We start from the raw sequence: 115,343 nt of genomic DNA, 5'->3' as shown, positions 1-115,343 counted from the left end.
GTGAATGAAAGCTTCCAGGCAGGGGATTTGATGCTGATTTCAGATCATATCAACAATATGGGCGGCAATCCTCTAATTGGAGCGAATGACTCCCGCTTGGGGCCAAGATTCCCTGATATGTCAGAAGCGTATTGTAAAGATCTTCGTCAAAAAGCGAAAGCAATCGCAAAGACACTATCCATTGAAGTGCAGGAAGGTGTTTATGTAGGAAATACAGGCCCTACTTATGAAACGCCTGCTGAAGTTCGCCTTGCACGCACCCTTGGCGGTGATGCAGTCGGGATGTCAACGGTACCGGAAGTCATCGTGGCCCGTCATGCAGGAATTAAAGTACTGGGAATTTCATGTATTTCAAATATGGCTGCAGGAATTTTGGATCAGCCTCTTTCCCATGATGAAGTCATGGAAACGACGGAAATGGTCCGCGCCAATTTCCTTTCATATGTGAAAGAAATCGTGAAATCATTATAAAAACTGATTCAGAAAAATTGAAAAGAGTGGGTGACAACAATGAGAATGGTTGACTTAATAGAGAAGAAGCGTGAAGGAAAAGAGTTATCTACTGAAGAAATCAAATTCATCGTGGAAGGGTATACGGACGGAAGCATCCCTGATTACCAGGTGAGTGCCTTGACGATGGCCATTTTCTTTAAAGATATGAGTGATAGAGAAAGAGCGGACCTGACGATGGCCATGGTTGAATCAGGGGATCAGATTGATTTGTCCGCCATTGAAGGGATTAAAGTCGATAAGCACTCCACTGGTGGAGTAGGTGACACAACGACACTTGTACTTGGACCGCTTGTGGCATCTGTTGGTGTCCCAGTAGCGAAGATGAGTGGAAGAGGCCTTGGTCATACAGGAGGTACAATCGACAAGCTGGAATCCGTAGAAGGCTTCCACGTGGAAATTGAAAACGATGAGTTCATCCGTTTGGTGAACAAGAATAAACTTGCTGTCATCGGTCAAAGTGGCAACTTGACGCCTGCTGATAAAAAGTTGTACTCGTTGCGTGACGTAACGGCAACGGTCAACAGCATTCCGTTGATTGCAAGCTCGATCATGAGTAAAAAGATCGCAGCTGGTGCAGATGCCATCGTCCTTGACGTGAAAACGGGTGCTGGTGCCTTCATGAAGACACTTGATGATTCGAAGAACCTGGCTAAAGCAATGGTGAACATCGGGAACAACGTGGGAAGAAAAACGATGGCGGTCATTTCCGATATGAGCCAGCCCCTTGGATATGCCATCGGGAACGCCCTTGAGGTGAAGGAAGCGATCGATACATTAAAAGGGGAAGGTCCTGAAGATTTAACGGAACTGTGTCTGACTCTTGGAAGCCACATGGTATTACTGGCAGAGAAAGCTTCAACGTTAGAAGAAGCAAGAGCGTTATTACAACAAGCGATTGAAGACGGATCGGCTCTTGAGAATTTCAAGGTATTCCTTGAGTCACAAGGCGGAGATCCTTCTGTGGTGGATGAACCATCCAAGCTTCCTCAAGCAAAGTACAAGATCGAGCTTGAAGCGAAACACGATGGGTATGTTTCTGAAATCGTGGCCGATGCTGTCGGAACAGCTGCCATGTGGTTGGGAGCGGGCCGTGCAACAAAGGATTCTGTCATCGACCTGGCTGTTGGTCTTGAACTTCGTAAAAAGATCGGAGATGCCGTCAAAGCCGGTGAATCACTTGCTACCATTTACAGCAACGATGAAAACATCGACAACGTGAAAGAAAAATTATATGAAAGCATTAAAGTAACATCTGAACATGTGGAAGCACCTACATTGATTCATACTGAAATCACGGGTTGATATTTAGTTTTAACAAAGCCTTTGCCGAAGGGATATTCTCCTTTGGCAGGGGTTTTTTTGTTGGATTTAAATAGAGTGAGGGGATGTAATTTTCCATTTATTGTAATAAAGCGCGATTATTGAAGAAAATGACGCAATAATTCTAAAAATGACGCAATCGCCGATGAAAATGACGCAATAAAATTAAAAATGACGCAATCACCAATGAAAATGACGCAATTCATAAGAACGGTAGCTTTTTTAAGCATGCAAACCCCAACTGAAGCAGTCTATAATACCAAATCCTCAAGCAAAATAATCATTTCTCATATTCCGAATTCACATTTTTTTCAAATAACCGATACCCTTTTTCTTCAACAAACCACCATTTTACACCTAGCTCCTCCCCCGCCTCTACTTTTTTACCAATGTTTGTATAAAAATGATGAGGATGGAAAAAATGGATCTATGAGTATTGAAATTATAACGAGATTTTGATTGGAGGACAGTTGGATGAAACGTTTAGCGTATATAATGGTGACATTTGTTTTGACAGCTTTTCTTTTTCCTTCGATGGGGTTTGCACAGGAAAAGAAATCCGAATTGGCAGATGTAGCGAAATCAGCAATACTAATCGAGCGTGACACAGGAGCGGTACTATACGAAAAGAACAGTCATGAAAAGCTGGCACCTGCGTCCATGACAAAGATCATGACTATGACTTTGATCATGGAAGCCCTTGAAAAAGGTCAAATAAAGTGGGAAGACAAAGTTCGAGCAAGTGAATACGCTGCTTCAATGGGAGGATCCCAGATATTCCTGGAGCCGGGTGAAAGCATGTCTGTCGAAGAAATGTTGAAGGGGATTGCCATTGGATCTGCCAATGACGCCTCTGTAGCCATGGCTGAGCATATCGCAGGCAGTGAAGAAGCCTTCGTTGAGAAGATGAACAAAAAGGCGAAGGAGCTCGGATTAAATGAAACTCATTTTAAAAATCCGACAGGTTTACCTTCCAAAGATCATTACAGTTCGGCACATGATATGTCCATGATGGCGAAGGAGCTTTTAAAATATGAAGGGATCACAAAATTCACGGGCAGTTATGAATCCTATTTACGTGAAGGTTCGGATAAAAAATTCTGGCTTGTGAATACGAATAAATTGGTCCGCTTCTATGACGGTGTAGACGGATTGAAAACAGGTTTCACGAATGAAGCGAAATATTGTCTTACAGCAACGGCTAAGAAAGACAATATGAGAGTGATCGCCGTCGTTTTCGGTGCTCCAACGCCGAAAGAACGGAACAATGAGGTCAGTAAAATGCTTGATTATGCCTTCAATCAGTATTCAACCAAGCCTCTATTCAAAAAAGGTGACAGCCTGGCCAAGGTGAAGGTGTCCAAAGGGAAAGATAACAAAGTCGAAGCAGTGACGGATGAGCCGATTTCGCTCCTGGCCCAAAAAGGAGAAAAATTGGATGGAATCAAACAAAAGGTCACTCTATCCAAAGATTTAAAAGCTCCCATTCATAAAGGGGATAAAGTCGGTACACTCGTGGTGACGAATAAAGGGAAAAAAGTAGTGGAAAGTACCCTCGTTGCCAAGAAAGATGTAAACGAAGCCAGCTGGTGGGAACTATACAAAAAATCCTTCGGGCTTTTCACAAAGGTCGGGAAATAAACCCGAAAATAACCTCTAATTATGACGAATTCCTTCTAGTTTTGTCATGGAGAAGGAATTTACTAAAAGAATAGCGAAATGACTCACTATACGACAGAGAAGGAGGCTTTCTGATAGTGAGTCTTGCTATTAACTTAGAAGTCAAAAAAGATGTACTATGTGTCCGTTTAAGTGGTGAGTTGGATCATCATACTGCCGATGAGCTCAGGGAAAAAGCTTCGAATCTGATTGAAAGTGAGAATGTGAAGCATATCATTTTGAATTTAGAGGAATTAAGCTTTATGGATAGTTCAGGTTTAGGTGTCATTTTGGGAAGATACAAGCAGATCAAGCAAAAGCATGGAGAAATGGTGGTATGTGCGATTTCCCCTTCTGTAAACCGATTATTTGAAATGTCAGGGCTGTTTAAGATCATTCGTCTTGAACCATCTGAAGAAAATGCATTACAAAGATTGGGGGTCGCATAACATGAGAAATGAAATGAACATTCAATTCAGTTCTTTAAGCCAAAATGAGTCTTTTGCCCGGGTGACTGTTGCATCATTTATAGCCCAGCTGGATCCGACCATGGATGAATTGACCGAAATCAAGACCGTCGTCTCGGAAGCCGTTACCAATGCAATCATTCATGGATACGATAACAGGCCGAATGGGACAGTGTATATTTCTGTAATCATGGAAGAAAATAGATTTATTGATATGACCATTCGCGATGAAGGAATCGGGATCGGAGACGTTGAGGAAGCCCGTCAACCTCTATTCACGTCCAAACCTGAGCTTGAACGTTCTGGAATGGGCTTTACCATTATGGAGAATTTCATGGATGAAATAGAAGTGTCATCACACCCAGGTACAGGCACCACGGTTAGATTGAAGAAGCACTTGACCAATAGTAAAGCGCTATGCAATTAAGGAGTCGTGCCCATGGATGTCGAAGTGAAAAATGAAAAGGAACAGCCTTTTTTGAAGGATCACGAGGTGAAAGAGCTGATTAAGAAAAGCCAGGGTGGCGACCAAAGCGCAAGGGACATAATCGTCCAGAAGAACATGCGCCTCGTATGGTCCGTCGTCCAACGCTTTCTAAATCGGGGATATGAGCCGGATGATCTCTTCCAAATAGGCAGTATCGGGCTGCTGAAATCAGTGGATAAGTTTGATTTAACCTACGATGTCAAGTTTTCGACTTACGCTGTCCCGATGATCATCGGGGAAATCCAGCGATTCATCCGGGATGACGGGACGGTCAAGGTGAGTCGCTCACTGAAGGAAATGGGAAACAAAATCAGGAAAGCGAAGGATGAGCTCTCGAAGAAATTCGGCAGGGTTCCGACCGTCAGTGAGCTTGCGGAGCATCTTGAATATTCCGTTGAAGAGGTCATCATGGCCCAGGAAGCGAGCCGTGCCCCTTCCTCGATCCATGAAACCGTGTATGAAAATGATGGAGATCCCATCACGCTTTTAGATCAAATCGCTGATAATACGGATAACAAATGGTTTGACAAGATTGCTTTAAAGGAAGCCATCCGAGAACTTGATGACCGGGAGCGTCTGATAGTCTATTTAAGGTACTATAAAGATCAGACCCAATCAGAAGTAGCAGACCGGCTGGGTATATCACAGGTACAGGTATCGAGGCTGGAGAAGAAGATATTACAAACGATGAAAGATCATATGCACACAGAGTCATAAATGAAATACCCTTGTTGGTTCAATTACCTTTGAACCAACAAGGGTGTTTTTTTATTGACAATCATTTGAAATTTTCTCCAATGCGAATAGCGTCAGTCCTTCTGGTTCGGTACCATTCCTCTCACTCGAGCGATTGATTCATCCCTTCCACCAAATGGTCATTACATAAATAAATTACGTTAATCCATACTATTGGTACGAAGGGAAAATCATGTTTTCAGGAAGTGAACTGCATGGAAGGTATCTTGTATATACGCTTACGCCATCGAGTGCAGGTAAGGGAAGAGAGCATGGTCAAGCTTTCTCAGTTGGCTCAAATCATAGCACCTGATGAGGTCGTGGAGGATATAAAGGATATCCCGATTCACCAGGTGACCCCCTCAGATAAAAACATTATCGTAGTGGATATCATGAGAGTCATAAGGGAAGTATGCAAAGAGCATTCGGGCCTGGATATACAGACGATCGGGCCCACACAGAGCATCATTGAAGTGATCTATGAGAAAAAGAAAGTCTCTCTCCCGTTATTCATTGGCGTGTGGTTACTATTATTCATCGGTGCGGCCCTGGCGATTATGAATTTCCATGAGGATGTAAGTATGAGAGAAGTTCATCAAAGGCTGTATCATTTTGTGACAGGAGGAGTGGATCCTCATCCTTTATTGTTCCAGGTTCCCTATTCATTTGGTTTAGGTCTTGGAATGGTCTTGTTTTTCAATCATGTGTTTCGAAAAAGACTCAATGAAGAGCCCAGCCCTCTCGAGGTCGAAATGTTTAACTACCAGCAGGACTTAGATCAATATGTCATCATGCACGAAAATAAAGAAAGTCAGAAGAAACTAGATGACCATTAATGTATTGATCACCGTATTCATCGGATTCGCTGGTGGACTGGCAGTGGGCTCAGGGTTTGTCGCTTTTTTAACTGTATTGGGAATCATTCCGCGATTAACCCAATTAACGAAAACAATGAAGATGATTCATTACTATGAAATGGCTGTCATTACCGGCGCCCTCACAGGAGGGTTCATCAGCCTGAATGATTACACTCTCCATTTTTCCCCATTAGTCCTTATCCCAATCGGACTCATGAGTGGAGTATTCATCGGACTTTTGGCTGCCGCGTTGACGGAAGTATTAAATGTGTTTCCAATCCTCGCCAAACGAATAGGGATCGATGGTCAGATTGTGATTCTGATCATGGCCATCGTATTTGGGAAGATTTTCGGTTCACTATTTCATTGGCTCTATTTGGTACATCAATAATCAGCAAGGGGCAGGGGTTCATATGGACAATAAACGGAAAGTGATCCTGATAACAGATGGAGACGAATATGCGAAGCGTGCCATTGAGTGCGTTGCGAAAGAGTATGGGGGCAGGTGCATCTCAAGCTCTAAAGGAAATCCATCTGTACTGTCAGGACCAGAAGTCGTAAAACTGATCAAAAGAGCCAAAAACGACCCTGTCTTTGTCATGTTTGATGATAGTGGATTCATTGGGGAAGGTGCCGGTGAGCGTTCCTTAAAATATGTTGCGAATCACCCAGATGTTGAAGTCCTTGGAATCATCGCCGTTGCCAGTAAAACACGACAGGCAGAATGGACCCGTGTGGATGTGTGCATTGATAAGTTTGGAGAGTTGACGCCATATGGTGTAGATAAATTCGGCGTACCTGAAATGGACGTAGGCAGATTGACTGGTGATACCGTCTATTGCCTGGATGAACTCGTTGTCCCGGTTATAGTAGGGATTGGTGACATAGGTAAAATGGCCAAACGGGATCATTACTCACAAGGAGCCCCCATCACGAGAAAAGCAGTGGAAATCATCTTAGAAAGGAGCGGATATCATGCCTCAAAAGAAGAAGGAAACACCGATTCCTAAAGATTTAACAGTCATTGAAGATTACATGAAAAATCACGTTGGACTGAACACCAGTTTCGATATAGGTGTGCGTAAGTTGATGATATTGAAAAAAGGGGTTCATTTTTACTATATAAATGGTCTGACAGATGCATCCTATATCATTGAAATAGTAGAAGAACTCGTAGAAATCAACGACCATGAGCGGGCGACAAGCCGATTGTATGATATCGTACATAATCGTCTCGTCCATCAATCCGTGGAGCCGGTCAAAACGATCGAAGAAGCAGTGGACGAAGTGCTCTCCGGGTTAATTGCGGTCTTTGTTGAAGGCTACGAAGAAGCATTGATTGTGGATGTCCGTAGCTATCCTGGAAGGCAGCCATCGGAACCTGATACAGAGAAAGTGGTACGCGGTTCCCGTGACGGATATGTAGAGAATATCATTGTGAATACCGCATTAACCAGACGGAGAATCAGGGACCCCAGACTGAGGTTTGAAATATTTCGCATAGGGGAACGCTCTAAGACGGATATTTCCATTGCGTATATCGACGATGTGGCAAATCCAAGCCTGATTGAAGTCATCAAGAAAGAATTAAAAAGCATAAAAATTGATGGATTGACTATGGCGGACAAAACGGTGGAAGAATTTCTTGTAAAGCAGGGGTATAACCCATACCCTCTGGTCAGATACACAGAAAGAGCGGACGTTGCCGCTACTCATTTATTAGAAGGGCATGTACTGATCTTTGTCGATACGTCCCCAAGTGTCATCATCACTCCGACCACATTTTTTCATCACCTCCAGCATGCTGAGGAATACAGGCAGTCACCGGCAGTCGGTACATTTGTAAGATGGACACGCTTTGTTGGGGTGCTTGCTTCATTATTCCTTCTGCCCTTATGGTATTTATTTGTTCTAGATCCGTCGTTGCTTCCGGAAGTGATTAAGTATGTCGGTCCTCAGGAACAGACCAACATTCCTGTCATCGTGCAATTATTCATTGCTGACATGGGGGTTGAAATGTTCAGGATTGCAGCCATTCATACGCCGACGCCGCTCTCGACGGCCATGGGTTTGATTGCAGCTGTTTTAATCGGGCAAATCGCCATCGACGTCGGGCTTTTCCAGCCTGAAGTCATCTTATATGTAGCGGTAGCTTCAATCGGTACGTTTGCAACCCCAAGTTATGAATTAAGTGTAGCGAATAAGATGGCAAGGCTTCTCCTTCTGGTGGCAGTTGCTTTCTTCCATATACCTGGGTTGATGATAGGTAGCACCCTCTTTATTCTGTTTGTATCAAATATTAAGTCACTTAATACACCATATCTTTGGCCGCTCTTACCTTTCAGCCCGAAGGCATTTATGCAGATCCTTGTCAGGAAATCGGTACCGGGATCAAAAATTCGTCCAAGCATCGTCCAACCGAGAAACAAATACAAACAACCGGCTAAATCTTAGAATATTGCAACAATTCTCATTCTGTGGTAAATTACGTTGTAATAGTAGAGCATGACAGAGGGGAATGAGGAGTTTCGTGTATCTTCATGGATCAGCAAAAATCAAAAATGGGAACTTAGAGATAGGAGGGGTGAGTACCATAGAGCTGGCAGCTCAATATGGTACACCCCTTTATGTCTATGACACTAAACTTATAAGAGAGCGTGCTAGGGGCTTTAAAGAAACATTTGAATCACTTGGAGTGAAAGCGGAAGTCGCCTACGCGAGTAAAGCATTTTCCTGTATTGCGATCTTTCAAGTAATGAAGGAAGAAGGATTATCCCTGGACGTCGTTTCAGGAGGAGAGCTGTTTACTGCACTGAAGGCAGGATTTCCACCAGAGCGAATTCATTTTAATGGAAATAATAAGTCAAGAGAAGAACTGATGCTCGCCATCGAGCAAGGAATCGGCTGTATCGTCGTCGATAATTTTCATGAGTTGAAGCTTGTAAGCAAGTTATCAAGCTCACTGGAACGGTCAACAAAAGTATTGTTAAGAGTGACGCCGGGAATTGAAGCCCACACTCATGATTACATCCTTACGGGGCAGGAAGATTCGAAATTCGGCTTCGATTTAGCCAATGGTCAGGCAGAAAAGGCAATGAAAATGGCGATGGACTCTGCAGCGATTGAATTGTTGGGTCTGCACTGCCATATCGGGTCACAGATCTTTGAAACGACCGGTTTCATTCTTGCCGCCAGGAAGATCATTGAAAAGGTTGCTCAGTGGAGTTCACAGTATAACTTTCATCCGAAGGTCATTAATCTGGGTGGAGGGTTTGGAATCCGATATACGAAAGAAGATGACCCGATTCCTCCTGCTCAATATGTGAAGGAAATGATTGCTGCTGTTAAAGAAGAAGCAGAAAAATACAATTTAATGATGCCTGAGATTTGGATTGAACCCGGACGTTCTCTTGTCGGGGATGCAGGGACCAGCCTTTATACAATGGGATCACGGAAAGACGTACCAGGAATCCGTAAGTATGTAGCAATCGATGGGGGAATGAATGATAATATCAGACCTGCCCTGTATAAGGCGAAGTATGAAGCGGTCATAGCAAATAAAGCTGGCCTGGTTGAGGAAGAAACGGTTTCCATTGCAGGGAAATGTTGTGAGTCCGGGGATATGTTGATATGGGATTTACCATTGCCAATGTCAGAACCCGGAGATATTCTTGCGGTTTTCTGTACAGGTGCCTACGGGTATTCCATGGCGAATAATTACAATAGGATCCCGCGTCCCGCCGTTATATTTGTCGAGGACGGGGGAGCAAGATTAGCGGTTCAGAGGGAAACATATGATGACTTAATCAGGCTTGATGAAACGTTTTGAAGAAAAGGGGTCTAGTCTTTAAGTATATCATACTTAAAGACTACTTTTTTTGCTTCCTGGATTACATACTTTAACAATTATCGTTTTTACTATACAATAACAATGACATTAGTGAATAGGGTCAACAAAGGAGTCAGTCATGAAGATCAGTAATAGAGGATTATTCTTGCTATTAATCATTGCCGGTCTCGGGTGGGGCGTCATCTACTGGATGTTCATTGCCGGGAACTGATTGGTTTGATTTGCTTAATAAAAGTAAATTTAGTAAGATAAATAAACGTTCATATCAATTAAATTTCTAGTTTTTGTCTAAAATAGGAAATAAATAGATTAGACATAAAACATAACGAGGGGTTAATATGTTAATTCGGTATAAAAAGGCGTTTGAAAAGATTGCTATGGGATTATTATCTTTTATGCCAAATGAAAAGGATTTGAAGAAGCTTCAACAAACGATGAAGCAATACGAAACTGAAGATAATTGGCAGCTCTTTTTATGGAAAGAAGAGGACATAGTAGGATTGATCGGAGTTTACAAAACAGAAAGTACATTAGAAATTCAACATATATCAGTCAATCCATCACACCGTCACGAAGGCATCGGGAAGTCGATGGTGAAACATCTGAGGGAGATGCATTCCGAGCTCGAAGTGAAACCAAATTCAGAAACCGCTTCATTTTTTGAGAAATGTGAAGAGATGGATCCTTTAGAAGTGAATCACGAGGATTGATCTAGTGGCAGACCGCCTATAAGGGTGGTCTGCCACTTTTTTTTCTCAAGGCATTTTCCCGTTCCAAGATGACTTCAGAACGGTCTCTGAGGGAATGACGGTGAACGAGACCGGTATTGGACAGGTCACTCGGTGAGCACCAGGTGTATCCGTTATCCATGCATCTGGCTTGAACCTGATCTACCAGTGAATCATCGGTTAATGGGATGACGATGCTTTGATAAGGTTGATCCAGTTTGATTTGGTGAATGGTATCAACAAGCATATCGTGAAGATGATGGGAATGAATCCCGAGCTTATTCAGTTCTTCTTGGTTCCATTGTATATTCTGGGCTGCTTTCTTGAATGTTCGCTCCGCTCCTGTCAGATTCCCCCTTCTGTAATGATAGAAACCGACTGCGACTTGGATCAATCCCACCCAATGTGAAGTCCTGTTCTTAGGATCTGCATCCTTCCAATGTTCTTCCAATATTTCATGGCACTCAAAATAATCACGATTTCCATGGAAATACATCAGGAAATCGATAAAGGCTTTTGGATAAACCATAAGATCCCTCCATTAGGTGTAAGGTAGTTAAATTGTAGCATAAACCATCGTCAAAACGACAGGGAGGCCCATAATTGCAAAACTTTCTATTGGAGAATAGGGGTCTTTCTACTATACTATTAAGTAGCTATCATGAAAGATTGTAATGAGAAATTTGGTGATAAAGTGGAATACAATGTGAAGATTGACGCTTTTGAAGGTCCACTGGATCTTCTTTTGCATCTGATTAATTCGTTGGAAATTGATATATATGATATTCCTATGGCTCAGATTACCGAGCAATATATGTTATATGTACATACGATGAAAAACCTGCAACTGGATGTGGCTAGTGAATACTTAGTAATGGCGGCTACATTGCTTGCTATCAAGAGTAAAATGCTACTACCAAAACATGATGAAGGCATGTTGAACGATGAGATTGAATTTGAAGAGGAAGATCCACGTGATGAACTGGTGGAACGTTTGATCGAGTATCGTAAATTTAAGGAAGCAGCCAATGAACTGAAGCACCGTGAAGAAGAACGCGGTCAGGTGTATACGAAGCCTCCGAGTGACCTTTCTGAATTCAGCGAGGCGGTGGATTTAAAGAACACAGAAGTTCAGGTATCCTTATACGATATGCTTGGGGCTTTTCATAAATTATTAAGAAGGAAAAAGCTTCAACGGCCCGTGCAAACAAGAATTACCAGACAGGAAATATCCATTGAGAAGAGGATGAATGACATTCTGGAGAATTTGCGGAACCTTAAACAACGTACATCCTTTACCAGTCTTTTCCCTACTGATAACAAAGAGCATCTCGTCGTTACATTCCTTGCTGTGTTGGAATTGATGAAGCGGAAGCAAATCATCGTCAATCAGGAAAAAAACTTCACGGAAATATTTGTGGAAGCAGGAGAGGAGGCAGGACTTGTTGAACAGTATTAATTGGAAAGGGATCCTGGAAAGCCTGCTCTTTGCAGCAGGGGATGAAGGTCTATCACTGAAGCAGGTCTGTTCAGTGCTTGAGATTGAAGAACAAAGAGCGATGGGCATCCTTGAAGACTTGAAGCAAGATTATGAGAACGATGCCGACAGAGGCATTTATATCATAGAAATAGCAGGGACATTTCAACTGGTGACAAAGAAGAGCAATGCTGATTACTTAAAGAAATTGGTGGAGTCACCTCATGTAAGCTTCCTTTCCCAGGCAGCTCTTGAAACCCTGGCGATCATTGCGTATAAACAACCGATCACAAGGATGGAAATCGAACAAATAAGAGGTGTGAAGACAGAGCGGCCCATTCAGACCCTTACATCAAAAGGACTTGTCAAGGAAGTGGGAAGAGCGGAAGGAACCGGCCGGGCATACCTATTTGGAACTACCAAGGAATTCCTCGACTATTTCGGTCTGAAAAGCATTGAGGAGCTTCCCCCCCTCCCTGAGAATATTCAAGACGAATTCGCTCAGGACGAAGCCGATCTCTTCTTTGAGAAATTTCAGGAGACACTGGAATCAAACGAATAAGCACAATATGAAAAGGCAGGACTCTTTAAAGAAGGATAAAGTCCTGCCTATTATTTTGAATAGTGAATTCTGAACTTTCTAAAAAATCCCTGGTGTTAGGTGGAGGAGAATGGATGAACGAGTTTATGATGGGAACCCAGGTTCAGAGAATACACAGCTTTCTTGAAGAAGTGATCATTCAATTAGAGGAGTATTTAAATTCCGTTACCATTCACACGCTGCTTAAAGAGAAACCGGGGGACAGAGTATATTACGAAGGGCTTTTTTCGAATCTGAGAAGACTGGTAGTGTATTGTGAAGAGGGGCTGGATGCCTCTGCGTCTGTATTACAACATGATTCATTTAAGATGTACCTTGCTGAGAAGGTCCTCTATAAAATCTATCATAAATGTATTATCGAATATTACTCCCCGCGTTATAATCTGTGGTTCGAGGATCTTCGTACCTCTTATCCGGAAGAGAGTGTCATTCGGTTCAGGCAGGAGCCTCCAGACTGCTTTGCTGAATTGCTGCGAAATGTTGAAGGAGACTTTCATGGAGCGAGGGAGGATCTGGCCGAATTTGAGACAGAATACCGACATCGCCGATTATCTTCGAAAGGCTAAAACACAGCGTTGCTGTGTTTTTTGTTTTGCTCAACTTTCCTGAAGACTTAAGTAACGACTACATATGAAATGGCCCCATTGCTTTCAAGATTTCACTCATATTACCCCTTGTCCTCTCATAAACTTGTACAAACACGTTAGATTTAAAGGAGTAGATGGCTGTGAATCGAAAAAGAGCGAAATTTTACATATATCATTTCCTGATATTCACAATTCTTTTCGTTACTGTTTCGAGTAGGATTCAGGCTGCACCTTCTGTGAGTTCACAAAGGGCGATCTTAATGGATCAGGAAACAGGAAGGATCCTGTATGAAAAGGATGCTCATACGAAAAGCCGAATTGCAAGCATCACCAAGATCATGACAGCCGTCCTTGCTGTCGAGTCCGGAAAGATGGATCAGGTAGTGACCGTCTCCCAGAATGCAGCAGGTACCGAAGGCTCATCCCTTTACTTGAAAGCAGGGGAGAAAATCAAACTTGAAGACCTAGTGTACGGGCTTATGCTAAGGTCGGGGAATGATGCAGCCGTTGCCATCGCTGAATTTGTGGGAGGGAGTCTGGACGGGTTCGTGTATATGATGAATGAAAAGGCGACTGAAATCGGTATGGAGAATACTCATTTCTCGAACCCCCATGGTCTTGACGATCATGAGGATCACTATTCCACTGCGTATGATATGGCAGTCCTGACAAGATATTCAATGAAGAACGATGTGTATAAGGAAATTGCAGGAACGAAAGTCCATACAGCACCCAACCCAGACGAGAAGTGGGACCGGAAGTGGAAGAACAAAAATAGATTACTGACGGAATTATATAAGTTTAGCACAGGGGGGAAAACGGGTTATACGAAACTCGCAAAAAGGACACTCGTGTCAACAGCCACCAAAGATGGGGAGGATTTAATTGCCGTGACATTGAATGGGCCGGATGACTGGAATGATCACATCTCAATGTTCGAATACGGATTTAAGCAATACGATTACAAGATTGTCTTGGAAAAAGGAAAAATTGAAAAAATGGATGATGAAGTATATAAAGGCCATGCTTACCTGAAACGGGAATCTGTGCTGTCATTGACGGATGAGGAAGTGGATGACGTAAAAGTTGAATACAAGATGTTGAAGCCGAAGCAGGAATGGCTTAAGAATCAACATGTGCCAGATGTAGTCGGAAAGGCCGTGGTATATCTAGGGGACAAGGAAGTGGATACTCTTCCCATTTTCTATCAAACATCAGTAAAAGAAAATGATAAAAAGAGCTGGTGGAAATTCTGGGCGTATTCATTTGAAGCCATCACAGGGGTCCGGGACAATGGTTAACATCATATGGGTAGGCATGACCATTATTGGATTGGTTTTCGCGGTGATAAATGGGAAAATGTCTGAAGTGAACGAGGCCATTTTCTCGTCGGCAAATGAAGCGGTCACCCTTTGTATTGGCTTGGTCAGTGTTTTAGTGTTCTGGTTGGGCATAATGAGAATCGCTCAGGAAGCCGGTTTACTTGATAAACTGGCCAAAATGTTCAGGCCACTCGTAACAAGACTTTTTCCAGAGGTACCTGAAAACCACCCCGCCATGGGCTATATCCTATCGAATATGATGGCAAATATGTTTGGCCTGGGAAATGCAGCAACCCCACTCGGAATCAAGGCCATGGAGCAACTGAAAGAATTGAATGGAGGCAGGGACTTTGCGAGCAGGTCGATGATTACGTTTCTCGCAATCAATACATCAAGCATTACCATCATTCCGACCACGGTGATTGCAATCCGAATGAAATATGATTCTGTGTCACCTACTGAAATTGTGGGTCCGACCCTTATTGCTACAATTTTATCCACGCTTGGTGCAATACTGATCGACCGTTATTTCCACTATAGGCGTACCCGTCGAGAGGTGAAATAGATGCAATGGATCACGACAATCTCATTATGGCTGATCCCTATTATGATTGGCTTTATATTAATCTACGGGACAATCAAAAAGGTACCTACGTATGAAGTGTTCGTTGATGGTGGGAAAGAAGGAATAAAAATAGCGGTATCCATCATTCCCTTTCTGATCGGAATGCTTGTTGCCATTACGATCTTTCGTGAGTCGGGAGCCCTTGAATTTTTCGTGGGCCTCATGCGCCCGGCATTGCTTGCACTGGGAATTCCGCCGGAGATCGTTCCACTTGCCATCATCAGACCAATTTCCGGAACAGCTGCTCTTGGCATGATGAGTGATATGATTGCAACATACGGTCCGGATTCCTTCATCGGAAGACTCGCTTCAACCTTACAAGGCAGTACAGATACAACACTATACGTATTGACCGTATATTTCGGGGCGGTCGGAATCAGAAAAATGGGCGATGCCCTAAAAGTGGGTCTCTTAGCTGACCTAGTAGGAATCGCTGCCGCCATCTTCATCGTCACCATCATGTTCTAAAGGATTTGGAAAGGTTCTATCAGAAAAGAATGCCTGGCCAGAGGAATGCAAACACCTGGACGGGAAATCAACCGCCACTCGCTACATCCAAAAGCAACAATGTTTACGAAAACAGCCATCTGAAAAAGTAAAGTAGAAGTATCAAGGCATAAAGGAATCGACTAAAAAGGTCGATTTTCCTTTATGCCTTTCTATTTTGCCTGGATTGTGTAATAATTCATGAGTACAAATGTATTGAAAATGATAATGAGGTGAAAGACCGTGGAACGATTACAAAAGGTTATTGCTCACAGTGGAGTGGCATCCCGACGTAAAGCAGAGCAATTAATAATAGAAGGCAAAGTGAAAGTCAACGGAAAAGTAGTGAAAGAACTTGGCACAAAGGTATCAAACTCTGACCGAGTGGAAGTAACAGGAATCCAGATCGAGAGAGAGAACAAAGTATATTATATGCTTTATAAGCCAAGGGGGGTCATCTCCGCCGTGACAGATGATAAAGATCGTCAGGTTGTAACGGACTTCTTCCCGGAAATAGAGGAAAGGATCTATCCGGTAGGCAGACTGGATTATGAAACCTCCGGAATTCTGCTGTTAACCAATGATGGTGACTTTGCCAATGCCCTTATGCACCCCAGCAATGAGATAGAAAAGACCTATGTCGCAAGATTAAAAGGAATCCCGCCCAAATTCAAGATCCGTGAACTGGAAAAAGGGATCAAACTGGAGGATGGAATGACCGCCCCTGCAAAAGTGAAGGTACTGAGTATCGATAAAAAGCAAGAAAAATCGATAGTTGAAATCACTATCCATGAAGGGAGAAACCGTCAGGTACGCCGGATGTTCGAAGCCCTGGGATACCCTGTCCAAAAATTGAAAAGGGAAAGATACGCATTCCTGACGCTTCATGGATTAAATGCTGGAGAAGGCAGAGAATTGACACCGCATGAAGTGAAGCAATTAAGAACATTGGCAGAGACGGGAAGCATTCGATAAAGGAAAGTGTCACATATCCTTCATATAATTAACTCTACCGTTATAGTGATAAATGATATAATGAGAAAGGAATTTTACCCATAAAGTCATGGGGATATTTCTCTGCTTATTATGAGGATATGAAACAGTACATTTTGGCAGGGACTGATCTCATAAGGGAATCTTATGATTTCAGGCCCTTTGCTACTGTAAAGAGAGAAAAATTTCTCCTTTCTTGAGAACGATTTCACTATGGGAGGCACACGTAAATGAATAAGAAAAAGCGCAGATTACTCATTCGGACCATTATTCTCATTGTGCTGACTTCTGCAGTTGCATATACTCTTTATGCAAACTTCACGAAGGACGAAAGAGGAATGTTAAAAGCTGGCGACAAGGCACCTGATTTTGTCCTTACGGATATGGATGGGAATACACACCGACTTTCCGATTACAAGGGGCAGGGAGTCTTCTTGAATTTCTGGGGAACATGGTGCAAACCGTGTGAAAGAGAAATGCCTTATATGAATAATCAGTATAAGAAATATCAGAAGCAGGGTGTACAGATACTAGCTGTAAATGTGGGGGAATCCGATTTTCTCATAAACCGTTTCGTTTCAAAACACGGACTGGAATTCCCTATTTTAGTAGACAAAGAAGAGGAAGTGCAGAATACATACGGAATCGATCCACTTCCCACGACGTTCCTGATTAACCCGCAGGGGGAAATTGTAAAGATCATCACCGGTACGATGACCGAAGAAGATATCATCGAAGATTTAGAGAGCATCAAGCCGTAAGGCAGTTTAACTTGAAATAAGGAGTTTTTACATGAAAGAGATTAAGTGTGTATGCGGTCATGTGAATCCAAACGGCACGGTTCTTTGTGAATCCTGTGGACGGGCTCTAACGGAAGAAGCAAAGAATGAAAAGCTCCATGACATGCGTTATGAGGGGAGTGCAAGACGTTCCCAAACGTATAATAAATCGATTATAGATAAGATTTGGAACTTTTTTTCTTCTGTAAAAGTAGGAGTGTGGTTAATTGTTGTCACACTTATCGCTTCTGCTGTGGGAACCATATTACCACAGGAACAGTATATTCCAAATGGTCAGCCTGCAGATGAATATTATGGGGATGTATATGGATTCTTCGGGGATTTATACTATACTCTCGGTTTCCATGATTTGTATAGTTCATGGTGGTATCTGCTACTGATTGCATCAATCGGGGTGTCCCTGGTCATTTGTAGTTTGGACCGTGTGATTCCACTGTATCGGGCCTTGAAGAACCAACGAGTAGCAAGACATGTCGGTTTCTTGAAACGCCAAAGAATATACGGAAAAACCGATAGAGTAGAATTCAGTGATCCTGTCAACCAAATAAAAGAAAAGTTGACCCAGAAGAAATATAAGATCCGGGAAGAGGATGGCAATATCCTTGCAGAGAAGAATCGTTTCTCTAGATGGGGCCCATATGTGAACCACATAGGTCTTATCATTTTCCTTTTTGGAGGTATGCTTCGATTCGTTCCGGGGATGTATATCGATGAAACGGTATGGATCCGAGAAGGTGAAACGAGGGCCGTCCCTGGTACGGATCAGGAATATTACTTAGAAAACAAGGGTTTTACACTAGAAACGTATGACAAAGATAAAGATAAAGAAGTGTTCGGGGAAGCGATAGACAAGAATGGGACCATCGCTAAGAATTTCCAGTCCGATGTCGTCCTGTATAAAGAGTCGGGTGATCGTCTGCCTGGCCAAAAGGCTGAACGAACGAAAGAGCAGGAGGATTCCATTAAGGTAAACCATCCTCTGAAATTCGGGAATTTTGCCGTGTATCAGACAAGCTATAAATTAGATGAGTTCAAATCCATGTCTTTCACTTTGGATAATAAAAAGTCGGGAGAAAGCTTCGGGGAATTCACCGTCGATTTATTTGATCCTAAGGATGCGTACACATTCGAGGATGGTTATAAAGCAGAACTCATGGGATATTATCCGGATTTCTCAGGATTTAATGAGCAGGGGGAACCGCAAACAAAGTCCCCGCTCCCAAATAATCCGGCTTTCCTCTTTAAATTATTCTCACCTGAAAAGCCTGACGGTGAAATCAGTTTTGTAGGGATCCGAAAAAATCTCGAGCCCCTGGGGGAAAATGATTATAAGCTGTCATTTGCCGGTGTTGAGACGAGAGATGTATCCGCTTTAACTGTGCATAAAGATCTTACACTTTGGATTTTGGCTCTCGGAGGAGCGATCTTCATGATTGGGGTTATTCAAGGAGCCTATTGGCACCATAGAAGAATCTGGATCAGGCGCGACGGGGATGGAGTCATCATAGCCGGTCATACGAATAAAAACTGGCACGGTTTAAAAAATGAAATCAGATTTGTGTTGGAAGGTACAGGGATCAAGGAGCCTGAAGACCAACAACAAAAGGATGAAGTAAGGAGGAATGAGGATGTCAACGACAGCAATGGCGGAGTGGAGCAGTAATTTACTCTACGTATCCTTCATAATGTATTTAATTGCTACGTTGTTTTTTGGGGGAAGCATCCGTCAGAAAAATACAACGGAAACAAACCAAAAGAAATGGGGCTTTATCGGGATTGTCTTAACCCTTGTGGGATTTGCTTCTCAGTTAGGGTACTTCTTTCTGAGATGGGGAGCATCTGGACACGCCCCTGTCAGTAATTTATTTGAATTTACTACCTTTTTCGGAATGATGCTTGTCGGGGCATTCATCATTCTTTACTTTATGTATAAGACGACGATACTTGGTGTCATTGCACTTCCGTTCGCCCTGTTGGTGATCGCTTATGCCAGTATGTTTCCTAAAGATATCAGCCCACTAATCCCTGCGCTTCAAAGTGATTGGCTGAAGATCCATGTAACCACCGTTTCAGCCGGTGAAGCGATTCTTTCCATCAGCTTCGTTGCCGGACTCATCTATTTATTGAAATCCGTTCAACATACAAAGGGAAGCAAGCAATCATTCTGGCTTGAAACCGTGATGTATTCATTGGTTGTCGTATTGGGGTTTGTTGTCGCTTCAACGACTTTCACGCTTTCCAATTACGAAGCTGACTTTCAATATGTAAATCAACAGGGAGAAGAAGCTGTTGCTGAATATACCCTTCCGGCCCTTGTTGGTCCGAATGAAGGGCAATCGATGACAGACGGTGTAATGAAGCCGCTAGTCGAAATGCCCGCTCTTATTAATGCCAAGAAGTTAAATACGGTCATTTGGTCATTTATGATCGGAACAGCACTGTATCTAATTCTGCGTTTGATCTTCAGAAAGCGGATTGCTGCTAAGATGCAGCCTCTTGTGAAGAATGTGAACCTTGATTTAATGGACGAAATTGGTTACCGTTCCGTATTGATCGGGTTTCCTGTTTTCACACTAGGTGGACTCATCTTTGCCATGATCTGGGCACAGATTGCCTGGACCCGTTTCTGGGGATGGGATCCCAAAGAGGTATGGGCTTTGATTACATTTTTATTCTATGCAGCTTTCCTTCACCTGCGCCTTTCAAAAGGGTGGCATGGTGAAAAGTCAGCATGGCTTGCCGTAGTGGGGGTTGCGATCATTCTATTCAACCTTATAGCCGTTAATCTTATCATTGCGGGATTACATTCATATGCCTGATCAATCGTAACGACTGGAAGGAGCTGATGATCACGAGAATTGTATTCTCTTTGAGTCAGCTTCTTTTTTCATATAAAATATAGGATAATATGGTTAATTATACAAAGGGGGATGAAACCCATGGAGGAAAACATTCGCATCTTAGTTGTGGATGACGAAGATCGTATCCGAAGACTATTAAAAATGTATCTGGAAAGAGAAAACTATGAAATCGATGAAGCAGAAAATGGAGAAATCGCGTTGGAAATGGCTCTTGAGCAAAATTACGATTGCATCCTTTTGGATATCATGATGCCTGGCATGGACGGGATCGAAGTGTGTCAGCACCTTCGTGAAAGTAAGGCAACCCCTGTCATCATGCTTACGGCCAAGGGGGAGGAAGTGAATAGAGTACAAGGGTTCGAAGTTGGGACGGACGATTATATCGTGAAACCTTTTTCTCCACGCGAAGTGGTGCTGAGGGTGAAAGCCTTATTGCGAAGGTCTGCGAAATCCAGCTTCATCCAAAGTGATACAAAGGCTAAGGACCTTATCGTATATCCCCATCTGACGATTGACAATGACGCCCACCGTGTAACGGCGGATGGGATGGATGTTAACTTGACTCCTAAAGAATATGAGCTTCTATATTTTCTTGCGAAAGCACCGGATAAAGTATTCGATCGTGAGCATCTTTTGAAGGAAGTGTGGCACTACGAGTTCTTCGGTGATCTGAGAACGGTCGATACCCATGTAAAACGATTAAGGGAAAAGTTGAACAAAGTCTCTGAAATGGCAGCGAAAATGATCGTGACCGTATGGGGAGTGGGCTATAAATTCGAGGTAACAAATGAATGAGGCTCTGGCGTAGCGTTGTAGGGAAACTTTGGCTCACCATCCTGTTGTTGGTTTCATTTGTACTCTTCATACTAACCATCTTATTACTGGAATTCTTTCAGAATTATCATGTGGATGTGGTAGAGAAAGAGCTAACCCATACAGCAGAAAAAGTGGCAAGGGTCATTGAGAATCATAATGATCTGACGCTTGGAATGGAATTGGGAAAAGAAATCATCGATGAACCCGTGAATATCATCATATCATTGGATCGAAATGAATCTCTCTATTCACAGGATTCGACTGCTTTTCAAAAGAAAATTCATAATTATATATCGAAGGATAGCGAACTTCAATCTGTAAAAACAAAGGAAATCACTTTAAAAAAAGAGGTTGAACTGTCCAAGGAGTCCTCCAATCGGTACGAGAATGTCATCATTGTCGGGACTCCTCTCCATATTAACGGGAAAGATGGAGCTGTTTATCTCTATCAGTCACTGGGGGTAATTAAAGATACGACTAGACAGACCACCAAGCTGATCCTCCTTGCAGCAGGCATTGCCATCATCCTTACCACCATCTTTGCATTCTTCCTCTCTACCCGTATCACTGCGCCGCTGAGAAAAATGAGAGAAGCGGCATTTGAGGTAGCTAAAGGGAAATTCGATACCAAGGTCCCGATTTTGACGAAGGATGAAATCGGTGAACTTGCCACAGGCTTCAATCAGATGGGAAGGCAATTGAAGTTTCACATCAATGCGCTCAGTCAGGAAAAAGAGCAGCTCTCATCCATTCTAAGCAGTATGGCTGATGGGGTCATCACCTTTAATCGGGACGGCACCATCCTGATCACGAATCCTCCTGCAGACCGATTTCTGCAACACTGGTATTATGAACAAAGTGAAGAGAGCGAAGAGGCGATTCCTACGACAGTAAGAGAATTATTGCAGAGTGTGGTCGTAACGGAAATGGAACAAACCGGCGAACTAAGTCTTCAGGGTCGTTCTTATGTGGTGATTGTAAGTCCCCTATACAATAACAATACTATCAGGGGCGCAGTTGCTGTGGTTCGTGATATGACAGAGGAACGGCGATTGGATAAGCTCCGTAAGGACTTTATCGCAAACGTTTCCCATGAGCTTCGCACCCCTATCTCCATGCTGCAAGGGTATAGTGAAGCGATTGTGGATGATATTGCAGGATCGGAAGAAGAAAAAAAGGAAATTGCACGTATCATCTATGATGAATCTCTCCGCATGGGGAGGTTGGTGAATGATCTCCTCGATCTTGCCCGCATGGAAGCGGGACATATTACATTAAATAAAGACGTAATAGCGGTCATGCCTTTCACAGAGAGGGTGACAAACAAGTTTATCGGGTTGGCTAAAGAAAAGAAGGTATCCATCTACTTTGAAAGTGATGTGGAAATCAACAAAGAAATCCATATGGATCCGGATCGAATCGAACAAGTATTAACAAATCTCATCGATAATGCGTTGAGGCACACACCGACAGGAGGGGAAGTGACGGTTTCCCTGACGGAAAAGAAAGGTGGATACCTGTTTCATGTTAGAGACACCGGTTCCGGTATACCTGAAGAGGATCTTCCTTTTGTATTCGAACGTTTCTATAAGGCCGACAAGGCAAGAACAAGAGGTAAGTCCGGGACGGGTCTCGGCCTTGCGATTGCAAAGAATATCATAGAAGCCCATAAAGGTCATATTCAGGTTCAAAGCAAAGTGGATCAGGGGACAGCTTTCACCTTCTTTCTCCCTGTTTAGCCAAGAATCGATGATGTCCATAGAAACATGGCGATTTTTCTTGTTACATGGGAAACATTCTTTATTTTTTACCCATCGATAGGGAAGGTTGTTGAAATAAGGTTAAAGAGGCTGGGATAAGAGGGATTCAGTCGAAGGAAAATCCGAACGAGTGATTTGATGAAAATCTAACTCGTTCGGATTTTTAAATTTTAGTGCTGAAATTTAAGGCATGTATTTAGCAGGTTCTAGCTGTTGATTGGAGTGCAAGACGAAGACTTCCGCGCGAGGAAAGCGTAGTCTTGCACGGAATCGGGCAGCGGTGTAACACGCGATCTAAAAAAACTTCATAGGCATTGTTCGTCCTTTAGAGTGTATGGATTTAGGTTATGTCCCTACCTCTTTTGATCTAAGGATCGGTTAATATAGGTCTTTCCTTTTCAACCAAAAAATACTATATTGATAGTGTGTAACTTTTTTACATAGGGAACGACTAATAAAATGACGGGGAGGGAATCAAGTGGACTCCGTTTTCGAGAGATTATATTCAAGCTATCATCAGGATGTATTTCAATTCCTCATATACATGGTACAGAATAAACAGCAGGCTGAAGACTTAGTACAGGAAGTCTATATTCGGGTGCTTAAATCCCATAAGAATTTTGAGGGGAAAAGCTCCGAGAAAACGTGGCTTTTTTCCATTGCGAAAAATGTGGCCATTGACCATTTCAGAAAACAGAGAAACTGGAAAAACCGTATTCTCGATAAATTTGACTGGAGTCGAAACGAAGTGACAGACGATGGGGCTCTTCCGGAAGAAATCGCTGTTTCCAATGAGGAAGTTCAAGCTCTCTATGAGTGCTTGAAGCTTTGCTCAACAGATTTCCGAATGGTGATCATCATGCGGTACTTGCAGGAACTTTCCATCATCGAAACCTCTGAGGTGCTCGGATGGTCGGAAAGCAAAGTGAAGACGACCCAGCATAGGGCCATCAAATGGTTAAGAATCGAGATGGATCAACGACTCCCAAAGGAGGAAAGAGACATTGAAGAAGTCAGAATGGAAAGATCGTGATATTGAGGAGCTTATCAATAAACTTCCCAAAATCAAAGATGATCGAACCTCTCAATATATTCACGCACGTATGGAGCGGCAAAACAAGAAGAGAAATGCTTCATTCAAACGGTTCATACCTGCAGTCGCTGCACTTGCAGCTATATTTATAATGGTCCTGCTGGCTCCTACCGTTCTAAACCAACTAACGGAAACGAGCATGGAAAAATCCGAATCGAGTACCGCGGATTCTTCAGGAAGCTCAGAAGAAAAAATCGAAATCACTCCACAAAAGAAGGAATCAGATATTCCTCCTGCATCTAGCGAAGATCAGAAAGTGGCCATCATGAAAGATGAGCAAACAGAAAATAGCGAAGTAACGGTGTCGGAGAACTTGAAAGAACCTGAAAAAAGGCTTTCACTTTATGAAGAAGACCTTAAGGGAAAGGAATTCTATTCCTTTGGACTGGTCTCTCCTGATGCAGTACCGATACCTGTGTCGATTGTAGACGTTCCGGAAGAAGACTGGTTAACCCGTCATGAGCAACTTGCGGAAAAGCTGCCTGAAACAGATTGGGGACTGGAAGACTACCTTCCTTTAGAAGGAAAGTTCACCATGGATAACAACAAAGTTGTCTTCACTCTCAATGCTGATCATCCTTACAGTGGAAGCAGTGCAGTCGAATATGCTTTTTATCATTCTCTTCAGTATTCATTCCAACATAAGGGAATAGAGGAGATTATTCTGAAAGATTCCGACGGTACAGTACCCCAATTCAGTTCCACTGGCGAATTCTCAACGATCGATTTGAATGAGGAAGTCCATACGGCTTACTATTCGTATTCACCAAATGGCAGGGATCGCTTCCTTGTACCAGATAATATCAACAGGGGTGGCATCAAGGCGTCCATGGAAGCAATGAAAAATGAAGAAACTGGCCTTTTTCAGAGTGTCATTCCAGAAGGTATCAATTTTAATGTAACAGAAGGAGCGGAATGGGTGACCGTCAGCTTCTTGAACGAGTTGGATTTGGATACATTTGATGAACAAACCGCGCTGGAAATGATTGAAGGGATATTATTAACGAGCAGAAGCTCAGGATTTGAGAAGGTGCAGTTTGAGAATGTCAAACAGGAAAGCTGGAACGGTTTCAACTTTGGTGAACCTATAGAGACACCGATCAGTCCAAATAAAAAGAACATAGATAATTAAAGGTAGAACGACCAGGAGTGGAGAGTCATCCGCATCTGGTCGTTTTAATTTGACACGGAGCAGGGGAATATTCAGCGCATAAATAGCCATACTACCCGAAGGAAAATGAATTGTATATGGTTTTGTAATTTGGCAGTGATATATGCATGTTATGAGTGGTAAAAGGTTAGAATGGTGTAATACATAGAAATCGAAGGTGGGCCAGTCAAAACTATTAAGGAGGACAAGCATGATTTTCGATTATGCAAGTAGGCTTTTCGTCGTTTTTATCTTGTCAGTATGTGTAAGCGTCATGTTCTTAACCGGGAAAGAGGCTGTGGCAGAAGGGGATGAGGTAACAAAGGATACCGAATCCTGGATATTTCCAGTGGAAGGGACGATTACAGATTCATTTGGTACAAGAGATGGTACACATAAGGGTATGGACATCGGAGGAGAGATAGGATCCCCCGTCTATTCTGTAGGGAAAGGGACAGTGAGTAAGTCTTATCTTTCTAAAAGTTATGGTCATGTTGTGTTCATCAGACATGAAAACGGATATGAAACAGTCTATGCTCACCTTGAGAGCAGATTGGTGGACGAAAATCAGCAAGTGGCCCAAGGAGCACAGCTAGGCACCTTAGGGGATACGGGAAGATCGACCGGTGCCCATCTCCACTTCGAAATTCATAAGGGGGAATGGACAATCGATAAGGAAAATGCCATCGATCCCTATCGTGTATTTGGAAACGGTGAAGTCGGTCAACTGGTCTTTGCGAAAGAAAAGGACCCCTTCCGGACGGTGGATGTAGCCGGTACTCCTAAAGTAATTCTGAATGAAGATGTGCATGTGCATACCGTTCATAAAGGAGAAACCCTCTGGGGGATATCTCAAACGTACGCCGTGTCAATAGAAGAGATCATGTCAGAAAACGCATTAAAGAACACCGATATAGGAATCAACCAGATTCTGAAGATACCGGCAGCGTCCCAAAATGGTCGGTACGTTGTAAAGAAGGGGGATACATTATCTTCCATTTCCCTGGCTCAGGGAGTCGATATTGATGAACTGGTTCAAAAGAATGATCTGGATTTGCATGCAGCCATTTACCCTAAACAAGTTCTAAAGGTGCAATGACCATTCCATAGGTCCTTTACATAAAGATATGTTGATATAGTTCGAATTCGAGCTTTTTATCTTCACATTCTCCTTCACATTATGTATAATGTAAATGTACAATAAAATAAAGATTCGTCTTCGGGGCAGGGTGAAATTCCCTACCGGCGGTGATGAAACAGTTGTTTCTAAGCCCGCGAGCCTTTAGGGGCAGGATTTGGTGTGATTCCAAAGCCGACAGTATAGTCTGGATGGGAGAAGATGAAGGTTTATGCCAGGACGTTTAGAAATGGGAAGCTGAACGTTTATTAGGGTATGCCTTTCATTCTCTTAGATAGAAGTATCTAGGAGTTTTTTAATGCTACCCTTTGGTCGGAACCATCTTCGAAATGAGATGAATCTCCTAAAGGAGAGAGAGTTTATGAAAAAAATGAATACACGCATGTTTGTCACAGTTGGTATGTTAAGTGCCATTTCGTATGTGTTAATGTTGTTCAACTTCCCAATACCACCATTTCCAAAATTCTTAATGGTCGATTTCAGTGATGTACCTGCTTTAATTGCGACGGTTACATTAGGCCCGCTTGCTGGAATATTGGTGGAACTATTTAAAAACGTGATTGATTATGTCATGACTGGAAGCGATACAGGTGTTCCGATTGGTCATGCAGCTAACTTTATAGCGGGAGTGCTCCTTATTCTTCCGACCTATTATATCTATTCACGTTCCCAATCAAAAAAAGGCTTGTTGATTGGATTAATTACAGGAACAGTCGTAATGAGTATAAGCATGGGGATATTAAATTATTTTGTGTTCCTTCCTGCTTATAAATACTTCATGAATTTTGAGCTTCCTGCTGAAATCATCATTACGGGAATCGTTCCATTCAACATCCTGAAAGGGATTTTGATAACTACTGTTTTCACCTTACTGTTCGTCCGCCTTCAAGGCTGGTTGTCAAGACAAGTGGCCTTTAACAAAGCGGCATAGTGATCATATAAAATGAACCCTTCAACTATAGTTGAAGGGTTTTTATTTTGTAGAACCCCAAAAGAAAAGGCTAAGGGAATATTCCTCCTTAGCCTTCATCCCTGCTATTCAAATTTAAGTGCATCTCCATCGAACGGTTCTTCAGAAATTTTAATGGAATCTGTCGGACAGCCTTCGAATGCATCGACCATATCATCTTCCAATACGTCAGGAACTTCGACCGTCCCCTGGTTATCATCTAATGTTACAAATGCAATACCTTCATCATCATAGTCGTAAATATCTGGAGCGGCAGCCCCACATGCTCCACATGCAATGCATGTATCCTTGTCAACGATCGTATATTTTGGCAAAGAAAAAACCTCCCGAAAAAATAATTCTATATAATTCATCATTATACACAATGTCAATTTGTGAAAAATCACTTAATGTTTATTTTATAGAGGATTGAATGACTTTTCAATAGTTAGGTGCTCTCTTTTTATTTTTATCCTATATAAGAAAAACAAAACATGGTGAAAAGCCAAATTCATGGTACAATATTTGACAATAACCTACATATTAAGGAGTAGAGAATTGACCTATCTTAATTATGTGATTCTATATTGTTTTATGTCAATCAATGGGGAACGCTCGATTTACTCTGTATACCATATCTTAAAAGGGAAGAAGTCTTCCCAATCGATTCAGGATGCACATATCTTTCACTTACAGCCATTCTTTCTTTCGTTACCAAAGTTGAAACGATCCTTTTTTAATCAGAAGATAAAAGAGCTTGAGAACGCTGGGTGTATTACCCTTGGGAATAGTGATAATGCCCTCGTGACAGAAAAAGGCTTAAAAGACGTAAAAGAACATTTTCAGGATGCTCGATTTCCTTCTGCTATGAACGGGCTCCTCTATGGTGATCAAACCCGTCTGTTTTGGATGAGGCTGAGCCTTCTCGTTCAAGTACTCTCCAATGGTAAGAGGAATGAAACCGTCTATTTCCCTGTTCAACGGAACAGGGTCATCCAGGAGTGGGTAAAGAACTGTATCCGAACCAATCCTGATAATGATAAACTTTCAAGTATTCTTTTTAAGGAGCTCTCAAGCATCTTGCATACCCAAGAAAGTGATCCATCCCTACTTATCTACCGGTTGACGGGATATCAAGACTACGGTTGGACCGAATTGCAGGTGGCAAACATGCTGGAAATGGATAAAGAAGAATTTCGCTTCGAATTCCTTAACCTGCTTCATCGTATGCTGGCGGAAATAGAAAGTGAACCATCAAACTATCCTTTATTATATTCCATCAGCTTGAAAAATGATTCTAGACAAAACTTAACGATATCAACGAGTAAGACCTACGACTTGTATAAGAGGGGCCATTCCCTTGAAGAAATTTCGAGGATCCGAAAATTGAAGCAGAATACCATAGAAGATCATGTCATCGAATTGATCCTTACACAAGAAGATCTGGCCATTGACCCATTCATTACCCGGGAAGATTATGTGAAGGTCCTCGATGTGATGAAAAAAGAAAAAACAAAAAGACTGAAGCCCATTAAAGAAAAGCTACCTCAATTGACTTATTTTCAAATCCGGGTGGCGATTGCGAAGGCAGGTGAGACACGTGAATTTATCACTAGAACTTAAGAAGAGATTCGGTTATTCATCTTTTAGAAAAGGGCAGGAAGATATCATCCGTTCTGTATTAAATCACCGGGATACGCTAGCTATGCTTCCGACGGGCACCGGAAAATCATTGTGTTATCAATTACCAGGGTATCTGCTGGAAGGGCATGTCTTGATTATCTCTCCGTTACTCTCCTTGATGCAGGATCAAGTGGAACAGATGAAAGTGATGGGGGAAAAACGGGTCATCGCACTGAATTCGTTTCTTCCATTTACTGAAAGAAGAACAGCATTGGAACAGTTACACAAGTATAAGTTCATTTTCATTTCTCCTGAAATGGTAATGAACAACAGTGTGTTAACTTCCCTCATGACATTGAAAATTGAACTATTCGTAATTGATGAGGCTCATTGCATTTCCCAATGGGGACCTGATTTTAGGCCGGATTATCTTAAGTTGGGAGAGCTGAAGGGGAAGATCGGGAATCCCACCACCCTGGCATTGACTGCGACCGCCACGGAGGAAGTCAGGGAGGATATTCAAGAAGTCCTTCAAATGGAGCATGCAGTTGAAATGGTCTATTCAGTCGACCGTGGAAATATAGGATTATTTGTCGAGAAGGTTTCCGGTCAAAATGACAAATTGAATAGCCTCTTAGAATATGTGTCGGCCTGGGGTGGTCCCGGAATTGTCTACTTCTCGAGCAAACGAATGGCTGAAGATGTTGCCATCTGGCTATCTGAGAACGGAGTGTCAGGGGTTGCCCACTATCATGGGGGCATGGAACAAGAGGAACGGATTCTTATCCAACAGCAATTTATTTCGGGTAAGCTGAGAATGATATGTGCTACCTCTGCTTTTGGGATGGGCGTAAATAAAGAGGACATCCGGTTCGTGATTCATTTTCATTTCCCGTCAAGCATAGAAGCGTTTTTACAAGAAATCGGGAGGGCTGGCCGTGATGGCAATAATAGTGTTTCTGTCGTTCTATACTCTGAACAGGATCTATCTTTGCCATTGCAGCTTATCCAAAGTGAACTACCTGAAGATGATCAAATTCATGGGTTTGTAGAAGGATGGACCAAGGGACATAGCAAAGACTTAATCGAACAGCTGCAGCTGACCGATGTGCAGTACCGGTTTCTTACTTATTATACAGAAGAATTGACCAGTGGGCGGGGTCATAACCAAGATAGATTACTAGAAAAAGTGAAACAAATACGGAACAATCGTTTACAATACAAAAAGGAGAAGCTTAACATCATGGTCCACTGGCTACAGGACGGGACATGCAGAAGACAGAAGCTCCTACATTATTTCAATGAAAGACATGAAGAGGAGAATCCATTCTGCTGTGATGTATGCGGTTATTCACCAAAAGAATTTAAGAGTGAATCCATCACGTTGAATTCACAAGATCAGGAACCTGCCAATTGGGAAAAAAGGTTAGAAAAATTACTATTAGGATAAGTGGTAACGATGCAGAAACAAGGGGAAATCATTCAACAACTTACAAAGAAGCAATTAACCTTCCATTTATATTTCACTCAATTTTTACTATTAACGATTGCATGCGGATCAGGTATATTTTTATTTGACTCAGTGTCAGATTTCTGGGGGCAATTTCACCTTTCTTGGAACATCTTCACGATTGGGATGTCAAGTGGCTTAATGATTGTCATGATCGATATCTTCCTAATGAAGGTGTTACCTGCGAAATACTATGATGATGGTGGGGTTAACGCCCAAATCTTCACGAATAGAAGCATGGGAGAGATTGCCCTTTTAGCTTTTTTCATTAGTGTGAGTGAAGAAATATTATTCAGGGGTGTGCTCCAATTTCATTTAGGACTGATCATTTCAAGCATCATTTTTGCGCTTATACATTTCAGGTATTGGGCTCACTGGTTTCTTGTCATCAATATTGTATTGCTCAGCTTTTGGATCGGTTTTATTTACGAAATCACAGAAAATTTATTAGTTACAATCATCATGCACTTTGTCATCGATTTTTTACTGGGATTACATATGCGTAAGAATGGAAGACAAAGAAGTAAAGAAGGGATGTCTCATGAGTAAAGACCCATATAGAGATCAGGCAGCGAAACTGAAAAAAAGAATTGAAAAAGTCCCTGACGAACGCCCCGTCAAAAAAAGGGAGCCCCTTCCCCCGAGAAGTGAGCTCCATAGAGAGAAACAAAAAAAGAAAAATTGGAAAATGAAACACCCGTTGATCAGCATGCTCCTTTTATTTTTTATTTTAATGCCACTGACTGTATTTAGCATATACTCTTATTTTGATAACAGAAATGGTCCACTGGTCGTCTTGTCAGAAGATGCAGATGATGTTGTTGAAGTCCGATATGACCAATCTGAAACCAATCAAGAAGAGAGTGAAGAAGCAGTGAATTCCAAAGAAGAGGGTACGGTTGAAGAAAAGGACCAGAATGAATCAGCAGAAAAGTCCAATTCTACTGCTAACGTCAAAAATCAACCAGCTTCTCCTCCACAAGCTAAAGAAAGCGTTAAAGAGGAACCAAAAGAAGAGCCAAAAGAAGAGCCAAAAGAAGAGCCAAAAGAAGAGCCAGAGGTCAAAATTGTGTACCACACGGTGAAACCTAAGGAAACACTCTTTCGAATTGCAATGAATTACTACAATTCACCATCAGGTGTCGATCGCATCAAAGAATGGAATAAGATTCAGGATAATGATATTCAGACAGGGCAAGTGTTGGAAATTCCATTAGATCAATAATAACCCCCATCCCCATTTATTTTGGGTGGGGGTTTTTTATTTACATTTCTTTGCAACATCTTTCTATAAAATTTACATTGCATTAAGAGAAGGAACACAAAATGAAAATATACTAAAGATGACAGTATTACTACAGGAAAGAGGAGTGATATGGTGGACAGAATGTTGACGCGCTTTCGGCAGGCTGATGATAAGTTATTTTACAGAATCAATGCTAGTAAAGAACTGTACCGATCATTATTTGGGTATGTGACACATCTGGGGGGAGCCAGGCTCACGATAAGTTCCATCCTTATCCTGTTTATCCTTTGTCAGTATTATACAGAAATCAAGCATACAGTCATCGTTGCGATGATTTCCCTCATTCTCAGCCATTTCCTGATGACGTTTGTAAAAAAGGGGGTTAAACGAATTCGGCCGTATTTGACTTTGCCCGACGCAGTCATTCACGGATATGAATTCAAAGATCACTCTTTTCCAACCGGTCATTCAACGGCCATTTTCTCTATCACCATCCCATTTATGATTCATTACCCGATCACCATGCTCGTTCTATTTCCTTTAAGCTGGCTAGTAGGGTATTCAAGAGTCGTCCTTGGAGTACACTACCCCTCTGATGTATTAGCAGGGGCATTTCTTGCATTCGCAACGGCTATGATGGTGATGCTGTTTTTCTGATGACGATATGAATGTGTGAAATTCAACGACGTATATAGGAGGAATTGTATATGAGAGTGGCCCTTTTTTCCGATACGTACCATCCTCAAGTAAATGGAGTGGCAAGGACATTAAAAAGACTGACCGATCACTATGAGAAAAGAAGGATTGAATACAAAGTATTCGTTCCGGATCTTCACGATCAGAAATCATCGTATCCCAATGTACACTCGTTCACGAGCTTTCCCTTTTTTCTTTATCCTGAGTGCAGGGCCGCAATCGCAAATCCAAAGACCATTGTAAAACAGCTAAGAGATTTTTCCCCTTCTCTGATTCATGTCACAACCCCTCTTACAATGGGGCTTAACGGGATACGCGGTGCAAAGAAAATGCAGATCCCCTTGGTTGCCTCCTATCACACCCACTTTGATATGTACCTGAATTATTACAGGATGATGTGGGCTTCCCCTTTGCTTTGGAAATATATGAAGTGGTTCTATTCACAAGCTGATCGAATATTTGTACCTTCAGAAGAAACGAAGCTGCATCTTGAAGGTCAAGGCTTTTCTGATTTGTCGATATGGGGCAGGGGGGTCGATTGTTCTGCCTATACACCGGAGAAGCGAAATGATTCCTTAAGGGAAAAATATAAAATTGAAAAGAAATATATCCTGTTATATGTCGGGAGGTTGGCTCCTGAGAAAGATTTAGACACATTAGAGAAAACGATAAAATACCTTCCCGAAGAGGTGAAGGATCAGGTACACTGGCTTATTGTTGGTGATGGACCCATGAAGAAAGAACTCATGGAAAAGACAAGAGGGGAAGATGTCACTTTCACAGGCTATGCCACAGGGGATGAATTAGCGGGGATATATGCATCATCCGATTTATTTGTCTTCCCTTCTGCTTCAGAAACTTTCGGTAATGTCGTATTGGAGGCCTTTGCATCCGGCTTGCCGGCGGTAGTGGCAAATAAGGGGGGAGTGACGAATATCGTGGAGCATAACCAGACTGGGAGAATGGCAGAAGCTCACCGGTATCAGTCTTTCATCCATCATATTATCGATATGTTGGATGAAGACCGTCTTCAGTACATGAAACGAAAAGCATTACAAATGGCAGAAAAGCAATCCTGGGATGCCATATTTGATGAACTTCTTAACGAATTCAGGGAAGTATGCGATTCCCGCAGTAAGAAGCAGCTATTTGGTTGATAGCAGGTGAATAGAGGTTCCTCTTTAGGAGGACCCTTTTTTTATGAGCTGATTCTATCTCTACGGACAAGCTCATACACTATAGGGAGGAAAGGGGAGGATAGTGGATGGATCGTTCAGGCAAGGAGTTTGGGGAATGGACGGATCAAGCGACGGAACAGATGTTACATAACCTGATTGAAAAAAAGCGAAAGTTTGACAAAGCGAAAACCATGCATCTCTACACCTTATGGGGAACATTATTTGCATCATTCTTCTTCCTGTATTATATGACGAAATTTGTACTGAATCCTTATTCTTATTCGTTTGCCGCAATGTTCTCCGTCTTTGTCTCGAATTCGTTGCACCTGTTCATGACACTTATACTGGTTGTCCTTTTTGGTGCGACTAAAATATTATTTGAAAAAAAGGAAAAAAAGGAAAAGGAATTCCATGATTTAAGATGTGAAGTCATCGATCGAAGCAAAGATTTATGGAAAGAAGAAGCCTGGAAAAAAAGGCATCATGTGTATGATAAATTAAAAAAAGAATGGGACATTAATCTGTTTCATGGGAGCAAGTAAGCGGACCTTAAATCCAGGGGGAACGGGATAGTAAAGGGGCTGGCCCATCACATTTGCCATGAGCCATAAAACCCGAAAAATCAAAAGAAGATCTTTTTATCTCTTTCTTCCTTAAGTATTTCCACAGCTTCGCGGAAGCGCTGGGAATGGATGATCTCCCGCTCCCTTAAAAAGCGCAGGCCGTCATTCAGATCCGGATCATCACTCATATTAATGATCCATTGATACGTAGCCCTTGCTTTCTCTTCTGCGGCGATGTCTTCATATAAATCTGCGATCGGATCCCCTTTAGCTGCAATATATGCTGTGGTAAACGGGACGCCTGCCGCATTCTGATAAAAAATGGCTCCATCATGATTGACATAATGGGGATCAAGTCCCGCTTCCTTCATCTGATCAGGTGTGGCATCTTTGATTAATTTATAAACCATCGTTGCAATCATTTCCAGATGAGCAAATTCTTCTGTCCCGATATCTGTTAATAATCCAATCACCTTATCAGGTATTGAATAACGTTGATTGAGATACCTGAGAGCAGCGGCAAGCTCTCCGTCTGCCCCTCCATACTGTTCAATTAGAAATTTTGCCAATTTAGGGTTGCAAGTACTTACCCTGACAGGGTATTGAAGCTTCTTTTCATAAACCCACATTGTCCTGAACCTCCTCTATATCATTAAACTTGCCATGGCCAAGGTGCATCCTTCCAATCCCAAGGATAATTGGAGTAGCTGTACCCATAATGGGTCAGTGGGCCAAATTCCTTTTCGAATTTCTTTTTTATCTGTTTTCGCGTCTTAATATACATATTGTATTGGGAGATCGCTTCGAAATCTTCCGGATGGGTATCCAGATAAAGTGTGAGGTCCACGATGACAAAATCGACGGCCTGCAATTCTTCTAGCACCTCATAGTAATGGGGAGGAAGCTGTTTCATATTCGGTTACTCTCCCTTCGTTTTTTCATAGGGACTGTAGTAAGGGTCATAAAACACTTTCCAAAGGGTCCCCTTTTGCAGGGCTTCTTTCGGAGAATATTGTTCTAAGTTCGGTGGCTGGAACCCCAGGTAAAGGTTAGGTGGTGTAGAATATACCTTTCGTGTAATGGGTTTGCACGGATCGAACGGACTTACATACGGATAATACGCTTTATAAAATTCCTGCATGATTATCCCTCCTTTAAACAAAATCCTTCGTAACAACATATGAACGTGGGTGGGGGAACATGTTAATTTATTTTAATTCATAATGTTGAAGGAAAATACGGTGAAAATGTTGAATAGATAAGGGGAAGGATATAAATGATGAGGTGGTCAAATGTTTGTTAAAAATGCGATGATACCAAAACACAAATGCTATGTGGTAGACGAAAATGATTCACTGGAAAAAACGCTGACGGTTCTCGAGCATCATAAAATTGACGGGGTGCCGGTCCTCTCAGATGATCAGTTTAAAGGTGTGGCGACCCGATACAATATTTATCAGAGCTTCTTCCAATCCGGTATGGAAAAGAAAGCCTTTCTCAAGGAGAAAAAAGCCCGGGATATTATCACAAATTCGGACAAATACATTACAGATAAGGATGTATTTGAAAATGCATTAATAGAATTAAAGGATTCACCGATCCTCCCTGTGGTCGGGGACAACCATGTATTCCTTGGACTCATTACCCGTTTTGATGTCCTGGATCAATTTAGAAGTGCATTCGGGATGGATCAGAAAGGTGTACGCATCGCCTTCTCTTCTGTAGAAACCGAAGGACGTATCGCTCGCCTTGGTGACATCATTCAGCAGCACTCTGAATCGGTCATATCCCTGGTGACCTTTGATGAAACCGATAAATTACTCCGACGTATTGTTCTTAAAGTAGAAAAGAAAGACAATATGGAGAAATTTCTTAATAAACTGGAGAAATCGGGATTCCGCATCCTCGATATCCATGAAGACGAATAAGTAGTGAATAAAATCCAGTATGAAAAAAAATCCCTCTCATAAGATTTATGGGAGGGATTTTTTTGATCAATCTTTTTGTGAAACTGATAATCACGTTTCTTTTAGGGTATCTGTTCATTACATGGTTTCCTGTAACAGAACGCCTGACTGAACCAGAGTTCATTGTTGAATTGGTTCTGAACCCGATTCAGTTCTTCGCTGCTTCCATCGCCTTTATGATCGGCCTCTTGGTACAGGGGAATGTCTTGAAAACTGAAATTCATTCCGTGATACAATTATGGAATGGAAGACTACATAAAGAATTGGTGATCATCCCATTTCATATCGGACTGATCTTTGCATTGAGCGTTCATGGAGGTTGGCAAACGATGATTTTTTCCTGTTCGGCCTTTTTTTATGGTATTATTTCAATAGATTTTCGCCGTCAAGGAGGCCACAATGCTTGAATTATGTATCATTTTAATGGCAGGGGGAGTCACTCTCCTCTTAATTATGTTGTATGAAGCACGTCGAAACGTAGTGAAAATTGAAAAGGTGAAGCTTCCAGGCTTTCCGGACCACATGCAGCCTGTAACGATCTTTTTTATTTCAGATATACATAAACGTGAAATTTCGGATGAAATCATCGAAGAAGTGAAGGGAAGAGCGGATTTCGTCATCATCGGCGGGGACCTTTTGGAAAAAGGGGTTCCCTTTTCAAGGGTTGAGGGGAATCTGGATAAACTCCAGTCATTAGGTAAGGTTTACTTCGTATGGGGAAATAATGATTATGAAGTCAATACCACAAGGCTAAAGGAAATATTTATTGAAAAAGGAATCATTGAAATCGTCAATACTTCAGTCAAGGTTCCCCTGCATAACGGTATGATGAACTTGATAGGGGTAGATGATGCAAGTACCCAACGGGCAAATTATCCACTCGCACTCGACCAGGCATCCCCTGATGAATTCAATGTTTTGGTCAGTCATGATCCAAGGCTTTTGAATCAGGTTTGTAAAGAAGATGGAATCGATCTCATGATAAGCGGTCACACACATGGAGGTCAGATTCGATTGTTCGGTTGGGGATTGTATAAAAAAGGGAGGCTTGAAAATCTCCCGGAGACCACCCTATTAGTAAGCAACGGCTACGGGACCACCGCCATTCCCTTGCGCTTGGGTGCACCAGCGGAAACGCATTTGTTGATATTAGACAAATAATAAATGAACATTTGTTATTCATTACCTATACAGATTTTACACAAAGAGGTTTCTCGATTATAATTTTTATAAGAAGAGAAATACTTGGGGGACTATCGATGAGCAATGAAAAAAAGTTAGAAGGAAAATACAATATAAAAGCTGTGTCTACCATTTTAGGGATTCAACCAGGTACTTTAAGGGCATGGGAGAGAAGATATCAGATCATTGCCCCTGTCCGTAATGAATCGGGTCACCGCCTTTACACGGAACAGCATTTAAATATATTGAAATGGCTTGTTGAAAAGGTTGATCAGGGATTTACCATCAGCCAGGCGGTAGCATTACTGGATAAACAGGAGCTTGAAGAAAACGAGATCACTTCCTCTGAACAAAAGGATCGTACTCAAACGATTTCGGATGACTTACTAAAGGCTTTATTAAGTTTTGATGAAACGAAAGCCCACGATTTGATCAATCAGTCTTTTTCTGTATATACAATAGATAAAGTCGTCATTGACATTCTGGGAAGCCTCCTCGTCAGAATCGGTGATTTATGGGAAAACGGTGAAATCACCACGGCTCATGAGCATTTTGCTACATCTATTCTCAGATCCAGAATCGGTATCATCATGCACTCTTTCCCGCATAACGGCATCTTACCTAAAGTAGTCGCGGTCTGCGGTCCGGGGGAATGGCATGAATTGGGATTGTTGATTTTTACCCTTTTCGTAAGAAGAAAAGGATTTGAAGTCATCTATCTGGGATCAAGCATAAAAGAAAACGATATAGACATCGTGCTGGACGAAGTGAATCCAAAGTTTCTATTCTTATCCTGCACCCTCCTTGAAAATGTAGACAACCTTCTATCTCTGGTCACTTCATTAAAGAACGAGCGGAATAATCTGGTCATTGGAATGGGCGGATTTGCTGTAGACCATCTCCCAAAAGACTTAAAAGAAGAGTTTGATGAACATATCGTGGGACAATCCAAGGCCCAGTGGGAACAATGGCTTAAAAGTAAAATATAATACGAATATGCACTGTTTTCGGCCCCTTACATAGTATGATGATAAATCGTCACACTCTAGGGGGTACGAAGATGAAGCTCGAAAGAATATCTGACAATAAAATAAAATTTTCCATTAGTGTAGAAGAGTTAGAACAAAAAGGGTTATTCGAACAAGACCAATGGAAAGATTCCTATATGTGGCATGATCTTTTTGAAGACATGTTAGATGAAGTGCAAGGGAAGTTCGGCATCGAAACACAAATGGAGATCACTGTGGAAATCGAATCATTCGATGACCATGAAATCTGCATGATCCTTACATTGGAATCAGAAGATGATTTTTCTGACTGGGAAGAAGGGACCGAATTGATGAAATCCATGAATGATCACGATGTGCTCGTGTATTTCGATGATTTCGATGATCTAATTGCCCTTCTTAAACGGATCAATCAGATGGGCAAGGTGAACAATGCCCTCTTTCAATGCAGCATTTATTTCTATGAAAAAAAGTACTATATCCTGATTGAGAATTTGCTTGAAGGAGACAGCTTCATCCTGGAAGCGATTTGCACCGAGTATGGTCGGCAAACAACGATTACAAAATATATCCTGATGGAATACGGCCGTGCAGTGCTTATCAGGGATTCCATTGAGAAGATATTGTTTTATTTCTAGCCTAGCGCGCGAGGACCAGGCTATGCATCTTTACCCCCTATATTAATATCGTTTCCTAATGGTTTTGAGAAATATTTTTTTTAGCACTTTCAGTTGATCCTGAAGGTGTTTTTTAGTTTTAAGTGGGATCTTTTGGGTGAGTGCTGATGGGGTGCGGAGCGGAGGGAACTTTTCTTAAATGACAGCGTTTTCATTATTTTGCTCTTTTTTTAATTTTCCTTCTTTGCAAGAGGAAATCAAACGTGTATACTATGTCATGAAAGCGGGCAAGGTTCCGCTAAACAGTGAAGGATACTGGGAGGTTTACATACATGGTAGCCGAAAAGGGGAAAGAAAATCATCAAGCATCAGATCAACATGATGTACTGAAATCTACACAAACGGTTATTCATCTTGCACTCGATAAATTAGGATACTCAGAAGAAGTTTATGAATTACTTAAAGAACCTGTCCGCATGTTAACGGTTAAAATACCTGTCCGCATGGACGATGGAAAAGTAAAAGTGTTTACCGGATACCGTGCGCAGCATAATGATGCGGTCGGGCCGACTAAAGGTGGGATTCGCTTTCATCCGAATGTATCGGAAAAAGAAGTTAAAGCGCTTTCGATCTGGATGAGCCTAAAGTGCGGAATTGTCGATCTTCCTTATGGGGGAGGAAAAGGTGGGATCATCTGTGATCCACGGGATATGTCATTCAGGGAGCTGGAAAGATTAAGCCGTGGATATGTACGGGCCATCAGCCAGATTGTCGGGCCATCCAAAGACATTCCTGCACCGGATGTTTTCACAAACTCTCAGATCATGGCCTGGATGATGGATGAATATAGTCGGATTGATGAATACAATTCTCCTGGATTTATCACAGGTAAGCCACTGGTCCTCGGGGGATCTCACGGCCGCGAAACAGCAACGGCCAAAGGAGTGACGATATGCATCCACGAAGCTGCGAAGAAAAAGGGAATCAAACTGGAAGGTGCAAGGGTGGTCGTGCAAGGCTTCGGGAATGCCGGAAGCTTCCTGGCCAAGTTTATGCATGACGCCGGCGCGAAGGTGATTGGAATCTCAGATGCATATGGTGGTCTGCATGACGAGGAAGGATTGGATATTGATTACTTGTTAGACAGACGTGATAGCTTTGGCACAGTAACGAATTTATTTAATAATACGATTACAAATGAAGAACTCCTGGAACTAGATTGCGACATTCTTGTACCGGCAGCCATTGAAAATCAGATTACGGACAGAAATGCCCATAATATCCGTGCGAGCATCGTGGTAGAGGCTGCTAATGGACCAACGACATTGGAGGCCACGAAAATCTTGACTGATAGGGGTATTCTTCTAGTTCCTGATGTATTAGCTTCTTCTGGCGGCGTGACGGTTTCATACTTCGAATGGGTCCAAAACAATCAAGGCTATTACTGGACCGAAGAAGAAGTGGAAGAAAAGCTGGAAAAAATACTCGTAAACTCTTTTAATAATGTCTATGAAACGTCACAAACAAGAAGAGTGGATATGAGGCTTGCCGCTTATATGGTAGGGGTAAGGAAAATGGCCGAAGCCTGCCGATTCAGAGGTTGGATCTAAGATATTGGAGAATGGGGCTGAGACAAAAGGATTTCAGCCAAATGAAAGACCGAACGAGTGATTTGGTGAAAATCTAACTCGTTCGGTTTTTTATTTTTTATAAATAAGGGTTAATTCATGTATTTAGCAGGTTTTAGCTGTTGATTGGAGGGCAAGACGAAGACTCCGACGGGAAAAGTGGAATAGGTGAGACCCCGCCTGAGCGCAAGCTGTGAGGAGGCTCGCCTTCCGCGGAAATCAACAGCGGTGTAACAAGTGATTCCAAATATCCCTAGAGATTGTTCGTCTTTATAGTCAATTTATGTCCAAGCCTGATTCTTTATTTATGTCACATTCAATTCAGTTGGAATATCCATACTATAAATGAGTGACTGGAAGGGCCGAGTGCTCCTTTTTGACCTGAACGAAAAACTATTCCATAATAATTGAGTAAAGTTTATTAATTAATCTGAAGCAACGGACAGATAAGGCCATTCAGATAGAGGAATTGAAGGAGTGTCTGAATTTGATAAAGGAAGAATGCATCATTGTAGGCGGAGGTCCATGCGGGCTATCTGCTGCCATTAGTTTAAAAGAAAAAGGGATCAATCCATTGATCATTGAAAAGGGAAACATCGTGAATGCAATCTACCACTATCCCACTCATCAAACGTTTTTTTCATCAAGTGAAAAACTTGAAATCGGTGATGTGCCATTCGTCATTGAAGAGCATAAACCAAGAAGGAACCAGGCATTGGTGTATTATCGTGAAGTCGCTAAGCGCAAAGATTTAAGGATCAACCGGTTTGAAACCGTTCATGAAGTAAAGAAAAATGACGGATTTTTTACCGTGTCAACTTCCAAGGGGATATATGAAAGTAAATCTGTTATCATCGCGACGGGCTACTATGATCATCCGAATTATATGGAGATTCCCGGAGAAAATTTGGGAAAAGTGTTTCATTATTTCAAAGAGGCTCATCCGTTTTTTGATACCGATGTGGTAGTGGTCGGAGGGAAAAACTCGGCAGTCGACGCAGCGCTTGAATTAAATAAAGCGGGGGCAAGGGTAACGGTGTTATACCGGGGAACTGAATATTCCAAGAGCGTTAAGCCCTGGATCCTCCCGAATTTTGATGCCCTGGTGAGAAATGGAGAAGTCACTATGGAATTTAATGCATGTGTAGACGAGATTACGGATGACTCGGTTATTTATACCGTCGATGGGGAGAAGAAAGAAGTGGTTAATGACTTTGTTTTTGCCATGACGGGCTATCACCCTGACCACAGCTTCCTGACAAGGATGGGGATAGACATTGACAGGGAGACAGGTCGTCCTGCCTTTAATCCTGAAACAATGGAAACGAATGTTGAAGGGGTTTATATTGCAGGAGTGATTGCAGCTGGTAATAACGCCAATGAAATATTTATTGAGAATGGCCGTCACCACGGTGGAATGATTGCTGAATCCATTAAGCTGAGAAGTGAAAATTAATCGTAAGAAAGAGGTCCAGATTCTGGACCTCTTTCTCTTTGCTTCTGTTTTAAGTTTTGGCTGTTTTGACAAAGATCGTTGCTATCATATACAGACTAAGATTTGCGAATGCTCTGCCTTATAGGGTGTCGTGCAGGAGAGTGATGGGTACAGTCCCGCTTTCCACGGACGTTCGGCCGAGCCTCCTCAGCAAAAACCGCTTCCGGGGTCTTGGCACGACCGTTTTCCGTAGGAGTCTACTCAGTTCCCTTCAACCTCCGGAGTAGTAAGTGTTGACAGAGCAAAATGGTTTGTGACCATCCGTTTAAAAAGATTAAAGGACTATTAAATAATAAAGTCACTGCAATGAATGAGATAGCAGTGGCATAAGCAATCTCCACATTTCCTTTGTGTTAGTAAAACACTTCTTCTGGATAGTTGATTGTAGCGGAAGGTGCTCGACTCCTGCGGGAATAGCATGAAAGTCGAGACCCCACAGGGCAAAGCCCGAGGAGGCTCAACTCACGCCCCGCGGAAAGCAACCGCCACTCGCCACATCCTAAAGCAACAATGTATATGAAAAGAGCCTTAGTTTTTAAAGATCATTTCTAATTCATTCATGTCTCTCGTCTGGGAAAGGGCAACCATTAATTTAATTCTTGCTTTTTGTCCATTCAGTCCATTAGAGAAAATGACCCCTTTTTCCTTCAATTGTTTCCCTCCACCGGAGTACCCGTAAATATCCTGAACAATTCCGTTGAAGCATCTAGAAACCAATACGACGGGAATATTCGCTTCTACGAGTTCTTCGATGCCATTCACCGTCTCAGGGGGAAGATTTCCCTGTCCAAGTGCTTCAATGATCACACCGTCGTATTGAAGGTCTTTGATGGCCATCAGGAGACCGGAGTCCATTCCCGCATATGCTTTAATGAGCGTTACCCTCTTTGAAATATCGCAGATCTGGTAATGCTCATTTGAAGTGGGTTGATGATGGAAGAGTACCCCCCTTTTGGTGACGATGCCAATCGGTCCATATTGAGGGCTTTGAAAGGTGGATACATTGCTTGTATGGGTTTTGGTCACGTTTTTTGCTGAATGGATTTCATCATTAAGGACGACCAGGACCCCTTTGCCTCTTGATTTGTCACTAGCTGCAACACGCACGGATGAAATCAGGTTGTATAAGCCGTCCGCTCCGATTTCATTGCTTGACCTCATCGCCCCTGTTACTACGATCGAGATGGGAAGGGACAGGGTCAAGTCCAGGAAGTAGGCGGTTTCTTCCAGTGTATCTGTACCATGGGTGATGACAACACCATGGAATGGCGATTCCTGATATTTTGTTTCAATGATTTCTTTTAGTTTCTGCATGTGCAGAGGCGTAATATGTGGTGAAGGCAGATGGAAAGCCTCTTCGACCGTGAGATTTGCCAGGTTTGAAACGATGGACGTCTGGACAGAAAGGGGGTTTTCCTTCCCCGGAGTAACGGCTCCTGTCTGCTCGTCTTCCATCATCGAGATGGTCCCGCCTGTATGTATGACTAAAATATCTTTCTTCATCACTCATTCCTCCAACCAATTAAATTCCTATTTCCAATCCTACACTAACATGATACGATTAAGAAAACCGAAAGAAAAGAGGACTTTTGTATGCTGGTGATTTTATCAGCGGGTATAGCACCAGGATTAGCATTGTTAAGTTACTTTTATTTACGGGATCAATATGAGGCAGAACCCATTACACTCGTGTTTAAAACCTTTATGTATGGTGCCATTATCACCTTTCCGATCATGTTTCTGCAATACGTCCTGGAAGTCGAAGGAATCATTGCTTCCAATTGGTCTACGGCTTTTATTTCCTCTGGTTTCCTCGAAGAGTTCTTTAAATGGTTTATTTTGATGTTTGCCATTTTCCAGCATGTTGATTTCAATGAACCATATGATGGGATTGTCTACGGAGCGAGTGTATCACTCGGTTTCGCTACGGTTGAAAATATTTTATATTTGGTTGCCAATGGAGTCGAACATGCATTTGGAAGGGCTGTATTACCCGTGTCCAGCCACGCTCTGTTCGGTGTCATTATGGGGTATTATCTGGGCAAAGCCAAGTTCTCCTCAAGTGAAGAACGGCGTAAATGGCTCCTTCTTGCCCTATCGGTACCGATCCTGCTGCATGGAACCTATAACTATATCTTCCTGGCTGAGAAAAACTGGATCTATTATATGGTTCCATTTATGTTGTTCTTATGGTGGCTGGGTTTAAAGAAAGTGAAGAGTGCCCATCAGCTTACTGAGAAAAAGTACAAAATGGAATTGAAGAAAGAAGTCATGTAAAGGCGCTTCCTGTGGGAGCGCCTTTACCTGTAAACCACAATGAAACAGCCCCCGTATCAAGGGGGCTGTTTCATTTATATGCAGCGGCAAGATCGGTTTTAGGAGCTTCTTTTCGCTTCACTTCATCTATTTTATTTACAAACATTTGAAATACTTTTCTTTTTTCTTCAAGATCACGTATGTATTCTTTCAGTTCATTATACTTCTCTTCAAATGGTTTATGATACATTTGCCGGATATTTTCAATGATTTCCTCATTCACCGTCGACTGTATGACCTGCTTTGTAATGCCGTATTTATAGGAGTAAACTTTCAGTTCCTTCTTAACATCCTCATAGTCCGTATTGATTTGATCGAGTACCTCTGAAATATCCTCTTTCCATTCCTCCAAAGACTTTGCTAAGTAATCTTCCATCGTGACCCTCCCATTCTAAATTTGAAACTTCCCTTTTCACAGTATATCTTTGCTTGTTTACATGGGGGTTGCTGAGACATTACAGTGTCTTATCAAAGTGTTTCATTTATTCGGATACCTTATATCATTTCATATTTTTATCATTCCACTTGTATAAAATGGGAGTCTCTACAAAAACTAGAGTTAATGTTAATTGAAGATATGGAGGTTAAAGCATTATGAATAGTCGTTTCAAATGGGTTTCTACTTCAGTCGTCATGGTGCTTATGTGTTCTCTCTTAATGATTTCTTCAGAGGGGGAGAAGGCAGACGCTTTTACAAATCAGGTAATTCAACAAGGCGCAACGGGTGAGGATGTAATTGAACTTCAATCCAGGCTTCAATATATCGGTTATTATAACGGTGATATTGATGGGGTTTTTGGATGGGGAACCTACTGGGCATTGAGAAACTTTCAGTACGAATTTGGCCTGAAAATCGATGGACTGGCAGGACCGACAACAAAAGCAAAGCTTTTGAAGGCGTCAAAGTATAATAAACAATTTGTGAAAAACCAAATTGAAAAAGGGAAAAAATTCAGCCATTATGGCGGAACGGACCTTAATAAGCAGAAAGCTCCCGATGGAGGAGGTAAGAGTGGTGGAGGTACATCAACTCAACAAAATAAACCAGCACCAAAACCAGCACCTTCTAAACCAACTGCAGCGAATACACCAAATGGATACTCTCAAAATGACATTCAATTAATCGCCAACGCAGTATACGGGGAGTCACGTGGTGAACCATACGAGGGTCAAGTAGCTGTAGCGGCAGTCATTCTAAACCGAATTGACAGTTCAGCATTTCCTAATACAGTGGCAGGGGTCATCTTTGAACCTGGTGCGTTCACTGCTGTAGCTGATGGTCAAATCTGGTTAACTCCTAATGAAAGAGCCAAAGAAGCGGTTTTGGATGCAATCAATGGCTGGGATCCATCTTCAAGTGCCCTCTATTACTTTAATCCTGCGACGGCAACAAGCAAATGGATATGGTCGCGTCCACAAATTAAGAAAATAGGAAAACATATATTCTGTAGCTAAAGAGGTGAAGCGAAATGGTGCGTGTCATTCTAATAACGGTTCTAGTATTGGGTGTGGCTGGTACTGCTTTCTGGGGGTATCAGGAACATCAGGAGAAAAATGCGATACTAATCAATGCAGAAAACAACTATCAAAGAGCTTTTCATGAATTGACTTACCAGGTGGACCTGCTTCATGATCAAATCGGGTCTACACTTGCCATGAATTCCAGAAAATCATTATCCCCTGCCCTTGCAGATGTGTGGAGATTAACCTCACAAGCTCACAGTGATGTGGGACAGCTGCCTTTGACACTTCTTCCATTTAATAAAACGGAAGAATTCTTAAGTAAAATCGGTGACTTCAGTTATCGCGTAGCTGTAAGGGACCTAGACAAGAATCCATTAACAGATAAAGAATATAAGTCATTGGAAAATCTCTATGAACAAAGTGCTGATATTCAGAACCAGTTACGGAAGGTCCAGCATCTTATCATCGAAAACAATTTGCGGTGGATGGATGTTGAAATGGCTTTGGCTTCAGGGAATGAACAAGCAGATAATACCATTATCGATGGTTTCAAAACCGTCGAAAAAAATGTATCCGGATATGATGAAGCGAACTTTGGATCGACAACATTCGTAAATACAGAGAAAAAAGACCAGAACTTTAAAAAGTTAAAAGGAAAAGAGATTTCCAAAGAAGAAGCCGTCAAAATTCTGAGAAAATATTCAGGTATCCCTAAATCCAAGGATGCGAAGGTTTCAAAGAGCGGAAAAGGCTCCGATTACAAGTTCTTTAGTGTTTCCATCGGTAATGGAAATACGGAAGCAAGCATGGATGTCACCCAAAAAGGCGGCTATCCGATCTGGTACATCAACAATCGTGAAATCAAGAAACCAAAGATCAGCTTAAACAAGGCTGCGGAAAAAGCGACAGCGTTCTTAGAAGAAAACAACTTCCAGAAGCTTGAAATGTTTGAAAGTGCCCAATACGATAATATCGGTATTTTCACTTTCGTTACGGCTTTGGACGGGGTAAGGATCTATCCGGATTCTTTGAAAATCAAAGTAGCCCTGGATAATGGACAAATTGTAGGATTTGCAGCAGAAGAATATTTAAAGAACAATCACGTAAGAGAAATACCCAAAGCTACGATAACCAAGGCTCAAGCGAAAGAAACGACGAATCCAAACCTGAAGATCATGGAAGAACGGCAAGCTGTGATCGTGAACGATTTGAACGAAGAAGTACTATGCTATGAATTCTTAGGGATGCTGGGTAAAGATACCTACAGAATATTCGTCAATGCAAAAACAGGCGAAGAAGAAAAGGTGGAAAGACTCAAAAACGCAGAACCAATTTATGAAGAAGTAGTATAACACTGAGAGGGACGGACTTCCGTAATCGGAGGTCCGTCCCTCTTTCTTGTTGGAAAATTCAAAAAGATGTGGAAAGGAGTAGGCTGACATGCCATAATATAGATACAAAAAACGGAAAGTGGGAATTTTGGACTATGATAAAAGCAGGTACCACATTACAATTGGAACCTATACATAATGATAATTTTGATCGATATAGATGCAGGGTCGTCGAGCTTTCTGAGGAAGGGATATATATTGATTATCCCATACATACCAAGACAGAGAAGGCCATTTTCTTAATTGATGGTACACAGCTTAAAGCAAGCTTCACCATTAATGAACAAACGGTCATGATGTTTGAAACGGAAGTGATGGGCCGTAAATTATCCAAAATTCCGATGATTCACCTGCATTATCCAGGGGACGATGGTCTGGTGAAGATCCAACGTCGACAATTCGTACGGGTAGAGGCCAATACGGATATTTCTTTGAAAATCAATGACCGGTTTTATCCGACACTCACAGAAGATCTCAGCGCCGGGGGCTGCGCTGTGGTGGTGAGGAAGGGAATGGATGTGAAAAGTGGAGCAAAGCTCTCTACCATCATTGTTCTGCCAATGCAAACCGGAGAGTGCCATTATGTGGAGATTGAAGGTAAGGTGATCCGCGTTTGGGAGAAGGATCATAAGGAAATCGCAAGCATTGAGTTTGTTCACTTAACTGAAAATCAAAGACAGCTCATTCTAAGGTATTGCTTTGAAAAACAGCTCGATTTAAGAAAAAAAGGCTTGCTTGAATAAAATTCTAATAAGTACACATACTTTTTCTTAGAACGGAAAAAGGGTGATTCACTTGAAAACAGTAGAACGAATTTTAATTAAATTAGCCATCGTACACTTTATATTACTTATTGCAGTGCAATTCATGGTACATCAACTGAATATCCTTCCCGAACTTCATAAGATCGTATTCTATGAAGGGGTGGAGAAAATGGAATACAGTGAAATAGTTGAAACCCTAACCAATAGAGCAGGAGAATGATGCCTGCTCTATTTTTTTCTTGAATGCTCTTTAGAGGAAACACACTCTGAAAGAAAGAATCGTTAAACGAAAACGAAGATTTATGTTAAAATGAGTAAGAAAATTATTAGGAACTTAAGTAGGTGGATGAATTGAAGAAATTAAGAATTGCGATCGATGGACCTGCAGCTGCAGGTAAAAGCACTGTTGCCAAAATAGTGGCAGGGAAATTATCTTATCTTTATATTGATACCGGGGCGATGTACCGCTCTTTAACATATAAAGCTTTGACGAAGAAAGTAGATTTGCATAATGAAAGTGAATTAAATGAATTGTTGTCAGAAACCATCATTGAACTTGAACCGTCTGATGAGGGGCAGCTTGTGTTTCTGGACGGGGAAAATGTGACTGATGAAATCCGTCAGTCTGCTGTAACCAATTCAGTTTCCCATGTGGCTATTCATTCAGGCGTCAGGGAAGAAATGGTGAAAAGGCAGCAGGATCTTGCCCGGGAAGGCGCTGTCGTAATGGACGGCAGGGATATCGGTACTCATGTCATTCCTGATGCGGAAATCAAGGTATTCTTACTTGCGAGTGTAGATGAAAGAGCACAAAGGCGACACGAAGAGAACATCTCCAAAGGTTATCCATCTGATCTCGAACAATTAAAAGACGAAATTGCCCGCCGCGACAAGATTGATTCTGAAAGGGAGATCGCTCCACTAAAGAAAGCAGCGGATGCAACAGAAATAGATACCACCTCTCTTTCCATTTCAGAAGTCGTGGATCAAATCATGATGTTAGTAGAAAGGAAAGGTTAAAGTGAACCTATATACCTTTGCTAGAGGTCTTGTTAAATCGATTCTTTCTCCGTTGTACCGAATTGAAGTGAAGGGCACTGAGCATTTTCCTAAAGATGGAGGGGTCTTACTGTGTGCGAATCACATCGATAATCTGGATCCCCCCGTTGTCGGGATTTCAGCTCCAAGACCTGTGTCGTTCATGGCGAAAGAAGAACTGTTCAATGTACCAGTATTAGGGAGTTTATTGCCTGGTCTACGGGCATTCCCGGTGAAGAGGGGTATGAGTGACAGGGAAGCACTGCGAAAAGGATTGCAGGTTCTGAAAGAGGGAGATGTTTTAGGACTGTTTCCAGAGGGTACTAGAAGTAAGACAGGAGAAATTGGAAAGGGATTGGCAGGTGCCGGTTTCTTTGCTCTTCGTTCTGAAGCTTACGTGGTCCCCTGTGCCATCATCGGACCATACAAGCCGTTCAGGAAATTGAAGGTTGTATTCGGACCACCGATTGAAATGGGAAGTATTCGTGAAGAAAGATTGAACGCGGAGAAAACGACGGAGATTATTATGAAGCATATTGAAAAACTGATACACGAGCATCAATAATATAAGGTTTCCCGCTTGACAAAAAGTACTATTTATTAGAAGTTAGTAGAAAGAATATTTTAAATTGCGAAGTCTTGCAATAATCAAAATCTTTGCAGTCATGGATTAAGGAGGAGTACATAATGGAAGACATGAATGGAATTGAAGTGAAGAATCTTGAAATTGGTGAAAAAGTAAAAGGGACAGTCACTAAGGTGGAAGAGAAACAAGTCTTAGTCGACGTTCAGGATAGTAAAGTGGATGGCATCATTCCAATCAGTGAACTCTCAAGCCTTCATATCGAAAAAGCTTCTGATGTAGTCAGTGAAGGGGATGTACTTGAGTTAATCGTGACAAAAGTGGAAGAAGAACTACTGGTTCTTTCCAAACGTAAAGTGGACGCTGAAAAGGCATGGGAAGAAATGAAGGTCCGCTTTGAAAATGGCGATGTCTTCGAAGCGGAGGTCAAAGATGTCGTAAAAGGCGGCCTTGTCGTTGATCTTGGTGTCAGGGGATTCGTACCTGCATCTTTAGTGGAAGATTATTATGTCGAAGATTTCTCAGACTATAAAGATAAAACGTTAACCTTCAAGATTGTTGAATTGGATCAGGAGAAGAACCGTTTAATCCTTTCCCATCGTGCTGTAGTTGAGGCAGAAAAGCAACAGCAAAAGAAACAGCTTCTAACAGATATTGAATCAGGTGCCGTACTGGAAGGAACGGTGCAACGCATCACCGATTTTGGTGCGTTTGTGGATATCGGGGGAGTAGATGGGCTTGTTCATATTTCACAACTATCCCATGAACATGTTGAAAAGCCTTCCGACGTTGTAACAGAAGGACAAAAGGTGCAGGTGAAGGTGCTGAGCGTCGATCGGGACAACGAACGCATCTCTTTATCCATCAAAGAAACACTGCCGGGACCATGGAGTGATATCTCTGAAAAGGCGCCTAAAGGAAGCGTGTTGGATGGAGTCGTAAAGCGTCTGGTATCTTACGGTGCATTTGTTGAAGTCCTACCTGGTGTTGAAGGTCTTGTTCATATCTCTCAAATCTCCCACAAGCATATCGGTACTCCACACGAAGTACTCGGTGAGAATCAGGATGTAAAAGTGAAGGTGCTTGACGTTAACGAAAACGAACAACGCCTGTCATTAAGCATCAAGGCCCTTGAAGAAAAAGAGGAAGAAGTGACGGACTATGAAATGCCGGAAGAAAGCACCGGCTTCCAATTGGGTGAAATGATTGGAGACAAACTAAAAGATCTTAAGTAAATGGTGATGAATTGTGACGAGAGCTCAAAGAAAGCAAGATCATATCAATTATGCTTTATCGACCGGTCAGCAGCGAAGGACCGGTTACGATGAAGTGGCTTTTGTCCACCAGAGCTTACCGAATATAGCAGTAGATGAAATTCATCTGCAGACTCAAATTGGCGAACTTTCCTGGAGTTCGCCAATTTTCATAAATGCTATGACGGGTGGCGGCGGTGAGACCACTTCAAAAATCAATGAAGAACTGTCGATACTATCCAGGGAAACGGGTATGGCCATCGCAGTCGGATCTCAAATGTCAGCACTTAAGGATCCTGCTGAACGAAAGACATATGAAATTGTGAGGAAGCATAACCCTGATGGAATGGTGTTTGGGAATTTAGGAAGTGAGGCTTCCGTCCAACAGGCCAAAGATGCCGTTGAGATGATTAGGGCTGATGCATTGCAGATTCATTTAAATGTGATTCAGGAATTGACCATGCCAGAAGGTGACCGTGACTTCAGGGGTGCCTTGGATAGGATACAGGAGATTTCTGAAAGTATATCTGTCCCGGTCATTGTAAAAGAGACTGGATTTGGCATTAGTAAAGAAGCTGCAGAATCCTTGTCCCGTTCAAGGATCTCAGCCATCGATGTAGGCGGCTTTGGTGGAACAAACTTCTCAAAAATCGAAAATCAACGCCGGGAACGGATGTTGGGCTTTTTTGATGATTGGGGAATCCCTACTGCTATATCCCTAGCTGAATGCTATTCTTCATCCGATAAGCCGATCCTTGCTTCAGGTGGGATCCAAAATAGCTTAGACATCGTTAAGTCTCTAGGGTTAGGGGCATCTGCTGTAGGAATGGCCGGCGTCATTCTCAAGCAGCTTCTCGAATCGGGTCTTGAGGATACCATACATGAAGTGAATCAGATTCATACTGATATTCAGTTTCTAATGTGTGCTCTTGGTTGCAGACGGATTGAAGATCTTCATAATGTGCCAATGGTATTATCGGGTCACGTATATCATTGGCTAGAATCGAGAGGATTGAATCCCGGGGGTTATAGCAACAGAGCGTTTAATATGTAAAAGAAGGCATTCTCAGATTGAGAATGCCTTCTTTTTTTCGTGGAATATCAGGTTTGGTTTTGGTTTTTTTTGTAAAATGGCTGGATTATCTTAATAAACAGCTGGATTTTTTTTCGGATCGGCCGGATTTCCATCCATTCCCGCCAGATTCTCAACCAAAACGGCCGGATTATTACTGATTTCGGCTGGATTGACATCACCAGAAGTGTGGCCTCTGCCCAAGCCGCCTTCGCCTTTAGTGTTGTCCAGCTCCAGGGGCTTGGGGCTCGAGGTCATAAGTCAAACCAACCAAAAAGGCAAAGAGCGCCTTTCCGGTTGGTTCGCCTTATGCTTTTCGCCCCAGAGCAAGCCCCTTGCGCTTTTAGTGTTGTCCAGCTCCGGCGGCTAGAGGCTCGAGGTCATAAGTAAAATCGACCAAAAAGGCAAAGAGCGCCTTTCCGGTCAATTTTACTTATGCTTGTCGCCTCTGCCCAAGCCGCCTCCGCCTTTAGTGTTACCTCTGTCTTTTTTTAGACTCTTCCGGTCCTTCCAGGCTCGTTGCTCCGTTGTAATGTAAGCCTTGATCTCGGTCTGATTCGACTCGTTTGCTTTGTTTCAGTTTCTTTTCTTGACGATCTTTACCCAATTGAAAACACCTCCCTTTTTATTTTTTCTTTGAAAAGTTTATTCATGCATGAATGAGATACATAAAGATTTTCCATAATGTAGATAATAGGAGGGGGAGAACGTTTATGGATGGGGTTTTGTATTTGTGGTTACTTTGGGGGATGTGGATTTATACTACGTTTTTGCTAAGGAAGTCTCATCCTGATCGTTTTCGGTTTTCATTTATATGTTTATTGCTTATCTGTGTTTTTCCATTTGGAATGAAGATTGGACCTATCGAAGTCACTCTTCCTATTATTGCACTTGCACTCATTTGTATCCTTTACATAAGAAATTTAAGCTTGAAACAGAAGCTATACATGCTGGTCGCGGTCGTGACGATGGGAATGCTATATGCGGGCATTGGCTTACTTTCTATTTATGACCCTGTCCTCATGTTTATGGATGGGGAATATCTTATTTCCTTAACATTTGTGTTGGTAAGTATTCTTTTTTACAGTCATTCTTCCCTTTACTTCCTTAGGTTCATCGCAATAGGGGGAAGCAGTGTGATTGGTGAATTCTTTCTTGGAATCCCGTTATACAATGTTGGATTTTCATATTCGATAGGTGGTCATCCTTACCTGGATATACTTGCCTTATCCATAGGACTGATGCTTTCATTGAAGGCAATTGGAGAGTTCAATCAATTCGTTCACATCAAGACTCAAACAAATAAGGGGGAAATGAAGAATCTATGAATGTCTATGTGTATCCGGTGATCTTTGGTGTCGTTGTAGGGACCTTGACGAGAATTTATATGCTCCGTACGGACTATCGCCAATATCCAACGTATTTGCACGGAAAGATTATACATATAGCCCTTGGGTTCATTGCAGCTGGCCTCGGCACCATCGCAATTCCAGCTTTATTGGAAGAGAATTTCACTGCGATTACGTTCCTTACCGTTGCAGCCTCTCAATTTCGCGATGTAAGAAATATGGAAAGGAACACGTTGACGGAACTGGATGCTTATGAGCTTGTCCCAAGAGGTGCCACCTACATCGAGGGAATTGCCATCGCGTTTGAAAGTAGAAATTACTTAGTGATTTTCACCTCTCTTCTGGCAACGATCGCGTATATCGTTTTTAACATTTATGCAGCCTTAATAATCAGTGCCATTTGTATGGTGCTTGCTCATAAATTGATGGCAGGCGGACGGTTGAAAGACATTGTTGACATTGAATATGTGAAGCCTCATTTTGATGGGGCGGGCCTATATGTCGATAATATTTATATCATGAATATTGGTCTTAAAGTCAGGCAGGAGGAGATCTTACGATATGGAATGGGATTTATCCTTTCACCCAAATCGTTCGATGCAAGATCGACGCTTGCGAACCTGGGTCAACGGCAGGCCATTCTCCATGATATGTCCACCTCCCTCGGGATCTTCAAAGACTCGGGAACTCCTGCATTAACACCTCTTGCCAAGAGAGATTTAGATGATGGACGTGTCGGTGTATTTGTCCTGCCACAGAGAAAGGACGTAGAAAAAGCGATTGCCATTCTCGGTCAGGTTCCGACCCTTGAGAATGCCATCAGGATGCCGTCTGAGTCGAAAGCGAATCAAGAGGGGAGTCAGTTAAAATGAGTACGACCTTACAGAAGTTCATACTGGCAACCGTGACGACCACACCTGAAAAAGTGCCAAGTGGAACAAGTGTCTTTTATTGCAAGACAGACGAGGAATTACAAAAGATCTGTGCAAACTTAGAAGCCATTCTCGATGGTATTGCACATGAAATTGATCAGGGACTTTTCATCATTGTAAAACATTGATTGCCAGTTTATTCTTTTACTGATAAAATAGTAAAGTTAGGGGACTGTCCCATAAGGAAACAATACCTTAAGGGCCAGTCCTTCTTATGCATAGTCAATGCTGGACCTGAAAAGGCTTAAAAAGAGGAAATGTAAGAGAGGACAACTTCTTACAGAAAGGGTGAATAACGTGACAAAACCAGTAGTAGCAATCGTAGGGCGTCCGAACGTTGGGAAGTCCACGATCTTTAATAGAATTGTTGGAGAAAGAATATCAATAGTTGAAGACGTACCTGGTGTAACAAGAGACCGTATATATAGTTCTGCAGAGTGGCTTACGCATGAATTTAATATCATCGATACAGGCGGGATTGAACTGGGGAATGAACCTTTCCTGGATCAAATCAGACAGCAGGCTGAAATTGCGATAGATGAAGCAGACGTCATCGTATTTTTAACAAATGGTCGTGAAGGTGTAACGGCAGCGGATGAAATTGTAGCCAAGATCCTTTATCGATCCAAAAAACCGGTCGTTCTGGGGATAAATAAAATCGATAACCCGGAAATGAGAGAAATGATTTATGATTTTTATTCGCTGGGATTTGGAGAGCCATATCCAATTTCAGGTTCACATGGACTTGGATTGGGAGATCTTCTAGACGAAGTTGTTAAGAACTTCAAGCATGAAGAAGAAGAGGACTATGCGGAAGATGTGATTAAATTTTCTTTGATCGGCCGTCCGAATGTAGGGAAATCTTCATTAGTCAACGCCTTATTGGGGGAAGACCGTGTCATTGTAAGTAATGTTGCGGGAACCACAAGGGATGCGATTGATTCTACCTATACGTATGATGGACAGGATTATGTCATCATTGACACGGCAGGTATGAGGAAAAAAGGGAAAGTGTATGAAACCACTGAAAAATATAGTGTGTTGAGAGCCCTCAGAGCCATTGAGCGTTCAGATGTCGTCCTTTCCGTCATTGACGGTGAAGAGGGCATCATTGAGCAGGATAAGAAGATTGCAGGATATGCCCACGATGCCGGCCGCGCTGTGGTGATTGTCGTGAATAAGTGGGATGCCGTGGATAAAGACGAGAAAACCATGAACAAATGGGAAAAGAATATCCGTGAACATTTTCAATTCCTTGACTATGCTCCTATCGTATTTCTTTCTGCAAAAACAAAGAAGCGTATCCATACACTGCTGCCGATCATTAATACGGCAAGTGAAAATCACGCCATGCGTGTTCAATCAAGCGTGTTGAACGAAGTGGTCATGGATGCGGTTGCAATGAATCCGACACCGACGGATAATGGTAAGAGACTCAGAATTTATTATGCGACACAAGTAGCTGTAAAGCCTCCTACATTCGTCGTGTTTGTAAATGATCCTGAATTGATGCACTTCTCTTACGAACGATTCTTGGAAAATAGAATTCGCGATGCATTTGGATTTGAAGGAACTCCTATTCGTATTATTGCCCGTGCTAGAAAATAATAAGGTGGGTGTAAAAAATGGAAAGTTCAAAAAACGTAACGGTAGTTGGAGCAGGCAGCTGGGGTACGGCTCTTGCGATGGTGCTTGCTGATAATGGAGTGGAAGTCAGGCTTTGGGGCCACAAGAAAGAACAAATCGATGAAATCAATTCTAAGCATACCAATCAAAAGTATTTGAAAGAGATCGAGCTCCCGGAAGCCATTATAGGGTATCACGACCTTGGTGAGTCTTTGGATGGCGTTGATACGATCATTCTGGCTGTCCCTACGAAAGCTATCCGCGGAGTCCTGGGACAAATCCAGGAGGTGCAGCGGGCACCCTTGACCGTTGTTCATGTGAGTAAGGGGATCGAACCCGATTCCCTCCTCAGGATTTCGGAATTGATCGAGGATGAGATGGCGCCTGAGAATTTACATACTGTAGTGGTATTGTCAGGGCCGAGTCATGCAGAAGAAGTGAGCTTAAGGCATCCTACTACTGTGACTGTGTCTTCAAAGGATATGAAGGCTGCTGAGGAAGTTCAGGACCTGTTCATGAACATGAATTTCCGTGTGTATACGAATCCTGATATTCTAGGAGTCGAAATTGGTGGAGCGTTGAAGAACATCATCGCCCTCGCTGCAGGTATCACTGACGGCCTGGGGTATGGAGATAATGCGAAAGCCGCTTTGATCACTCGCGGACTTGCAGAAATTGCGCGTCTCGGAACGAAAATGGGGGCCAATCCATTAACATTCTCGGGTCTGACCGGTATCGGCGATCTTATCGTTACGTGTACAAGTGTCCACTCAAGAAACTGGAGAGCCGGGAATATGCTCGGGAAGGGACATAACCTTGATGAGGTTCTGGACAACATGGGCATGGTCGTAGAAGGTGTGCGGACGACGAAAGCGGCACATCAGCTGGCAAAGAAGTTCGAAGTGAAAATGCCGATTACAGATGCACTATATGATGTCCTTTTCAATAAAGTGGAGGCTAAAGAAGCGGTTGACCATTTAATGGGCCGGGTGAAAACCAATGAAATGGAAGATCTGGTGAATATTCTTGGTGAGCGATTGAACTGATTTTGAAATGAAAGGGAAGACATCCACAGGGGATTTATGATAAAAGTAGAATAAATCCTCGGATTATGGGCATTCGAGGATGCGAACGCTGTTGCTGTTGCATACACTGTCTTGAATATATACAGCTACAGCTTTAGCTTTGCCTATGGATGGGTAGGTCTCCCTTATTAAGAGCTCCTTGAGTGTTTTGACGATCCTGTTTAAACACTCAAGGAGTTTTTTTTATATAGTGTTGAACCATAAGGTTTGTAGCAGATTCATGAACAACCATTCTTTTCTATTCTTTAGTAAAAATCTTATGATATAATACATTCGATAACAGGAGGGATGTACTTTGGATTCAATGATGAAGATGTGGATTTCATTTGCATCGATGGGGTTCATGTTTTTTGCCATATTAACGATCTATTTCAGCAGGTATAAGATCAAGCAGAAATTCCTGCGTTTTATTACAGCTTTCATGGCATACATATTGATGATCGCTGGTGGCCTCATGATGGTTTATATAGTATTCAGCGGACCCACCAATTAGGATCCGCCCGATTGAAAGGACGTTTTAGATTGAAGCGCATAAGTATAACAGCAATTCTTCTCATTTTAACGATGAGTATGCTTTCCGGTTGTTTGTATCCGGACGAAGAGTTGAGTCAGAATCAGATTCCTTATGAAACCCAGGTAAAGGCTGTACAAGATGCAGTAGACACCTATCAGAAAGATCAAGGCGGCTTGCTTCCGATCAAGACCAGGGATCAGGAGACTCCGATTTATCAGAAATATCCGATTGATTTCAGGAAATTATCACCACAGTACTTACCTGAAATCCCCGGGAATGCGTTTGAAAACGGCGGGATATTTCAATATGTCCTCGTAGATGTGGAAGAAGATCCGAAGGTTAAGATTTTCGATCTTCGAATGGCAGAACAAATCAGGGAATTGAAAATCAGGATTCAGGCTCAAGATTATCCTCCATTCAAGGAGGAAGTAGCAAACAATGTCTATACATTGAATTATAAGGAGCTTGGATATGATGGTGAAGTGTACGTAAACAGCCCCTTTTCAAATAAAAATCTTCCCCTTGTCATTAATGGGGATGGAGACATTTTTGTGGATTACTCCATAGACTTATTTGCAAAACTCAAAAACAATGATCATCCATTCAAAAATGGGGACGATATCAGAAATTTACTAGTGGAAGGCTCCTTTTTTGTACCTGCGTACTCATTACCTTACACGGTCAATGAAAATAACGAACCTGTCTTTATGACAAAATAGGCATAACCCTTTTCTTGCAAAATATATTGTAAGGGAAGGGTTATTATTTTTATGTCATCCTTTATAGGGTTTTTTCATCAAAACAAATGATCATAAATGCTTAAGACATAATAAATTTTTTACTTTTTATCATAAGGGGGGAAAAAAAGCATATTAATAGTCATAAGTCATTGGGACAACATCATAACTATAGAATGTGAGACACAGAATACACGGATGAAACATCCCTGGAATATAAGATGGGAGGGAATCTCTTGGAAAGAGTCGATCTATTTAAAGACATTGCCGAAAGAACAGGCGGAGATATCTATTTAGGTGTTGTAGGAGCAGTAAGAACAGGAAAATCAACATTCATCAAGAAGTTCATGGAACTTGTGGTCCTTCCTAACATCGCAAGTGAATCAGAGCGTGCAAGAGCGCAGGATGAGTTGCCTCAAAGTGCAGCAGGCAGGACCATCATGACGACTGAACCTAAATTTGTTCCGAATCAAGCCATCTCTGTTCACGTCGATGAAGGCCTCGAAGTGAATATTAGATTGGTAGATTGTGTAGGATATACGGTCCCTGGTGCCAAGGGATATGAGGATGAGAATGGACCTAGGATGATTAATACACCATGGTACGAAGAGCCTATTCCATTCCATGAAGCAGCTGAGATCGGCACGCGGAAAGTCATCCAGGAACACTCCACGATCGGTGTGGTTGTGACAACGGACGGCTCCATCGGAGAAATTGGCAGGGGAGACTACATTGAGGCAGAAGAAAGGGTCATAGAGGAACTGAAAGAAGTAGGTAAACCTTTTATCATGGTCATCAACTCAGCAAGACCTCATGCTCCTGAAACAGAAGATCTCAGAGTGAAACTTCAAGATAAATATGACATACCGGTCCTTGCCATGAGTGTAGAAAGTATGAGGGACTCGGATGTACTGAATGTCCTGAGAGAAGCGCTATTTGAATTCCCGGTTCTTGAGGTGAATGTCAACCTTCCAAGCTGGGTAATGGTACTGAAAGAAGAGCATTGGTTAAGACAGAACTATCAGGAAGCCGTGAAAGAAACAGTCAAGGATATTAAGCGTCTCCGTGATGTGGACCGTGTTGTCCATTACTTCAGTGAATTCGATCATATCGAGCGGGCGGGACTTGCCGGTATCGATATGGGTCAGGGGATTGCTGAAATTGACTTGTACGCTCCTGATGAACTGTATGATGAAGTCCTGAAGGAAATTGTAGGGGTTGAAATTCGAGGGAAAGATCATCTCCTGGAATTAATGCAGGATTTCGCCCATGCGAAAGCGGAGTATGATCAAATCTCCGACGCGTTAAGAATGGTTAAGCAGACAGGATACGGTATAGCAGCTCCTTCATTGAATGACATGAGCCTCGATGAACCGGAAATCATCAGGCAAGGTGCCAGATTCGGGGTCAGCTTGAAAGCCGTTGCTCCATCGATACACATGATTAAAGTGGATGTTCAGTCAAAGTTCGAACCAATCATCGGGACAGAAAAACAAAGCGAAGAACTGGTGCGCTACCTGATGCAGGATTTCGAAGATGATCCACTATCCATTTGGAATTCCGACATCTTCGGAAGAAGTTTGAGTTCCATCGTAAGAGAAGGAATACAGGCGAAATTATCCCTGATGCCTGAGAATGCAAGATATAAACTCAAAGATACGCTAGAAAGAATCATTAACGAAGGATCAGGTGGATTAATCGCCATCATATTATAAAATATCTTGACCTTCTTAGGAAGGTCTTTTTTTATGGTTGCTCCTTTGGGATCCTTTTTTGTATTTAGATTTGGATAAAGTTTGCAAGGCATATCGGTGTGGAATGTTCGGAATCATGTTGTATATTTATTAATTCAATTTCGGGACGAATCAGGATCCGTTACTCTTGATGAAACGTGGATCCCTTGATACATATAGGTTTGATGGGGAATCATCATAAGAAAATCTAGTCTTACCCCTATGCGTTTCTGATGGAAATATCGGTATCGATGTTTAACGGATTCCAAGGTTGGGAAGTTAGATAGAGTACATGAAGAAGAGAGGGTATCAGTTGCAGTCAATCGAAAGAAGTGATAGGTTGAATAGAGTGCAAGGATAAAGGGCTGACGGGTGATTCTATTACATTTATGTTTCAAATAAGAAAAGATTCCCATTATTTCTTGATTTGTTCTTGCTAAGGTTAATCTATTGTGATAATCTTTTAACAGAATTGTTGTTGAATCTTGATTCAGCAACGTTTTCAAGCGTTTTTTCTATACTTTATGTATAGAATTCGCTAAAGTTGTTTACTAATGATATTAAAGTAAATGAATCATGACTGAGACATTTCCTTGGGAGGAGGTGAATGGCATGAATAAGACAGAACTAATCAATGCTGTTGCAGAAGCTGCTGAGCTATCTAAGAAGGACGCTACTAAAGCGGTTGACGCTGTTTTCGATACAATTCAAAATTCACTTGCAAACGGTGATAAAGTACAATTAATCGGATTCGGTAACTTCGAAGTACGTGAGCGTGCAGCCCGTAAAGGTCGCAACCCACAAACAGGTGAAGAGATCGAAATCTCAGCTAGCAAAGTACCTGCTTTCAAACCAGGTAAAGCGCTTAAAGAAGCTGTAAAATAATTACATACTTTGAGCGTAACGAAAAGGTCGCATAATTATGCGGCCTTTTTTGTTTTCTCATTTATAGTATGAAATGTCCTTCTGAAAATTATGTATGAAGTTTTCTTCTTTTATCAATCGTTTTATATTATGATAAAACTTCTAAAGCACTAGTCTTTGATGACATTATAGGCTTGTGCTAATATTAACAATGTTACTATTTCTTTAAGTTATTTTAGGAGGACAACGTTATGGCACAAGTCAATCATGGCCAAATAGAAGAAGCAGTTCGATTAATTTTAGAAGCTATTGGAGAGAATCCTAATAGAGAAGGTTTATTAGATACGCCTAAGCGCGTGGCGAAAATGTACGCAGAAGTTTTCTCAGGGATTGATCATGACCCGAAAGAATACTTTGAAACCATATTCAGCGAAGAACACGAAGAACTTGTGCTTGTGAAGGATATTCCATTTTACTCAATGTGTGAGCATCATCTCGTACCTTTTTACGGGAAAGCACATGTGGCTTATATTCCAAGAGATGGCCGCGTGGCCGGATTAAGTAAACTTGCGAGAGCGGTTGAGTCCGTAGCTAAACGCCCTCAGCTTCAAGAAAGAATCACGTCCACGGTGGCGGATACCATCATGGAAACCCTCCTGCCTCACGGTGCCATGGTGGTCGTTGAAGCGGAGCATATGTGTATGACGATGAGAGGTGTGAAGAAGCCGGGCTCAAGCACAGTGACGACAGCGGTAAGAGGTACGTTCAAAGAAGACGCTCAAGCACGTAGCGAAGTTCTTTCGTTTATAAAGAATTAGGAGTGACGACTGATGAATTCAAATGATTATATTGTCATTAAAGCGATTGAAGATGGTGTAAATGTAATCGGGCTTACAAGGGGAACCGACACCCGGTTCCATCATTCAGAGAAGTTGGATAAAGGTGAAGTCATGATTGCCCAATTCACAGATCACACATCTGCGATTAAAGTAAGAGGGAAAGCAACCATCGTCACCAGTTACGGCGAAGTTGAAAGTGATAATAAGAAATAATCATCTATTCTGCTATTGGCTGATAGAGAAGAAATATGGTGGGACGTACTAAGAAGTTTCGGCTTTGTGGTCGTCCCCTTTGTTATAATCAGCTTAACGGGGATACTTGAACTCCCTATTGTTAAAGATTTTATGGTATAATATCTATTGCTGAAATTTTTAGACTGATACATAGTAGAAATGGGGATTAAAGGGTATGAAATTCATTGATTGTAACCATCAAGCGAATATCATTCATCAATACATAGAAGAGCAGTTGCATCACTCTTATCTGAAAGAATACATCGATCAACCGTATATTGACCGGGACAGGATCTATTTTCTGCTCCTGCCTTTCGTTAGCGAAGGACGTGCGATCAGTAAAGAAGTTGTACAGTGGATTTCGACTGCCATGTTATTGCAGATAGCCCTTGATACCCATGAAAAGGTTACAATATCTGAGCGTGATCCGTTGAAGGAAAGGCAGCTGACGGTACTTGCAGGTGTTTACTTCAGCAGCCTTTATTATAAAATCCTTGCCGAAACGGATGATGTTGAACTCATCTCGAATTTAGCGAAAGCGATTAAAGAAATAAATGAGAGTAAAATTTCCATATATAAGGATGAACATAAGAACCTCGATGAACTCTTAAAGAAACTGAAGACAAGAGAATCGGCGATCATTTCCAACTTCTTTCGTTTCTTTGAAGATGATCAATGGATTGAGATTGCAGAAGATGCACTTCTCTACAAAAAGCTTGTACAGGAGAAAGTCAGTCTCAGGCATTCAGAGAATACGAGCTTCATCAACGCATTTTCCGCATTGTCTAATCACGCAGATCAAAAGGAATCGGCCCTACATGTAACAAAGGATGAGACTGGACATTTACTCACTCAAATCGATGAACTCATTGAACGGACGAAGAGAAGTGTGCAATCACAGTTAGAGACCATCGAGCCGGTCGCGCCCTATTTTAAGAAGCTTATTGTAGAGCTGTTACCTTATGTGGAACCTGAACCTATGACCAAACTATACGCGGAAGAAGGGTAAAACGACATGCAGCAGTCGAAAGAACAAAAAGTCCATGGAGTATTTGAAAAAATTTATTCCAACTATGATAAGATGAATTCGGTAATCAGTTTCCAACAGCATAAGAAGTGGAGAAAAGATACCATGAAGCATATGAATGTGAAGCCTGGTTCCAAAGCTCTTGACGTTTGCTGTGGAACCGCGGACTGGACATTGGCGATAGGTAAAGAAGTCGGTGATTCTGGCCAAGTGGTAGGTCTTGATTTCAGTCAGAATATGCTTTCAATCGGCCAAGAAAAAATTAAACATACGAACAATATCGAACTGATTCATGGGAACGCAATGGAGTTGCCTTTCGACGATAACACGTTCGATTATGTAACCATAGGTTTCGGTTTGCGAAATGTGCCTGACTATCTCCACGTTCTCAAGGAAATGAACAGGGTCTTGAAGCCAGGTGGAATGGCGGTTTGTCTTGAAACTTCTCAACCGACCATGTTTGGATTCAAACAGATGTATTATGCATATTTCCGTTTCGTAATGCCCCTGTTCGGAAAGATCTTTGCCAAGAGCTTTAACGAATATTCTTGGCTGCAGGAATCTGCAAGGGACTTCCCGGGTATGAAGGAGCTTGCTGAAATGTTCAGAAAAGCGGGCTTTAAGGATATACATGTGAAGCCATATAGTGGCGGGGTTGCCGCTATGCATTCCGGCATAAAGTAAGAAATTCGTAAATTAGGTGGATAAACTATGAAGCTAAACAGGATGTATTCGTTTCTGAAAACGGATATAGATGAAATAGAAAAGGAACTGGAAGTGGCGATTGAGTCAGAATCAGAGCTTCTGCAAGAGGCGTCCCTTCACCTGCTTCAAGCAGGTGGGAAGAGGATCCGGCCGGTGTTTGTCTTGCTGTCTGCAAAATTTGGACAATACGACATTAATATCGTGAAGAATGTGGCGGTAGCATTAGAACTGATGCATATGGCTTCCCTCGTGCATGACGATGTCATTGATGATGCAGAACTGAGAAGGGGAAAACCCACGATTAAAGCCCAATGGGATAATCGCATTGCAATGTATACAGGCGATTATATCTTTGCAAGGGCCCTTGAATATATGACCCATATAAAAGTCCCTGAAGCACATCAAATCCTATCACACACACTGGTGGAATTATGTAAGGGAGAAATCGCACAAATTGAAGATAAATACCGATTTGATCAGAATCTGAGAAATTATCTTCTGCGGATCAAAAGGAAGACCGCTTTGCTTATTGCTGTAAGTTGCCAGCTTGGTGCCATTTCGTCCGGTGCACCCGAGGAAATCCACCGACGTCTGTACCGCTTTGGTTACAATGTGGGAATGAGCTTTCAAATCACCGATGATATATTAGATCTCACCGCGAGTGAGGAAGAATTGGGGAAACCTGCAGGGAGTGACTTATGGCAGGGGAATATTACACTCCCCATCCTATATGCCATGGAAATCCCGGAAGTGAAAACCAAGATCGAAAAAGTAACTGAATACACTACGCCAGAAGAGATGAAAGAGATCATTTCTTCCATCCTCGCCACCGATGCTATTGAGCGATCCCATGATCTCAGCAGGATGTATCTGGATCGAGCCTTGAAAGATCTTGATCATCTTCCCTATAACCGGGTAAAGAAGACCCTTAAAAATATCGCAAACTTTATTGGCAAGAGAAAATATTAAGAAAATTTAAAATGGAAACGTTGCCAAAAACCCCAATCAGTGTTACTATTTTCGTGGGATGTCCTTATGGATTCCATACATACATATTTAGGAGTGGGGAAGATGGAAAAGACATTTTTAATGGTAAAGCCAGACGGCGTACAAAGAGGGTTAATCGGTGATATCGTATCACGTTTTGAAAAAAAGGGCTTTCAATTAGTCGGCGCTAAGCTTATGAGCATTTCAAACGAGCTTGCTGAAGAGCATTATGGCGAACACAAAGAAAGACCATTCTTTGGGGAATTGGTTGACTTCATTACATCCGGCCCTGTATTTGCAATGGTTTGGCAAGGTGAAAACGTCATCACGACCGCTCGTGGAATGATGGGGGCAACGAATCCTAAGGATGCTGCACTTGGTACAATCCGCGGTGATTTCGGTCTTACGGTTGGTAAGAATATTATCCACGGATCTGACTCTGCTGAAAGCGCTGTAAGGGAAATTGGCTTGTTCTTCAAAGAAGAAGAGCTAGTGGAGTATTCAAAGTTAATGAATGAGTGGGTATACTAATATTTTTACCCTGCCATTTTAGAAGCAAGTCGACTAATATCGGCTTGCTTTTTTCTATGGATCCGGGTTTAACTTTTCCTTAAAATGTTCGATATACATACTATAATAGCTTTAAACCCTTATACATAGCAGAGAGAGTGTGGATCCTTATGTCAAATGATTATAGTGAATTTATTCAAGGAATCAAGCGAAAGACGGGAATCGATCTATCCCTTTATAAAGAAGCTCAGATGAAGAGAAGATTAACCGCCCTTTTTGAAAAAAAGGGATATGGAAGTTTTCAGGAATTCTTTAGTGCATTGAATAGGGATAGCGAACAAATGGAAGAATTTTTGGATCGTATGACCATTAATGTTTCAGAGTTTTATCGTAACTATAAGCGTTGGGAAGTATTGGAGAATAAAATCCTGCCAAGGCTTTTGAAAGGGAATACATCATTTAAAGTGTGGAGCGCTGCATGTTCGACCGGTGAAGAACCCTACACGCTTTCCATGATACTGTCAAAGTATATCCCGCTTTCCAACGGATCCATCACCGCGACAGATATAGACAAAAATGCCCTTCAACGGGCCAAGAATGGGGTATACCCGGAAAGATCACTATCTGAGATTCCGCTAGAAATGAAAAAAAACTATTTTACCCAAGAAGGACCGCTGTTTAAACTGAAGGAGGAGGTGAAGAGAACTGTAACCTTTAAGCAGCAAAATCTTCTCTCTGATCCATTCGAAGGGAAATACGACTTGATCGTATGCAGAAATGTGCTGATATATTTCACAGAAGATGCTAAAAACCTCCTCTATAAAAAATTCAATGCCGCACTAAAACCTGGTGGTGTCCTCTTTGTCGGGAGTACAGAACAAATCTTCAACCCATCACAATACGGCTTTGAAACCGAAGATACATTCTTCTACAAAAAAATTTAAACCTTGACGATGTCAATCTGCATATCTTGAATAACTTCTTTCACCTTTGACAGCATAAAGAAGAGAATTCAATTACATTGCAGAATTTGCATCGTTTTTTTTATCTTTCTTTTTCTCTAAAAGGAACTATAATTTAATTCTGATAAAATGTAATGCATATCCAGTTGATTGGAGCACCTGGAGCAGAATTCAACCATCGCTCGCTTGTATAAGTTAGAAAAGAGTTTCTTTTAGGAAAATAGAATATTAGAAAATTTTTTAAACATAAGGACTAGGAATGAATATAAAATCTATGTTATATTGGTACATAATTCTTTAGCGAGTTGAAGGGGGAAAGTAAATGAGATACTTAACATCCGGAGAATCACATGGACCACAGTTAACAACGATCATTGAAGGGCTTCCAGCTGGAATGCCACTGGAAGCAGAAGACATAAATGAAAACCTGGCCAGGAGGCAAAAGGGCTATGGTCGTGGACGTAGAATGCAGATTGAAAAGGATCAAGCATCCATCGTTGGCGGGGTGAGGCACGGGTATACACTTGGATCGCCTTTAGGTCTGGTTGTAGAGAATAAAGACTGGACTCATTGGACGAAGGTGATGGGGATCGAACCTCTTGAAGAAGGTGGAGAAGAAGAGGTGAAAAGAAAGATCTCAAGACCAAGACCGGGACACGCGGATCTCGTCGGCGGTATGAAATACGGACATAGAGACTTGAGAAATGTTCTTGAACGCTCTTCTGCAAGGGAGACGACTGTAAGAGTGGCTGCAGGGGCTGTTGCCAAGAAATTATTGAAACTATTGGATATTGAAGTTGTCGGTCATGTTCTGGAAATCGGGGGAATCAAAGCTGAGAATCTGAATTATGATTCTGTTAATGAATTAAAGGAAATCACTGAAGGATCTCCTGTCCGCTGCCTGGATGAAGAGGCAGCCAAGAAAATGATGAACCTGATCGATGAAGCGAAGAAAAATGGAGATTCCATTGGGGGAGTTGTCGAAGTAATCGTAGAAGGGATGCCGGCCGGAGTAGGCAGCTATGTTCACTACGACCGTAAGCTCGATGCGAAAATCGCCATGGCTATCATGAGCATCAATGCTTTTAAAGGAGTCGAATTCGGGTTAGGGTTTGAAATGGCCAGAAAACCCGGAAGTGAAGTCCACGATGAAATATCATGGAGTGAAGATGAAGGTTACTTCCGAAAAACGAATCGGTTAGGCGGGTTTGAAGGCGGAATGACAACGGGTATGCCGATCTCTGTCAAAGGAGTCATGAAGCCGATCCCTACATTGTACAAGCCGTTACAAAGTGTGGATATCGAAACGAAAGAACCATTCAAGGCAAGCATTGAGAGATCGGACAGCTGCGCTGTACCGGCGGCAAGTGTGGTAGCGGAAGCTGTTGTCGCTTGGGAACTTGCTTCTGCACTTGTGGAACAATTCAACAGTGATCAGTTTGAGAGGCTTCGTCAAGATATTTCAAGACAACGTCAAGAGTCAAAGGAGTACTAATAAGATGAAACAGGTAACCATTCAAACTGCTTCTAAAACATATGAAGTGAAGATTGGAGTGGGGATGACGGATGAAATGGTTTCGTTTATTAAGGAGTCCTTTCCTGACGTATCGAAGATCTGGATCATTGCCGATGAAGAGGTATACAAGCTTCACGGAAGTTCCTTCAAAGAGGTGTTGGAACGGTCCTTCGACGTAACCACTTACCTGGCGCCAAAAGGGGAAAGGGCAAAAAGCTTTCATACATATGAAGAGGCGATTACCCATGGTCTCAAGCATCAAGTGGATCGTAAGTCTCTCGTTGTAGCTTTCGGTGGTGGTGCCATAGGGGATCTTGCAGGCTTCGTCGCATCTTCTTATATGAGGGGGATTCCTTTCATCGGCGTACCTACTACGATTCTCGCCCATGACAGTGCAGTCGGAGGGAAAGTGGCCATTAATCATCCCCTCGGAAAGAATATGGTAGGGCATTTTTATCAGCCGGAAGGTGTATTCTTTGATTTAAGATATTTCTCCAGTTTACCGAAAACCGAAGTGTTGTCCGGTTTTGCCGAAGTGATCAAGCATGCTTTTTTATCGGACCTACGGTTTTTAAACGAGATCATGTATTACTTCAAATCTGCTGAGGATCTCAATGAGGAATTCCTGACAGATTGCCTGGTGAGGGGCATTGAGGTCAAGGGTAAGATTGTATCCAAGGATGAAAGGGAGTCCAATATCCGTGCTTTCCTGAATTTCGGCCATACGTATGGTCATGCGGTGGAAAGTGCAAGCGGATATGGAAATCGGACCCATGGTGAATCGGTCATGATCGGGATGATTTTCGCTTTACATCTAAGTAAAAGGCACGCTGGTCTAGCGTTTGATTTGGATTCCTTCATCCACTGGGTCAAGTCACTTGGTTACAATTTAACGATTCCATCAAGCATGAGCTTTGACACATTATTCGAAGGGATGAAGCGTGATAAAAAATCCCTTAACGGCAAACCTTTTTTCGTACTATTGAAGAATATAGGTGAGCCTTTGATGGCAGATATCGAGGAAGAGGAATTAAGGCTTTCGGATGATTTCATTCGACGGTTGTAAATCCACCCGAAATGGATTGAAAATAGAGAGAAAAGGGAGAGTGGAAGAATGATCAGGGGAATTCGAGGGGCAACGACAGCGGATTATGATGAAGAAAAGGAAATTCTCCTTTCAACGGAAAGTCTCTTAAAGGAAATGATTTTACATAATGATATAAAGCCAGATGGAGTCGCGTCTGTTTTTATTTCTGCAACAAATGACATGACAAGCGTATTTCCGGCTAAAGCATTAAGAGGGTTTGAGGATTGGAAATATGTCCCTGTCATGTGCATGCAAGAGTTGGACGTACCCCACGGACTGCCTTTATGCATAAGGGTGATGATTCATTATAATACCTCGACACCTCAACGTGATGTCCAACATATTTATATGAAAAATGCAGTCAGTCTCCGTCCTGACTTGAAAAAGGATTAGCCGTCATAATGAAAACGACTGAAAGGAAGTTAAACATGAAGTGGAAATCCCAGATTCAAAATTTAAAAGCCTACCAGCCAGGAAAAACGATGGATGATGTGAAAGAGTTATTCAACCTTGAGAGAGTCGTGAAGCTTGCTTCGAATGAAAATCCATTTGGCTGCTCAAAGAACGTTGAAACGTTCCTGAAGACGAATGCACTTTCTCATGCTATCTATCCTGACGGCTATGCAAAAGAACTACGTCTTAAAGTGGCAGGACACTTATCTGTAGAACCTGGTCAGTTGCTGTTTGGGAACGGATCCGATGAAGTCATAGAAATCATTTCTAGGGCATTGTTGGGCGTAGGGAAAAGCACTGTGATGGCAACCCCTACATTTCCTCAATATAAGCACAATGCCATTGTAGAAGGAGCAGAAATCCGAGAGGTTCCACTGGATCCTTTTGGCAGGCATCAATTAGAAAAGATGCTTGAAGAGATTGATGACACCACTGCTGTCGTCTGGTTATGCTCTCCAAATAATCCAACGGGTGAATATATTCGTAACGGGGAACTCATTTCCTTTTTGGATGCTGTCCCTCCACATGTCCTCGTCGTTTTGGATGAGGCTTATTATGAGTACGTGGTGGCGGAGGATTATCATGATTCATTGGATTTATTGAACTCCTATCCTCAATTATTGATCACACGAACTTTTTCGAAAGCATATGGATTAGCTGGATTCAGAGTGGGATTCGGTATCGGGAGTGAAGAGGTTATAGGGAAACTCGAGCCGATCCGAGAACCTTTCAACAATAATACATTGGCACAAGGAGCGGCTTCAGCGGCCATCGAGGATCAGGTGTTTATTGATGAATGCAGGGATCACAACCGAAAAGGACTGGAGCAATATTACCGATTCTGTGAGGAAGAGGGGCTTCACTATGTACCATCACAGGCAAACTTCGTATTGATTGACTTCGGAGTGAGTGGGGACGAAGTGTTTCAATACTTGATGAGCAAGGGATACATCGTACGGTCAGGAGAAGCCCTGGGATTCCCTCATTCTGTAAGGGTGACGGTCGGATCCAATGAACAAAATGAAGAAGTCATAGATAAAATGAAGGAATTTCTTACCCTTCAGAAGCGTGTATGATAAAAGGTCGGGTGGGGATGAGCCCCATCCCGGCTTTTTTAATAGAATAATGGAGGGACAACGATGAATGGAACAGTGCTGATTATAGGCATGGGGTTGATTGGGGGCTCTCTTGCCCTCTGTATAAAAAAAGAACATCCAGATGCCAAGATTATTGGTCATGATGTAAATGACAAAGAAGTAAGGTTGGGTAGATCTTTAGGAATCATCGATGAAATGGCTCTATCCTTACAGCATGCTGCCGAGCAAGCGGATCTCATTATTCTCTCTACCCCTGTATTCCAGACAGAAACAATCATTGAGCAATTTGGAACGTTTTCTTTGAAAGAAAACGTATTGATTACAGATACAGGCAGTACAAAGGAACCGATCATGAAAAAATCGGTATTGCTGACCAGAAAGGGAATTCAATTTATCGGAGGACACCCGATGGCAGGTTCACATAAGAGTGGGGTGGCAGCTGCGAAAGAAATTTTATTCGAAAATGCCTTCTATATGCTCACTCCCGGTTCAGGTTCAAACGAGAATAACGTGAGCGAGCTTCAAGAATGGCTGAAAGGTACGCATGCTAAATTTTTGATTGTAGAGCCAGATGAACATGATGAATTGACGGGCATAATCAGTCACTTTCCACATATCATTGCGGCTTCCCTCGTTCATCGGGCGAAGGTTTCTTCCGCTTCTCATCCTTATTTGAGGAGGCTTGCAGCAGGAGGCTTTCGTGATATTACGCGGATTGCATCATCCAACCCAACAATGTGGAAAGATATCACCATGCAAAACAGAGAGGTCTTACTTTCCCTCCTTGCAGATTGGAAGCTTGAGATGGAGAAAGTTGCGTCTATAGTGGAAACGAATGACCCACAAAGAATATATGACTACTTTAATGATGCAAAGAGCTTCCGGGATGACCTCCCCATTTTGGAAAAAGGAGCCATTCCATCGTTCTACGATTTATTCGTGGATGTCCCTGATTATCCAGGGGTAATTTCAGAAGTGACTGGATATCTGGCACAGGAAAAAATAAGTTTAACGAATATCAGAATCATGGAAACGAGAGAAGATATATATGGAGTTTTGGTGATCAGCTTTCAAACATCGGCAGATAGGGAGCGGGCATTACACTGTTTGAAAAAGCAGACAAACTATGAATTATTCTTAGGATAGAGGGTGAAGAGGATGGTAACGATGAAAAAATTGTCCAATCCAAAATGTGGGTTAATAGGTGAGATTCAAGTACCGGGAGACAAATCAATTTCCCACCGATCCATCATGTTTGGATCAGTGGCAGAAGGGAAAACGGTCATACATAACTTTCTGATGGGAGAGGATTGTTTAAGTACCATTTCCTGCTTTCGTAAATTAGGTGTTGAAATTGAGATCATGGAAGAAGCGGTAATCGTCCATGGTAAGGGCTGGGACCACCTCGAAGAGCCTCTAGAAATTCTGGATGCGGGTAATTCGGGAACGACCACCCGTCTCATTATGGGGATTCTTGCAGGAAGGCCATTTCACTCCGTCCTGATAGGTGATTCCTCGATTGCCAAACGGCCAATGAAGAGGGTCACAGAGCCATTAAAGCTATTTGGAACACAAATTGACGGCCGTTCTGAAGCCAACTTCACTCCATTGTCCATCAGGGGAGGGAATTTGAAAGGGATTCATTACGCATTGCCCGTTGCCAGCGCACAGGTAAAATCAGCTCTCATACTTGCTGGCCTGCAGGCAGAAGGTGTGACAGAAATAATCGAGCCGGAGCAGACACGTAATCATACTGAAAACATGATTATTGAATTTGGGGGGAAGATCGAGAAACACGGAGATACGATTAAAGTCGAGGGAGGGCAAGTATTAAAGGGGACGAAAATCAGTGTCCCCGGAGATATTTCCTCCGCAGCCTTTTTTATGGTGGCCGCGGCCATTGTCCCTGATAGCAGCGTAAGACTTAAGAATGTCGGACTTAACGAAACGCGGATTGGGATTGTGGAAGTCATGAAAAAAATGGGAGCATCCATTGAAATCGAGGAGCACTCCAAGGAAGGGGAGCCGGTAGGGGATATTCTTGTTCAATATTCGGATCTTTCGGGAATTGAGATTGGAGGGGACTTGATACCGTCATTGATCGATGAAATTCCTATCATCGCCCTTTTGGCCACACAAGCAAAAGGAAAGACCGTCATAAAGGACGCAGAAGAATTAAAAGTGAAGGAAACCAACAGAATTGATGCTGTTGTGAAAGAACTCGGAAAGCTTGGGGCAAGTATACAAGGAACGGATGACGGGATGATCATTGAGGGTAAGACCCCATTGCATGGAGGAGAAGTCCATTCATGGGGAGATCACCGGATCGGGATGACTCTGGCCGTGGCTTCCCTCCTTACAGACTCAGACGTGTTACTGGAAGATGCGGAGGCAGTGAAGATATCGTATCCAAACTTTTTTGAGCATATCAATCAATTGTTGAGGAAATAATCCTTTCGTTTTCTATTTAGAGGTGGTTGGACAGATGTGCCATCCACCTCTTTCTTTTTATGTAATGCTCGCATGAAATCATCCAACCCATCATAGCTTGTCTATATAGGAGGGTGATGACGGATTGAGCACATATATCATTGAAAATGCGAATTGGCTTAAGGATACAAAACTTACTCAGACCTCTTTCTTGATTGAAGACGGAAGAGTTTCATCGATCAGGGATAGTTTCCGTTATTATCGATATATGAAAATGGATATTTCGCCATTCCTGATGACACCCGGACATGTCTTCTGTGATTTAGAAGTCCCTGGAGGAAGCGACGATTTTGCATCGATCAAGAACTATTATCTGAACGAATTGATTAATACAGGATGTACCACGGTTTTAACGGCTTTCTCAATAAAGTATGAGTATGAATTTTTGAAAGAATTAAAGAATAGGAAAGCCACCATGATAAACTGCCCCCTTGATTACACAATCGGTTTAAGAATATCCGATAATCTGATTACCCCTAATATTATCCGATCATGCAAACGTCATAGAGTTCCTGTCATCTGGATCGAAATGGATGATGCAGGGAAGTTTAAAGACATTCCCTGGGGGTGGATCAAAGGCTTACTATATGATTACCCTATTACTTTTGTCCCTTTTTTTACGACAAACATAGACATTAAAACCAAAATGAAGCATCTTAAAATATGGCAGCAATCGATGGAAAACGAGGGGATTCCGCATATTCCTCATGAAATTCCTCTAAAAGTTCCGCTGGAATTAAATATATTGAAAAAAATTGGTATATATCCCCTTAGAGGAAATTTTTTGGTTGGTGGAGAAATAAGTTATAACCTCTATATGAAACCAGGAGATACAGGTACTGAGCCATTATCATTTCATTATGATCAGCTTGTGCTAAAATGTACTATGAATAAGGGGAAATACCAATATGTAAATAGCAGGGGTCATTTTTATCCTGGTGCTGGCGAAGAATTGATCATTCAAACACCTGGATATTTTACATAAATGATCTCAAGTTTTTCTATAGAAAGGGATTGACCATGTCATACGCTGAACAAATGTTATCTTCTTTGGAAGAAGGGAATTTAGAAGAAGCAAAGAAACAATACAGTCAGGTGCTGAAGTTCGGGAGTCATGAAGAAAAATTCAGCCTGGCCGAAGAATTGCACCATTTAGGATTTTTGGAAGAGGCTAAGGAACTATACGAGAACCTGCTTCAGTATTATCCCGGTGAAGGAGAGCTTCTCGTTGAAATGGCTGAACTGCTGGTGGAAATGGACAAAGAAGAAGAAGCGATCGAGACGCTTGCAGAATTGGATGAGGAAGATCCCGTTTATCCAAGGGCGCTGCTTCTCTTGGCAGACTTATACCAGATGCAGGGGTTGTTTGAAGTGAGTGAACAAAAGCTGCTCCAAGCCAAGAAGCTATTACCCGAGGAGCCTGTCATCGATTTCGGTTTAGGTGAATTATATGCTGAAACAGGCAGATTCCTAGAAGCAATCAGACATTATCAGTCCCTTATCCAGAAGGGGACGACCGAGCTCGGGGGGACGAATGTTCATCAAAGATTGGCTGAAGCATATAGTGTGGGCGGGGCTTTTGAAGAAGCCTTAACACATTACGAAAAAGCACTTGATGACCATCTGGAAATCAATACATTGTTCGGTTATGCTTTTACGGCCTTTCAAGCAGGGTACTACGAAAAGGCCATTGAAAAATTTGTTTCCGTTAAGGAGCTGGATCCGGAATATCATTCAGTATATCTGTTATTAGCGAAATCATATGAACGTGAAGAAATGCTGCAAGAAAGCCTGGAAGTCGTACAAGAGGGAATAAAGCAGGATGAGTTCAACAAAGAGTTGAACCTGTTCGGTGGAAGGATTTCCTTGAAGCTTGGATTTGAAAAAGAAGCTGAAGCGTTCCTGCGGGAAGCGTTGGCTCTGGATCCCGGCTATGTGGAAGCAGCCCTTCTCATCAATAAATTATTCTTTACACAGGACCGGTTTGAGGATGTCATGGAAATAGCGCAGATGCTGACGGTCGAAGGGGAAGAAGAGCCTCAGATTTACTGGGACCTTGCTAAGGCATATGAAGGGCTTGAACAATATAAATATGCATTAAAACAATACCGTACTGCATATACTTATTTTAAGAATCATCAAGAGTTTTTACTAGAGTTCGGACAATTTCTAGTAGAAGAAGGACTCAGGGGTGAAGCAGTAGAAGTATATAAACACCTGATCAAAATGGATCCTTCAAATGACGAATGGCAGGACCTTATAGACAGATTACAAGAATGATCGACGGCTGTTTGGTTAAGGGATTATCGGGAGTGAACGTGTAAGATCGGTGAACGGGATTAAACTTTATGTCAAAAAGGAAAACGAACCTTATAAAAGGATTCTGCAGAGGAGGGAAAACCATGACCACCCCTGTTTCTGTCAACGAGAAGAAAGAATTTATCCGCTGGTTTTTAAACCGTTATCAATTGAAACGAAGAGAATGTGTATGGATTTTAAATTATCTGATGAGTCATGACCAATTAATGAAAAAAGTGCATTTTGTCGAAGAATCCCAATACTGCCCACGTGGACTGGTAATGTCCACCCATTGTGTAGAAGATGTCCCATTCCGCTTCTACAAAGAAAACATCATGACGACCGATGCAGAAAAGTCGTTTCATGATATCCGTTTGAATAAAGATGAAGATATTTACATTCAGTTGAACTTCAGTAAGGCAAATTCAAGTTACCAGTTTGCAGCCGTACTGGAAGAGAACCCGTTTATGCCGAAGTATCTGTTGATCAATGAAAAAGACAGAATGGTAGCGGAACAGTTCCTGAACGACAGCTTGCAGACATTCAGGAAAGATCGATTGTTGAAAGCAATCGATCAGGCATTGGACAGTGGGGACAAAAACGCCTTCAAGAAATTGACCAGAGAATTGAATAGCCTGACCTAAAAAGTCGAATGAAGGGAAGTGTCTCTCTTCATTCGATTTTTTTATGTTCTTTTTAGATAGGAAGATTAAGAATGGAGCATACTAGTATCGAGGCTCTTTTCGTGCACTTGACTGAGTGCCAATTCTGCCGGCCAGATATTCAATGTAAGCAGTACAATCATTCATCAGAACAAGTGAAAAGTGAAATCGCTTTAAAAGAAAGGATCTAAAATGATATGATGGGGAGTGAGAATGAAAAGAAGTGAGGGTTATTCATGAATTGGAACGTAAAAGATATTGAAGTATTTGAAGCTGAAAAGGCATACATAGATACGGCTGTCATTCCGGTGGTTCCCGTTGATTTCGGGAAGGATATAAGGGTCTCAGCAGCACAATCGGAATTTATCAATCTACTCACCCTGCACCTTGAAAGGCAGTTTAAGGGAAGGATGATGATGACGCCGTCATTTACGTACAGAATGTCATCTTTAACGGATAGCGAGATATCAAGGTTATCCCAATGGGCAGAGGAATTAGGCGATAGTGGAGTGAAGCATATCTTCTTTCTAACCTCAGACAGCGGGTGGAAAAAAGCCGAGGATCAACTCGGTGACCGATTGATATGGGTGCCATCCATCCCACTTGAGAATCTGGATGAACAGTATAAGCATTCCATCATGGAAGATCAGGTAAAACAATTGTTGAATGTAATTGTACAAAAATGGCAAAAAAATTCATAAAAACTTCACATTGTTTCCATCTTTTAGATTAGAGAGTTATTGACCTTGTATAGAGTTTAATATATCATAGTTATGTCCTAGTTTTATATTTGTGCGAAATATGTCCGACGGACTTACCTTACGATAGAGGGGGGAAAAGGATGAGCAAACATCGTGTATCTAGACGTCAATTCCTTAACTATACACTTACGGGTGTAGGCGGTTTCATGGCGGCGGGAATGTTAATGCCGATGGTTCGCTTTGCAGTGGATCCAGTATTGAAAACGGAAGCTGCGGGAGATTTTAGAGCGACTAAGCAAAAGGTTTCAGAATTAACGAATGAACCAGTACGTGTCGATTTCTCTTACGAGCAAAAAGATGCGTGGTACACATCAGAAGTGACACAAACCGCTTGGGTTTATAAAAACAAAGAAGGCAAAATCATTGCTCTTTCACCGGTTTGTAAGCACCTCGGTTGTACCGTTAACTGGAATGGGAATCCAGATCATAAAGAAATGTTCTATTGCCCATGTCATGGTGGAATGTACCACAAAAATGGTGAGAATGTACCCGGTACACCACCGACAGCACCGTTGGATTCATATCCAACAAAAGAAAAAGACGGTATTCTTTATCTTGGACAACCAGAACCAAATAAATTTGTTAAGTAAGGGGGCGTAATCTGTGCTGAACAAGATCTATGATTGGGTTGACGAGCGTTTGGACATTACGCCTTTGTGGCGCGATATTGCGGATCATGAAGTCCCTGAACATGTAAACCCTGCGCATCATTTTTCTGCGTTTGTTTACTGCTTCGGAGGTTTGACTTTCTTCGTAACCGTAATCCAAATTCTATCCGGAATGTTCTTAACGATGTACTACGTCCCGGATATTAAAAACGCTTGGGAATCTGTGTATTATTTACAAAATGAAGTGGCATTCGGACAAATTGTCCGTGGGATGCATCACTGGGGAGCTAGTTTGGTTATCGTAATGATGTTCTTACATACACTACGCGTCTTCTTCCAAGGTGCATACAAAAAACCTCGTGAATTGAACTGGGTTGTTGGGGTTCTTATTTTCTTCGTTATGTTAGGGCTTGGCTTCACCGGCTATTTACTGCCGTGGGATATGAAAGCGCTATTCGCGACGAAAGTAGGTCTTGAAATTGCAGGAGCGACTCCATTCATCGGAGATCAAGTGAAAATGTTATTAGCGGGTGATGCTCATATCGTTGGAGCACAGACTCTGACTCGATTCTTCGCTATTCACGTATTCTTCTTGCCTGCTGCTTTACTTGGATTGATGGGGGCTCACTTCCTGATGATCCGTAAGCAAGGTATTTCTGGACCACTATAAGTTATTTATTAACCTAATAAAAGGAGGGGGACACTATGCATCGAGGAAAAGGGATGAAGTTTGTAGGGGACTCCCGGGTTCCTGCAGACAGAAAGCCGAATATACCGAAAGACTATTCGGAGTTCCCTGGTAAAACAGAAGCTTTCTGGCCAAACTTCTTATTAAAAGAGTGGCTGGTAGGTGCTGTTTTCCTTATCGGTTACTTATGTTTAACGGTTGCTCATCCATCGCCGTTAGAGCGTATTGCCGATCCGACGGATACTGGATATATTCCATTACCTGACTGGTATTTCTTATTCTTATACCAATTACTTAAGTACACATATGCATCTGGACCTTATAATGTTATCGGAGCGTTCGTTATTCCTGGTATTGCCTTTGGAGCACTTTTACTTGCTCCTTTCATCGACAAAGGACCTGAACGCCGTCCAACAAAGCGTCCGTTTGCGGTAGGATTCATGTTATTGGCACTCGCGGCAACATACTTCCTGACTTGGGAATCAGTTGCGACTCATGACTGGGAAGCAGCGAAGGAACAAGGGAAGATCCGTGCTGAAGTGGATATCGATAAAGAATCTGAAGGATACAAAATCTTCGCTGACCAGAAGAACGGTTGTATCAACTGTCATGGTGAAAACCTGCAGGGTGGGGCTGGTCCTTCCTTAATCGGAACGGGTCTTGCACCTGAAGAAATTGCGAAGATCGCTAAAAACGGTAAACCGCCTGGCATGCCAGCTGGTTTATTTAAAGGGACAGACGAAGAGTTAAAGAAACTATCCGAGTTTATCTCTGGTTTAGAAGAATAATTGTTGAAAGGGCCGGCTTATGTTGGCCCTTTTTTTTAACTTGAAAGTGGGGTGCCATTCATGCTCTGGATCATGACGATTTTAAGAAATAGACTGTTTTTATGGCTGTTGCTCATTGTTAATATACTCGGCACCATTTATGGATACATTTGGTATACTTCTCAACTGCGAAATACGCCTCCCCAATTTTTACTATTCGTACCTGATAGTCCGACAGCAAGTTTGTTTTTTTGCTTTGTCTTGATTGCATTTTTAATGAATAGAAATTGGCCGATTTTTGAAGTTCTCGCGATCATCACTCTGTTCAAATATGGAGTATGGGCAGTGGTCATGAATTTGTTGACCCTCTGGGTTTCAGGGGACTTGCCGTGGCAAGGATATATGCTGATGGCATCACATGGCGCTATGGCCGTGCAAGGTATCCTGTACTCTTCCTTTTACAGAGTAAAACTATGGCATATTGTCGTAGGTGCCGTATGGACAGTGCATAATGATATCATCGACTACGTATACATGCAGTTTCCTGTATACTCCAAACTGTATATGTATATTCAGAATATTGGGTACTTTACATTTTGGCTAAGTATCATGTCTGTTGCAATCGCATATTATTTCACCCAAAAAACGAATCGATTACATATCCACTATAAGTTGTCTTGATTTAGTGGTCTACTCTTGTCCTTCTTTTCATAAACTTTATTAGTAGTTTTAGGGGGGACAAGTATGAAATTCATCCAATTTTTTATCACAGCTTTCTTATTTCTCATTTTAGTGCCTCAACCATTAATTGCGGAAGAGTCAACGTCTCCGATGAACGAGCTCGATGATATTTCAGATCAGGCCTTACAGATGACAAAGGCCGGCAGATATGAAGAAGCAAAACATCTATTGGTGTATTTTTCAGATGAATTTGCATCTATGAGTGCCGAGCGGTCCTTTTCGATGGATGAGCTTAGAATTCTCACCATCTCACATAATCTAGCGGTGGAAAGTATCAATCAAACGTCACTTGACCAGGAACAGAAGGTGAACGCCGTTACAAAGTTTCGACTGGTGATGGATGCTTTAAACAGTCAGCATCAGCCGTTGTGGGTTGAAATGGAGGACCCGATCATGGAAGCTTTCAACGGGGTGAAGCTTGCTGCCGAAAAGGGAAACGCCGAGGACTATCAAATGACTTTGAATGTATTTTTATCCAAATATAACATCATTCAGCCAAGTATCAAATTAGACATCCCGGTTGAGCGGGCTCAAGTGTTGGATGCAAGAATTTCTTATTTGGACCACTATCGTCAGGATGTATTGGAAGGGCAGGAAACAATGAGTGAACTGACAGCTCTGGAAACCGATCTTCAAAAGCTGTTTGAGAATATGACAGAGGATGAAGCGGATCCTTCACTATGGTGGGTCATCATTTCCACAGGAAGTATCATTGTTTCTACATTATCTTATGTAGGTTGGAGAAAATATAAGGGGCAGAGTGAAGTGAAAAAGTCAGAACGGCAAAAAAATTGACAGCTTGCTTATGTCGCTATAAAATTTAGGTAATCTATACATCTGGAGGTTAATGCGATAATGGCAGGATTTTTAATTTACTTTTTACTGATTGCTCTTATTCCGATTGGGGCTCAGATGCGTGTAAAGAGTACGTTTAAGAAATATTCGAGAGTAGCTACCACTTCCGGTATGACAGGAAGGGAAATGGCGAGAAGAATTCTAGATGAAAACGGATTGCACAATGTGAAAGTAGTAGAAGGCCGAGGTTTTCTGAGTGATCACTATAACCCAATGACAAAAACGGTTGCGTTATCACCTGATAACTATCACGGTCATTCTGTAGCGGGAGCTGCTGTTGCAGCCCATGAAGTGGGTCACGCGATTCAGGATGCAGAGAGCTATGCATTCCTTCGCTTCCGTCATGCTCTCGTACCGGTTGCAAATATTGGGTCTAATATGTCCTGGATCTTTTTGATGATTGGTATTTTCACACAATTATCCGGAATGTTCCTTCTCGGTATCATCCTGATGGCTGCAGGGGTTGTGTTCCAGTTGATCACTCTTCCAGTAGAGTTTAATGCTTCTTCCCGGGCGATGAATCAAATCGTTTCACTTGGATTGATCCGTAACGAAGAGGAGCGCCATGCCAGAAAAGTTTTGAACGCAGCAGCCATGACGTATGTAGCTGCGGCGGCCGTTGCCATCATTGAATTGTTGAGACTTGTATTAATCTTCACAGGAATGAATGGTGACGATTAAGTTAAAAAAGCAGCCGTACTCTTTCTGAGTTCGGCTGCTTTTTTGTATCGGAGACCCCTGTCTAGTCAAGGATGGGGTTTTTGTCGGAGTCAAGCGTGAACCCTTCCCCGAGTACGTCATGTACAACGGTGACTGACACAAATGCGTGGGGGTCGACGCTTGTAATGATATTCTTTAGCCTTACAATTTCATTTTTTCCCACCACGCAGTAAAGTACTTCACGATCTTGCTTCGTAAATGATCCATGGCCGCGTAAAACGGTTACTCCACGATCCATTTTCTCATTTATGACACTGGCGATTTCTTCGTGGCTTTCGGAAATGATCATAGCGCCCCTTGCGGAATATGCCCCCTCCTGCATGAAGTCTATGACCCTTGCCGCAACGAATACAGCAACGAGTGTATACATCGCTTCTCTGTATTCCAAATACGTAATAAGAGAGACACCGATGACAACGGCATCAAACATGAACATCGTTTTCCCCATGCTCCATCCTATGTATTTGTGTGCGAGTCTCGCAATAATGTCGACCCCGCCTGTCGTACCACCATATCTGAATATAATGCCAAGGCCAATTCCGATGAATACCCCAGCAAACAAGGCAGCGAGAAACAAATCGCCTTCCAGGTCGATGGTCATTTGATATCGCTGGAAAATCCATAGGAACACTGACAATGCTACCGTTCCAATTACTGTGTAATAGAAGGCTTTCTTTCCGAGCAGCTTCCATCCCAGGAAGAATAGGGGTATATTTAAGGCAAGGTTGGAGTACGAAGGATCAATATCGAATAAGAAATAAAGAATAAGCGTTATTCCCGTAAATCCACCTTCTGCCAGTTTATTTTGAATATTAAAATGTACAAGACCAAAAGCGAATATAGCGGAACCCAATAAGATGAACAGAATATTTTTAACGCGCAGTCCCAACATCCGTGATTCCCTCCTTTTAATAGTATTATCTCGTTGACAGAGACATTATATAAGAAGAAAAACAAACTGGCAACGAAGACTTTCGAAATCAAACGTAATATTTGTCAAAAGGGAAGGATTTAGCTAACATGATAGGAGATAATGAAGGAGTGAAGCTTCTTATGGAAAAAGATAAATCGATGAATCAATTACAAACAGAAGTAGATCAATACATAAGTCAATTTAAAGAAGGGTATTTTAGTCCATTGGCCATGGTAGCACGACTCTCTGAGGAACTTGGTGAATTAGCGAGGGAAGTGAACCATTATCATGGAGAAAAACCAAAAAAAAGCTCCGAAGAAGAAAGTACGATAGAAGAAGAGCTCGGGGATCTATTATTTGTGGTGATCTGCTTGGCCAATTCATTGGATATCAGCCTTGAAGATGCGCACAATCGAGTGATGCACAAGTTCAATACAAGAGATAAAGATCGTTGGACAAGAATTGAAGGTGGGGATGAAGATGGATCAAATTAATGTCACGATTGCAGGACCAAGAGGGAGAATGGGGAAGGAAGCTGTTCAACTGGTGAAGGACACTGAACACTTTACACTCATCAGTGTGATTGATCACAAAATGGAAGTGGATCTGGATGTACCGGTGTTTAGAGATATTGAAACATGCTTCAAAGATCAAGTTCCCCATGTATTAATTGACTTAACGACACCGGAAGTAGGATATCATCATACAAAAACGGCACTGGAATATGGCGTGAGACCCGTTGTGGGCACAACAGGTTTTTCTGCAGAAGAATTGGAAGAACTGAAAGAACTGTCAGAATCAAAATCACTGGGATGTATCATTGCCCCCAACTTTGCCATTGGTGCCGTACTCATGATGAAGTTCTCCCAGATGGCTGCAAAATACTTCAATGATGTCGAAATTATCGAACTACATCATGATCAGAAACTTGATGCCCCATCGGGTACTGCTTTGAAAACGGCTGAGATGATCAAAGAAGTGAGGGAAACCAAGAATCAGGGCCATCCTGATGAGAAGGAGACGCATCCCGGTGCCAGGGGGGCGGATATAGATGGCATGCATATCCACAGTATTCGGCTTCCAGGACTCATAGCCCACCAACAGGTGATGTTAGGTGCAGAGGGACAGACTCTGACAATCCGGCATGATTCCTTCAACCGCGGAAGTTTTATGTCGGGTGTGAAGGTGTCTGTAGAGACGGTCATGAAACTCGATACATTGGTGTATGGCCTTGAAAATATTTTAGACTAAAGGGTGAGTGTTATGAATATTGCGCTAATTGCTCATGATAAGAAAAAAGATGATCTCATTCGATTTGTACTGGCATACAAGTCAATCATAGAAAAACATTCCCTTTTTGCCACTGGTACTACTGGAAAAAGGATCGGGGAAGAAACAGGGTTACCCATTCATCGGTTTCGTTCGGGTCCACTTGGTGGAGACCAGGAGATAGGTTCATATATCGCCAATAATAAAATGGATCTCATCCTATTCTTTCGGGATCCCCTGACAGCTCAGCCCCATGAACCGGATGTGTCGGCGTTGATCAGGTTGTGCGATGTATATGCCGTTCCTCTTGCCACCAATATGGGTACGGCTGAAGTCCTGGTTAGAGGTCTCGAAAAAGGAGATATAGAGTGGCGGAGTGTCGTAAGGGATAAGGAGGAATAATGTGAGTGAACAAATAGACATCCTGGCGTTCGGGGCTCATGCTGATGATGTAGAAATCGGCATGGGGGGGACGCTTGCGAAATATGCTTCTGAAGGAAAGAAGATTGTGATTTGCGATCTGACAAAGGCAGAGCTATCTTCGAATGGTTCGGTATCCCTGAGGGAAGGCGAAGCTTTGAAAGCGGCTGACATCCTCGGGGCATATGAAAGAGTGACACTGGATATACCGGACAGGGGAATATACATAACAGAAGAAAACATCGGGAAAGTCGTAGACGTAATCAGAACGTATCAACCGAAAGCAATCTTTGCTCCATATGATCAAGACCGGCATCCTGATCACGGGAATGCTTCACGACTTGTGAAAGAAGCATTTTTCTCTGCGGGAATCCGGAAGTTTCAACCTGGCATCCCTGCTCACAAGGCGGGCCACCTGTATTTTTACATGATCAACGGTTTTCACAAACCTCAATTTGTGGTTGATATTGAACCATATGTGCAAGCGAAGATTTCCAGTCTGGAAGCATATGGCAGCCAGTTCACTAAAGGGGCCGACGGAGTATCCACTCCTTTGACAGATGGATACATCGAAGCGGTCGAAGCGAGGGAGAGAATGATGGGAAAAGAAGCGGGAATTCGCTATGCTGAAGGATTCTTTTCTTATAACACGCTCATCCTGCATCAAGATTTGTTAGGAGATTAATTGTATGAAGAAGTTGAAAATAGGAATAACCTGCTATCCTACAGTAGGTGGTTCCGGTGTCGTCGCAACGGAACTCGGTAAATTACTGGCTGAGAAAGGCCATGAAATACATTTTATTACCTCGAGCATCCCATTCAGATTGAACAAGATGTATCACAACATTTATTTTCATCAAGTAGAAGTAAGCCAGTATTCAGTCTTTCAATATCCCCCTTATGATTTAGCACTGGCGAATAAGATGGCAGAGATCACGGTACGTGAAAACCTGGACATCCTGCATGTGCATTATGCCATCCCCCATGCGGTATGTGCTATATTAGGGAAACAAATGTCAGGGAAGGATGTCAAAATCGTCACCACTTTGCACGGTACCGATATCACGGTACTTGGGTATGATCCGTCTTTGACCGGTGCCATTCGTTTTGGCATTGAGAAGTCGGATGTCGTGACGGCGGTTTCTTCAGCCCTTGTGAAACAAACCAACGATTTGATTCAACCTGATAAAGAAATACAAACGGTTTATAATTTTATTGATGAGAGGGTCTACAAAGAAGTAGATTCGCGTCATCTTAGAAGCGAATATGGAATCAAAGATCATGAAAAAGTCATCATCCATGTCTCGAACTTCCGTGGTGTAAAAAGGGTGACCGATGTGGTCGCCTCTTTCCACTTGATCCAAGAGGAAATCCCTGCCAAGCTTCTCCTTGTAGGGGACGGACCTGAAATGACGCTCATATGCAAACAGGTAAGAGAACTTGGATTAGAGGATCGGGTCCTCTTCCTTGGAAAGCAAGACAATCTGGAAGAACTCTACTCAATCAGTGATATCAAGCTTTTACTGTCAGAAAAAGAGAGTTTCGGCCTTGTTGCACTCGAGGCGATGGCTTGCGGTGTTCCGAGTATTGGTACAAATGTAGGTGGAATTCCTGAAGTCATCGAGGATGGGTACAATGGATTTATCTGTGAAATCGGCAACGTCAAACAGGTAGCAGCGAGATCACTTCAATTGCTGAAAGATGATCAACTCCATAATACATTATCAATAAATGCTCTTCATACGGCCAGGACGAAATTCCACTCCAGCAAAATTGTTGAACAGTATGAAAGAATATACAGAGATCTTTTATGAGCAGACCAGTCTCCGTCATTAATACGATGACAATAAAGCAGGTGTTATAAATGTTACCAAGCATATTTCAACAAGCGGTACCCGTTCTCAGAAAACTAGAAGAGGCAGACTTCGAAGCCTACTTTGTTGGAGGCTCTGTGAGGGATTATTTCCTGGGCAGGACAATAAACGATGTAGATATAGCCACTTCTGCCTATCCTGATGAAGTGAAGAGGATTTTCCAAAAGACGTTTGACATCGGGATTGATCATGGAACGGTCCTCGTCATGGAAGAAGGCAGGGAGTATGAAATCACCACGTTTAGAACCGAATCTTCCTATACTGATTATAGAAGGCCGGACAAAGTGGAATTCATCCGTTCACTTGAAGGTGATTTAAAGCGTCGGGATTTTACCATGAATAGTATGGCCATGGATGGGGTTGGTCAAGTGGTAGATCCTTTTAATGGAAAAGAAGATATACATAATAAGTTGATTCGGACCGTGGGCTCACCCGCATCGAGATTTTCTGAGGATGCCTTGCGTATGATGAGGGCAGTCCGGTTCGTCAGTCAATTAGGGTTCACAGTCGAGCACTCAACATTAGATGCCCTTTGCGAGCACTCCGGTCTACTGGAACATATAGCAGTGGAAAGAAAGACGGCGGAGTTTGAAAAGATCCTGGGAGGTAAGTGGAAGGAAGAAGGATTGAAACTTCTAGTCCACACGAACCTTTATAGGGAGCTCCCCGGTATAAGCAACTTTCATGCTGAGCTTCTGAAGTTAACCGAACTTCACCAATTGGATAGATTAGACCAACATCAGGCATGGTTACTTTTACTCTATTATATGGGAAATGAAGATCTTCAAGGTTTTTTGAAAACTTGGAGACTTCCTACTAAAACGATCCATTCCCGTTCTAAAGAATTAGCCATCCTAAAGGAGAGAAAGACAACCGGATGGACAAAGCATTTACTGTATCGTGCAGGGCTTGATGCCGCGCTTAATGTGGAAGCAGTATATGGGTGTTTGGACCCTTCAGGGAGTGTTTCATCAGAAGAATTAAAGAAGCAATTCAATCAGCTTGTGATCACATCCAGGCAGCAGCTCAACGTAACCGGTCATGATCTGATGGCATGGTCGGCAAAACAGGGAGGTCCCTGGATCAAAGAACGATTATCTGAAATTGAAAGGAATATTGTCAATGAAACAGTACCCAATGATAAAGAAGAGATAAGGAGGTGGCTCGAAACATGCAGTCGACTATAAGGAAAAAAGTCCTTCAAGCCCTATTTGAGTCAGATCAGGAATTTTTATCAGGGCAGGCTCTTGCGGATTTTGCAGGCTGTTCAAGAACAGCGATTTGGAAACATATTGAAGAGCTTCGTAAAGAAGGCTTTGTTCTGGAAGCTGTAAGAAAAAAAGGATATCGCATCATTGAAACCCCCGACGGTGTCACAGAAAGTAAAATCCGTCTTGGTCTAAAGACTCGTACGTTAGGGACCGTCATCCATTATGAAGAATCTGTCCCTAGTACTCAGCGGATCGCACATACCCTTGCAAGTGATGGGGCCGAAGAAGGAACTTTGGTTATTGCGGATGAACAGACAGCAGGAAGAGGCAGATTGATGAGGGAGTGGCACTCGTCAAAAGGAACTGGTATTTGGATGAGCCTGATATTAAAGCCTCTCCTCCCGCCTCAAAAGGCACCTCAATTCACACTAATCGCAGCCGTGGCTGTTGTCCAGGCAATCGAGGAAGTAACGGACCTTCATCCTCAAATCAAATGGCCGAATGATATACTCATAGATGGAAGGAAAGTAACAGGTATCCTGACGGAGCTCCAAGCCGAATCGGATAAAATCAATTCGATCATTATCGGTATCGGAATGAATGTCAATCAGACAAAGGAACACTTCCCTGATGAGATTCAAAGAATAGCAACGTCTCTTTCCATCGAACAGGGAAAAAGCCTATCAAGATCTGAACTGGTTCAAAGGCTTCTCGAACGTTTAGAGTCTTTGTACTCTCTATATATGAAAGAAGGGTTCACCCCCATCAAGCTTTTATGGGAGAGCTATGCCATCAGTATTGGGAAGAAAATCCGGGCAAGAACCATTAATGGAACCATTGAGGGCAAGGCGCTAGGAATTACGGAGGATGGAGTCCTTAAGATCGAGGATGCTGATGGAACCATCCATCAGATATACTCTGCCGATATTGAAGTAAATATATAATTTACAGCGGGATGGAGACAAAACCTGTACTTCCATCCCGCTGTTTTATGATATAATCTCATTGGGCAGTATCGTAAGAACTGCACCTGTAAAATGAAGCATGTTTAGAATACTATTTCTGCCTTGATCCATTATGGACTGGGACAGAGGGTCGAAACCATGATGTCAAACACTTATGATCCTTCTGTCATTTTAACAGGAGGTTTTTTTATGTTTATAATGAAAGTGCTTTCATGAACGTTTCGTCACCTCTGACTGAAAAGAAGGAGGATAATATGAAACAAACTACAGATTTTCTTAAGATGAAGAATGAAAAAGAGAAGATTTCCATGGTCACCGCGTATGATTATCCAAGTGCCAAATTAGCAGAAGAAGCGGGAATCGATATCATTTTGGTCGGAGACAGCCTGGGGATGGTCGTTTTAGGTTATGAGTCTACAGTACTCGTGACGATCGATGATATGATTCATCACACCAAAGCTGTAAGAAGAGGGGCAACAAACACCTTCATCGTAACGGATATGCCGTTTATGACGTACCACTTAACGAGAGAAGAAACCCTGAAATCGGCTGCAGAGATTCTCCAGCGGGGAGGAGCACATGCCGTTAAGGTCGAAGGGGGAGCCCATGTTATCGATCGTATTCAAGACCTGACCGGTGCGGGAATTCCCGTGGTGGCTCATCTAGGATTGACTCCACAATCTGTAGGCGTTCTTGGAGGATATAAAGTACAAGGGAAAACGGCAGACACGGCACGGAAATTGATTGACGACAGCATAAAATGTGAACAGGCGGGTGCTTTTGCCCTCGTGCTCGAATGTGTACCGAAGCAAATCGCACAGGAGATATCGGAAGCGTTAACGATACCGACGATCGGAATCGGTGCCGGAGTTGAAACAGATGGTCAAGTGCTGGTCTTTCATGACCTTGTCACTTATGGGGTAAACCGTGTGCCCAAGTTTGTCAAACAATATGGAAATGCCTCTGAAGTCATTCATAACAGCTTAACAAGTTATATAGAAGAAGTGAAGGGTAAGAGCTTCCCGACTGATGGACATTCCTTTTCCATGCGGGATGAAGAACTTGATTCCCTGTATGGCGGGTTGAAAAAATGAACGTCATAACATCTATTGGTGATTTGAGACTGCATATAGATCATTTAAAGAATACTGGAACAACGATAGGATTCGTCCCTACCATGGGGTTTCTCCATGAGGGGCACTTGACTCTGGCAAAAGAAGCCAGGGTCAACAATGAAATCGTCGTGATGAGTATCTTTGTGAATCCACTTCAGTTTGGACCGAACGAAGATTTTGACCGCTACCCCCGGGATGTTGACAGAGACACAGAGTTAGCAAGGAAGGCTGGAGTCGATATCCTCTTCATTCCAGAAGCGGCTGACGTTTACAGGGGAAAACAGTCAGTGACAATGAGCGTGAAAGAGCGTGTTGATGTACTGTGCGGTCGGAAGCGGGAAGGTCATTTTGATGGGGTGGTTACCGTCCTGACAAAATTATTTCATCTCGTGCAGCCTACCAGAGCTTACTTCGGCCAGAAGGATGCCCAGCAAGTTGCGGTCGTAGAAGGACTGGTAAGTGAATATTTCTTTCCCGTGGAAATCGTAAGGGTCCCTACCGTTCGGGAAGAGGATGGGCTTGCCAAGAGCTCTAGAAATGTCTATTTATCTCCTAAAGAAAGAGTAGAAGCCCCTTTTCTCTATCGAAGTTTGAAAGCAGCAAGAAAGAGTATTGAAGATGGAGAGCGGAACCCATCTGTCATTACAAAGAAAATTTCAGATGATATTCAAGGTCGTACTTCAGGGACCATCGATTATGTGGAAGTGTATTCCTACCCGGAGCTTGAAGAACTGGAGCGACTGGAAGGTGACATCATCATAGCTTTGGCCGTCCAATTCCAACAGGCAAGGTTAATAGATAATATAATCATCAGTGTAGATTCGGAGGAGGATTTAAATGTTTAGAACGATGATGAGTGGAAAAATTCATAGAGCGACTGTAACGGAAGCCAATCTTGATTACGTGGGGAGCATTACCATCGATCAGGATATCTTGGATGCTGTCGGAATGATGGCTAACGAAAAGGTTCAGATCGTCAACAACAATAACGGTGCCCGCCTGGAGACCTATATCATACCAGGGGAAAGAGGAAGCGGCGTCATCTGTTTGAACGGAGCAGCTGCAAGACTCGTTCAAAAAGGTGATATCGTGATCATCATTTCGTATAAACTGATAGCTGAGGAAATGGTACATGACCATATCCCGAAAGTGGCCATCATGGGAGAAAATAACCGCGTGATTGATATGATCGGAACAGAACCTGAAGCGACAATATTATAAGAGATGGGCAAGTCTTCTAATTTTGGAATAGGAGACTTGCTTTTTTGTTTATGGTACACTTATTTAGAAAATCATAAGAGTAGGATCTAAATAAAGGCAGTGAATAACATGTACCCATATAAATTGGTAGTCATCGACTTGGAAACAACAGGAAATTCTCCAAAAAAGGGAGAAAAAATCATTCAACTATCAGCGGTCATTATTGAAGGCGGTAAGATCATAGATCAATTCACGTCATTTGTATCACCTGGAAAACCCATTCCTGTGTTTATTGAAGAATTAACGGGGATCAACGATGAAATGGTGAAGGGTGCACCAGCCTTTCATGAAATAGCACCTAAAATTCTTGAGCTTTTGGATCATGGTGTCTTTGTGGCCCATAACGTTCAATTTGATCTTTCCTTTCTTCAGGCAGAATTGGAAGAAGCGGGATACAATCCATTTACGGGACCTGCCTTTGATACTGTGGAATTAGCAAAGGTGGCTTTGCCATCCGCGGACAGCTTTAAACTGACGGAGCTTTCCAATTCATTGGAGCTAAGTCATGTAAGACCTCACCAGGCTGACAGTGATGCTTTTGTGACAGCTGAAATTCTTCTATATTTTATCGAAGAACTTTCAAAGCTCCCATTGGTCACCCTTGAAAAGCTTTGCAAGCTATCGAAACACTTGAAGAGTGACCTTGATTTGTTGTTTGACAGCATTGTGATAGAGAAACAAAAACATATAGAGGATCTTTCTGATGAATTAGAGGTTTATCGTGGCCTGGCCCTGCGAAAGAAAAGCCATTTTGTGACATCCGATGAAGCTCGTCATTTTCATGAACCCGATATAGAGGAACATCTGGCACAACATGTACCTTTCTACGAAAAAAGAGAGCAGCAAATGGAAATGATTCATGAAATCACCCGTGCATTTCATGATTCGAAGCATATAGTCATCGAAGCTGGCACCGGGGTTGGGAAATCACTTGGTTACTTATGGCCCGCCGTCATGTTTGCCAAGAGTAACAAGGAAAAAGTGGTCATCAGTACATATACGATTCAATTACAAGAGCAATTACTTCATAAAGAAATTAAGTTATTGGAGAAAATCAGCCCAATTCCATTCAGGACCGTTCTCTTGAAGGGGAAGAATCATTACATCAACCTGTTCAAATTCGAGCAATCCCTCAGGGAAGATGAGTCACAGTACGATGTGGTCCTGACAAAGATGCAGATTCTGGTATGGCTGACACGGACTGAGTCCGGCGACATGGATGAACTGAACCTCACTTCAGGAGGGCAGTTGTTCTGGAATCGTCTAAAACATGATGGATGGCACCTGGCTCATACGAAAGATCCATGGGTCGGGAAGGATTTCTATCTTTCAGCGCGAAAGAACGCACAGGAAGCGGATATCATCATCACGAATCATTCTATGCTTCTGACGGATATGGTGAGGGAGAGCAGTATGCTGCCTGCATATGAGTATTTAGTGATTGATGAAGCTCATCATTTGGAAAAGTCAGCAAGACAACATCTGGGGATTATCATGGATTATCTCTCCATTAAGTTTAACACTTCCCAATTAGGGACACTGGACCACAAGCAATTGTTTTACCGTCTGGATCAGCTTCTCACCAGTCACTCGGTGGATTTGGGTACACATGCCTTTGAACTGGATGCGAAAATTGGACAGTTTTATATGGACTTGGAAGAAGCCATTTCTGTATTGACAAGTGTATTCTATAAGAAGGCAAAAAAGAGAACGGGGATACAAAAAATCCAGCTGCGCATTACCGATGAAATGAAAAAGAGCAGTTATTGGCAGCCGGTCGTCATGTCGATGGAACGTGTGATTTCAGGAATGAAGTACGTAGAAAGAGAGTTCCAACAGGCGTTGGATACCATCAAGGAAAAGAAAATCAAACTCCTTGATAAAGAAAAAGCCTTGATTGAAGAATTCTTCAGCTTTTTAGTGGATTGGACAGAATTGAGAACGAATTTTCAAACGGTGTTCTTGAATAAACTGAACAACCACGTTCTCTGGCTGGATGGGGACACAAGATCGTTGCCAAACAGTCTTTCTATTCAATCGCAGCCGATTACCGTCGACCAGGATCTCCAGAGTGAGATTTTCGTCAAAAAGAAAAGTGTGGTGCTGACATCTGCTACCCTGACCGTCAGTGGATCTTTCAATTATTTCTTGAATGAGATAGGTCTTATCGATAAGGGTGTAAAACAGCTTCAGCTTACCTCTCCTTTTGATTATAATGAGGTTTCCAGGCTTTTCATTCCAACGGATGTACCTGAAATCCAACAGGTTCAAAACGAAGAATACATTGAAGCCATTAGTTCCCATCTAATAGGGGTCGCACAAGCGACTAAGGGTCGAATGCTCATTTTATTCACTTCTTACGATATGTTAAGGAAAACGTATGAGCTCATGAAAGAAAGTGGCTTATTAGAAGAATATGTGTTGATGGCCCAGGGGATCACTTCAGGTAGCCGTACCCGCCTGACGAAAAACTTCCAACGCTTCGAAAAGGCGATTTTATTTGGGACGAGCAGTTTCTGGGAAGGGGTGGACATTCCAGGAGAGGACTTATCCTGTCTTGCCATGGTGAGACTTCCGTTTTCCCCGCCGGATGATCCTGTCAATCAGGCCAAATCGGACATCCTCAAAGCACAAGGGAAGAATCCCTTTTCCGCTCACTCTTTACCTGAAGCCATTATACGCTTTAAACAAGGGGTGGGAAGGTTGATAAGAAGGAGCAGTGATCGTGGTATCGTGATTGTATACGACCGTAGAGTGATGACAACAAGATATGGAAAAGCTTTTCTACAATCGATTCCTTCGATGGAAGTCAAAGAAGGAGACTTGGTTGACTTGGTGTCTTTGATCGATGATTGGCTCTGAATCCATTTAAACTTCAGTGATAAAATCTCTTCTTTAACACAACCTAAAGAGTAGATGTGAAACTGGAGGACTGTGAATGAGAGTGATTATATCAGTAATGCTGTCTTTTCTCCTGATCAATTCCAATGCTTATGGAGTGAAAGTCCCCAAGGTGAATTTACATGTGTCACATGAAGAGTATGCGATTAGTTTCCTCCCTGTTCAAAAAGGGGAGGTCGCAGTACTACATTTGCCTTCAGGGGATCATTATATGATCAATACGGGGAGTTTTCAGGAACGCAATCAACTTTATTATTACTTTAATCAAATTCATATAGACAACATTAAGGGCATAATCATCACTGAGAAAAGTGAAGTGGATGAAAGAATGATTGGTGAATTGGTGAAAAGGTTCAGGATAAAAGAAATTGTGGCAGGGAAATCCCTTGAATCGTATATTCCTCAACAATTTTCACCGATCGTTCATACCATTCAAGAGGACGACACCTACACTTTTTCTGATGAATTAGCCATGAGGGCAGTTCATGACGGAAATGAGAAAAGAGAAGGGCTGGACTTTTCCATCAGCTTTTTTCACCATCGTTTTCTCTGGCTGAGCTCACAATCTCCTCATTCTGAAGGGGTGCTGCTAATGAAACCCCTGAAAAATGTCAACATCGTTAAAATACCGGTCCATTCTAAATCAGAAGGCATGTCTCACCGTCTTCTGGAGCATGTTGATCCACAAACCGCCATTCTTTATCGCTCGAAAGAAAGACTTCTTAATGGTGATATGCTTGAGGCGATCAACGAAGCGTGGATTGATCTCTACTTAACGGGTCAACATGGATTGATTGCAGTGAAATTTAACAAAAGAAATTATGAGGTCCTCACATTTGATCAGGAAGATGGCGTGTTCAAGGATGAAGGGTAAATGCAAGGAGGCTGACAGTTCAGCCTTCTGCATTCGAAATCCCGATCGATTTTTGTGATAACCCCTACCATGGTGGCCCCTTATGTTGTTATAATATGTGTAGAGTTTTCTTTACTTGTAAGTAAGGCTGGAGATAAAAGGAGGAGCAACATGGAAAGTCGCATTGAAATTCTTTCCACCGTTCGTATTGAATATACGGATAACTTATATAAAGTGGTTGATACACTAAATAGAACGTTAAAAAAAGATGATTATATGTTTGGTTTAGCTTTAGATCCGGAAGATCAAAATCAAGCAGTTTTAACAATTTATCGTACATAAAGAGTGATTGTAATGAAAAAAGTGATAACCATTGTAGTAATATCATTCATCGTCATTGGAGTAGCTTCTTCAGTCCTGATATATCAAATATCCCGAAATCCACTCGATCAAGAGGCAGATATGGCCTTAAAACGGGTCAAAGACGAAACAGCTATTGTTAAAGTAGAGAACACAAGCTTCTATAATGGCTCTAAATCCTATGTGGTCGTAACCGGTGAAAATAACAAAAATGAAAAGCTGGTTGCATGGGTCCCTAAAAAGAAAGGGGATATAATTGAGAAAAAATGGGCTGATGGCATTACAAAAGATCAGGCGATCAATAAACTAAAAGATGAAAAGAAACCGAAAGAATTATTATCAGTCCGCTTAGGATACGAATCGGTCGGGCCCGTATGGGAAATGACCTACTTAGATCAACAAGAGAATCTAAACTATTATTATCTGCTGTTTTCTACCGGAGAGTGGTGGAGGAAAATTGAAAATTTATGATCAGGGGGAAAACGTCAATGAAATTCACATTAGCTGAAAGAGTCAGTGCATTAACACCATCAACGACATTAGCAATCACGGCTAAAGCGAAAGAGATGAAGGCACAGGGAATCGATGTCATCGGTTTGGGTGCGGGTGAACCAGACTTTAATACACCTGAACATATCATTCAGGCTGCATATGAGTCCATGACGGAAGGTCATACCAAATATACTCCATCAGGCGGAATGGCAAAATTGAAGGAAGCCATCATCCATAAATTCGAAACAGATCAAAAGCTGACTTATCAATCATCTGAAATTATTGTGACCAGTGGCGCGAAGCATGCCCTTTATACATTGTTTCAAGTCCTGTTAAACGATGGAGATGAAGTCATCATCCCTACTCCCTATTGGGTCAGCTACCCTGAACAAGTGAAGCTTGCCGGAGGGGTCCCGGTGATTGTGGAAGGGAAAGAAGAAAATGCCTACAAAATCACTCCACAACAGCTGAAAAAATCAATCACATCAAAAACAAAGGCCGTCATCCTCAACACACCAAGTAACCCTACAGGTATGCTATATTCCCGTGAGGAACTTAAGGATATCGGGAATGTTTGCTTAGAAGCGGGCATTATGATCGTGTCGGATGAAATTTATGAAAAGCTGGTTTATGGTGGAAACACACATACTTCCATTGCTGAATTGTCCCCGGAACTAAAAGAACAAACCATCGTGATTAACGGAGTATCTAAATCCCATTCCATGACGGGGTGGAGAATCGGCTATGCGGCAGGTAACGAAGGGGTCATCAAGGCCATGACCAATCTTGCCAGCCATTCTACATCAAATCCTACTACAATCTCACAATTTGGAGCTGTCGCTGCCTATTTAGGGGATCAGAAGCCGGTAGAGGATATGAGGAACTCTTTTGAAGAGCGACTGAACATTGTGTTTGATAAGCTGAACAATATTCCTGGATTTCATTGCTTGAAGCCTCAAGGTGCTTTCTATCTTTTCCCGAATGTATCGGAAGCCGCAAAGAAAACAGGCTATAGCAATGTGGATGAATTCTCTAAAGCCCTTTTGGAAGAGGCAAAGGTAGCAGTCATCCCCGGATCAGGTTTCGGATCGGAAAACAATATCCGTCTGTCTTATGCCACAAGCCTTTCAGCCCTAGAGAAAGCAATCGAACGCATGCACGATTTTGTTGTCAGCAAAAGTAAATAAGTACAGGTTTGCAGACCGTATACCGGTCTGCATTTTCCTTAAAATCATCTCGTTTTACTCTATCTATTGCGACGGGATAACGGTAAATGTATAATAAAGAACGATACATAAGCGTCTTAGTTTTTTTGGAGGGAAAAAATCGTGAAAACTACTATATCTCAAGTAAGTAAGTTTGTTGGTGAAGAAGTAACCATCGGTGCATGGCTCGCCAACAAACGTTCCAGTGGAAAAATTGCCTTTCTCCAGCTTCGTGACGGAACAGGATTCATTCAAGGTGTCGTCGTCAAAAGTGAAGTGGAAGAAGAAATCTTTCAAAAAGCAAAATCATTAACACAAGAAACATCACTATATGTAACAGGAACGGTTTCTGAAGATTCCCGTTCACCGTTCGGATACGAGCTGCAGGTGAAAAGTGTTGAAGTCATCCATGAAGCTGTTGATTATCCGATCACACCAAAGGAGCATGGAACAGAATTCCTTATGGACCACCGCCACCTTTGGCTTCGTTCACGCAAGCAGCATGCAGTGATGAAAGTGCGTAATGAAATCATCCGCGCTACATACGAATTCTTCAATCAAGAAGGATTTGTAAAGGTGGATCCACCAATCCTAACTGGAAGTGCTCCTGAAGGAACGACTGAATTATTTGCCACGAAATATTTCGAGGAAGATGCGTATCTTTCCCAAAGTGGTCAGCTTTATATGGAAGCTGCAGCTATGGCATTGGGGAAGGTATTCTCATTCGGACCTACATTCAGGGCGGAGAAGTCGAAGACCCGTCGTCATCTGATCGAATTCTGGATGATCGAGCCTGAAATGGCATTCTACGATTTCAAGGATAACCTGGAAGTTCAGGAACAGTATGTGTCATATATCGTCCAATCAGTACTGGATAATTGTAAGCTTGAATTAGATCGTCTGGGAAGAGATACATCTAAGCTGGAGCAGATCAAAGCCCCATTCCCTCGCATCACATATGACGATGCACTGAAATTATTACATGAAAAAGGTTTTGATGATATCGAATGGGGTGATGACTTCGGTGCCCCTCATGAGACAGCCATCGCTGAAAGTTACGACAAGCCGGTATTCATCACCCATTATCCGACTTCTCTAAAGCCTTTCTATATGCAACCTGATCCGGATCGTGATGATGTAGTACTTTGTGCAGACTTAATCGCTCCTGAAGGGTATGGAGAGATCATTGGTGGTTCAGAGCGTATCCACGATGCAGAGTTGATGAAGCAGCGCATTGAAGAGCACGAGCTCGCTACAGACGCATACAAGTGGTACCTGGAGCTAAGAGAATATGGATCCGTTCCTCATTCCGGCTTCGGTCTTGGACTCGAAAGAACAGTAGCCTGGATCAGCGGAGTAGAACACGTAAGGGAAACCATCCCATTCCCGCGTCTATTGAACCGTTTATATCCATAATAAAATCAAAAGAGCTGGCGGAATTGCTAAAGCAATCCTCGCCGGTTCTTTTGATTATGATCTGGTTTTTTCCATCTTTCTTCTAATCCGTAACCATGTCCACATATATTGAATCATGATATACTAATGAATGAGGTGTACTGAATATGGATTATAAACGTTTAATGGTGTCCTGGATAGAAGAGGGGACACTGAACATTCCGCAATTATTATTATCAAATTACCATACACTGGGATTAAATGAATCAGAGTTTGTACTGCTTCTTCATATTTATGGTCATTTGGAAAAGGGAAACTATTTTCCGACCCCTGAAGAACTTTCCATGCCGATGAGTATTTCCAGCGAATTTTGTTCATCCCTTTTACGAAAGCTCATTCAACAGCAGTTTTTATCAATTGAAGAAGGATCATCTGCAGATGGCATTCTATTTGAGAAGTACTCCCTGAATCCCCTATGGGAAAAGTTGGCGGAATTCGTCATACAGGATTCAAAGATGAAACAAATGCAGCAATCAATGGAAGAAGAGGCAGACATCTATACAACATTCGAACAGGAATTTGGTCGTCCTCTATCTCCCTTGGAATGCGAAACACTTGCCATGTGGCTGGATCAGGATGATCATAATGCAATTATCATTAAAGCAGCTTTAAGGGAAGCGGTCATATCAGGAAAGTTGAACTTCCGATATATTGACCGGATTCTGTTTGAATGGAAGAAGAATGGCGTGAAAACCATTGAAGATGCACGAAGTCAAAGCCAGCGCTTCAGATCCCACCAGAAGCCGGCCGCTACCAATGAGTCTGCATCTTCCCCGAAACGGAAATCTGTTCCATTCTACAATTGGCTTGAGCAATAAAATGATCAAAGGGGACTGCACCTGTCTGTGTCAGTCCCTTTTTATTTGATACATATCATTCATTTTGCAGGAGGTAGTAGGTAACATGTTAAATAAAAAACAGATACAGATATGCCTTGATGAAATGAGGGAAATGTTCCCGGATGCTCACTGTGAACTACGTCATGACAACCCATTCGAGCTGGTCATTGCTGTCCTTCTTTCGGCACAGTGCACGGATGTCCTTGTCAATAAAGTCACCAGGCATTTATTTGAGAAATATAAACGGCCGGAAGACTATCTGTATATCACGTTGGAAGAACTTCAACAAGACATACGCTCCATCGGTCTGTATCGAAACAAAGCAAAAAACATCCGAAAATTGTGTGAGATTCTCCTAACAGAGTATGGAGGAGAAGTACCGGAGAGTCATGAAGAGCTAGTGAAACTTCCCGGTGTCGGAAGGAAGACGGCGAACGTTGTGGTGTCTGTTGCCTTTGGAATCCCTGCTTTGGCCGTTGATACACATGTTGAAAGGGTGAGTAAAAGGCTTGGGATCTGCAGATGGAAAGACAGCGTCCTGGAGGTAGAAAAAACGCTGATGAAGAAAATTCCACGGGAAGAATGGTCCGAGACTCATCATCGCTTAATCTTTTTCGGCCGGTATCATTGTAAGGCGCAATCTCCTCAGTGCGAGGTTTGTCCATTGGTGGACCTGTGCAGGGAAGGTCAAAAAAGATTGAAGAAAAAGGGCGACATATGAGTGGTACTGTCTTCAACATCCCAAGAGAATTAAGCGATCCTTTTTTCTTTTCCGTTGACGATACATTAAAGATCGATGAATCGCAATTCGAACCTTGTAATCCTCTTTTCGCATTTGAGATTCTTTATTATAACGGCAGGAGTGAGGATGCTATGCCCTGGATGGTTCAAAGGGCATGGGTAAATGACTTGATCAAGGAATGGAAAAAAGAAGAGGAGCATATGAAGGCATTGTTTAAAGGACGGTCTAGAGATATTTCGGATTTGATGAGAAGAAGTATTGGTCGGTTTTATATACTTTTATATTGGAGCAATAAACAGCCGGTGAATTTGAACAATTGGGAGACTAGAGTTGAACGCTTTTCTTTAAAGCCTGTTAATGTAGTTGAACGGTTAACTTTCATTAGGGGTAATCCGGCACTCTATCATTCATATATTCAGCTGGTTCAGCTTTTTGAGGAACAGCATAAACAATATGCCAAGTACCTGGCGTTAAATCAATCAGCAAAAAAATAAGGCAACGGGAGAATTCTCCCGTTGCCTTATTTTTATTCTTATCTTCCTGGCTCTTATTGAGTGGCTGGTGTCCCAGTACCATCACCGGTGCCGGTTCCAGTACCTTCACCAGATCCTGTGCCGCCGGTACCATCGCCGGTGCCATCACCGGTGCCGGTATCTCCGCCTGTTCCACCGTCACCGGTTCCGTCTCCTTCAGGTGGTGTGGTGGTACCATCATCTCCACCGGTATTTCCACCATCGTTACCCGAATTGCCTCCGTTACCGTTGCCTTGACCATTGCCATTGCCCTGGTCGTTACCATTACCTTGATCGTTATCATTGTTTCCTTCATTATCTTCTTCCGTATTTCCTTCTTCCTTTTCATCCGATTTTACGTCTACGTTCACGGATGCGGGGTTACTTCGTTGGTCACCAGAAATGGCTACTACTTCGAAGCTGAAGGTACCTTCGGATTGAATATTTTCGACATTTAATCCTTTTTTATCTGTAGTGGTCAGGACTTGTTTCCCTTCACCATTGATGGATACGGAAACTTCGAACTGTACGTCTTTTTCTTTACCGTAATCCCATGAAAGGGTGATGGTCTTATCCTTTTTATTGAATTTGCCTTTCAGTTTGGAAGGTGCATCAATCTTATCGAACTCTTTGGAAACCTTGGAAGGTTCCGTGCCTTTGACAAATAACTCTGTGATGATTCTGTCATCCGGCGTATATTCACTTGGCAGTCTTGCAGGGTCGCTTCCGATTTCCACCTTCGATTCAACGACGCTGTCAGGTTTTTTGAAATCAGGTGTATCGACACCATCGTGCACGTAGCTCATCAGATCGCTGACGATATATTGTGCGACATGACGATCGCTCGGTGAAAGCGGGATGGATTGTGTCTTGTATCCTGTCCAAACGGCTGCCGTATAATTGGTCGTGTATCCTACAAACCATGAATCAGGTGCATCGGTTTTAGCAATACCATATTTATCCCGTTCTTTTTGAGAATAATTCGTTGTACCTGATTTCCCTGCCATCGGTAATCCAGGAACTTTAGCAAATTTACCAGTTCCCTGCGGGTGATCGATGACGCTTTTCAGCATGTCGGAAATCATGTAGGCCGTGTATCCCTTCATGGCAGGCTTAGGCTTATTGTCATTCTTGATTTCAGTTTCACCATCGCGCAGAACGACTTTCGTTACAGTGTGAGGCTTATTATAAACCCCTTCGTTACCGAAAGCGGCATAGGCACCGGCCATTTGAACAGAGTTCACACCAGGTGAAACACCGCCGATTGATGCAGATTCATAATAATGATCAAACTTCAGTCCAAGTCCGTTGACGAAGTCTGCGGCTTTCTCAGCTCCAACTGCCTGGAACGCTTTCAGTGCCGTGATATTTCGGGAATCCCATAATCCTTCACGGATGGTGATCGGCCCTTTGAATCGTCCATCATAGTTATTGATTTCAGTGCCGTTTGAATATTCATACGGTTCGTCTTTTAAAATATGATACGTGGACCACTGTAAATGTTCAATGGCAGGAGCATAATCAAGCAAAGGCTTGATGGTTGATCCCGGCTGACGCTTGGAGTCGATGGCGAAATTGAATCCACGCTTCACATTTGGATCCTGCTCGCGTCCTCCACCGATCGCCCGTATTTCCCCTGTCTTCGTATCAAGGAGTGTGACCCCGGCCTGCATCGGTTCTTCAGCAGCATCAGGGTAGCTGAAGCTGGTGTTTTCACCGGCAAGGATCTCTTCCAAACGTTTTTGGGCATTCGGGTCGACCGTCGTATAAACTTTTAATCCATCAGAATATAGGTTATAGTCTCCCATTTTCTTCACTTCATCAATGACCGCATCCACGAAAGCAGGATACTTATCCTGCTTTTTCTTTTCTAAATCTTCTGCAGATACCAATCCTTTCGTGATGGGAATCGCTTGTGCTTCTTCTTTTTGTTTTTCTGTGATTTTACCGTGCTGAGCCATTAAAGAAAGGACAATATTACGTCTCTTTTCTGCCTTTTCAGGAAAATCGAATGGATTATAATTATTTGGACTTTGTGGAAGTCCAGCAATTAAAGCCGCTTCATTCAGTTTGATATCTTTGATGTCTTTCCCATAGTAATAATCGGCTGCTGTTGCCATACCGTTAATGCCATCAGACATGTAAACTTTGTTGAAATACATTTCAAAGATTTCTTCCTTGGTATATTCCTGCTCGAGCTTTAGGGCAAGCCACGCTTCCTGGGCTTTCCTCTTGAGGGTCTTTTCCGGGCTCAGGAAAGATCCCTTGATGACCTGCTGTGTTATGGTCGAAGCACCTTCGGAACCAAAACCACCGGTCACATTGGCAATGACGGCCCCGCCTAAACGGATTAAATCAAGCCCATTATGCTTGTAGAAACGGTTATCTTCTGTTGCAATGACCGCGTCCTGCATCACCTGAGGGATATCCTCGAAGTTTGCATACTCCCGGTTTTCTTCCCCTACAGAGGTGATCAGGTCTCCGTTCATATCATAAATTTCAGATGCAATCGGATCTTTCAGTAATTTTTCATCAAGCTTAGGGGCACTTGATGCGTAATAGGCGAATAGCCCTGCACCTGCAAGCATCCCGACGATCCCGATAATAAATAATGATATAATGACGCGCTTAACCAAAGAGCCTTTTTTCTTGCCCTTAGTGGATTTTGACTTCTGTTGGGCCAGGCGTTTTTCTTCCCTTGACTTATATTGACCAGCCATATTGTTTCCTCACTTTCAATCTTCTGTGTTTTTAGTATTGTCTAAGATTAAAAATATACTACTCATAATGAGATAAAATATAGATTAACTCATTTTTCTTAAACTAAAAATATAACTGATGGACTATTTTTAAATAATCGACCCTTGGATGGAGCCCCAACGGGATGGAGAAACCAGTCTCTTCCATTTCTTCCCGCTTGATTGATTTTCTTCCGCCACCTGCCATGCGGTCCCAATAAATCCGCAATGCTTCATAAGGGAGGAGGAACACTTCTTCTGATAATGAAAACCTTATGAGTACGAAGGTAATGCCTTCCTGCTTATGGACGTTCTCCATGTGATGGATCTGGTGCTCATGGAAATTTTTTAGAGGGAAGGATGTCTTATTTTTCGTTTCCTTCGCTTCAAAATCAATATACCTGCCTTTGTAGACCCCGTTGAAGTCTGTCGTTGAAGGCTGCTTGAAATACGCTTCCTTAATGACCGCGGCACTCCTTGATGGGTAGTGAACATCGACAATCTGGACAGGGGTCGGTTTCTTATGAATGACCGCTTTCTGAAACGTCAGATAATATTGGTTCGTTTCATTGATATCTTCTTCCAGTGTCATACCTCTGTTGCTATAAGATATTTGTTTCGGTTTTACTTTAGTTTTTTTTGAGGGTAATGTCGCTTCCACATATTTCTTTCCATTCGGATAATGGAATTTCATGGTAATTCACCTCGCAGACTAATCTATATCATAACAGAAACCACTCCATTTTGTGTGAATAATTGTTTACAAATCTCCTCATTCTAGGACTAGAGGAGAAAGGGGGATAAAAGGATGAAAAAATTCGGCAATACTTATCGCTTTTTACCCTATATACCTGAACATAAACGTAAAAATGAATGGATTGATGATGTAACTCATCTTGTGAATACATACAATAAGGATAATATAACGCGCACGAATGCTTATCAAACATTCTTTCACCTGCACCCTGAGGTAAAGTGGTCTTTCCTCGCTTCTATGGTATCACGGAATGCAGGATGGAATATGACTGACCTAAAGGGGGATACCTTCCCTAAGATTTTATGTGATGATACATGCAATCTCCTTTTTAGGACTTATGAAAGGGCGAATTGGAGTATTTTTCAGGATGCTTTTCCGCAACTCCTTCTCTATCATTATTCGACGATATATAAGAAGAAAATGTTTCACTTATCCGAGGACTTTCATGTTTCGAAGTTTATGGAAGAGGAATGGAACAGATTTTGGGAAGAGGGAGATGAGAAACGACTGGTTCAGTCCCTCATCATTAATGAGCAGCACCTCATACAGGGGCCGGTCATCGAACAAGACCCCTACAAGGGAAAGGTGTTCAGTACAGCTCTCTTCTTTATGGAAGATCACTTGCATTTCAGTTCCGTCCTATTCCCTACTTTACAAGGAGAGCTTTATGGGGCAAGCGTACATGGTTTTCGTAAGGTAGAGAATAGAATCAAGCTTGGTAACCTTCTATTCGAAATCTTATTTCACCCTGACTATCATCGTGATTTCCTTGAGTTTGCAGAAAGAGTTGAGCACACTGGATCCAGGGCGGATTATGAGACATTCTGTCAGTATGTCCATGGGACGGATACACCCAATCTACAACAAGCCTATAATGTGATTTCCCATGATTGGAAGGAACGGGATGATTGGTCAATGAACACAGAAATCAAAGATGATTGGTACAATCATCAGTCGCTTCCAAGTGATATCATTTTGACAGACTGGTTTGTGAATAAGCAGAGACAGCTGAGGAATTTAGCTGCTGTAAAAGGAGCTTTCAAATGGATTTGGCCCTGGGGAAAGGAAAAAAAGAGGAGGGCATAGTGACATACAGTTTGAAGTCCTTTTTCTAGTTGACGTTATATAAAAAAGTAGAACTCGCCGCTTTGTGAAATGGCGAGTTTCGTCAATTAGGGATATAGAATCTATTTGATTAAATGTGGTACGGTTGAGCTTAAACTTTTATATAAGAAGTCTTGCCCTTTGATAAGCGGAAATTTTCCTGTTATTTTCAATCTGGAACCTGTTTTGGGCATAAATAAGCGGAGATTTTCCGCTTACATACAGAAAGATCACCCATTTTTTTATTATTTGAACAAATAGGCGGAATTTTTCCGTCTATTTCAGCCTTCTTTTTATAATAATAATGATTAAGCGGAATTTTTCCGTCTATTTATTAGCTCAGGCGCCTAGACCCTCGAGGGCAAAAGTCAAACTACCCAAAAACGCAAATAACGCCTTTCTGGGTGTGGGTGGTTCGCCTTATGCTTGTCGGGTCTGAACGAGCCGCCTCCGCTTTTGATTAGTCCAGCTACGGGGCTTAGAGGCTCGAGGTCATAAGTCAAGAACACCAAAAAGGCAAAAGGCGCCTTTCCGGTGTTCTCGCCTTATGCTTGTCGCCTCTTAGCAAAGCCCCTCCGCTTTCTAATTTAGTCCAGCTCCGGCGGCTAGACCCTCGAGGTCACAACTGAAAAATCCCATAAGGCAAAAAACGCCTTTTGGGATTTCCCAGTTGTGCTTGTCGGGTCTGAACGAGCCGCCTCCGCTTTTGATTAGTCCAGCTACGGGGCTTAGAGGCTCGAGGTCATAAGTCAAGAACACCAAAAAGGCAAAAGGCGCCTTTCCGGTATTCTCGCCTTATGCTTGTCGCCTCTTAGCAAAGCCCCTCCGCTTTCTTAAGTCGCGGGTCTGTTTTCCCCTTCGAGTTTAGGGTTGCCTTTTGATGCTTTGGTTTCGGTTGGTTGTTTTTTGGTTTGTTTGTTATTTTGATTCTTCATTGAGAAACACCTCCACCCATAGTATTTTGAGTTTTTCTTTGTTTTATTCAGGTACTGTCGAAACATATGATGCCGGATGTCCTATTTCCACTTTCTTTGGCGAAACGCTTCTAGTTTTGTCAGGGGAGGAGGGAAAGGGATATGTACGGAGAATTACTGTATTAATCCAAAAAAAAGGTGGGAGGATTCACATGCTTCCAAAACAAGATATTATGTTAAAGTTGGCGGAAATCGAAGAAAGCCTTAATCAATTGGAACAAAGTCTGCATGATCGTATTTCCGTGGAAGAGCAGGAAGGATTGAGTGGGCTGTCGGATCAAATACAGAAGGTGGAAGGCCGGTTAAGCGCTGTCGAACGGAAAACAGGTACAAAAACGGGTCTGATAAATAATAGAGAAAAGTCTTATGTCTTACAAAAACTTGAATTATCTTTTAAGACGTCTTAAACTGACTTTATAAGAAAGTAGCACAGTGCTACTTTTATTTTTTGTCTATTTTTTGCATGGAGGGCTTTGTTTGAAAGAATTGAAACAAGTAACGGAAGAACTTCTCTTGCTGGTCGAGAAGATGATGAGTGAATATAAAAGCAGGCGGGAGTCAGGTGAAAAAGGAGACTTTTACACTGAAGTGAAGCCTTTTGCAGATGAAGTGAAAGACAAGAATGATCGTTGGAAAGAGGGTTCCCTGAGCTGGATTAAAGACTCCAAGCCTAAACACCTCCACTTGCCTCAGATTATGAACACCTTCGATAATATTGAGATGTTATCGGTTCACTGTTTTTTTCCGGAGTCGAGTTATAACCGGTTCATCAGTCATTACCAATCTGTATCATATGTTCTCGGGACTCAGCTCGATGAACTGAAAGAAAAATAAGAGGCTGCCATTTGGGGCAGCCTCTTTCTTATGGAGTTGAAATGGCATTTTCTTCTACTGTATTGATCTGCTTCGCTAACTCTTTGTAGTGGAGAAAGGAAATCTCATTCGAAATATAAAGTTTTTTGGCCAGTGTAAGAAGTTCTTGTTGATCGGTTGCTTGATACTGTTTACTGCTTTCATATCTTTTCAGCAATTGATTAAGGTCCATCTTGATTCCTCCCGATACTTATATTTCATAAGACGATAGCTTTGCATCTACATTTATCCTATCATAGAAAACCCTTTCTTTAAGTTGTAAGAATAGTGTAACTTCCGACATTCTTCTTAGAGTTTGTCGAAAGATCTTTATGGGTGTTTTCACCATTATTTACGTTGATACATAATGTATAGTAACCACTAAATGTAGGGGGGCTAAGTATGAATTCTTCACCTTATTCGAGACAGGTCCGATATCAACCGTATCCGTATTACCATTCTCCGCCTGCGAATATGGGGCCGATGATGAACTATCCTGTACAGGGGATGAGACCACCGAATTATGGTCCTTATCAAGCTAATTACTTACCACAGCCGGATGGGCCATATTCCGGTGCCGGGGGTCAGATGAACCAATATCAGCAGATGAATCAGTCGCAGCAGATGAATCCATATTTTGAAAATCCTCTTCAACAGAAAGAATACAATCCTTACCAAATGAAGGCAATGGAACAACAAAACTATGCTAATCCTTATCCGAAGGCATCATTTATGGCGAAACCATCTTCCGGTGGGGTAAGCGGCATAATGAATTCCTTTAAATCCCAGGACGGATCGTTAGATTTCAATAAAATGATGAATACTACAGGGCAAATGATGGGTGCTATTAATCAGGTGTCTTCTCTTGTCAAAGGATTAGGCGGGATATTTAAATTCTAGACCAAAAAGGAGCTGCACTTCCCGCAGCTCCTTTTTCATTTATTCAATTTGTATTCGCTTCCCTGATTCCTTGTTCACTTTTACTGATAATAAACCATCTTTATAAGAAGCTTTTACATTCTTTTCATTCACGACCGTTGGAAATGGAACGGTCCTACTGCTTTTGCTTATGGATTGCTTCCTTTTGATTGTCTGGTGCTTTTCATTTTCTTCTGAATATACTCCTTTATTGGTCACTGATATCGTGATGTACTGAGGGAACACATCCAGTTGTATCTGCTCTTTATTTACACCGGGAAGTTCTGCAGTAACAACATAATGATCATCTGTTTCAGTCATTTTTACCGGGAATGAACCAAAAGGATTAGCAGAAGATGTAAAGAACTCATCGATACTTTGTAACATTCCTTTCATCGGTCTTTCATGAAAAAATTCATTCATGGAATGCATCAGGTCACCAAACCCTTTTCTGTTTGAAGAATCGTTGGACATTGATATGCTCCTTTCAGGCAAACGTATTCATATTAGTGTATGAATGGCTGATTAATATGTGCATCTGTCCTATACAATCAAGGAACCACCGAAATAAATGGTAGTTCACTCTACTTCATTTCGGTTCATTAATGAAAGGAAATGAAAAAACACTAGTTTTCCTTTAGTTTCGAACATAGATTCGGTAAAATGAGTAAGAGAGGTGATAAGAATGTTTAAGAAAAACAACCTTCAACAATTGATAGAGATTTTTAAAAATGACCAGAATTTCAACAAACAGATTGCTCATTGGCATACCATTGATGAAAAACCGGCACAATTGGTAGACCTGCCAAATGAAATAGATGAAAGAATAAAAAAAGCCTTGAATAAGAGGGGGGTCGAAAAGCTTTATACCCATCAAAAATCAGCTTTTCAGCTTGCTATGGAGGGGCACAGCTTCACTGCCGTCACGCCGACTGCGTCTGGAAAGACGCTTTGTTATAATCTTCCTGTACTTCAAACCATCATGGACAACCCGGATGCACGGGCTTTATACATCTTTCCTACCAAGGCACTGGCACAGGATCAGAAAAGTGAGTTGAACGAGATTATACAAGAGGCAGAGGTTTCCATCAATAGCTATACATATGACGGGGACACTTCTGCTAATATCCGTCAAAAGGTAAGAAAAGCCGGGCATATTGTCATTACGAATCCCGATATGCTTCATTCAGCCATTCTTCCACATCATACGAAGTGGGTGTCGCTATTTGAAAATCTTAAATACGTCGTTATTGATGAACTTCATATTTATAGAGGGGTATTTGGATCCCACGTCAGCAATGTGATCAGAAGGTTGAAGAGGATTTGTGAATTTTACGGTGCTTCACCCATTTTCATCTGTACATCGGCAACAATCGCTAATCCGAAGGAGCTTGCTGAGCATCTAACCGGCGATGACATGAAATTAATAGACAATAATGGGGCACCAAGTGCAAAGAAACACTTCGTATTCTATAATCCCCCTATCGTCAATAAACCGCTGAATATTCGCCGAAGCGCCACCCTCGAGGTGAGAAGGATCGCTTTAGAACTATTGAAAAATAAAGTACAAACCATCATTTTTGCGAGAAGCAGAGTCAGGGTGGAAATTATCCTTACGTATCTACAAGATTTAGTGAAAAGTCAATTAGGAGCGAAATCGATCAGGGGTTATCGGGGGGGATATCTTCCGACACAGCGAAGAGAGATTGAAAAAGGTTTGAGAAATGGGGAAATATATGGTGTTGTTAGTACAAACGCCCTTGAATTAGGTGTAGATATCGGCCAATTGCAAGTTTGCATCATGACTGGGTATCCAGGGACGATCGCAAGTGCTTGGCAACAGGCTGGCAGAGCCGGCAGACGACATGGAGAGTCTCTCGTCATCATGGTGGCAAGTTCCAGTCCCCTTGACCAATTCATTATCGAGCATCCAGATTATTTCTTTGAGCAAACCCCCGAAACGGCAAGGATCAATCCTGATAATTTAATCATTCTTATCGATCATATTAAGTGCGCAGCCTATGAACTGCCTTTTAGAGATGGCGAGCAATTTGGCCAGCATGAAATTGAAGATATATTGGAATTTCTCGTAGAAGAAAGAGTCGTCCATAAAAATGGAGATAAATGGTATTGGATGAACGATGTGTTTCCAGCTCATAACATAAGCCTTCGTTCAGCTTCTCAGGAGAATGTCATCATCATCGATCAAACGGATATCTCTGCTGTGAAAGTCATTGGGGAAATGGACCGTTTCTCTGCCATGACCCTATTGCATGATGAAGCAATCTATTTACATCAGGGAGTTCAGTTTCAAGTAGAGAAACTGGATTGGGAAGAAAAAAAGGCATTTGTAAGGGAAGTGGATGTGGACTACTTTACGGATGCGAACCTGGCTGTACAATTAAGGGTGCTGGAAACAGACAAAGTGAGGAAATCAGAGATGTTTGACGTAGCATTCGGGGATGTGACCGTTCAAGCGATGGCAACGATTTTTAAGAAAATAAAATTTGATACACATGAAAATATCGGATCTGGTCCGATTCATCTTCCTGAAGAGGAATTGCATACGAGCTCCAGCTGGATTTCATTAAAAGATGCTGACTCTTTCAGTCAGGAACGACTTGAAGAAGGGCTGATCGGGGTATCCCAAAGCCTGAAATCTATCATTCCGTTATTTGTCATGTGCGACCCAAGCGATATTTTCGTAGTCCCGCAAATCAAGGCTGCCCATAATGAACAGCCGACTATCTTTATATACGACCGCTACCCGGGCGGAATCGGGCTCAGTGAAAAAGTGTATGAACAATTTGAGAAGATTCTCCATGAGGCATCTTCCATGATTGAGCGGTGCCCCTGTCAAAGCGGCTGCCCTTCATGCATAGGAATGGAGCATTCCCTCCACACGGCCAAACTGGATTCATTAAAGCTCCTTCATCTTTTCCTTCAATAATGGAAGGGGGATACAAGCATGTCATTGAAAAATAAATTAACGAGAATGAAAAAGCATATTATCCGTGAAGAAAAGGTGGGTGCTGAGAGACAAGAGCCATCTGTCGTGGATAGGGTCGACCTGCCATTTATAAATGTGTGGAAAGAAAATGGGTCTGAACTATATTTCATAGATGATGATTTCTGCCTGGTGAGGGAGAAACGATATCCTATTGAGCATCAGCATGGAGATTATGCGTTCAAGGATTTCATTAAAGCTGTCGATGCGTGGCAGGGGTTCACTGGAAATCATCCCTTGTCTTCTAAAGGGCTCTCCCATGACCAAATGTTCTTTTTTGATACAGAAACAACAGGACTCGGAGGTGGGGTCGGAAATACGATCTTCCTACTGGGACATGGAAGAGTAACCGAGACAGAAGTCATCATCACACAACACTTCCTTCCACAACCAGGGAGTGAAATTCCTTTATATCACAGCTTCCTAAGCAATGTGGATTACAACACGTTAGTAACCTACAATGGGAAGGCCTTTGATTGGCCTCAAGTTAAAACAAGGCATACTCTCATTAAAGATCATGTACCGAAACTGCCAGCATTTGGGCACTTTGATTTATATCATGGTTCCAGAAGGCTATTCAAGCACAAACTTGAATCTGTAAAGCTCGTCAACGTGGAGCGAAACATTCTTGGCTTTCATAGAACCGATGATGTTCCTGGGTATCTGGCTCCCATGATTTATTTTGATTATATCGATCGTAAAGACCCGGAAGGTATCCTCAAGGTCATGACCCATAATGAATTGGACATCCTGTCGCTCATCACTCTATATACTCATTTGACTTTCCAACTCCTGAACGTCCACGATCAGGCAAGCGGGGAAGAAAGATTTGAAGTCGGCAGGTGGCTGGAGTATACCGGTAACACAAGAATTGCTAAAGAGCGTTACGAGGAACTCATCAAAGAAGATAAAAAGCCGAATTATGAGGCCATGCATCAGCTTGCCCTACAGTATAAAAGGGACAAACAAACGCACAAAGCGATTAACCTGTGGGAAGACATCCTGGAAGGGGCACCGGTTTCAATCCGTAAAGGAGCAATGATCGAATTAGCTAAACTATATGAACATAAGACAAAGGACTTGAATCGCGCTATGGACATGTGTGTACAACTATCAGCTTTGATTGGAAACTCGGTGGAAGCCAGTAAGAAGGACCTCACGCTTTCTGAAAATCTGATTCACCGCATGGACCGGATAGAGAGGAAATTGGAGAGAGAAACAAAACAAACAAGACCGTGGGACAAAGAATAAATTCATCCAGTGTAAAAGTGGTTCCATCTTCTTATTTTTATATTGAGAATTTTCAAAAGTAGTTGTAAAATAATAAATTGTGTTGAAAATATTTAAAATAAGAAGGAATGATGAAAATGAACCGCGCCATCTTGATTTTGTTCTTTGTCGTCATTGGTTTAACAGCCTTTGTTTTTACCAATTATTCACAAAGTTTATATAGTTTCATGTAACGATAAAAAATGTTCTTCCTAAAAATAGGTATTTTCATTAGTACATGTACCCTCTCTTCTTCATAGGCTATTATTGTAACAACTAAGCGATGAAAGGAGAGCGTTAGTATGTATTGCAGACCAAGACCTAATCAAGTACTACCTGCAGTTGTACACCCGACTAAATGTTGTGTGAATCACAACATGACGACTTATGAGGTGCCTCATATCCACCCGACCCACACAACAAACGTGAATAATGTTATGTATCAACATAAGCATTATTTCCCGCAGACACAATCACAAGTAGACAGTGTTTCACATCAACAGTTTAATTGTGGTGGAGGACCTGGAGGCCCTGGAGGACCTCAAGGCCCAGGGGGACCAGGATTCGGACCTCGGCCAAGACCACCATTCGGCCCATACGGTATGGGAAGATAATATATCAATGATGATTTCAAAGGGATGCATCTAAAAGACTGGACTCAGTATGTAGTGATAGAGTGTTTCTGCACATTATCATATACGAGAGAGATCTTTCTTGAAGGAGCATCTCTCCTTTTTTAATAGCGAAGGATGATCATCCTGAAAGATTTCCCGATCTTTAGAAACAGATGAAATATGATACAATATACAGTAAAGGATTAGGGTACACTAAGTGAGTAAAGGTACCGGATGTACCCGGAGTAAAGGGGTTTTCAATTTGGGGAATGTTGCATGTGTAACTGGGTATAAATCCTTTGAATTGGGAATTTTCAAGCAGGATGACAAAGCCGTTTATTACATAAAGCAAGCATTGAGGAAAGAACTGTTATCTCTCTTGGATATTGGCTTGGAATGGGTGCTCATCAGTGGACAGCTTGGTGTAGAACTCTGGGGGGCGGAAGTTGTTTTTGAACTTCAGGAAGATTACCCTGAGTTGAAATTGGCCGTCCTGACACCATTCATTTCTCAGGAAGAAAACTGGAATGACCAGAACAAGGAATATTACGAACTGATTCTGTCTCAAGCTGATTTTGTCGAAACGATTTCAAAGCATCCTTATCAGAATCCACAGCAGTTCCGGAATAAGAATCAATTATTTTTACAAAAAAGTCACTCTTGCATCATTCTATATGATGAGGAAAAAGATGGTTCGCCCAAATACTTCTATGATGAAGCGAAGAGGAAAAAAGAGTCCGATCCTTCTTTTGAATTAAGGGCAATCAGTTTTCAGGATCTTCAATGGATCGTTGAAGAAGAGCAGTGGAAAACAGACTGAGTAAGCAGGATTCAAGCCGATATACCACCGAATTCATTTGAAATAGATTGACAAAATGATGGTTTTTTGAAAAAATGATAGTGATAAATATAGAGGTGAATAGAATGATCTCAGATAAAGTGAAATTAACGGCAAAGGATATTCTCGAGAAAGAATTCAAAAGTGGAATGCGGGGATATAAGCCGGAAGACGTGGATAAATTTTTAGACTTGATTATTAAAGATTATGAAACCTTTCATCAAGAGATAGAAGATCTTCAGCAGGAAAACCTGCGTTTGAAAAAGCAGGCAGAAGGTGCTGCTAAGCAACGTACACAGGCTCCACCACAGCAGACAGGAACAACCAATTTCGATATTTTAAAACGTCTGTCCAATTTAGAAAAGCACGTATTTGGAAATAAATTATACGACTGATTTTTCCAGTTGAATTTCTAGGTGAAATACCGTATAATTAGTTATTGCTGTTCCTTAATGGTGTTTGGGTAATCGCTGCAACGTTAAGTTGTAGAGGAAAGTCCATGCTCGCACGGTGCTGAGATGCACGTAGTGTTCGTGCCTAGCCAATTCATAAGCTAGGGCAGCTCAAATTGGGCTGACGGCAGGGAAAACACCTACGTCTCATTTCCTGAGATATGGTGTGACTACTTTGAAAGTGCCACAGTGACGAAGTCCTGTTAGAAATGACAGGAGTGGAACGAGGTAAACCCCACGAGCGAGAAACCCAAATTAGGTAGGGGAATCCTCTCAGAGGAATTGAACGAAGAGAGGGACAAAGGAATTTCCTTTGTAGATAGATGATTACCGCCCGAGTACGAGACAAATAGTCGCTTGCAGTACAACGGAACAAAACATGGCTTACAAAACACTATTACGGGATAAAAGCAATATGGATTTAATAATGCAAGTGACTGATACATGCAGGTAATACACTGCTCTTTTGTATCAGTCCTTTTTATTTTAATGAGTACAGGTACATACTATTGTAGTGTGATATTTTTGAGCGGGGTGACATTATGGGTACATATACATTAATCGCAACGGCAGCGATGGGCTTGGAATCGATTGTTGCCAAAGAAGTGAAGGAACTGGGGTACGATTGTCAGGTTGAAAACGGGAAGGTCATCTTCAAGGGGGATGAAACGGCGATTGCACGGGCCAATATGTGGTTGAGAACTGCCGACAGAATCAAGATCCTTGTGGGAGAATTTAAAGCGTATTCCTTCGATGAGCTATTCGAGAATACAAAGAAGCTTCCCTGGGAGGATTTCCTCCCTGTAGATGCAGAGTTCCCCGTACAGGGTAAATCCGTTAAATCAAAGCTGTACAGCGTGCCTGACTGCCAGGCGATCGTCAAGAAAGCGATTGTGGAACGTCTGCGTACTGCTTACAAAAGAACATCCTGGCTGGATGAAACGGGACCTCTTTTTAAAATTGAGGTTGCCATCCACAAAGACGTGGCAAGCATCACACTGGATACAAGTGGACAGGGTCTTCATAAAAGGGGATACCGTATCGGTCAAGGTGAAGCCCCATTAAAGGAAACCCTGGCAGCGGCATTGATCCAATTAACGACCTGGAATCCTGATCGCCCGTTTGTTGATCCGTTTTGCGGGTCAGGGACCATTGCGATTGAAGCCGCTCTGATCGGCCAGAATATTGCACCTGGATTCAACCGTGAGTTCTTGTCGGAGGAATGGCCGTTAATGCCTAATGATGTATGGGAGAAAACTCGTCTGGAAGCTGAGGATTTGGCTAACTATGACCAACCACTTGAAATACTCGGTACGGATATCGATCATAGAATGGTCGAAGTTTCCAAAGAAAATGCATTAGAAGCAGGGCTAGGCGACCTGGTGAAATTCAAGCAAATGCAAGTCAGAGATTTCACTTCAGACTTAGAATACGGAATCATCGTTGGAAATCCTCCTTATGGAGAACGTTTAGGTGAACGTAAAGAGGTAGAGCATATGTATCAGGAGATGGGAAAAGCCTTTGAAAAGCTGGATACTTGGTCTGTATACATGCTGACTTCCCATGAGAACTTTGAACAGTGCTACGGGAAGCAAGCCACCAAGAAACGTAAATTGTTCAATGGATTCATAAGGACAGACTATTATCAATATTGGGGGCCGCGTCCACCGAGAAAATGATTTTTCCTGTTTGAATAAAAAAAGATGAAGAAGTTCAGAATATCCTTTTCACTTCCTGCGTATAATAGTTCTATCATTTTTAGGGGAGTGAATAGGATGGACCATTCTTCCATCGATTTCCACAAAATCTATCAAGCCTTACAAAGCTCCATTTCTTCCATATCGGGTGAAGAAGGAGCGGGTGCAGACTTGCATGAAGCTGCGAAAGATCTGGATCAAGCATTTCAATATGAATTGCTTAGAAAAAAGAGAATATACGACTGAGTACAGTCTCGAAAGACCAGGGACATCCATACAAATGGTAGACTCACCCTTTGTATGGAGAGTCTCTTTTCTTTTGTTTGTTACCATAGAGGGACGTCAGATTATTTGTCCATTACCCCTTTTCAACAGGAAAAAATTCTAGTAAATTAGAAATATTGTGTCACGCAGGAGGTCCATATGAGAAGAAAATTACCATTTGAACTTACGAAGGAGCAATCCTTTTATGAAGCATTATCCGATTGGGTCGGTGATGTTTTTTATGATTTATTGCCTGAAAAGGGATTTGATTTACGAGATGAACAGGTCTTTATGGCTTTTCAGCTCAATCAAGCATATAAAAATAAGCAGGTCATGTTTGCGGAAGCAGGAGTTGGTACAGGGAAAACCCTGGTGTATCTTCTATATGCATTATCCTATGCGAGGTATACAGGGAAGCCTGCAATCATCGCCTGTGCCGACGAAACGCTCATAGAGCAGATTGTCAAAAAAGAAGGGGATATAAAGAAGCTTGAAAGCGCACTTGACTTAGACATAGATGTTAGACTTGCAAAATCGAGGGAGCAGTATCTTTGCATTAAAAAACTGGAAGAGAACGTTTCGAATGATGAACTCTATCTGGATATGTGGGAAGAATTGCCGGGATTTGTTCATGATAATTCCTCCATGCGAAGCTTCACCCATTATGGGGACCGTAAAGAATATGCCGGGTTGTCAGATGAAGAATGGAATCATGTAGGCTGGGACTCCCTTCAGGACTGCATGTCATGCGTCTATCGC

129 protein-coding genes, 1 other RNA gene and 1 riboswitch (2 of these 131 only partly in view) are annotated in these 115,343 nt (G+C 42.2%); of the genes, 116 read left to right on the top strand and 14 right to left on the bottom strand.

What is annotated here, in order from left to right; all coding sequences use genetic code 11:
- The 12 genes from KYJ26_RS16195 to KYJ26_RS16140 all read left to right on the top strand — a co-directional run.
- Window positions 1-471, top strand: the 3' portion of a protein-coding gene (locus KYJ26_RS16195) for a purine-nucleoside phosphorylase (RefSeq protein ID WP_219168406.1). 345 nt of this gene lie to the left of the window's left edge; only the last 471 of its 816 coding nucleotides appear in the window; the start codon falls outside the window, past its left edge; it ends in the stop codon at window positions 469-471.
- Between the two features lie 39 nt (window positions 472-510).
- Window positions 511-1,815 (top strand): pyrimidine-nucleoside phosphorylase, encoded by a 1,305-nt coding sequence (locus KYJ26_RS16190; protein ID WP_219168405.1) that lies wholly within the window; start codon window positions 511-513, stop codon window positions 1,813-1,815.
- 492 nt (window positions 1,816-2,307) lie between these two features.
- Window positions 2,308-3,474: a D-alanyl-D-alanine carboxypeptidase family protein gene (locus KYJ26_RS16185; RefSeq protein WP_219168404.1), complete on the top strand. Its 1,167-nt coding sequence runs from the start codon at window positions 2,308-2,310 to the stop codon at window positions 3,472-3,474.
- Between the two features lie 116 nt (window positions 3,475-3,590).
- Window positions 3,591-3,941 (top strand): anti-sigma F factor antagonist, encoded by a 351-nt coding sequence (gene spoIIAA, locus KYJ26_RS16180; RefSeq protein WP_044340116.1) that lies wholly within the window; start codon window positions 3,591-3,593, stop codon window positions 3,939-3,941.
- Between the two features lies 1 nt (window position 3,942).
- On the top strand, window positions 3,943-4,386 hold the full coding sequence (gene spoIIAB / locus KYJ26_RS16175; protein ID WP_219168403.1) for an anti-sigma F factor: 444 nt from the start codon (window positions 3,943-3,945) through the stop codon (window positions 4,384-4,386).
- Between the two features lie 12 nt (window positions 4,387-4,398).
- Window positions 4,399-5,163, top strand: coding sequence for an RNA polymerase sporulation sigma factor SigF (gene sigF, locus KYJ26_RS16170; RefSeq protein ID WP_219168402.1), 765 nt, complete (start codon window positions 4,399-4,401; stop codon window positions 5,161-5,163).
- Window positions 5,164-5,396: 233 nt separating this feature from the next.
- On the top strand, window positions 5,397-6,017 hold the full coding sequence (locus KYJ26_RS16165) for a stage V sporulation protein AA (protein WP_219168401.1): 621 nt from the start codon (window positions 5,397-5,399) through the stop codon (window positions 6,015-6,017).
- Window positions 6,007-6,429 carry a stage V sporulation protein AB gene (locus KYJ26_RS16160; RefSeq protein ID WP_219168400.1) on the top strand — a complete coding sequence of 141 codons (423 nt, stop codon included), beginning with the start codon at window positions 6,007-6,009 and terminating at the stop codon, window positions 6,427-6,429. Before KYJ26_RS16165 ends, KYJ26_RS16160 begins: the two co-directional genes overlap by 11 nt.
- A gap of 22 nt (window positions 6,430-6,451) precedes the next feature.
- Window positions 6,452-7,048, top strand: a complete 597-nt coding sequence (spoVAEA, locus tag KYJ26_RS16155; RefSeq protein ID WP_219168399.1) for a stage V sporulation protein SpoVABEA — start codon at window positions 6,452-6,454, stop codon at window positions 7,046-7,048.
- Window positions 7,014-8,492: a spore germination protein gene (locus KYJ26_RS16150; protein WP_219168398.1), complete on the top strand. Its 1,479-nt coding sequence runs from the start codon at window positions 7,014-7,016 to the stop codon at window positions 8,490-8,492. The genes spoVAEA and KYJ26_RS16150 overlap by 35 nt, the downstream gene beginning before the upstream one ends.
- A gap of 76 nt (window positions 8,493-8,568) precedes the next feature.
- Window positions 8,569-9,867, top strand: a complete 1,299-nt coding sequence (gene lysA, locus KYJ26_RS16145) for a diaminopimelate decarboxylase (protein ID WP_219168397.1) — start codon at window positions 8,569-8,571, stop codon at window positions 9,865-9,867.
- 359 nt (window positions 9,868-10,226) lie between these two features.
- The gene (locus tag KYJ26_RS16140; protein WP_219168396.1) at window positions 10,227-10,598 is read left to right on the top strand and encodes a GNAT family N-acetyltransferase; all 372 of its coding nucleotides are present in this window, start codon (window positions 10,227-10,229) and stop codon (window positions 10,596-10,598) included.
- A gap of 16 nt (window positions 10,599-10,614) precedes the next feature.
- Here KYJ26_RS16140 and KYJ26_RS16135 read toward each other — a convergent pair whose 3' ends face one another.
- Entirely contained in the window at window positions 10,615-11,145 is a 531-nt protein-coding gene (locus KYJ26_RS16135) for a DUF309 domain-containing protein (protein ID WP_219168395.1), read from the bottom strand.
- Window positions 11,146-11,277: 132 nt separating this feature from the next.
- Here KYJ26_RS16135 and KYJ26_RS16130 point away from each other — a divergent pair, with 132 nt between their 5' ends.
- The 16 genes from KYJ26_RS16130 (at window position 11,278) to KYJ26_RS16055 (ending at window position 27,256) form a co-directional block, all read left to right on the top strand.
- Window positions 11,278-12,075 carry a segregation/condensation protein A gene (locus KYJ26_RS16130; protein ID WP_219168394.1) on the top strand — a complete coding sequence of 266 codons (798 nt, stop codon included), beginning with the start codon at window positions 11,278-11,280 and terminating at the stop codon, window positions 12,073-12,075.
- A complete protein-coding gene (gene scpB / locus KYJ26_RS16125; protein ID WP_219168393.1) occupies window positions 12,062-12,655 on the top strand; it encodes an SMC-Scp complex subunit ScpB in 594 nt (197 codons plus the stop codon). The genes KYJ26_RS16130 and scpB overlap by 14 nt, the downstream gene beginning before the upstream one ends.
- A 113-nt stretch (window positions 12,656-12,768) precedes the next feature.
- Window positions 12,769-13,260, top strand: coding sequence for a DUF3907 family protein (locus tag KYJ26_RS16120; protein ID WP_219168392.1), 492 nt, complete (start codon window positions 12,769-12,771; stop codon window positions 13,258-13,260).
- A gap of 155 nt (window positions 13,261-13,415) precedes the next feature.
- Entirely contained in the window at window positions 13,416-14,582 is a 1,167-nt protein-coding gene (locus tag KYJ26_RS16115) for a D-alanyl-D-alanine carboxypeptidase family protein (protein WP_219168391.1), read from the top strand.
- Window positions 14,575-15,168, top strand: a complete 594-nt coding sequence (locus tag KYJ26_RS16110) for a nucleoside recognition domain-containing protein (RefSeq protein WP_219168390.1) — start codon at window positions 14,575-14,577, stop codon at window positions 15,166-15,168. Before KYJ26_RS16115 ends, KYJ26_RS16110 begins: the two co-directional genes overlap by 8 nt.
- The gene (locus KYJ26_RS16105) at window positions 15,169-15,696 is read left to right on the top strand and encodes a spore maturation protein (protein ID WP_219168389.1); all 528 of its coding nucleotides are present in this window, start codon (window positions 15,169-15,171) and stop codon (window positions 15,694-15,696) included.
- A 261-nt stretch (window positions 15,697-15,957) separates the two neighbouring features.
- Window positions 15,958-16,689 carry a pseudouridine synthase gene (locus KYJ26_RS16100; protein ID WP_219168388.1) on the top strand — a complete coding sequence of 244 codons (732 nt, stop codon included), beginning with the start codon at window positions 15,958-15,960 and terminating at the stop codon, window positions 16,687-16,689.
- Window positions 16,690-16,937: 248 nt separating this feature from the next.
- Window positions 16,938-17,468, top strand: a complete 531-nt coding sequence (gene resA, locus KYJ26_RS16095; RefSeq protein WP_219168387.1) for a thiol-disulfide oxidoreductase ResA — start codon at window positions 16,938-16,940, stop codon at window positions 17,466-17,468.
- Window positions 17,469-17,499: 31 nt separating this feature from the next.
- Window positions 17,500-19,170: a cytochrome c biogenesis protein ResB gene (gene resB, locus KYJ26_RS16090; RefSeq protein ID WP_219168386.1), complete on the top strand. Its 1,671-nt coding sequence runs from the start codon at window positions 17,500-17,502 to the stop codon at window positions 19,168-19,170.
- Window positions 19,151-20,326: a c-type cytochrome biogenesis protein CcsB gene (ccsB, locus tag KYJ26_RS16085; protein WP_219168619.1), complete on the top strand. Its 1,176-nt coding sequence runs from the start codon at window positions 19,151-19,153 to the stop codon at window positions 20,324-20,326. The genes resB and ccsB overlap by 20 nt, the downstream gene beginning before the upstream one ends.
- Before the next feature lie 120 nt (window positions 20,327-20,446).
- Window positions 20,447-21,163, top strand: a complete 717-nt coding sequence (locus KYJ26_RS16080) for a response regulator transcription factor (RefSeq protein WP_219168385.1) — start codon at window positions 20,447-20,449, stop codon at window positions 21,161-21,163.
- Complete coding sequence (locus KYJ26_RS16075; RefSeq protein ID WP_219168384.1) at window positions 21,160-22,923, top strand: ATP-binding protein; 1,764 nt, start codon at window positions 21,160-21,162, stop codon at window positions 22,921-22,923. Before KYJ26_RS16080 ends, KYJ26_RS16075 begins: the two co-directional genes overlap by 4 nt.
- Before the next feature lie 499 nt (window positions 22,924-23,422).
- Window positions 23,423-23,977: an RNA polymerase sigma factor SigX gene (gene sigX, locus KYJ26_RS16070; RefSeq protein ID WP_219168383.1), complete on the top strand. Its 555-nt coding sequence runs from the start codon at window positions 23,423-23,425 to the stop codon at window positions 23,975-23,977.
- Window positions 23,949-25,169, top strand: a complete 1,221-nt coding sequence (locus KYJ26_RS16065) for a hypothetical protein (RefSeq protein ID WP_219168382.1) — start codon at window positions 23,949-23,951, stop codon at window positions 25,167-25,169. Before sigX ends, KYJ26_RS16065 begins: the two co-directional genes overlap by 29 nt.
- A 229-nt stretch (window positions 25,170-25,398) precedes the next feature.
- The gene (locus KYJ26_RS16060) at window positions 25,399-26,286 is read left to right on the top strand and encodes a peptidoglycan DD-metalloendopeptidase family protein (protein ID WP_257475083.1); all 888 of its coding nucleotides are present in this window, start codon (window positions 25,399-25,401) and stop codon (window positions 26,284-26,286) included.
- Between the two features lie 112 nt (window positions 26,287-26,398).
- Window positions 26,399-26,532, top strand: a riboswitch (FMN riboswitch).
- Between the two features lie 154 nt (window positions 26,533-26,686).
- The gene (locus tag KYJ26_RS16055) at window positions 26,687-27,256 is read left to right on the top strand and encodes an ECF transporter S component (RefSeq protein ID WP_219168381.1); all 570 of its coding nucleotides are present in this window, start codon (window positions 26,687-26,689) and stop codon (window positions 27,254-27,256) included.
- Window positions 27,257-27,360: 104 nt separating this feature from the next.
- On the opposite strand, the gene KYJ26_RS16050 is transcribed toward KYJ26_RS16055, so the two are convergent.
- Window positions 27,361-27,609, bottom strand: coding sequence for a ferredoxin (locus tag KYJ26_RS16050; RefSeq protein ID WP_138775684.1), 249 nt, complete (start codon window positions 27,607-27,609; stop codon window positions 27,361-27,363).
- Window positions 27,610-27,832: 223 nt separating this feature from the next.
- On the opposite strand from KYJ26_RS16050, the gene KYJ26_RS16045 reads away from it, so the two are divergent.
- The 7 genes from KYJ26_RS16045 (at window position 27,833) to KYJ26_RS16015 (ending at window position 34,069) form a co-directional block, all read left to right on the top strand.
- Window positions 27,833-28,897: a YpbB family protein gene (locus KYJ26_RS16045; RefSeq protein ID WP_219168380.1), complete on the top strand. Its 1,065-nt coding sequence runs from the start codon at window positions 27,833-27,835 to the stop codon at window positions 28,895-28,897.
- Window positions 28,875-30,347, top strand: a complete 1,473-nt coding sequence (locus tag KYJ26_RS16040) for a RecQ family ATP-dependent DNA helicase (protein ID WP_219168379.1) — start codon at window positions 28,875-28,877, stop codon at window positions 30,345-30,347. The genes KYJ26_RS16045 and KYJ26_RS16040 overlap by 23 nt, the downstream gene beginning before the upstream one ends.
- Window positions 30,348-30,356: 9 nt before the next feature.
- On the top strand, window positions 30,357-30,956 hold the full coding sequence (locus tag KYJ26_RS16035) for a CPBP family intramembrane glutamic endopeptidase (protein WP_219168378.1): 600 nt from the start codon (window positions 30,357-30,359) through the stop codon (window positions 30,954-30,956).
- Window positions 30,949-31,632, top strand: a complete 684-nt coding sequence (locus KYJ26_RS16030) for a LysM peptidoglycan-binding domain-containing protein (RefSeq protein ID WP_219168377.1) — start codon at window positions 30,949-30,951, stop codon at window positions 31,630-31,632. Before KYJ26_RS16035 ends, KYJ26_RS16030 begins: the two co-directional genes overlap by 8 nt.
- Before the next feature lie 150 nt (window positions 31,633-31,782).
- Window positions 31,783-32,310: a phosphatase PAP2 family protein gene (locus tag KYJ26_RS16025; protein ID WP_219168376.1), complete on the top strand. Its 528-nt coding sequence runs from the start codon at window positions 31,783-31,785 to the stop codon at window positions 32,308-32,310.
- A gap of 50 nt (window positions 32,311-32,360) precedes the next feature.
- Window positions 32,361-33,506 (top strand): glycosyltransferase family 4 protein, encoded by a 1,146-nt coding sequence (locus KYJ26_RS16020; RefSeq protein ID WP_219168375.1) that lies wholly within the window; start codon window positions 32,361-32,363, stop codon window positions 33,504-33,506.
- A 107-nt stretch (window positions 33,507-33,613) separates the two neighbouring features.
- Complete coding sequence (locus KYJ26_RS16015) at window positions 33,614-34,069, top strand: DUF2663 family protein (RefSeq protein WP_219168374.1); 456 nt, start codon at window positions 33,614-33,616, stop codon at window positions 34,067-34,069.
- Between the two features lie 80 nt (window positions 34,070-34,149).
- Here the strand turns inward: KYJ26_RS16015 and KYJ26_RS16010 are convergent, their stop codons facing one another.
- The 3 genes from KYJ26_RS16010 to KYJ26_RS16000 are packed head-to-tail and all read right to left on the bottom strand — an operon-like array spanning window position 34,150 to window position 35,231.
- Window positions 34,150-34,719, bottom strand: coding sequence for a manganese catalase family protein (locus KYJ26_RS16010; RefSeq protein ID WP_219168373.1), 570 nt, complete (start codon window positions 34,717-34,719; stop codon window positions 34,150-34,152).
- Window positions 34,720-34,742: 23 nt separating this feature from the next.
- Window positions 34,743-35,003 carry a spore coat protein CotJB gene (locus KYJ26_RS16005; protein WP_219168372.1) on the bottom strand — a complete coding sequence of 87 codons (261 nt, stop codon included), beginning with the start codon at window positions 35,001-35,003 and terminating at the stop codon, window positions 34,743-34,745.
- A 6-nt stretch (window positions 35,004-35,009) separates the two neighbouring features.
- Complete coding sequence (locus KYJ26_RS16000; protein ID WP_219168371.1) at window positions 35,010-35,231, bottom strand: spore coat associated protein CotJA; 222 nt, start codon at window positions 35,229-35,231, stop codon at window positions 35,010-35,012.
- Between the two features lie 151 nt (window positions 35,232-35,382).
- Between KYJ26_RS16000 and KYJ26_RS15995 the strand changes: the two genes are divergently transcribed.
- The 7 genes from KYJ26_RS15995 (at window position 35,383) to KYJ26_RS15965 (ending at window position 41,947) form a co-directional block, all read left to right on the top strand.
- The gene (locus tag KYJ26_RS15995; protein WP_219168370.1) at window positions 35,383-36,018 is read left to right on the top strand and encodes a CBS domain-containing protein; all 636 of its coding nucleotides are present in this window, start codon (window positions 35,383-35,385) and stop codon (window positions 36,016-36,018) included.
- 62 nt (window positions 36,019-36,080) lie between these two features.
- Window positions 36,081-36,464 carry a hypothetical protein gene (locus KYJ26_RS15990; RefSeq protein WP_219168369.1) on the top strand — a complete coding sequence of 128 codons (384 nt, stop codon included), beginning with the start codon at window positions 36,081-36,083 and terminating at the stop codon, window positions 36,462-36,464.
- Window positions 36,457-37,218, top strand: a complete 762-nt coding sequence (locus KYJ26_RS15985) for a metallophosphoesterase (protein ID WP_219168368.1) — start codon at window positions 36,457-36,459, stop codon at window positions 37,216-37,218. The genes KYJ26_RS15990 and KYJ26_RS15985 overlap by 8 nt, the downstream gene beginning before the upstream one ends.
- A gap of 98 nt (window positions 37,219-37,316) precedes the next feature.
- Complete coding sequence (locus KYJ26_RS15980; RefSeq protein WP_219168367.1) at window positions 37,317-38,228, top strand: MerR family transcriptional regulator; 912 nt, start codon at window positions 37,317-37,319, stop codon at window positions 38,226-38,228.
- 71 nt (window positions 38,229-38,299) lie between these two features.
- Window positions 38,300-38,884, top strand: a complete 585-nt coding sequence (locus KYJ26_RS15975) for an adaptor protein MecA (protein ID WP_219168366.1) — start codon at window positions 38,300-38,302, stop codon at window positions 38,882-38,884.
- 311 nt (window positions 38,885-39,195) lie between these two features.
- On the top strand, window positions 39,196-40,473 hold the full coding sequence (locus KYJ26_RS15970) for a Glu/Leu/Phe/Val family dehydrogenase (protein ID WP_219168365.1): 1,278 nt from the start codon (window positions 39,196-39,198) through the stop codon (window positions 40,471-40,473).
- Between the two features lie 505 nt (window positions 40,474-40,978).
- On the top strand, window positions 40,979-41,947 hold the full coding sequence (locus KYJ26_RS15965; RefSeq protein WP_219168364.1) for a YpdA family putative bacillithiol disulfide reductase: 969 nt from the start codon (window positions 40,979-40,981) through the stop codon (window positions 41,945-41,947).
- 567 nt (window positions 41,948-42,514) lie between these two features.
- Here KYJ26_RS15965 and KYJ26_RS15960 read toward each other — a convergent pair.
- Complete coding sequence (locus tag KYJ26_RS15960) at window positions 42,515-43,489, bottom strand: asparaginase (RefSeq protein ID WP_219168363.1); 975 nt, start codon at window positions 43,487-43,489, stop codon at window positions 42,515-42,517.
- A 90-nt stretch (window positions 43,490-43,579) separates the two neighbouring features.
- Between KYJ26_RS15960 and prsW the strand changes: the two genes are divergently transcribed.
- Window positions 43,580-44,263, top strand: a complete 684-nt coding sequence (gene prsW / locus KYJ26_RS15955; RefSeq protein WP_219168362.1) for a glutamic-type intramembrane protease PrsW — start codon at window positions 43,580-43,582, stop codon at window positions 44,261-44,263.
- Window positions 44,264-44,333: 70 nt separating this feature from the next.
- Here prsW and KYJ26_RS15950 read toward each other — a convergent pair whose 3' ends face one another.
- Complete coding sequence (locus tag KYJ26_RS15950) at window positions 44,334-44,678, bottom strand: hypothetical protein (RefSeq protein ID WP_219168361.1); 345 nt, start codon at window positions 44,676-44,678, stop codon at window positions 44,334-44,336.
- Window positions 44,679-44,935: 257 nt separating this feature from the next.
- Between KYJ26_RS15950 and sleB the strand changes: the two genes are divergently transcribed.
- From sleB to fni, 8 genes are all read left to right on the top strand, one after another.
- Window positions 44,936-45,757, top strand: coding sequence for a spore cortex-lytic enzyme (gene sleB / locus KYJ26_RS15945; protein ID WP_374939773.1), 822 nt, complete (start codon window positions 44,936-44,938; stop codon window positions 45,755-45,757).
- Window positions 45,758-45,771: 14 nt separating this feature from the next.
- The gene (ypeB, locus tag KYJ26_RS15940) at window positions 45,772-47,118 is read left to right on the top strand and encodes a germination protein YpeB (protein ID WP_219168359.1); all 1,347 of its coding nucleotides are present in this window, start codon (window positions 45,772-45,774) and stop codon (window positions 47,116-47,118) included.
- A gap of 134 nt (window positions 47,119-47,252) precedes the next feature.
- Complete coding sequence (locus KYJ26_RS15935; RefSeq protein ID WP_219168358.1) at window positions 47,253-47,900, top strand: flagellar brake protein; 648 nt, start codon at window positions 47,253-47,255, stop codon at window positions 47,898-47,900.
- A 52-nt stretch (window positions 47,901-47,952) separates the two neighbouring features.
- The gene (locus tag KYJ26_RS15930; RefSeq protein WP_219168357.1) at window positions 47,953-48,141 is read left to right on the top strand and encodes a YpfB family protein; all 189 of its coding nucleotides are present in this window, start codon (window positions 47,953-47,955) and stop codon (window positions 48,139-48,141) included.
- A 131-nt stretch (window positions 48,142-48,272) separates the two neighbouring features.
- On the top strand, window positions 48,273-48,941 hold the full coding sequence (gene cmk / locus KYJ26_RS15925) for a (d)CMP kinase (protein ID WP_257475081.1): 669 nt from the start codon (window positions 48,273-48,275) through the stop codon (window positions 48,939-48,941).
- A 1-nt stretch (window position 48,942) separates the two neighbouring features.
- Window positions 48,943-49,524 carry a lysophospholipid acyltransferase family protein gene (locus tag KYJ26_RS15920; protein WP_219168355.1) on the top strand — a complete coding sequence of 194 codons (582 nt, stop codon included), beginning with the start codon at window positions 48,943-48,945 and terminating at the stop codon, window positions 49,522-49,524.
- Window positions 49,525-49,643: 119 nt separating this feature from the next.
- Window positions 49,644-50,777 carry a 30S ribosomal protein S1 gene (rpsA, locus tag KYJ26_RS15915; protein WP_219168617.1) on the top strand — a complete coding sequence of 378 codons (1,134 nt, stop codon included), beginning with the start codon at window positions 49,644-49,646 and terminating at the stop codon, window positions 50,775-50,777.
- Between the two features lie 13 nt (window positions 50,778-50,790).
- Complete coding sequence (gene fni, locus KYJ26_RS15910) at window positions 50,791-51,849, top strand: type 2 isopentenyl-diphosphate Delta-isomerase (protein ID WP_219168354.1); 1,059 nt, start codon at window positions 50,791-50,793, stop codon at window positions 51,847-51,849.
- A 90-nt stretch (window positions 51,850-51,939) separates the two neighbouring features.
- Here fni and KYJ26_RS24030 read toward each other — a convergent pair whose 3' ends face one another.
- Together KYJ26_RS24030 and KYJ26_RS15905 are read right to left on the bottom strand one after the other, a co-directional pair.
- Window positions 51,940-52,071 carry a hypothetical protein gene (locus tag KYJ26_RS24030; protein ID WP_257475079.1) on the bottom strand — a complete coding sequence of 44 codons (132 nt, stop codon included), beginning with the start codon at window positions 52,069-52,071 and terminating at the stop codon, window positions 51,940-51,942.
- A gap of 271 nt (window positions 52,072-52,342) precedes the next feature.
- Window positions 52,343-52,474: a YpzI family protein gene (locus tag KYJ26_RS15905; RefSeq protein ID WP_219168353.1), complete on the bottom strand. Its 132-nt coding sequence runs from the start codon at window positions 52,472-52,474 to the stop codon at window positions 52,343-52,345.
- A 52-nt stretch (window positions 52,475-52,526) separates the two neighbouring features.
- Between KYJ26_RS15905 and KYJ26_RS24445 the strand changes: the two genes are divergently transcribed.
- The 33 genes from KYJ26_RS24445 (at window position 52,527) to KYJ26_RS15740 (ending at window position 80,675) form a co-directional block, all read left to right on the top strand.
- Entirely contained in the window at window positions 52,527-53,195 is a 669-nt protein-coding gene (locus tag KYJ26_RS24445) for a YphA family membrane protein (RefSeq protein WP_472690938.1), read from the top strand.
- Window positions 53,192-54,088, top strand: a complete 897-nt coding sequence (locus tag KYJ26_RS15895) for a YIEGIA family protein (protein WP_219168351.1) — start codon at window positions 53,192-53,194, stop codon at window positions 54,086-54,088. The genes KYJ26_RS24445 and KYJ26_RS15895 overlap by 4 nt, the downstream gene beginning before the upstream one ends.
- Complete coding sequence (locus KYJ26_RS15890; protein WP_219168350.1) at window positions 54,085-54,276, top strand: capping complex subunit for YIEGIA; 192 nt, start codon at window positions 54,085-54,087, stop codon at window positions 54,274-54,276. Before KYJ26_RS15895 ends, KYJ26_RS15890 begins: the two co-directional genes overlap by 4 nt.
- A 169-nt stretch (window positions 54,277-54,445) precedes the next feature.
- A complete protein-coding gene (gene der / locus KYJ26_RS15885) occupies window positions 54,446-55,756 on the top strand; it encodes a ribosome biogenesis GTPase Der (protein ID WP_219168349.1) in 1,311 nt (436 codons plus the stop codon).
- 17 nt (window positions 55,757-55,773) lie between these two features.
- Window positions 55,774-56,820, top strand: coding sequence for an NAD(P)H-dependent glycerol-3-phosphate dehydrogenase (locus KYJ26_RS15880; RefSeq protein ID WP_219168348.1), 1,047 nt, complete (start codon window positions 55,774-55,776; stop codon window positions 56,818-56,820).
- A gap of 343 nt (window positions 56,821-57,163) precedes the next feature.
- Entirely contained in the window at window positions 57,164-57,352 is a 189-nt protein-coding gene (locus KYJ26_RS15875) for a DUF2768 domain-containing protein (RefSeq protein WP_219168616.1), read from the top strand.
- Between the two features lie 29 nt (window positions 57,353-57,381).
- A complete protein-coding gene (locus KYJ26_RS15870) occupies window positions 57,382-58,092 on the top strand; it encodes a hypothetical protein (protein WP_257475078.1) in 711 nt (236 codons plus the stop codon).
- A gap of 254 nt (window positions 58,093-58,346) precedes the next feature.
- Window positions 58,347-59,825, top strand: a complete 1,479-nt coding sequence (gene spoIVA, locus KYJ26_RS15865; protein ID WP_034758333.1) for a stage IV sporulation protein A — start codon at window positions 58,347-58,349, stop codon at window positions 59,823-59,825.
- Between the two features lie 630 nt (window positions 59,826-60,455).
- Complete coding sequence (locus tag KYJ26_RS15860; RefSeq protein ID WP_034758336.1) at window positions 60,456-60,728, top strand: HU family DNA-binding protein; 273 nt, start codon at window positions 60,456-60,458, stop codon at window positions 60,726-60,728.
- Window positions 60,729-60,958: 230 nt separating this feature from the next.
- Window positions 60,959-61,525, top strand: a complete 567-nt coding sequence (folE, locus tag KYJ26_RS15855) for a GTP cyclohydrolase I FolE (RefSeq protein ID WP_219168347.1) — start codon at window positions 60,959-60,961, stop codon at window positions 61,523-61,525.
- Window positions 61,526-61,537: 12 nt separating this feature from the next.
- Window positions 61,538-61,759 (top strand): trp RNA-binding attenuation protein MtrB, encoded by a 222-nt coding sequence (mtrB, locus tag KYJ26_RS15850; RefSeq protein WP_034758340.1) that lies wholly within the window; start codon window positions 61,538-61,540, stop codon window positions 61,757-61,759.
- A gap of 196 nt (window positions 61,760-61,955) precedes the next feature.
- The gene (locus KYJ26_RS15845) at window positions 61,956-62,789 is read left to right on the top strand and encodes a heptaprenyl diphosphate synthase component 1 (protein WP_219168346.1); all 834 of its coding nucleotides are present in this window, start codon (window positions 61,956-61,958) and stop codon (window positions 62,787-62,789) included.
- Window positions 62,790-62,795: 6 nt separating this feature from the next.
- Window positions 62,796-63,491, top strand: coding sequence for a demethylmenaquinone methyltransferase (locus KYJ26_RS15840; RefSeq protein WP_219168345.1), 696 nt, complete (start codon window positions 62,796-62,798; stop codon window positions 63,489-63,491).
- A gap of 27 nt (window positions 63,492-63,518) precedes the next feature.
- Entirely contained in the window at window positions 63,519-64,481 is a 963-nt protein-coding gene (hepT, locus tag KYJ26_RS15835) for a heptaprenyl diphosphate synthase component II (protein WP_219168344.1), read from the top strand.
- Between the two features lie 102 nt (window positions 64,482-64,583).
- Window positions 64,584-65,030: a nucleoside-diphosphate kinase gene (ndk, locus tag KYJ26_RS15830; RefSeq protein ID WP_034758349.1), complete on the top strand. Its 447-nt coding sequence runs from the start codon at window positions 64,584-64,586 to the stop codon at window positions 65,028-65,030.
- 149 nt (window positions 65,031-65,179) lie between these two features.
- Window positions 65,180-65,953 carry a CheR family methyltransferase gene (locus KYJ26_RS15825; RefSeq protein ID WP_219168343.1) on the top strand — a complete coding sequence of 258 codons (774 nt, stop codon included), beginning with the start codon at window positions 65,180-65,182 and terminating at the stop codon, window positions 65,951-65,953.
- A 340-nt stretch (window positions 65,954-66,293) separates the two neighbouring features.
- A complete protein-coding gene (gene aroC / locus KYJ26_RS15820; RefSeq protein WP_219168342.1) occupies window positions 66,294-67,466 on the top strand; it encodes a chorismate synthase in 1,173 nt (390 codons plus the stop codon).
- 4 nt (window positions 67,467-67,470) lie between these two features.
- Complete coding sequence (gene aroB / locus KYJ26_RS15815) at window positions 67,471-68,553, top strand: 3-dehydroquinate synthase (RefSeq protein ID WP_219168341.1); 1,083 nt, start codon at window positions 67,471-67,473, stop codon at window positions 68,551-68,553.
- A 48-nt stretch (window positions 68,554-68,601) separates the two neighbouring features.
- Window positions 68,602-68,967, top strand: coding sequence for a chorismate mutase (gene aroH, locus KYJ26_RS15810; protein WP_219168340.1), 366 nt, complete (start codon window positions 68,602-68,604; stop codon window positions 68,965-68,967).
- A 35-nt stretch (window positions 68,968-69,002) separates the two neighbouring features.
- Window positions 69,003-70,103, top strand: a complete 1,101-nt coding sequence (gene hisC, locus KYJ26_RS15805) for a histidinol-phosphate transaminase (protein WP_219168339.1) — start codon at window positions 69,003-69,005, stop codon at window positions 70,101-70,103.
- 63 nt (window positions 70,104-70,166) lie between these two features.
- Window positions 70,167-71,270 carry a prephenate dehydrogenase gene (locus KYJ26_RS15800; protein WP_219168338.1) on the top strand — a complete coding sequence of 368 codons (1,104 nt, stop codon included), beginning with the start codon at window positions 70,167-70,169 and terminating at the stop codon, window positions 71,268-71,270.
- A 12-nt stretch (window positions 71,271-71,282) separates the two neighbouring features.
- The gene (gene aroA, locus KYJ26_RS15795) at window positions 71,283-72,575 is read left to right on the top strand and encodes a 3-phosphoshikimate 1-carboxyvinyltransferase (RefSeq protein ID WP_219168337.1); all 1,293 of its coding nucleotides are present in this window, start codon (window positions 71,283-71,285) and stop codon (window positions 72,573-72,575) included.
- A gap of 424 nt (window positions 72,576-72,999) precedes the next feature.
- Window positions 73,000-73,599, top strand: coding sequence for a hypothetical protein (locus KYJ26_RS15790; protein WP_219168336.1), 600 nt, complete (start codon window positions 73,000-73,002; stop codon window positions 73,597-73,599).
- A gap of 35 nt (window positions 73,600-73,634) precedes the next feature.
- Window positions 73,635-74,894, top strand: a complete 1,260-nt coding sequence (locus KYJ26_RS15785; protein ID WP_219168335.1) for a tetratricopeptide repeat protein — start codon at window positions 73,635-73,637, stop codon at window positions 74,892-74,894.
- Window positions 74,895-75,016: 122 nt separating this feature from the next.
- The gene (locus tag KYJ26_RS15780) at window positions 75,017-75,556 is read left to right on the top strand and encodes a ReoY family proteolytic degradation factor (RefSeq protein ID WP_219168334.1); all 540 of its coding nucleotides are present in this window, start codon (window positions 75,017-75,019) and stop codon (window positions 75,554-75,556) included.
- A gap of 71 nt (window positions 75,557-75,627) precedes the next feature.
- Window positions 75,628-75,765 carry a hypothetical protein gene (locus KYJ26_RS15775; protein WP_219168333.1) on the top strand — a complete coding sequence of 46 codons (138 nt, stop codon included), beginning with the start codon at window positions 75,628-75,630 and terminating at the stop codon, window positions 75,763-75,765.
- Window positions 75,766-75,810: 45 nt separating this feature from the next.
- Window positions 75,811-76,275: a YpiF family protein gene (locus tag KYJ26_RS15770; protein WP_219168332.1), complete on the top strand. Its 465-nt coding sequence runs from the start codon at window positions 75,811-75,813 to the stop codon at window positions 76,273-76,275.
- A 140-nt stretch (window positions 76,276-76,415) separates the two neighbouring features.
- Window positions 76,416-76,925, top strand: a complete 510-nt coding sequence (locus KYJ26_RS15765) for a QcrA and Rieske domain-containing protein (RefSeq protein WP_098350206.1) — start codon at window positions 76,416-76,418, stop codon at window positions 76,923-76,925.
- 13 nt (window positions 76,926-76,938) lie between these two features.
- On the top strand, window positions 76,939-77,613 hold the full coding sequence (gene qcrB, locus KYJ26_RS15760) for a menaquinol-cytochrome c reductase cytochrome b subunit (RefSeq protein ID WP_032087896.1): 675 nt from the start codon (window positions 76,939-76,941) through the stop codon (window positions 77,611-77,613).
- Between the two features lie 35 nt (window positions 77,614-77,648).
- Window positions 77,649-78,419, top strand: coding sequence for a menaquinol-cytochrome c reductase cytochrome b/c subunit (locus tag KYJ26_RS15755; protein WP_219168331.1), 771 nt, complete (start codon window positions 77,649-77,651; stop codon window positions 78,417-78,419).
- A gap of 60 nt (window positions 78,420-78,479) precedes the next feature.
- The gene (lhaT, locus tag KYJ26_RS15750) at window positions 78,480-79,079 is read left to right on the top strand and encodes a lipoprotein heptaprenylglyceryl N-acetyltransferase LhaT (protein ID WP_219168330.1); all 600 of its coding nucleotides are present in this window, start codon (window positions 78,480-78,482) and stop codon (window positions 79,077-79,079) included.
- Between the two features lie 63 nt (window positions 79,080-79,142).
- Window positions 79,143-79,934 carry a sporulation protein YpjB gene (gene ypjB / locus KYJ26_RS15745; RefSeq protein WP_219168329.1) on the top strand — a complete coding sequence of 264 codons (792 nt, stop codon included), beginning with the start codon at window positions 79,143-79,145 and terminating at the stop codon, window positions 79,932-79,934.
- 60 nt (window positions 79,935-79,994) lie between these two features.
- The gene (locus KYJ26_RS15740; RefSeq protein WP_034758397.1) at window positions 79,995-80,675 is read left to right on the top strand and encodes a zinc metallopeptidase; all 681 of its coding nucleotides are present in this window, start codon (window positions 79,995-79,997) and stop codon (window positions 80,673-80,675) included.
- 61 nt (window positions 80,676-80,736) lie between these two features.
- Here the strand turns inward: KYJ26_RS15740 and KYJ26_RS15735 are convergent, their stop codons facing one another.
- On the bottom strand, window positions 80,737-81,606 hold the full coding sequence (locus KYJ26_RS15735) for a YitT family protein (protein WP_219168328.1): 870 nt from the start codon (window positions 81,604-81,606) through the stop codon (window positions 80,737-80,739).
- A gap of 161 nt (window positions 81,607-81,767) precedes the next feature.
- Between KYJ26_RS15735 and KYJ26_RS15730 the strand changes: the two genes are divergently transcribed.
- From KYJ26_RS15730 to KYJ26_RS15640, 19 genes are all read left to right on the top strand, one after another.
- On the top strand, window positions 81,768-82,121 hold the full coding sequence (locus KYJ26_RS15730; RefSeq protein ID WP_219168614.1) for a nucleotide pyrophosphohydrolase: 354 nt from the start codon (window positions 81,768-81,770) through the stop codon (window positions 82,119-82,121).
- Window positions 82,108-82,878, top strand: a complete 771-nt coding sequence (gene dapB / locus KYJ26_RS15725; protein WP_219168327.1) for a 4-hydroxy-tetrahydrodipicolinate reductase — start codon at window positions 82,108-82,110, stop codon at window positions 82,876-82,878. The genes KYJ26_RS15730 and dapB overlap by 14 nt, the downstream gene beginning before the upstream one ends.
- 12 nt (window positions 82,879-82,890) lie before the next feature.
- Window positions 82,891-83,298 (top strand): methylglyoxal synthase, encoded by a 408-nt coding sequence (gene mgsA, locus KYJ26_RS15720; RefSeq protein WP_219168326.1) that lies wholly within the window; start codon window positions 82,891-82,893, stop codon window positions 83,296-83,298.
- Window position 83,299: 1 nt separating this feature from the next.
- The gene (gene bshB1 / locus KYJ26_RS15715) at window positions 83,300-84,001 is read left to right on the top strand and encodes a bacillithiol biosynthesis deacetylase BshB1 (RefSeq protein ID WP_219168325.1); all 702 of its coding nucleotides are present in this window, start codon (window positions 83,300-83,302) and stop codon (window positions 83,999-84,001) included.
- A gap of 4 nt (window positions 84,002-84,005) precedes the next feature.
- Window positions 84,006-85,130 carry an N-acetyl-alpha-D-glucosaminyl L-malate synthase BshA gene (gene bshA, locus KYJ26_RS15710; RefSeq protein WP_219168324.1) on the top strand — a complete coding sequence of 375 codons (1,125 nt, stop codon included), beginning with the start codon at window positions 84,006-84,008 and terminating at the stop codon, window positions 85,128-85,130.
- Between the two features lie 50 nt (window positions 85,131-85,180).
- Window positions 85,181-86,377 carry a CCA tRNA nucleotidyltransferase gene (locus KYJ26_RS15705; protein ID WP_219168323.1) on the top strand — a complete coding sequence of 399 codons (1,197 nt, stop codon included), beginning with the start codon at window positions 85,181-85,183 and terminating at the stop codon, window positions 86,375-86,377.
- A complete protein-coding gene (locus KYJ26_RS15700; RefSeq protein WP_219168322.1) occupies window positions 86,362-87,345 on the top strand; it encodes a biotin--[acetyl-CoA-carboxylase] ligase in 984 nt (327 codons plus the stop codon). Before KYJ26_RS15705 ends, KYJ26_RS15700 begins: the two co-directional genes overlap by 16 nt.
- A gap of 275 nt (window positions 87,346-87,620) precedes the next feature.
- The gene (gene panB / locus KYJ26_RS15695; protein WP_219168321.1) at window positions 87,621-88,460 is read left to right on the top strand and encodes a 3-methyl-2-oxobutanoate hydroxymethyltransferase; all 840 of its coding nucleotides are present in this window, start codon (window positions 87,621-87,623) and stop codon (window positions 88,458-88,460) included.
- Window positions 88,457-89,326: a pantoate--beta-alanine ligase gene (gene panC, locus KYJ26_RS15690; protein WP_219168320.1), complete on the top strand. Its 870-nt coding sequence runs from the start codon at window positions 88,457-88,459 to the stop codon at window positions 89,324-89,326. The genes panB and panC overlap by 4 nt, the downstream gene beginning before the upstream one ends.
- Window positions 89,319-89,702: an aspartate 1-decarboxylase gene (gene panD / locus KYJ26_RS15685; RefSeq protein WP_219168319.1), complete on the top strand. Its 384-nt coding sequence runs from the start codon at window positions 89,319-89,321 to the stop codon at window positions 89,700-89,702. Before panC ends, panD begins: the two co-directional genes overlap by 8 nt.
- Before the next feature lie 108 nt (window positions 89,703-89,810).
- Window positions 89,811-92,603 (top strand): ATP-dependent DNA helicase DinG, encoded by a 2,793-nt coding sequence (gene dinG / locus KYJ26_RS15680; RefSeq protein WP_219168318.1) that lies wholly within the window; start codon window positions 89,811-89,813, stop codon window positions 92,601-92,603.
- A gap of 76 nt (window positions 92,604-92,679) precedes the next feature.
- Window positions 92,680-93,516 carry a hypothetical protein gene (locus KYJ26_RS15675; RefSeq protein WP_219168317.1) on the top strand — a complete coding sequence of 279 codons (837 nt, stop codon included), beginning with the start codon at window positions 92,680-92,682 and terminating at the stop codon, window positions 93,514-93,516.
- Between the two features lie 150 nt (window positions 93,517-93,666).
- The gene (locus KYJ26_RS15670) at window positions 93,667-93,837 is read left to right on the top strand and encodes a YpmA family protein (RefSeq protein WP_082051082.1); all 171 of its coding nucleotides are present in this window, start codon (window positions 93,667-93,669) and stop codon (window positions 93,835-93,837) included.
- A gap of 12 nt (window positions 93,838-93,849) precedes the next feature.
- Window positions 93,850-94,326, top strand: a complete 477-nt coding sequence (locus KYJ26_RS15665; protein ID WP_219168316.1) for a cell wall elongation regulator TseB-like domain-containing protein — start codon at window positions 93,850-93,852, stop codon at window positions 94,324-94,326.
- Window positions 94,327-94,343: 17 nt separating this feature from the next.
- Window positions 94,344-95,534: a pyridoxal phosphate-dependent aminotransferase gene (locus tag KYJ26_RS15660; protein WP_219168315.1), complete on the top strand. Its 1,191-nt coding sequence runs from the start codon at window positions 94,344-94,346 to the stop codon at window positions 95,532-95,534.
- A 141-nt stretch (window positions 95,535-95,675) separates the two neighbouring features.
- The gene (gene asnS, locus KYJ26_RS15655; protein ID WP_219168314.1) at window positions 95,676-96,968 is read left to right on the top strand and encodes an asparagine--tRNA ligase; all 1,293 of its coding nucleotides are present in this window, start codon (window positions 95,676-95,678) and stop codon (window positions 96,966-96,968) included.
- A gap of 146 nt (window positions 96,969-97,114) precedes the next feature.
- Window positions 97,115-97,825, top strand: coding sequence for a DnaD domain-containing protein (locus KYJ26_RS15650; protein ID WP_219168313.1), 711 nt, complete (start codon window positions 97,115-97,117; stop codon window positions 97,823-97,825).
- Window positions 97,826-97,910: 85 nt separating this feature from the next.
- Entirely contained in the window at window positions 97,911-98,567 is a 657-nt protein-coding gene (nth, locus tag KYJ26_RS15645) for an endonuclease III (RefSeq protein WP_219168312.1), read from the top strand.
- Complete coding sequence (locus KYJ26_RS15640; protein WP_219168311.1) at window positions 98,564-99,082, top strand: YpoC family protein; 519 nt, start codon at window positions 98,564-98,566, stop codon at window positions 99,080-99,082. The genes nth and KYJ26_RS15640 overlap by 4 nt, the downstream gene beginning before the upstream one ends.
- Before the next feature lie 53 nt (window positions 99,083-99,135).
- On the opposite strand, the gene KYJ26_RS15635 is transcribed toward KYJ26_RS15640, so the two are convergent.
- Both KYJ26_RS15635 and recU read right to left on the bottom strand, forming a co-directional pair.
- Window positions 99,136-101,820, bottom strand: a complete 2,685-nt coding sequence (locus KYJ26_RS15635; protein ID WP_219168310.1) for a transglycosylase domain-containing protein — start codon at window positions 101,818-101,820, stop codon at window positions 99,136-99,138.
- 103 nt (window positions 101,821-101,923) lie between these two features.
- Window positions 101,924-102,532 carry a Holliday junction resolvase RecU gene (recU, locus tag KYJ26_RS15630; RefSeq protein ID WP_219168309.1) on the bottom strand — a complete coding sequence of 203 codons (609 nt, stop codon included), beginning with the start codon at window positions 102,530-102,532 and terminating at the stop codon, window positions 101,924-101,926.
- Between the two features lie 114 nt (window positions 102,533-102,646).
- Here recU and KYJ26_RS15625 point away from each other — a divergent pair, with 114 nt between their 5' ends.
- From KYJ26_RS15625 to KYJ26_RS15615, 3 genes are all read left to right on the top strand, one after another.
- Complete coding sequence (locus KYJ26_RS15625) at window positions 102,647-103,681, top strand: DUF2515 family protein (RefSeq protein WP_219168308.1); 1,035 nt, start codon at window positions 102,647-102,649, stop codon at window positions 103,679-103,681.
- A gap of 1,144 nt (window positions 103,682-104,825) precedes the next feature.
- The gene (locus tag KYJ26_RS15620; RefSeq protein ID WP_219168307.1) at window positions 104,826-105,080 is read left to right on the top strand and encodes a hypothetical protein; all 255 of its coding nucleotides are present in this window, start codon (window positions 104,826-104,828) and stop codon (window positions 105,078-105,080) included.
- 70 nt (window positions 105,081-105,150) lie between these two features.
- Entirely contained in the window at window positions 105,151-105,507 is a 357-nt protein-coding gene (locus tag KYJ26_RS15615) for a YppE family protein (RefSeq protein ID WP_219168306.1), read from the top strand.
- A gap of 28 nt (window positions 105,508-105,535) precedes the next feature.
- On the opposite strand, the gene yppF is transcribed toward KYJ26_RS15615, so the two are convergent.
- Entirely contained in the window at window positions 105,536-105,718 is a 183-nt protein-coding gene (gene yppF, locus KYJ26_RS15610) for a YppF family protein (protein WP_219168305.1), read from the bottom strand.
- A gap of 209 nt (window positions 105,719-105,927) precedes the next feature.
- Here yppF and KYJ26_RS15605 point away from each other — a divergent pair, with 209 nt between their 5' ends.
- Window positions 105,928-106,425 carry a YppG family protein gene (locus KYJ26_RS15605; protein ID WP_219168304.1) on the top strand — a complete coding sequence of 166 codons (498 nt, stop codon included), beginning with the start codon at window positions 105,928-105,930 and terminating at the stop codon, window positions 106,423-106,425.
- A 39-nt stretch (window positions 106,426-106,464) separates the two neighbouring features.
- On the opposite strand, the gene KYJ26_RS15600 is transcribed toward KYJ26_RS15605, so the two are convergent.
- Entirely contained in the window at window positions 106,465-106,917 is a 453-nt protein-coding gene (locus tag KYJ26_RS15600) for an Hsp20/alpha crystallin family protein (protein ID WP_219168303.1), read from the bottom strand.
- A 211-nt stretch (window positions 106,918-107,128) separates the two neighbouring features.
- Between KYJ26_RS15600 and KYJ26_RS15595 the strand changes: the two genes are divergently transcribed.
- The 9 genes from KYJ26_RS15595 to KYJ26_RS15555 all read left to right on the top strand — a co-directional run.
- Window positions 107,129-109,393: a DEAD/DEAH box helicase gene (locus KYJ26_RS15595; protein WP_219168302.1), complete on the top strand. Its 2,265-nt coding sequence runs from the start codon at window positions 107,129-107,131 to the stop codon at window positions 109,391-109,393.
- 18 nt (window positions 109,394-109,411) lie between these two features.
- Window positions 109,412-110,701: a ribonuclease H-like domain-containing protein gene (locus KYJ26_RS15590; protein WP_219168301.1), complete on the top strand. Its 1,290-nt coding sequence runs from the start codon at window positions 109,412-109,414 to the stop codon at window positions 110,699-110,701.
- A gap of 320 nt (window positions 110,702-111,021) precedes the next feature.
- Entirely contained in the window at window positions 111,022-111,333 is a 312-nt protein-coding gene (locus tag KYJ26_RS15585) for a CotD family spore coat protein (RefSeq protein ID WP_219168300.1), read from the top strand.
- 262 nt (window positions 111,334-111,595) lie between these two features.
- Window positions 111,596-112,153 (top strand): SLOG family protein, encoded by a 558-nt coding sequence (locus tag KYJ26_RS15580; protein ID WP_219168299.1) that lies wholly within the window; start codon window positions 111,596-111,598, stop codon window positions 112,151-112,153.
- Between the two features lie 104 nt (window positions 112,154-112,257).
- On the top strand, window positions 112,258-112,566 hold the full coding sequence (gpsB, locus tag KYJ26_RS15575) for a cell division regulator GpsB (protein ID WP_206849149.1): 309 nt from the start codon (window positions 112,258-112,260) through the stop codon (window positions 112,564-112,566).
- A 60-nt stretch (window positions 112,567-112,626) separates the two neighbouring features.
- Window positions 112,627-113,015: RNase P RNA component class B (gene rnpB, locus KYJ26_RS15570), an RNA gene on the top strand.
- A 150-nt stretch (window positions 113,016-113,165) separates the two neighbouring features.
- The gene (locus KYJ26_RS15565) at window positions 113,166-114,302 is read left to right on the top strand and encodes a THUMP domain-containing class I SAM-dependent RNA methyltransferase (RefSeq protein WP_219168298.1); all 1,137 of its coding nucleotides are present in this window, start codon (window positions 113,166-113,168) and stop codon (window positions 114,300-114,302) included.
- A 96-nt stretch (window positions 114,303-114,398) separates the two neighbouring features.
- The gene (locus tag KYJ26_RS15560; protein WP_206849142.1) at window positions 114,399-114,566 is read left to right on the top strand and encodes a hypothetical protein; all 168 of its coding nucleotides are present in this window, start codon (window positions 114,399-114,401) and stop codon (window positions 114,564-114,566) included.
- A gap of 177 nt (window positions 114,567-114,743) precedes the next feature.
- Window positions 114,744-115,343 carry the 5' portion of an ATP-dependent DNA helicase gene (locus KYJ26_RS15555; protein ID WP_219168297.1) on the top strand. 1,326 nt of this gene lie beyond the right edge of the window, so 600 of the gene's 1,926 nt are visible here — the first part of the coding sequence; its start codon is at window positions 114,744-114,746; its stop codon lies off the right edge, out of view.

This window comes from Rossellomorea orangium (assembly GCF_019334305.1).
GTDB lineage: Bacteria > Bacillota > Bacilli > Bacillales > Bacillaceae_B > Rossellomorea.
Note: the sequence above shows the minus strand (reverse complement) of the source record. Positions and strands in the feature narration are given on the sequence as shown.

Bases quoted from the DNA above. Each gene is read 5' to 3' on its own strand.
- KYJ26_RS15620 (WP_219168307.1), top strand. From the start codon at position 104,826: ATGCTTCCAAAACAAGATATTATGTTAAAGTTGGCGGAAATCGAAGAA.
- ndk (WP_034758349.1), top strand. From the start codon at position 64,584: ATGGAAAAGACATTTTTAATGGTAAAGCCAGACGGCGTACAAAGAGGG.
- KYJ26_RS16000 (WP_219168371.1), bottom strand. From the start codon at position 35,231: ATGCAGGAATTTTATAAAGCGTATTATCCGTATGTAAGTCCGTTCGAT.
- KYJ26_RS16150 (WP_219168398.1), top strand. From the start codon at position 7,014: ATGCCTCAAAAGAAGAAGGAAACACCGATTCCTAAAGATTTAACAGTC.
- KYJ26_RS15625 (WP_219168308.1), top strand. From the start codon at position 102,647: ATGAAAAAATTCGGCAATACTTATCGCTTTTTACCCTATATACCTGAA.
- KYJ26_RS16020 (WP_219168375.1), top strand. From the start codon at position 32,361: ATGAGAGTGGCCCTTTTTTCCGATACGTACCATCCTCAAGTAAATGGA.
- dapB (WP_219168327.1), top strand. From the start codon at position 82,108: ATGGATCAAATTAATGTCACGATTGCAGGACCAAGAGGGAGAATGGGG.
- KYJ26_RS15845 (WP_219168346.1), top strand. From the start codon at position 61,956: ATGAAATTCATTGATTGTAACCATCAAGCGAATATCATTCATCAATAC.
- KYJ26_RS16015 (WP_219168374.1), top strand. From the start codon at position 33,614: ATGGATCGTTCAGGCAAGGAGTTTGGGGAATGGACGGATCAAGCGACG.
- ypjB (WP_219168329.1), top strand. From the start codon at position 79,143: ATGAAATTCATCCAATTTTTTATCACAGCTTTCTTATTTCTCATTTTA.
- panB (WP_219168321.1), top strand. From the start codon at position 87,621: ATGAAACAAACTACAGATTTTCTTAAGATGAAGAATGAAAAAGAGAAG.
- KYJ26_RS15660 (WP_219168315.1), top strand. From the start codon at position 94,344: ATGAAATTCACATTAGCTGAAAGAGTCAGTGCATTAACACCATCAACG.
- KYJ26_RS15895 (WP_219168351.1), top strand. From the start codon at position 53,192: ATGAATGTCTATGTGTATCCGGTGATCTTTGGTGTCGTTGTAGGGACC.
- folE (WP_219168347.1), top strand. From the start codon at position 60,959: ATGGCACAAGTCAATCATGGCCAAATAGAAGAAGCAGTTCGATTAATT.
- KYJ26_RS15605 (WP_219168304.1), top strand. From the start codon at position 105,928: ATGAATTCTTCACCTTATTCGAGACAGGTCCGATATCAACCGTATCCG.
- bshA (WP_219168324.1), top strand. From the start codon at position 84,006: ATGAAGAAGTTGAAAATAGGAATAACCTGCTATCCTACAGTAGGTGGT.
- nth (WP_219168312.1), top strand. From the start codon at position 97,911: ATGTTAAATAAAAAACAGATACAGATATGCCTTGATGAAATGAGGGAA.
- KYJ26_RS16075 (WP_219168384.1), top strand. From the start codon at position 21,160: ATGAGGCTCTGGCGTAGCGTTGTAGGGAAACTTTGGCTCACCATCCTG.
- resB (WP_219168386.1), top strand. From the start codon at position 17,500: ATGAAAGAGATTAAGTGTGTATGCGGTCATGTGAATCCAAACGGCACG.
- KYJ26_RS15840 (WP_219168345.1), top strand. From the start codon at position 62,796: ATGCAGCAGTCGAAAGAACAAAAAGTCCATGGAGTATTTGAAAAAATT.
- KYJ26_RS15770 (WP_219168332.1), top strand. From the start codon at position 75,811: ATGAATTGGAACGTAAAAGATATTGAAGTATTTGAAGCTGAAAAGGCA.
- KYJ26_RS16030 (WP_219168377.1), top strand. From the start codon at position 30,949: ATGAGTAAAGACCCATATAGAGATCAGGCAGCGAAACTGAAAAAAAGA.
- KYJ26_RS15595 (WP_219168302.1), top strand. From the start codon at position 107,129: ATGTTTAAGAAAAACAACCTTCAACAATTGATAGAGATTTTTAAAAAT.
- KYJ26_RS15705 (WP_219168323.1), top strand. From the start codon at position 85,181: ATGTTACCAAGCATATTTCAACAAGCGGTACCCGTTCTCAGAAAACTA.
- KYJ26_RS15780 (WP_219168334.1), top strand. From the start codon at position 75,017: ATGACCACCCCTGTTTCTGTCAACGAGAAGAAAGAATTTATCCGCTGG.
- KYJ26_RS16165 (WP_219168401.1), top strand. From the start codon at position 5,397: ATGGAAGGTATCTTGTATATACGCTTACGCCATCGAGTGCAGGTAAGG.
- aroH (WP_219168340.1), top strand. From the start codon at position 68,602: ATGATCAGGGGAATTCGAGGGGCAACGACAGCGGATTATGATGAAGAA.
- KYJ26_RS16005 (WP_219168372.1), bottom strand. From the start codon at position 35,003: ATGAAACAGCTTCCTCCCCATTACTATGAGGTGCTAGAAGAATTGCAG.
- KYJ26_RS16140 (WP_219168396.1), top strand. From the start codon at position 10,227: ATGTTAATTCGGTATAAAAAGGCGTTTGAAAAGATTGCTATGGGATTA.
- KYJ26_RS15995 (WP_219168370.1), top strand. From the start codon at position 35,383: ATGTTTGTTAAAAATGCGATGATACCAAAACACAAATGCTATGTGGTA.
- mgsA (WP_219168326.1), top strand. From the start codon at position 82,891: ATGAATATTGCGCTAATTGCTCATGATAAGAAAAAAGATGATCTCATT.
- panD (WP_219168319.1), top strand. From the start codon at position 89,319: ATGTTTAGAACGATGATGAGTGGAAAAATTCATAGAGCGACTGTAACG.
- hisC (WP_219168339.1), top strand. From the start codon at position 69,003: ATGAAGTGGAAATCCCAGATTCAAAATTTAAAAGCCTACCAGCCAGGA.
- spoIIAB (WP_219168403.1), top strand. From the start codon at position 3,943: ATGAGAAATGAAATGAACATTCAATTCAGTTCTTTAAGCCAAAATGAG.
- KYJ26_RS15740 (WP_034758397.1), top strand. From the start codon at position 79,995: ATGGCAGGATTTTTAATTTACTTTTTACTGATTGCTCTTATTCCGATT.
- KYJ26_RS15970 (WP_219168365.1), top strand. From the start codon at position 39,196: ATGGTAGCCGAAAAGGGGAAAGAAAATCATCAAGCATCAGATCAACAT.
- KYJ26_RS16130 (WP_219168394.1), top strand. From the start codon at position 11,278: ATGAAAGATTGTAATGAGAAATTTGGTGATAAAGTGGAATACAATGTG.
- KYJ26_RS16025 (WP_219168376.1), top strand. From the start codon at position 31,783: ATGGTGGACAGAATGTTGACGCGCTTTCGGCAGGCTGATGATAAGTTA.
- gpsB (WP_206849149.1), top strand. From the start codon at position 112,258: ATGATCTCAGATAAAGTGAAATTAACGGCAAAGGATATTCTCGAGAAA.
- KYJ26_RS15665 (WP_219168316.1), top strand. From the start codon at position 93,850: ATGAAAAAAGTGATAACCATTGTAGTAATATCATTCATCGTCATTGGA.
- KYJ26_RS24445 (WP_472690938.1), top strand. From the start codon at position 52,527: ATGAGATACATAAAGATTTTCCATAATGTAGATAATAGGAGGGGGAGA.
- ccsB (WP_219168619.1), top strand. From the start codon at position 19,151: ATGGCGGAGTGGAGCAGTAATTTACTCTACGTATCCTTCATAATGTAT.
- KYJ26_RS15950 (WP_219168361.1), bottom strand. From the start codon at position 44,678: ATGGAAGATTACTTAGCAAAGTCTTTGGAGGAATGGAAAGAGGATATT.
- KYJ26_RS15975 (WP_219168366.1), top strand. From the start codon at position 38,300: ATGAAGCTCGAAAGAATATCTGACAATAAAATAAAATTTTCCATTAGT.
- yppF (WP_219168305.1), bottom strand. From the start codon at position 105,718: ATGGACCTTAATCAATTGCTGAAAAGATATGAAAGCAGTAAACAGTAT.
- KYJ26_RS16055 (WP_219168381.1), top strand. From the start codon at position 26,687: ATGAAAAAAATGAATACACGCATGTTTGTCACAGTTGGTATGTTAAGT.
- KYJ26_RS15585 (WP_219168300.1), top strand. From the start codon at position 111,022: ATGTATTGCAGACCAAGACCTAATCAAGTACTACCTGCAGTTGTACAC.
- aroC (WP_219168342.1), top strand. From the start codon at position 66,294: ATGAGATACTTAACATCCGGAGAATCACATGGACCACAGTTAACAACG.
- KYJ26_RS15785 (WP_219168335.1), top strand. From the start codon at position 73,635: ATGTCATACGCTGAACAAATGTTATCTTCTTTGGAAGAAGGGAATTTA.
- KYJ26_RS15565 (WP_219168298.1), top strand. From the start codon at position 113,166: ATGGGTACATATACATTAATCGCAACGGCAGCGATGGGCTTGGAATCG.
- aroB (WP_219168341.1), top strand. From the start codon at position 67,471: ATGAAACAGGTAACCATTCAAACTGCTTCTAAAACATATGAAGTGAAG.
- KYJ26_RS15670 (WP_082051082.1), top strand. From the start codon at position 93,667: ATGGAAAGTCGCATTGAAATTCTTTCCACCGTTCGTATTGAATATACG.
- KYJ26_RS16035 (WP_219168378.1), top strand. From the start codon at position 30,357: ATGCAGAAACAAGGGGAAATCATTCAACAACTTACAAAGAAGCAATTA.
- mtrB (WP_034758340.1), top strand. From the start codon at position 61,538: ATGAATTCAAATGATTATATTGTCATTAAAGCGATTGAAGATGGTGTA.
- KYJ26_RS15825 (WP_219168343.1), top strand. From the start codon at position 65,180: ATGTCAAATGATTATAGTGAATTTATTCAAGGAATCAAGCGAAAGACG.
- KYJ26_RS15730 (WP_219168614.1), top strand. From the start codon at position 81,768: ATGGAAAAAGATAAATCGATGAATCAATTACAAACAGAAGTAGATCAA.
- KYJ26_RS15765 (WP_098350206.1), top strand. From the start codon at position 76,416: ATGAGCAAACATCGTGTATCTAGACGTCAATTCCTTAACTATACACTT.
- panC (WP_219168320.1), top strand. From the start codon at position 88,457: ATGAACGTCATAACATCTATTGGTGATTTGAGACTGCATATAGATCAT.
- KYJ26_RS15675 (WP_219168317.1), top strand. From the start codon at position 92,680: ATGAGAGTGATTATATCAGTAATGCTGTCTTTTCTCCTGATCAATTCC.
- KYJ26_RS15985 (WP_219168368.1), top strand. From the start codon at position 36,457: ATGCTTGAATTATGTATCATTTTAATGGCAGGGGGAGTCACTCTCCTC.
- KYJ26_RS16160 (WP_219168400.1), top strand. From the start codon at position 6,007: ATGACCATTAATGTATTGATCACCGTATTCATCGGATTCGCTGGTGGA.
- KYJ26_RS15600 (WP_219168303.1), bottom strand. From the start codon at position 106,917: ATGTCCAACGATTCTTCAAACAGAAAAGGGTTTGGTGACCTGATGCAT.
- KYJ26_RS16115 (WP_219168391.1), top strand. From the start codon at position 13,416: ATGGCTGTGAATCGAAAAAGAGCGAAATTTTACATATATCATTTCCTG.
- KYJ26_RS15775 (WP_219168333.1), top strand. From the start codon at position 75,628: ATGGAGCATACTAGTATCGAGGCTCTTTTCGTGCACTTGACTGAGTGC.
- KYJ26_RS16110 (WP_219168390.1), top strand. From the start codon at position 14,575: ATGGTTAACATCATATGGGTAGGCATGACCATTATTGGATTGGTTTTC.
- KYJ26_RS15890 (WP_219168350.1), top strand. From the start codon at position 54,085: ATGAGTACGACCTTACAGAAGTTCATACTGGCAACCGTGACGACCACA.
- KYJ26_RS16135 (WP_219168395.1), bottom strand. From the start codon at position 11,145: ATGGTTTATCCAAAAGCCTTTATCGATTTCCTGATGTATTTCCATGGA.
- aroA (WP_219168337.1), top strand. From the start codon at position 71,283: ATGGTAACGATGAAAAAATTGTCCAATCCAAAATGTGGGTTAATAGGT.
- KYJ26_RS15590 (WP_219168301.1), top strand. From the start codon at position 109,412: ATGTCATTGAAAAATAAATTAACGAGAATGAAAAAGCATATTATCCGT.
- KYJ26_RS15640 (WP_219168311.1), top strand. From the start codon at position 98,564: ATGAGTGGTACTGTCTTCAACATCCCAAGAGAATTAAGCGATCCTTTT.
- KYJ26_RS15935 (WP_219168358.1), top strand. From the start codon at position 47,253: ATGATAAAAGCAGGTACCACATTACAATTGGAACCTATACATAATGAT.
- KYJ26_RS16120 (WP_219168392.1), top strand. From the start codon at position 12,769: ATGAACGAGTTTATGATGGGAACCCAGGTTCAGAGAATACACAGCTTT.
- hepT (WP_219168344.1), top strand. From the start codon at position 63,519: ATGAAGCTAAACAGGATGTATTCGTTTCTGAAAACGGATATAGATGAA.
- lhaT (WP_219168330.1), top strand. From the start codon at position 78,480: ATGCTCTGGATCATGACGATTTTAAGAAATAGACTGTTTTTATGGCTG.
- KYJ26_RS16105 (WP_219168389.1), top strand. From the start codon at position 15,169: ATGCAATGGATCACGACAATCTCATTATGGCTGATCCCTATTATGATT.
- KYJ26_RS15960 (WP_219168363.1), bottom strand. From the start codon at position 43,489: ATGAAGAAAGATATTTTAGTCATACATACAGGCGGGACCATCTCGATG.
- KYJ26_RS16010 (WP_219168373.1), bottom strand. From the start codon at position 34,719: ATGTGGGTTTATGAAAAGAAGCTTCAATACCCTGTCAGGGTAAGTACT.
- KYJ26_RS15650 (WP_219168313.1), top strand. From the start codon at position 97,115: ATGGATTATAAACGTTTAATGGTGTCCTGGATAGAAGAGGGGACACTG.
- KYJ26_RS15735 (WP_219168328.1), bottom strand. From the start codon at position 81,606: ATGTTGGGACTGCGCGTTAAAAATATTCTGTTCATCTTATTGGGTTCC.
- KYJ26_RS16185 (WP_219168404.1), top strand. From the start codon at position 2,308: ATGAAACGTTTAGCGTATATAATGGTGACATTTGTTTTGACAGCTTTT.
- KYJ26_RS16190 (WP_219168405.1), top strand. From the start codon at position 511: ATGAGAATGGTTGACTTAATAGAGAAGAAGCGTGAAGGAAAAGAGTTA.
- spoVAEA (WP_219168399.1), top strand. From the start codon at position 6,452: ATGGACAATAAACGGAAAGTGATCCTGATAACAGATGGAGACGAATAT.
- sigF (WP_219168402.1), top strand. From the start codon at position 4,399: ATGGATGTCGAAGTGAAAAATGAAAAGGAACAGCCTTTTTTGAAGGAT.
- KYJ26_RS15755 (WP_219168331.1), top strand. From the start codon at position 77,649: ATGCATCGAGGAAAAGGGATGAAGTTTGTAGGGGACTCCCGGGTTCCT.
- KYJ26_RS15560 (WP_206849142.1), top strand. From the start codon at position 114,399: ATGGACCATTCTTCCATCGATTTCCACAAAATCTATCAAGCCTTACAA.
- KYJ26_RS15700 (WP_219168322.1), top strand. From the start codon at position 86,362: ATGCAGTCGACTATAAGGAAAAAAGTCCTTCAAGCCCTATTTGAGTCA.
- KYJ26_RS16080 (WP_219168385.1), top strand. From the start codon at position 20,447: ATGGAGGAAAACATTCGCATCTTAGTTGTGGATGACGAAGATCGTATC.
- KYJ26_RS15880 (WP_219168348.1), top strand. From the start codon at position 55,774: ATGGAAAGTTCAAAAAACGTAACGGTAGTTGGAGCAGGCAGCTGGGGT.
- KYJ26_RS15980 (WP_219168367.1), top strand. From the start codon at position 37,317: ATGAGCAATGAAAAAAAGTTAGAAGGAAAATACAATATAAAAGCTGTG.
- KYJ26_RS15635 (WP_219168310.1), bottom strand. From the start codon at position 101,820: ATGGCTGGTCAATATAAGTCAAGGGAAGAAAAACGCCTGGCCCAACAG.
- resA (WP_219168387.1), top strand. From the start codon at position 16,938: ATGAATAAGAAAAAGCGCAGATTACTCATTCGGACCATTATTCTCATT.
- dinG (WP_219168318.1), top strand. From the start codon at position 89,811: ATGTACCCATATAAATTGGTAGTCATCGACTTGGAAACAACAGGAAAT.
- recU (WP_219168309.1), bottom strand. From the start codon at position 102,532: ATGAAATTCCATTATCCGAATGGAAAGAAATATGTGGAAGCGACATTA.
- KYJ26_RS15875 (WP_219168616.1), top strand. From the start codon at position 57,164: ATGATGAAGATGTGGATTTCATTTGCATCGATGGGGTTCATGTTTTTT.
- KYJ26_RS15860 (WP_034758336.1), top strand. From the start codon at position 60,456: ATGAATAAGACAGAACTAATCAATGCTGTTGCAGAAGCTGCTGAGCTA.
- sleB (WP_374939773.1), top strand. From the start codon at position 44,936: ATGGTGCTTATGTGTTCTCTCTTAATGATTTCTTCAGAGGGGGAGAAG.
- prsW (WP_219168362.1), top strand. From the start codon at position 43,580: ATGCTGGTGATTTTATCAGCGGGTATAGCACCAGGATTAGCATTGTTA.
- ypeB (WP_219168359.1), top strand. From the start codon at position 45,772: ATGGTGCGTGTCATTCTAATAACGGTTCTAGTATTGGGTGTGGCTGGT.
- KYJ26_RS15800 (WP_219168338.1), top strand. From the start codon at position 70,167: ATGAATGGAACAGTGCTGATTATAGGCATGGGGTTGATTGGGGGCTCT.
- KYJ26_RS16060 (WP_257475083.1), top strand. From the start codon at position 25,399: ATGATTTTCGATTATGCAAGTAGGCTTTTCGTCGTTTTTATCTTGTCA.